The 115343-nt window shown below is 62.9% G+C and carries 100 protein-coding genes and 6 tRNA genes (1 of these 106 running past the window's edge); 21 read left to right on the forward strand and 85 right to left on the reverse strand.

Features of this window, described 5'->3' with window-relative positions; translation table 11 throughout:
* The 52 genes from F3J43_RS02280 to flgB all read right to left on the reverse strand — a co-directional run.
* Positions 1-997: Hpt domain-containing protein (locus tag F3J43_RS02280; protein ID WP_205297588.1), on the reverse strand; the 997-nt coding region annotated here is incomplete at its 3' end.
* A gap of 12 nt (positions 998-1009) precedes the next feature.
* Positions 1010-1798, reverse strand: coding sequence for a protein phosphatase CheZ (locus F3J43_RS02285; RefSeq protein WP_166883205.1), 789 nt, complete (start codon positions 1796-1798; stop codon positions 1010-1012).
* An 18-nt stretch (positions 1799-1816) separates the two neighbouring features.
* Positions 1817-2191, reverse strand: a complete 375-nt coding sequence (locus F3J43_RS02290; protein WP_134693811.1) for a chemotaxis response regulator CheY — start codon at positions 2189-2191, stop codon at positions 1817-1819.
* 105 nt (positions 2192-2296) lie between these two features.
* Positions 2297-3037 (reverse strand): RNA polymerase sigma factor FliA, encoded by a 741-nt coding sequence (fliA, locus tag F3J43_RS02295; RefSeq protein ID WP_166883206.1) that lies wholly within the window; start codon positions 3035-3037, stop codon positions 2297-2299.
* Entirely contained in the window at positions 3034-3867 is an 834-nt protein-coding gene (gene fleN, locus F3J43_RS02300; RefSeq protein ID WP_016393812.1) for a flagellar synthesis regulator FleN, read from the reverse strand. The genes fliA and fleN overlap by 4 nt, the downstream gene beginning before the upstream one ends.
* Before the next feature lie 114 nt (positions 3868-3981).
* Positions 3982-5292 carry a flagellar biosynthesis GTPase FlhF gene (gene flhF, locus F3J43_RS02305; RefSeq protein ID WP_166883207.1) on the reverse strand — a complete coding sequence of 437 codons (1311 nt, stop codon included), beginning with the start codon at positions 5290-5292 and terminating at the stop codon, positions 3982-3984.
* Positions 5293-5303: 11 nt separating this feature from the next.
* Positions 5304-7433 carry a flagellar biosynthesis protein FlhA gene (flhA, locus tag F3J43_RS02310; RefSeq protein ID WP_166883208.1) on the reverse strand — a complete coding sequence of 710 codons (2130 nt, stop codon included), beginning with the start codon at positions 7431-7433 and terminating at the stop codon, positions 5304-5306.
* 151 nt (positions 7434-7584) lie between these two features.
* Positions 7585-8727: a flagellar biosynthesis protein FlhB gene (gene flhB / locus F3J43_RS02315; RefSeq protein WP_166883209.1), complete on the reverse strand. Its 1143-nt coding sequence runs from the start codon at positions 8725-8727 to the stop codon at positions 7585-7587.
* Positions 8728-8729: 2 nt separating this feature from the next.
* Entirely contained in the window at positions 8730-9506 is a 777-nt protein-coding gene (gene fliR / locus F3J43_RS02320) for a flagellar biosynthetic protein FliR (protein WP_166883210.1), read from the reverse strand.
* 7 nt (positions 9507-9513) lie between these two features.
* Positions 9514-9783, reverse strand: a complete 270-nt coding sequence (gene fliQ, locus F3J43_RS02325; RefSeq protein WP_166883211.1) for a flagellar biosynthesis protein FliQ — start codon at positions 9781-9783, stop codon at positions 9514-9516.
* A gap of 21 nt (positions 9784-9804) precedes the next feature.
* Entirely contained in the window at positions 9805-10548 is a 744-nt protein-coding gene (gene fliP, locus F3J43_RS02330) for a flagellar type III secretion system pore protein FliP (RefSeq protein ID WP_502706595.1), read from the reverse strand.
* Between the two features lie 2 nt (positions 10549-10550).
* Positions 10551-11003 (reverse strand): flagellar biosynthetic protein FliO, encoded by a 453-nt coding sequence (gene fliO / locus F3J43_RS02335; protein ID WP_166883213.1) that lies wholly within the window; start codon positions 11001-11003, stop codon positions 10551-10553.
* The gene (fliN, locus tag F3J43_RS02340) at positions 11004-11468 is read right to left on the reverse strand and encodes a flagellar motor switch protein FliN (RefSeq protein ID WP_166883214.1); all 465 of its coding nucleotides are present in this window, start codon (positions 11466-11468) and stop codon (positions 11004-11006) included.
* A 47-nt stretch (positions 11469-11515) separates the two neighbouring features.
* Positions 11516-12484, reverse strand: coding sequence for a flagellar motor switch protein FliM (gene fliM, locus F3J43_RS02345; RefSeq protein WP_166883215.1), 969 nt, complete (start codon positions 12482-12484; stop codon positions 11516-11518).
* Between the two features lie 10 nt (positions 12485-12494).
* Positions 12495-12992, reverse strand: coding sequence for a flagellar basal body-associated protein FliL (gene fliL, locus F3J43_RS02350; protein ID WP_166883216.1), 498 nt, complete (start codon positions 12990-12992; stop codon positions 12495-12497).
* 163 nt (positions 12993-13155) lie between these two features.
* Entirely contained in the window at positions 13156-14493 is a 1338-nt protein-coding gene (locus F3J43_RS02355; protein WP_166883217.1) for a flagellar hook-length control protein FliK, read from the reverse strand.
* A gap of 70 nt (positions 14494-14563) precedes the next feature.
* Complete coding sequence (locus tag F3J43_RS02360; protein ID WP_205297589.1) at positions 14564-14902, reverse strand: Hpt domain-containing protein; 339 nt, start codon at positions 14900-14902, stop codon at positions 14564-14566.
* A gap of 64 nt (positions 14903-14966) precedes the next feature.
* Positions 14967-16658: an ATP-binding SpoIIE family protein phosphatase gene (locus F3J43_RS02365; RefSeq protein WP_166883219.1), complete on the reverse strand. Its 1692-nt coding sequence runs from the start codon at positions 16656-16658 to the stop codon at positions 14967-14969.
* A gap of 8 nt (positions 16659-16666) precedes the next feature.
* Entirely contained in the window at positions 16667-16972 is a 306-nt protein-coding gene (locus tag F3J43_RS02370) for an STAS domain-containing protein (protein ID WP_166883220.1), read from the reverse strand.
* A 99-nt stretch (positions 16973-17071) separates the two neighbouring features.
* On the reverse strand, positions 17072-17524 hold the full coding sequence (gene fliJ / locus F3J43_RS02375) for a flagellar export protein FliJ (protein ID WP_166883221.1): 453 nt from the start codon (positions 17522-17524) through the stop codon (positions 17072-17074).
* 6 nt (positions 17525-17530) lie between these two features.
* On the reverse strand, positions 17531-18886 hold the full coding sequence (fliI, locus tag F3J43_RS02380; RefSeq protein WP_166883222.1) for a flagellar protein export ATPase FliI: 1356 nt from the start codon (positions 18884-18886) through the stop codon (positions 17531-17533).
* Complete coding sequence (gene fliH / locus F3J43_RS02385; protein ID WP_166883223.1) at positions 18876-19649, reverse strand: flagellar assembly protein FliH; 774 nt, start codon at positions 19647-19649, stop codon at positions 18876-18878. Before fliH ends, fliI begins: the two co-directional genes overlap by 11 nt.
* Before the next feature lie 139 nt (positions 19650-19788).
* Complete coding sequence (gene fliG / locus F3J43_RS02390) at positions 19789-20808, reverse strand: flagellar motor switch protein FliG (RefSeq protein WP_028692791.1); 1020 nt, start codon at positions 20806-20808, stop codon at positions 19789-19791.
* Positions 20801-22579: a flagellar basal-body MS-ring/collar protein FliF gene (gene fliF / locus F3J43_RS02395; RefSeq protein WP_166883224.1), complete on the reverse strand. Its 1779-nt coding sequence runs from the start codon at positions 22577-22579 to the stop codon at positions 20801-20803. Before fliF ends, fliG begins: the two co-directional genes overlap by 8 nt.
* Before the next feature lie 16 nt (positions 22580-22595).
* On the reverse strand, positions 22596-22928 hold the full coding sequence (gene fliE / locus F3J43_RS02400) for a flagellar hook-basal body complex protein FliE (RefSeq protein WP_166883225.1): 333 nt from the start codon (positions 22926-22928) through the stop codon (positions 22596-22598).
* Positions 22929-23034: 106 nt separating this feature from the next.
* Positions 23035-24411: a sigma-54-dependent transcriptional regulator gene (locus F3J43_RS02405; protein ID WP_166883226.1), complete on the reverse strand. Its 1377-nt coding sequence runs from the start codon at positions 24409-24411 to the stop codon at positions 23035-23037.
* Complete coding sequence (locus F3J43_RS02410; protein ID WP_205297590.1) at positions 24411-25607, reverse strand: sensor histidine kinase; 1197 nt, start codon at positions 25605-25607, stop codon at positions 24411-24413. Before F3J43_RS02410 ends, F3J43_RS02405 begins: the two co-directional genes overlap by 1 nt.
* Before the next feature lie 222 nt (positions 25608-25829).
* Complete coding sequence (fleQ, locus tag F3J43_RS02415) at positions 25830-27305, reverse strand: transcriptional regulator FleQ (protein ID WP_166883228.1); 1476 nt, start codon at positions 27303-27305, stop codon at positions 25830-25832.
* A 167-nt stretch (positions 27306-27472) separates the two neighbouring features.
* Positions 27473-27769, reverse strand: a complete 297-nt coding sequence (gene fliT / locus F3J43_RS02420) for a flagellar protein FliT (protein ID WP_166883229.1) — start codon at positions 27767-27769, stop codon at positions 27473-27475.
* A gap of 14 nt (positions 27770-27783) precedes the next feature.
* Positions 27784-28179, reverse strand: coding sequence for a flagellar export chaperone FliS (gene fliS, locus F3J43_RS02425; protein ID WP_166883230.1), 396 nt, complete (start codon positions 28177-28179; stop codon positions 27784-27786).
* Between the two features lie 131 nt (positions 28180-28310).
* A complete protein-coding gene (gene fliD, locus F3J43_RS02430) occupies positions 28311-29726 on the reverse strand; it encodes a flagellar filament capping protein FliD (RefSeq protein ID WP_166883231.1) in 1416 nt (471 codons plus the stop codon).
* Positions 29727-29804: 78 nt separating this feature from the next.
* Positions 29805-30155, reverse strand: a complete 351-nt coding sequence (locus F3J43_RS02435; protein WP_286184322.1) for a flagellar protein FlaG — start codon at positions 30153-30155, stop codon at positions 29805-29807.
* 78 nt (positions 30156-30233) lie between these two features.
* Positions 30234-31082: a flagellin domain-containing protein gene (locus F3J43_RS02440; protein WP_166883233.1), complete on the reverse strand. Its 849-nt coding sequence runs from the start codon at positions 31080-31082 to the stop codon at positions 30234-30236.
* Between the two features lie 247 nt (positions 31083-31329).
* A complete protein-coding gene (locus tag F3J43_RS02445; RefSeq protein WP_166883234.1) occupies positions 31330-32265 on the reverse strand; it encodes a ketoacyl-ACP synthase III in 936 nt (311 codons plus the stop codon).
* Positions 32266-32575: 310 nt separating this feature from the next.
* Entirely contained in the window at positions 32576-38692 is a 6117-nt protein-coding gene (locus F3J43_RS02450) for a methyltransferase domain-containing protein (protein ID WP_166883235.1), read from the reverse strand.
* Complete coding sequence (locus F3J43_RS02455; RefSeq protein ID WP_166883236.1) at positions 38685-39347, reverse strand: phosphocholine cytidylyltransferase family protein; 663 nt, start codon at positions 39345-39347, stop codon at positions 38685-38687. Before F3J43_RS02455 ends, F3J43_RS02450 begins: the two co-directional genes overlap by 8 nt.
* A complete protein-coding gene (locus tag F3J43_RS02460) occupies positions 39323-39928 on the reverse strand; it encodes an HAD-IB family phosphatase (protein ID WP_166883237.1) in 606 nt (201 codons plus the stop codon). Before F3J43_RS02460 ends, F3J43_RS02455 begins: the two co-directional genes overlap by 25 nt.
* A complete protein-coding gene (locus F3J43_RS02465; RefSeq protein ID WP_166883238.1) occupies positions 39925-40695 on the reverse strand; it encodes a class I SAM-dependent methyltransferase in 771 nt (256 codons plus the stop codon). The genes F3J43_RS02460 and F3J43_RS02465 overlap by 4 nt, the downstream gene beginning before the upstream one ends.
* Before the next feature lie 565 nt (positions 40696-41260).
* A complete protein-coding gene (locus F3J43_RS02470) occupies positions 41261-43978 on the reverse strand; it encodes a glycosyltransferase family protein (protein ID WP_166883239.1) in 2718 nt (905 codons plus the stop codon).
* Positions 43979-44055: 77 nt separating this feature from the next.
* Positions 44056-47619 carry a glycosyltransferase gene (locus F3J43_RS24255; RefSeq protein ID WP_166883240.1) on the reverse strand — a complete coding sequence of 1188 codons (3564 nt, stop codon included), beginning with the start codon at positions 47617-47619 and terminating at the stop codon, positions 44056-44058.
* 74 nt (positions 47620-47693) lie between these two features.
* On the reverse strand, positions 47694-49262 hold the full coding sequence (locus F3J43_RS02480; protein ID WP_166883241.1) for a flagellar hook-associated protein 3: 1569 nt from the start codon (positions 49260-49262) through the stop codon (positions 47694-47696).
* Between the two features lie 13 nt (positions 49263-49275).
* Positions 49276-51321, reverse strand: coding sequence for a flagellar hook-associated protein FlgK (gene flgK / locus F3J43_RS02485; protein ID WP_166883242.1), 2046 nt, complete (start codon positions 51319-51321; stop codon positions 49276-49278).
* Between the two features lie 12 nt (positions 51322-51333).
* Positions 51334-52524, reverse strand: coding sequence for a flagellar assembly peptidoglycan hydrolase FlgJ (flgJ, locus tag F3J43_RS02490; RefSeq protein WP_166883243.1), 1191 nt, complete (start codon positions 52522-52524; stop codon positions 51334-51336).
* An 11-nt stretch (positions 52525-52535) separates the two neighbouring features.
* On the reverse strand, positions 52536-53645 hold the full coding sequence (locus F3J43_RS02495) for a flagellar basal body P-ring protein FlgI (RefSeq protein ID WP_166883244.1): 1110 nt from the start codon (positions 53643-53645) through the stop codon (positions 52536-52538).
* A gap of 12 nt (positions 53646-53657) precedes the next feature.
* Complete coding sequence (gene flgH, locus F3J43_RS02500) at positions 53658-54353, reverse strand: flagellar basal body L-ring protein FlgH (RefSeq protein WP_166883245.1); 696 nt, start codon at positions 54351-54353, stop codon at positions 53658-53660.
* Between the two features lie 77 nt (positions 54354-54430).
* Positions 54431-55216, reverse strand: a complete 786-nt coding sequence (flgG, locus tag F3J43_RS02505) for a flagellar basal-body rod protein FlgG (protein WP_166883246.1) — start codon at positions 55214-55216, stop codon at positions 54431-54433.
* 49 nt (positions 55217-55265) lie between these two features.
* Positions 55266-55997 carry a flagellar basal-body rod protein FlgF gene (gene flgF / locus F3J43_RS02510; RefSeq protein WP_286184331.1) on the reverse strand — a complete coding sequence of 244 codons (732 nt, stop codon included), beginning with the start codon at positions 55995-55997 and terminating at the stop codon, positions 55266-55268.
* Between the two features lie 189 nt (positions 55998-56186).
* Positions 56187-56372, reverse strand: a complete 186-nt coding sequence (locus F3J43_RS02515; RefSeq protein WP_166883248.1) for a hypothetical protein — start codon at positions 56370-56372, stop codon at positions 56187-56189.
* 72 nt (positions 56373-56444) lie between these two features.
* Positions 56445-57803, reverse strand: coding sequence for a flagellar hook protein FlgE (gene flgE, locus F3J43_RS02520; RefSeq protein WP_166883249.1), 1359 nt, complete (start codon positions 57801-57803; stop codon positions 56445-56447).
* Positions 57804-57833: 30 nt separating this feature from the next.
* Positions 57834-58535, reverse strand: a complete 702-nt coding sequence (gene flgD / locus F3J43_RS02525; RefSeq protein ID WP_166883250.1) for a flagellar hook assembly protein FlgD — start codon at positions 58533-58535, stop codon at positions 57834-57836.
* 15 nt (positions 58536-58550) lie between these two features.
* Positions 58551-58994, reverse strand: coding sequence for a flagellar basal body rod protein FlgC (gene flgC, locus F3J43_RS02530; protein ID WP_166883251.1), 444 nt, complete (start codon positions 58992-58994; stop codon positions 58551-58553).
* A 2-nt stretch (positions 58995-58996) separates the two neighbouring features.
* Complete coding sequence (gene flgB / locus F3J43_RS02535; RefSeq protein ID WP_166883252.1) at positions 58997-59404, reverse strand: flagellar basal body rod protein FlgB; 408 nt, start codon at positions 59402-59404, stop codon at positions 58997-58999.
* 353 nt (positions 59405-59757) lie between these two features.
* Here flgB and F3J43_RS24260 point away from each other — a divergent pair, with 353 nt between their 5' ends.
* Positions 59758-62352: an autotransporter family protein gene (locus F3J43_RS24260; protein WP_205297592.1), complete on the forward strand. Its 2595-nt coding sequence runs from the start codon at positions 59758-59760 to the stop codon at positions 62350-62352.
* A gap of 85 nt (positions 62353-62437) precedes the next feature.
* Here F3J43_RS24260 and cheR read toward each other — a convergent pair whose 3' ends face one another.
* Together cheR and F3J43_RS02550 are read right to left on the reverse strand one after the other, a co-directional pair.
* Positions 62438-63265 (reverse strand): protein-glutamate O-methyltransferase CheR, encoded by an 828-nt coding sequence (gene cheR, locus F3J43_RS02545; protein ID WP_166883254.1) that lies wholly within the window; start codon positions 63263-63265, stop codon positions 62438-62440.
* Between the two features lie 51 nt (positions 63266-63316).
* Complete coding sequence (locus F3J43_RS02550; protein ID WP_166883255.1) at positions 63317-64246, reverse strand: chemotaxis protein CheV; 930 nt, start codon at positions 64244-64246, stop codon at positions 63317-63319.
* 174 nt (positions 64247-64420) lie between these two features.
* Here F3J43_RS02550 and flgA point away from each other — a divergent pair, with 174 nt between their 5' ends.
* The 5 genes from flgA to F3J43_RS02575 all read left to right on the forward strand — a co-directional run bounded on the left by flgA (position 64421) and on the right by F3J43_RS02575 (position 67627).
* Positions 64421-65059 carry a flagellar basal body P-ring formation chaperone FlgA gene (gene flgA, locus F3J43_RS02555; protein WP_286184323.1) on the forward strand — a complete coding sequence of 213 codons (639 nt, stop codon included), beginning with the start codon at positions 64421-64423 and terminating at the stop codon, positions 65057-65059.
* Between the two features lie 174 nt (positions 65060-65233).
* Positions 65234-65548, forward strand: coding sequence for a flagellar biosynthesis anti-sigma factor FlgM (gene flgM / locus F3J43_RS02560; RefSeq protein WP_166883257.1), 315 nt, complete (start codon positions 65234-65236; stop codon positions 65546-65548).
* A gap of 48 nt (positions 65549-65596) precedes the next feature.
* A complete protein-coding gene (locus tag F3J43_RS02565) occupies positions 65597-66064 on the forward strand; it encodes a flagella synthesis protein FlgN (protein ID WP_166883258.1) in 468 nt (155 codons plus the stop codon).
* 80 nt (positions 66065-66144) lie between these two features.
* On the forward strand, positions 66145-66888 hold the full coding sequence (locus F3J43_RS02570) for a flagellar brake protein (RefSeq protein WP_166883259.1): 744 nt from the start codon (positions 66145-66147) through the stop codon (positions 66886-66888).
* Between the two features lie 163 nt (positions 66889-67051).
* The gene (locus F3J43_RS02575; RefSeq protein ID WP_166883260.1) at positions 67052-67627 is read left to right on the forward strand and encodes a hypothetical protein; all 576 of its coding nucleotides are present in this window, start codon (positions 67052-67054) and stop codon (positions 67625-67627) included.
* Positions 67628-67683: 56 nt separating this feature from the next.
* On the opposite strand, the gene F3J43_RS02580 is transcribed toward F3J43_RS02575, so the two are convergent.
* The 3 genes from F3J43_RS02580 to bkdR form a co-directional block, all read right to left on the reverse strand.
* On the reverse strand, positions 67684-69021 hold the full coding sequence (locus tag F3J43_RS02580; RefSeq protein WP_166883261.1) for an MFS transporter: 1338 nt from the start codon (positions 69019-69021) through the stop codon (positions 67684-67686).
* Positions 69022-69151: 130 nt separating this feature from the next.
* Positions 69152-70495 (reverse strand): glutamine synthetase family protein, encoded by a 1344-nt coding sequence (locus F3J43_RS02585; RefSeq protein ID WP_166883262.1) that lies wholly within the window; start codon positions 70493-70495, stop codon positions 69152-69154.
* Positions 70496-70596: 101 nt separating this feature from the next.
* The gene (gene bkdR / locus F3J43_RS02590; RefSeq protein ID WP_166883263.1) at positions 70597-71085 is read right to left on the reverse strand and encodes a Bkd operon transcriptional regulator BkdR; all 489 of its coding nucleotides are present in this window, start codon (positions 71083-71085) and stop codon (positions 70597-70599) included.
* Positions 71086-71283: 198 nt separating this feature from the next.
* Here bkdR and F3J43_RS02595 point away from each other — a divergent pair, with 198 nt between their 5' ends.
* Genes F3J43_RS02595 through lpdA form a run of 4 tightly spaced genes read left to right on the forward strand, consistent with a single transcriptional unit; the run spans position 71284 to position 76227 of the window.
* Entirely contained in the window at positions 71284-72516 is a 1233-nt protein-coding gene (locus F3J43_RS02595; protein WP_166883264.1) for a 3-methyl-2-oxobutanoate dehydrogenase (2-methylpropanoyl-transferring) subunit alpha, read from the forward strand.
* A 1-nt stretch (position 72517) separates the two neighbouring features.
* A complete protein-coding gene (locus F3J43_RS02600; protein ID WP_166883265.1) occupies positions 72518-73576 on the forward strand; it encodes an alpha-ketoacid dehydrogenase subunit beta in 1059 nt (352 codons plus the stop codon).
* Positions 73577-74845, forward strand: a complete 1269-nt coding sequence (locus F3J43_RS02605; RefSeq protein ID WP_166883266.1) for a dihydrolipoamide acetyltransferase family protein — start codon at positions 73577-73579, stop codon at positions 74843-74845. It begins immediately after the preceding gene.
* Between the two features lie 2 nt (positions 74846-74847).
* Positions 74848-76227, forward strand: coding sequence for a dihydrolipoyl dehydrogenase (gene lpdA / locus F3J43_RS02610; RefSeq protein ID WP_166883267.1), 1380 nt, complete (start codon positions 74848-74850; stop codon positions 76225-76227).
* A gap of 103 nt (positions 76228-76330) precedes the next feature.
* Here lpdA and F3J43_RS02615 read toward each other — a convergent pair whose 3' ends face one another.
* Entirely contained in the window at positions 76331-77329 is a 999-nt protein-coding gene (locus F3J43_RS02615) for a sensor domain-containing diguanylate cyclase (protein WP_166883268.1), read from the reverse strand.
* Between the two features lie 217 nt (positions 77330-77546).
* Here F3J43_RS02615 and F3J43_RS02620 point away from each other — a divergent pair, with 217 nt between their 5' ends.
* On the forward strand, positions 77547-78104 hold the full coding sequence (locus F3J43_RS02620; RefSeq protein ID WP_205297594.1) for a hypothetical protein: 558 nt from the start codon (positions 77547-77549) through the stop codon (positions 78102-78104).
* A gap of 103 nt (positions 78105-78207) precedes the next feature.
* Here the strand turns inward: F3J43_RS02620 and F3J43_RS02625 are convergent, their stop codons facing one another.
* The gene (locus tag F3J43_RS02625; RefSeq protein WP_166883269.1) at positions 78208-80070 is read right to left on the reverse strand and encodes a sensor domain-containing diguanylate cyclase; all 1863 of its coding nucleotides are present in this window, start codon (positions 80068-80070) and stop codon (positions 78208-78210) included.
* Positions 80071-80198: 128 nt separating this feature from the next.
* Here F3J43_RS02625 and F3J43_RS02630 point away from each other — a divergent pair, with 128 nt between their 5' ends.
* Positions 80199-81158 carry an endonuclease gene (locus tag F3J43_RS02630; RefSeq protein WP_166883270.1) on the forward strand — a complete coding sequence of 320 codons (960 nt, stop codon included), beginning with the start codon at positions 80199-80201 and terminating at the stop codon, positions 81156-81158.
* Positions 81159-81302: 144 nt separating this feature from the next.
* On the opposite strand, the gene F3J43_RS02635 is transcribed toward F3J43_RS02630, so the two are convergent.
* A tRNA-Arg gene (locus F3J43_RS02635) sits at positions 81303-81379 on the reverse strand.
* A gap of 73 nt (positions 81380-81452) precedes the next feature.
* Positions 81453-82076, reverse strand: coding sequence for a phosphonate metabolism protein/1,5-bisphosphokinase (PRPP-forming) PhnN (gene phnN / locus F3J43_RS02640; RefSeq protein ID WP_166883271.1), 624 nt, complete (start codon positions 82074-82076; stop codon positions 81453-81455).
* Positions 82077-82173: 97 nt separating this feature from the next.
* On the opposite strand from phnN, the gene F3J43_RS02645 reads away from it, so the two are divergent.
* Positions 82174-82335: a hypothetical protein gene (locus tag F3J43_RS02645; RefSeq protein WP_166883272.1), complete on the forward strand. Its 162-nt coding sequence runs from the start codon at positions 82174-82176 to the stop codon at positions 82333-82335.
* Between the two features lie 87 nt (positions 82336-82422).
* The gene (locus tag F3J43_RS02650) at positions 82423-82749 is read left to right on the forward strand and encodes an Arc family DNA-binding protein (RefSeq protein WP_003254499.1); all 327 of its coding nucleotides are present in this window, start codon (positions 82423-82425) and stop codon (positions 82747-82749) included.
* 64 nt (positions 82750-82813) lie between these two features.
* Here F3J43_RS02650 and mgtE read toward each other — a convergent pair whose 3' ends face one another.
* The 22 genes from mgtE to acs form a co-directional block, all read right to left on the reverse strand.
* Positions 82814-84256 (reverse strand): magnesium transporter, encoded by a 1443-nt coding sequence (gene mgtE / locus F3J43_RS02655; RefSeq protein ID WP_166883273.1) that lies wholly within the window; start codon positions 84254-84256, stop codon positions 82814-82816.
* A 422-nt stretch (positions 84257-84678) separates the two neighbouring features.
* Positions 84679-84755, reverse strand: a tRNA-Arg gene (locus F3J43_RS02660).
* Positions 84756-84826: 71 nt separating this feature from the next.
* A tRNA-Arg gene (locus F3J43_RS02665) sits at positions 84827-84903 on the reverse strand.
* Positions 84904-84973: 70 nt separating this feature from the next.
* Positions 84974-85050 (reverse strand) — tRNA-Arg (locus tag F3J43_RS02670).
* Between the two features lie 70 nt (positions 85051-85120).
* Positions 85121-85197 (reverse strand) — tRNA-Arg (locus tag F3J43_RS02675).
* A 62-nt stretch (positions 85198-85259) separates the two neighbouring features.
* A tRNA-Ser gene (locus tag F3J43_RS02680) sits at positions 85260-85350 on the reverse strand.
* 72 nt (positions 85351-85422) lie between these two features.
* Complete coding sequence (csrA, locus tag F3J43_RS02685) at positions 85423-85611, reverse strand: carbon storage regulator CsrA (RefSeq protein ID WP_003254503.1); 189 nt, start codon at positions 85609-85611, stop codon at positions 85423-85425.
* A gap of 165 nt (positions 85612-85776) precedes the next feature.
* Positions 85777-87012 (reverse strand): aspartate kinase, encoded by a 1236-nt coding sequence (locus tag F3J43_RS02690; protein ID WP_166883274.1) that lies wholly within the window; start codon positions 87010-87012, stop codon positions 85777-85779.
* An 82-nt stretch (positions 87013-87094) separates the two neighbouring features.
* Positions 87095-89719, reverse strand: coding sequence for an alanine--tRNA ligase (gene alaS, locus F3J43_RS02695; RefSeq protein WP_166883275.1), 2625 nt, complete (start codon positions 89717-89719; stop codon positions 87095-87097).
* Positions 89720-90064: 345 nt separating this feature from the next.
* The gene (gene astE / locus F3J43_RS02700) at positions 90065-91072 is read right to left on the reverse strand and encodes a succinylglutamate desuccinylase (protein ID WP_166883276.1); all 1008 of its coding nucleotides are present in this window, start codon (positions 91070-91072) and stop codon (positions 90065-90067) included.
* A 10-nt stretch (positions 91073-91082) separates the two neighbouring features.
* Positions 91083-91370, reverse strand: coding sequence for a topoisomerase II (locus tag F3J43_RS02705; RefSeq protein WP_134690889.1), 288 nt, complete (start codon positions 91368-91370; stop codon positions 91083-91085).
* Between the two features lie 15 nt (positions 91371-91385).
* A complete protein-coding gene (gene astB, locus F3J43_RS02710; protein ID WP_166883277.1) occupies positions 91386-92732 on the reverse strand; it encodes an N-succinylarginine dihydrolase in 1347 nt (448 codons plus the stop codon).
* A 23-nt stretch (positions 92733-92755) separates the two neighbouring features.
* Entirely contained in the window at positions 92756-94219 is a 1464-nt protein-coding gene (gene astD / locus F3J43_RS02715) for a succinylglutamate-semialdehyde dehydrogenase (protein ID WP_166883278.1), read from the reverse strand.
* On the reverse strand, positions 94220-95248 hold the full coding sequence (astA, locus tag F3J43_RS02720) for an arginine N-succinyltransferase (RefSeq protein WP_166883279.1): 1029 nt from the start codon (positions 95246-95248) through the stop codon (positions 94220-94222). It abuts the gene before it with no gap.
* A gap of 55 nt (positions 95249-95303) precedes the next feature.
* Positions 95304-96323 (reverse strand): arginine/ornithine succinyltransferase subunit alpha, encoded by a 1020-nt coding sequence (aruF, locus tag F3J43_RS02725; protein WP_166883280.1) that lies wholly within the window; start codon positions 96321-96323, stop codon positions 95304-95306.
* A gap of 150 nt (positions 96324-96473) precedes the next feature.
* Positions 96474-97694 carry an aspartate aminotransferase family protein gene (locus tag F3J43_RS02730; RefSeq protein WP_166883281.1) on the reverse strand — a complete coding sequence of 407 codons (1221 nt, stop codon included), beginning with the start codon at positions 97692-97694 and terminating at the stop codon, positions 96474-96476.
* A 363-nt stretch (positions 97695-98057) separates the two neighbouring features.
* Positions 98058-99038 (reverse strand): transcriptional regulator ArgR, encoded by a 981-nt coding sequence (gene argR, locus F3J43_RS02735; protein WP_166883282.1) that lies wholly within the window; start codon positions 99036-99038, stop codon positions 98058-98060.
* A gap of 102 nt (positions 99039-99140) precedes the next feature.
* Positions 99141-99905, reverse strand: coding sequence for an ABC transporter ATP-binding protein (locus F3J43_RS02740; protein WP_166883283.1), 765 nt, complete (start codon positions 99903-99905; stop codon positions 99141-99143).
* Between the two features lie 22 nt (positions 99906-99927).
* Positions 99928-100626, reverse strand: coding sequence for an ABC transporter permease (locus F3J43_RS02745; RefSeq protein WP_166883284.1), 699 nt, complete (start codon positions 100624-100626; stop codon positions 99928-99930).
* A complete protein-coding gene (locus tag F3J43_RS02750; protein WP_166883285.1) occupies positions 100623-101312 on the reverse strand; it encodes an ABC transporter permease in 690 nt (229 codons plus the stop codon). The genes F3J43_RS02745 and F3J43_RS02750 overlap by 4 nt, the downstream gene beginning before the upstream one ends.
* A gap of 91 nt (positions 101313-101403) precedes the next feature.
* Positions 101404-102189: an L-arginine-binding protein AotJ gene (gene aotJ / locus F3J43_RS02755; protein WP_166883286.1), complete on the reverse strand. Its 786-nt coding sequence runs from the start codon at positions 102187-102189 to the stop codon at positions 101404-101406.
* Positions 102190-102711: 522 nt separating this feature from the next.
* A complete protein-coding gene (acs, locus tag F3J43_RS02760; protein WP_166883287.1) occupies positions 102712-104673 on the reverse strand; it encodes an acetate--CoA ligase in 1962 nt (653 codons plus the stop codon).
* A gap of 407 nt (positions 104674-105080) precedes the next feature.
* Between acs and F3J43_RS02765 the strand changes: the two genes are divergently transcribed.
* Positions 105081-105335, forward strand: a complete 255-nt coding sequence (locus F3J43_RS02765) for a DUF2790 domain-containing protein (protein WP_166883288.1) — start codon at positions 105081-105083, stop codon at positions 105333-105335.
* 94 nt (positions 105336-105429) lie between these two features.
* Here the strand turns inward: F3J43_RS02765 and F3J43_RS02770 are convergent, their stop codons facing one another.
* Positions 105430-106989, reverse strand: coding sequence for a sigma-54-dependent transcriptional regulator (locus F3J43_RS02770; RefSeq protein WP_166883289.1), 1560 nt, complete (start codon positions 106987-106989; stop codon positions 105430-105432).
* A 256-nt stretch (positions 106990-107245) separates the two neighbouring features.
* Here F3J43_RS02770 and phhA point away from each other — a divergent pair, with 256 nt between their 5' ends.
* The 5 genes from phhA to F3J43_RS02790 all read left to right on the forward strand — a co-directional run bounded on the left by phhA (position 107246) and on the right by F3J43_RS02790 (position 111277).
* Positions 107246-108034, forward strand: coding sequence for a phenylalanine 4-monooxygenase (gene phhA / locus F3J43_RS02775; RefSeq protein WP_166883290.1), 789 nt, complete (start codon positions 107246-107248; stop codon positions 108032-108034).
* Positions 108035-108072: 38 nt separating this feature from the next.
* Entirely contained in the window at positions 108073-108429 is a 357-nt protein-coding gene (locus tag F3J43_RS02780; protein WP_166883291.1) for a 4a-hydroxytetrahydrobiopterin dehydratase, read from the forward strand.
* Positions 108429-109622: an amino acid aminotransferase gene (locus F3J43_RS02785; protein WP_166883292.1), complete on the forward strand. Its 1194-nt coding sequence runs from the start codon at positions 108429-108431 to the stop codon at positions 109620-109622. The genes F3J43_RS02780 and F3J43_RS02785 overlap by 1 nt, the downstream gene beginning before the upstream one ends.
* Before the next feature lie 239 nt (positions 109623-109861).
* Positions 109862-109990, forward strand: a complete 129-nt coding sequence (locus F3J43_RS23965) for a hypothetical protein (protein WP_286184324.1) — start codon at positions 109862-109864, stop codon at positions 109988-109990.
* 99 nt (positions 109991-110089) lie between these two features.
* Positions 110090-111277, forward strand: coding sequence for an MFS transporter (locus F3J43_RS02790; RefSeq protein ID WP_166883293.1), 1188 nt, complete (start codon positions 110090-110092; stop codon positions 111275-111277).
* A gap of 74 nt (positions 111278-111351) precedes the next feature.
* On the opposite strand, the gene ydiJ is transcribed toward F3J43_RS02790, so the two are convergent.
* Positions 111352-114372, reverse strand: a complete 3021-nt coding sequence (gene ydiJ, locus F3J43_RS02795; protein ID WP_166883294.1) for a D-2-hydroxyglutarate dehydrogenase YdiJ — start codon at positions 114370-114372, stop codon at positions 111352-111354.
* 191 nt (positions 114373-114563) lie between these two features.
* On the opposite strand from ydiJ, the gene F3J43_RS02800 reads away from it, so the two are divergent.
* Positions 114564-115343, forward strand: the 5' portion of a protein-coding gene (locus F3J43_RS02800; RefSeq protein ID WP_166883295.1) for a LysR substrate-binding domain-containing protein. The gene runs 102 nt beyond the window's last position; 780 of the gene's 882 nt are visible here — the first part of the coding sequence; the start codon lies at positions 114564-114566; the stop codon falls past the right edge of the window.

The following is a 115343-nucleotide window of genomic DNA, read 5'->3' on the forward strand; positions in this document are numbered from 1 at the left end:
CGGCCGGTGCGCCAGCGGGTGCCGCGGCAGGCGCAGGCTTGGCTACTGGCTTGGCCTCGACCTTGGCCGCAGCCGGCGCGGCGGCTGCAGGCGCGGCAGCGACTGCGGCGGGCGCTTCGGCGGCGACTGCGTCACCGGAGAACTTGCCCTTGCCGTGCAACTGGTCGAGCAACGCCTCGAACTCGTGCTCGCTGATGTTCTCGTCACCGCCAGCGACAGCGGCGGCGGCAGCCGGAGCGCCGGCACCGGGCAGCGCATCGACGGCGAAGGTGCCCTTGCCGTGCAACTGGTCGAGCAACGATTCGAATTCGGCGTCGGTGATTTCGTCGCTGGCCGGTGACGCTGGAGCGGCGGCCGCTTCGGCAGAGAACTGGCCCTTGCCGTGCAACTGGTCGAGCAGCGACTCGAACTCGGCGTCGGTGATCTCGTCACCCTCGCCACCGACCGGCTCACCCTGCATCTGCTCGTGGACCTGCGCCTCGGCTTCGGCCTTGACCGCATCGAGCGAGTCGAGCAACTGTTCGAACTCGGTGTCGGTGATATCCGGCTCGGCAGCGGTCTCTACCACTGGCGCAGCCTCGACCACCGGGGCCGGAGCCTCGGCGCCACCCGGCTCGGCCAGGCGCGACAGCGCGGCCAGCAGCTCAGGGGTGGCCGGGGTGACATCGCTGCGCTCGCGCACCTGGCCGAACATGCTGTTGACCGTGTCGAGCGCCTCGAGCACCACGTCCATCAGTTCCGCGTCGACCCGGCGCTCACCTTTGCGCAGGATGTCGAACACGTTCTCGGCGATATGGCAGCACTCCACCAGCTCGTTGAGCTGAAGGAAGCCGGCGCCCCCTTTCACAGTGTGGAAACCGCGGAAAATCGCATTGAGCAGGTCCGCATCGTCGGGCCGGCTTTCCAGCTCGACCAGTTGCTCGGACAGTTGCTCGAGGATTTCGCCGGCTTCTACCAGGAAATCCTGGAGGATTTCTTCATCGGCGCCGAAGCTCATTAAACGTGCTCCTTAAAAACCCAGGCTGGACAGCAGATCGTCGACATCGTCCTGACCGGACACGACGTCTTCACGCTTATCGGCATGAATCTGCGGACCTTCACCCCGAGTCGGATGTTTTTCTTGATCTTTTTCAGCACGCAGCTGCTGGTGGTCATGTTCGATCCCGGCAAAGCGGTCGACCTGGCTTGCCATCAGCACGAGCTTGAGCAGATTGCTTTCGACTTCGGTGACCAGCGCGGTCACCCGTTTGATCACCTGGCCGGTCAGGTCCTGATAGTCCTGGGCCAGGAGAATGTCGTTGAGGTGGCCAGCGACCTTGCGGTTGCCTTCGGCGCTATGCGTCAGAAAACTGTCGACACGCTTGACCAGCTCACGGAATTCCGGTGCCGCCACTTCGCGACGCATGAAGCGTTGCCAGTCGGCGGACAGGGTCTGGGCCTCGGCGGCAAGATCGTTGAGCACCGGGGTGCTCTCCTCCACCAGGTCCATGGTGCGGTTGGCCGCGCCCTCGGTGAGGCGCACCACGTAGGAGAGACGCTCGGTGGCATCGGTGATCTGCGAGACTTCCTCGGCCTGCGGCATCGCCGGGTCGATCTGGAAGCTGACGATCGCGCTGTGCAGCTCACGGGTGAGCTTGCCGACTTCCTGATACAAGCCGCGGTCGCGGGTCTGGTTGAGCTGATGGATCAGCTGCACAGCCTCGCCGAACCGGCCGCGCTCGAGGCTCTCGACCAGTTCCTGGGCATGTTTCTTCAGGGTGGCTTCGAACTCACCCAGAGAGTTGTTGGTTGACTCCATGGCGCCCCCTGACGTGACTCAGCCGTTGACGCGTTCGAAGATCTTCTCGATCTTTTCTTTGAGCACCTGGGCGGTGAATGGCTTGACCACGTAACCGTTGACCCCGGCCTGGGCGGCTTCGATGATCTGGTCGCGCTTGGCTTCGGCGGTCACCATCAGCACCGGCATGCCTTTCAGGCGATCGTGCGCACGCACCTTGCGCAGCAGGTCGATACCCGACATGCCAGGCATGTTCCAGTCGGTCACCAGGAAGTCATAGTGACCGGCTTCGAGCATCGGCAGCGCCGTGGTGCCGTCGTCGGCCTCTTCGGTGTTGGTGAAGCCCAGGTCACGCAACAGGTTCTTGATGATCCGCCGCATCGTCGAAAAGTCGTCAACGATGAGGATTTTCATGTCTTTGTTCAATTAGACCTCCAAGCAGTCTTAAACGCGCTCGGCGCCGAGCGCGCAGTCAATCAATTCGGCACCACAATAAAAACGACTGCATCGAACCCTGGTTCAACGCGCCCGCCATTCTCCCAGGCGACTGCGCAGACGCGCCGCGCACTGGCTGTGCAACTGGCTGACACGCGACTCGCTGACCCCCAGCACCTCACCGATTTCCTTGAGGTTCAGCTCTTCGTCGTAGTACAGCGCCAGGACCAGACGCTCGCGCTCCGGCAGGTTGGCGATGGCGTCGGCCAGGGCGGACTGGAAGCGCTCGTCCTCCAGGTCCCGCGATGGCTCCAACTGGCCACTGGCACCATCCTCGTGCAGCCCTTCATGCTCGCCGTCCTGCAGCAGGTCGTCGAAACTGAACAGGCGGCTGCCCAAGGTGTCGTTCAGAATCCCGTAGTAATCATCGAGACTCAATTGGAGTTCGGCAGCAACCTCGTGATCTTTAGCGTCGCGACCGGTTCTTGCTTCAACCGAGCGAATCGCGTCGCTGACCATGCGCGTGTTGCGGTGCACCGAACGAGGCGCCCAATCACCCTTGCGCACCTCGTCGAGCATCGCGCCGCGGATACGAATACCGGCGTAGGTCTCGAAACTCGCGCCCTTGCTGGCATCGTACTTGTTGGCGACTTCCAGCAGGCCGATCATGCCGGCCTGGATCAGGTCCTCGACCTGCACGTTGGCCGGCAGGCGTGCCAGCAGGTGGTAGGCAATGCGCTTGACCAATGGCGCGTAGCGTTCGATCAGTTCGTACTGGGCATCCTTGGACGCCTTGCTGTACATCTTGAATCCGCTCGCATTCATAGTACCGGCCCCGCGCTGGTGGGCTGCACCAGACGCTCGACGAAAAACTCCAGGTGTCCGCGCGGATTGGCAGGCAGCGGCCAGCTGTCGACCTTCTGCGCGATGGCCTTGAAGGCCAGCGCGCACTTGGACCGAGGGAAGGCCTCATAGACCGCCCGCTGCTTCTGCACGGCCTTGCGCACACATTCGTCGTAAGGCACGGCGCCGACGTATTGTAGGGCGACGTCAAGAAAGCGATCAGTGACCTTGGTCAACTTGGCGAACAGGTTGCGCCCTTCCTGCGGGCTCTGGGCCATGTTGGCCAGCACACGGAAACGATTCATCCCGTAATCGCGGTTGAGCAGCTTGATCAGGGCGTAGGCGTCGGTGATCGAGGTGGGCTCGTCGCACACCACCAGCAGCACTTCCTGGGCGGCGCGAACAAAACTGACCACCGAGTCACCAATACCTGCAGCGGTGTCGATCACCAGCACGTCGAGGTTGTCGCCGATCTCGCTGAACGCCTGGATCAGGCCGGCATGCTGGGCCGGCGCCAGGTGCACCATGCTCTGGGTGCCCGAAGCGGCCGGCACGATGCGCACGCCACCCGGCCCCTGCAGCAGCACGTCACGCAGCTCGCAGCGCCCTTCGATGACATCGGCCAGGGTACGTTTGGGGGTAAGACCGAGCAGCACGTCGACATTGGCCAGACCCAGGTCGGCGTCCAGCAGCATCACCCGGCGACCGAGCTCGGCCAGGGCCAGGGACAGGTTCACTGAAACGTTAGTCTTGCCGACGCCACCTTTGCCACCGGTCACGGCGATCACCTGTACGGGATGCATGCTACCCATGTCTGTTCTTTACCTTGTCTCGCTTGGACCAGGGCCACAAGAGGGGCTGAACGCTCAAGGCCGCGGACAGGCCGGGCAACCCCATGATGTAGGTACTTTGCACAGTATTCACCCTCAACCCGCACGCTTGCCAGGGTTGTGGTAGAGATCAGCGAACATGTCGGCCATGGCCTCTTCGCTGGGCTCGTCCTGCATCTGTACGCTCACAGCGCGGCTCACCAACTGGTGCTTGCGCGGCAATTGCAGGTCGTCAGGAATGCGCGGGCCGTCGGTCAGGTAGGCCACCGGCAGTTCATGACTGATGGCCAGGCTCAGCACTTCGCCGAGGCAGGCCGTTTCATCGAGCTTGGTCAGGATGCAGCCGGCCAGGCCACAGCGCTTATAGCTGTGATAGGCGGCGGTCAGCACCTGCTTCTGGCTGGTGGTTGCCAGTACCAGGTAGTTCTTGGCGGCGATACCGCGACCGGCAAGCGTCTCCAGTTGCATGCGCAGGGCCGGATCGCTGGCTTGCAGGCCGGCGGTATCGATCAACACCACGCGCTTGCGCAACAAGGGCTCCAGCGCCTGGGCCAGGGACTCGCCCGGATCGACGTAGGTGACCGGCACATTGAGGATCCGCCCCAGGGTCTTGAGCTGCTCCTGTGCGCCGATACGGTAGCTGTCCATGCTCACCAGCGCCAGGTTGTTCGCGCCGTACTTGAGCACGTAGCGCGCGGCCAGCTTGGCCAGCGTGGTGGTCTTGCCCATGCCGGCCGGACCGACCATGGCGATCACCCCGCCCTCCTCGATCGGCTCGACCTCGGGCACGTCGATCATCCGCGCCAGGTGCGCCAGCACCATGCGCCAGGCTTGGCGCGGCTCTTCGATCTCGGCGGTGAGCTCGAGCAGCTCGCCAGCCAGCGCACCGGACAGGCCCAGGCGCTGCAGACGGCGCCAAAGGTTGGCCTGCTGCGGCTTGCTGCCCTGAAGCTGGCTCCAGGCCAGGGAACCGAGCTGCACTTCGAGCAGCTCGCGCAGCCCCGACAGCTCGGAGCGCATGGCGTCGAACAGGCGCGGGTCGACCGGCGCCGGTGCTGGCGCGGCCGCCACGGCCGGCGGCTCGACGTGCGGCTCGATCAAGGGTTCGGAGGCCGTCAGCGACTGACCAGCAAACAGTTGCCGGTTGCCTTCGCCGAGCTCGCCGCGCTCGCTGATTTCAGCCTGGGCGGTGACGATGCGCGACTGGGTCTTGCGCAATTCGTCCTCGAGCTCCGCATTGGGAACACGCGGGGCCAGGGCGGACAGCTTGTAGTCCAGCGCGGCCGTCAGTTCGACACCGCCAGCGATGCGCCGGTTACCGATGATGGCGGCATCGGAGCCGAGCTCATCCCGGACCAGCTTCATGGCCTGACGCATATCGGCGGCGAAAAAACGCTTAACTTGCATAACCCACTACCTCAGCCGTTGGGGCCCACGGTGGCAACGATGGTGACTTGCTTGTTGTCAGGTATTTCCTGATACGCCAAAACATGCAAATTCGGTACAGCCAGGCGACCGAAGCGCGACAGCATGGCCCGGATCGGGCCGGCCACCAGAAGGATGGCCGGCTGGCCCTGCATCTCCTGACGCTGGGCAGCTTCGATCAACGAACGCTGAAGCTTTTCGGCCATGCTCGGTTCAAGAAGAACACCATCTTCCTGACCCTGCCCGGCCCTTTGCAGACTATTGAGCAAGATTTGTTCCAACCTTGGCTCCAAGGTGATGACTGGCAGCTCGGACTCAACGCCGACAATGCTTTGCACGATGGCGCGAGACAATCCGACACGCACGGCGGCGACCAGTGCGGCGGTATCTTGACTCTTGCCCGCGTTGTTGGCGATCGCCTCGGCAATACTTCGGATATCGCGTACCGGCACCTGCTCGGCAAGCAATGCCTGCAAGACCTTGAGCAAGCCCGACAAGGAAATGACGCTCGGCACCAGCTCCTCGGCCAGCTTCGGCGAAGCCTTGGCCAGCACCTGCAGCAACTGCTGGACCTCTTCGTGACCGATCAGTTCGTGGCAGTGCTTCTGCAGGATCTGGTTGAGGTGCGTGGCGACCACCGTGCTGGCGTCCACCACGGTATACCCCAGCGACTGCGCCTGGGCGCGCTGGGCGATATCGATCCACACCGCCTCCAGCCCGAACGCCGGATCGCGCGCGGCAATACCGTTGAGACTGCCGAACACCTGACCAGGGTTGATCGCCAGCTCGCGATCGGGATAGATCTCGGCCTCGGCCAGGATCACCCCCATCAGCGTCAGGCGATAGGCACTGGGCTGCAGATCGAGGTTGTCGCGGATATGCACGGTCGGCATGAGGAAGCCCAGGTCCTGGGACAGCTTCTTGCGCACGCCCTTGATTCGCGCCAGCAACTGCCCACCCTGGTTGCGATCGACCAGCGGGATCAGACGGTAGCCGACCTCCAGGCCGATCATGTCGATGGGGGTGACGTCGTCCCAGCCTAGCTCCTTGGTTTCGAGAGCCCGTTGCGGCGACGGCAGAAGGTCCTGCTGGCGCTGGGCCTCCTGCAAGGCCTCGACCTTGGCCTTCTGTTGCTTCTTCCAGACCAGGTAGGCGCCACCGCCGGCCAGCAAGCCAAGACTGAGGAAGGCGATATGCGGCATGCCCGGGACCAGGCCCATGACGATCATCAGGGCGCCGGACACCGCCAGGGCCTTGGGCGAATCGAACATCTGCCGATTGATCAGCTTGCCCATGTCCTCGGAGCCCGAGGCACGGGTGACCATGATCGCGGCCGCGGTGGACAGCAACAGCGAAGGCAGCTGCGCCACCAAACCGTCACCGATGGTGAGCAGGGCATAGACCTTGCCGGCATCGGCGAACGACATGTTGTGCTGCAGCATGCCGATGAGCATGCCGCCGATGAGGTTGATGAAGAGGATCAGCAGGCCGGCGATGGCATCGCCGCGAACGAACTTGCTGGCACCGTCCATCGAGCCGTAGAACTCGGCCTCCTGGGCAACTTCGGCGCGCCGGGACTTGGCCTGAGCCTGGTCGATCAGGCCGGCATTGAGGTCGGCGTCGATGGCCATCTGCTTGCCGGGCATGGCGTCGAGGGTGAAGCGCGCGCTCACCTCGGAGATCCGCCCGGCACCCTTGGTCACGACCACGAAGTTGATGATCATGAGGATGGCGAAGACCACCGCACCGACGACATAGTTGCCGCCGATCACCACCTCACCGAAGGCCTGGATCACTTTGCCCGCCGCGCCGTGACCCTCCTGGCCGTGGAGCATGACCACACGGGTGGAAGCGACGTTCAGCGCCAGTCGCAGCAGCGTGGCCACCAGCAAGATGGTGGGGAAGGCGGCGAAATCCAGGGGCCGCAGGGCATACACGCAGACGAGCAGGACGACGATCGACAGCGCGATGTTGAAGGTGAAGAACACGTCGAGCAGGAACGGTGGTATCGGCAACATCATCATTGCCAACATCACCAGCAGCAACAGCGGCACGCCGAGATTGCCCCTGCCGAGACCGGCCAGGTTGTTACGGGCGCTGTTGATTAACTGAGTGCGATCCACCGCGAGTCCTCTTCAAGCAAAACTTTGACGCCTGCGTGGCGCCTGGCGCTGCCTTTGCAAGAAGCTTTCCAACTTTCTGGATCGTGGGTGAATGAGGGGATGGGATTGACGATGATGGCGTGCGAAATACACGCCCAGCGCCGCAGCGTATTCAGCTATCGCGCCGCAAATCGTCGGGGATCGGCAAATCTTCCTTCAACGGTTCCGGCGGCTTGCCCTTGCCAGCCCGATACTGGCGAATCTGGAACACATAGGCCAATACCTGCGCCACCGCCAGGTACAGGCCTGCCGGGATCTCCTGCTCGAGCTCGGTGGAGTAGTAGATCGCCCGCGCCAACGCAGGCGACTCAAGGATCTGCACCTTGTGCTCGACCCCGATCTCACGCATCTTCAGCGCCAGGAAGTCGGTACCCTTGGCCACCAGCAACGGCGCCGAGCCACCCTTCTCCGGGTCGTACTGCAACGCCACGGCATAGTGCGTCGGGTTGGTGATGATCACATCGGCCTCGGGCACCGCCGCCATCATCCGCCGCTGCGATACTTCACGCTGCAACTGACGGATACGCTGCTTCACCTCCGGCTTGCCCTCGGTATCCTTGTACTCGTCGCGCACTTCCTGCTTGGTCATCTTCAGCTTCTTGTGCGCCTGCCACAGCTGGAACGGCACGTCCGCCGCCGCGATCAGCAGCAACCCCGCCGACATCCACAACGCACTCCAACCCACCACCTGGACCGCATGGATGATCGCCTGCTCCAGCGGCTCGTTGGCGATTGCCAGCAACGCCTCGCGATCCGAGGACAACACCACCAGCGCCACGATCAGGATCACCACGAACTTGGCCATCGCCTTGAGCAGCTCGGTCAAGGCATGCAGTGAAAACATGCGCTTGATCCCCGACAACGGGTTCATCCGACTGAACTTGGGCTGCAACAAGCTCCCCGAGAACAGGAAGCCCCCCAGCGCGATAGGCCCGATGAAGGCGATCACGAACAGCAGGATCAGGATCGGCTGCACCGCCCAGATCGCCATCTCCCCCGAAGCCAGGAGGAACTTGCCCATGCTGCGCTCATCCACGATCACCTCGCGTGCCAGGCTGAAGTTCACCTGCATCAAGGTCATCAGGGTTTGCGCCAGGTGCCCGCCGAACGCCAGCAACCCGCCCGCCCCAGCCAGCGTGACCGCCACCGTGTTCAGTTCCTTGGAACGGGCAATCTCACCCTTCTCGCGCGCGTCGCGCTTGCGCTTCTCGGTGGGTTCTTCTGTCTTGTCCTGCCCGCTCTCGCTCTCGGCCATGCTCAGCGCGCCCGTGCCAACTCACGCAGCCACTGCAGCGCTTCGCTGGCCAGTGCCTGGTAATGGGAAAGGATATCGGCCAGGCCGACCCAGAAGATGCCAAGCCCCAACACCAGGGTCAGCGGGAAACCGATGGAGAAGATGTTCAACTGCGGCGCGGCACGGGTCATCACGCCAAAGGCGACGTTGACCACCAACAGCGAAGCGATCGCCGGCAGGATCAACAGCAGACCGGCACCGAGCACCCAGCTCAGACGCCCGGCCATCTCCCAGAAATGGTTGACCACCAAGGCACTGCCAATGGGCAGCGTGGTGAAACTCTCGGTCAGCACCTCGAGCGCCACCAGATGACCATTCATCACCAGGAACAGCACACTCACCAGCATGGTCATGAACTGGCTGACCACCGCCACGTTGACCCCGTTGGCCGGGTCGACCATCGAGGCGAAAGCCATACCCATCTGCACCGCGATGATCTGCCCGGCAACGACGAACGCCTGGAACAGCAACTGCAGCGAAAAACCGAACAACGCACCGACGATGACCTGCTCGCCACACAGCAGCACACCACGCAGGCTCAGCGGGTCGATCGCCGGCAACGGCGGCAGCGCGGGCACGATCACCACGGTAATGGCCAGCGCGGCATACAGGCGCACACGGGTCGGCAGCATCTTGGTGCCGAAGATCGGCATGGTCATCAGCAAGGCCGCCACCCTAAACAGAGGCAGGATGAACGTGGCAACCCAGGTGCCGATCTGCGCATCGGTCAGCTCGAGCATGGCGCGCTCAACCGATCAACTGCGGAATGCTGGTGTAGAGGCTGATGAAGTACTCCATGAACTTCTGCACCAGCCAAGGCCCGACGATGATCAGGGTGACCAGCATCACCAGCAGGCGAGGCAGGAAGCTCAAGGTCTGTTCGTTGATCTGCGTGGCAGCCTGGAACATGGCCACCACCAGGCCGATCAGCAGGCTTGGCACGACCAGTACCGCAACCATCGTGGTGGTCATCCACAATGCGCTCCGGAACAGGTCGACTGCAACTTCAGGGGTCATGTGAAGCTCTCCTTGACGGCGTCAGACGCCGCCGAAACTGCCAGCCAGGGTGCCCATGATCAGCGCCCAACCATCGACCAGGACGAACAGCATGATCTTGAACGGCAGCGAAATGATCAGCGGCGACAGCATCATCATGCCCATCGCCATCAGCACGCTGGCCACCACCATGTCGATGATCAGGAACGGAATGAAGATCATGAAGCCGATCTGGAACGCGGTCTTCAGCTCGGAGGTGACGAACGCCGGTACCAGGATGGTCAGCGGCACCTGGTCGGGGCCGGCGATGTCGGTGCGCTTGGACAGGCGCATGAACAGGTCGAGGTCACTCTGCCGGGTCTGCGCCAGCATGAAGTCCTTCAACGGCACCTGGGCCTTGTCGATGGCCTGCTGCGCAGTCAGTTGCTCGCTGAGATAGGGCTGCAGCGCATCCTTGTTCACCCGATCGAACACCGGCGCCATGATGAACATCGTCAGGAACAGCGCCATGCCGGTGAGCACCTGGTTCGACGGCGTCTGCTGCAGGCCCAGGGCCTGACGCAGGATGGAGAAGACGATGATGATGCGGGTGAAGCTGGTCATCAGGATGACGAACGCCGGAATGAAGCTCAGCGCCGTCATGATCAGCAGGATCTGCAGGCTGACCGAGTACTCCTGCTGCCCGTCCGCCCCACTGGACAGGGTGATGGCCGGAATCGACAGCGGGTCGGCGGCCAGGGCCAGCGGCGCGGCCAGCAGCAGCGCCAGGGTCAACAGCATGCGCATCATTACTTCCTGTCCTTCTGATCCTTGCCCATCAGCTCGAGCAGCCGCTGGGCGAATTCCGGCGTCGCCGGGCGCGCCGCAGCCGGCACCTCCACAGGCTCGGCCAGCACATGCAAGGCCTCGATGCTGCCCGGGGTATGGCCGATCAGGATCTGCTCCTTGCCCACCTGCACCAGCAGCAGCCGGTCACGCGGGCCGATGGCGCGGCTGCCGACGATCTCGATCGCCTGCACGCCACGTTGCGCGGTGCTCTGCATGCGCCGCAACAGCCAGGCGAGGAAGAAGATCAGGCCCACCACCAGCAGCAGGCCGAAGACCATCTGCGCCAGCTGTCCACCCAGGCTCGCCGGCATCGGGGCAACGGCAGGCGCGGCAGCGGGCTCGGCCGCCGCCAGCAGCAACGGGCTCGCCAGCAAGGCGATGAGGGCCGTGGCGGCCCGCAGCACGCCCTTCACTCAGCGCAGCTTCTTGATGCGTTCGCTGGGGCTGATCACGTCGGTCAGGCGGATGCCGAACTTCTCGTTGACCACCACCACTTCGCCGTGGGCGATCAGGGTGCCGTTGACCAGCACGTCCAGCGGCTCGCCCGCCAGGCGGTCGAGCTCGATGACCGAACCCTGGTTGAGCTGCAGCAGGTTGCGGATATTGATCTCGGTGCTGCCCACTTCCATGGAGATGCTCACCGGAATGTCCAGGATCACATCCAGGTTCGGGCCTTCGAGGCTGACGTTCTCGTTGGGCTTGGGCGAGCTGGCGAACTCTTCCATCGGCAGGCGGCCTGCGCCCGAACCACTGGCATCGGCGGCCAGCAGCGCGTCGATGTCCGACTGCCCGGCATCACCGGTTTCTTCCAGGGCCGCGGCCCACTCGTCGGCCAGCGCCTGGTCGTCTGGAGCGTTGATCTCGTTTTCGTTAGCCATGATTTCCTCGACAGGCATTCAATTCGTAGTGAGCGACCGGCACGCCGTCAGCGGCGTTCGATCGGATCGATGATCTGCAGCGCCAGGTTGCCCTTGTGCGAACCCAGCCGCGCCTTGAACGACGGCACGCCATTGGCACGCAGCACCAGGTGCTCCGGCAGCTCCACCGGGATCACATCGCCGGGCTGCATGTGCAGGATGTCGCGCAGCTTCAGCTGACGCCGGGCGACGGTGGCCGACAGCGGCACCGCGACATCCAGCACGTCCTCGCGCAGGGCCTTGACCCAACGCTCGTCCTGATCGTCCAGGTCGGACTGGAAACCGGCGTCGAGCATTTCGCGTACCGGCTCGATCATCGAGTACGGCATGGTCACGTGCAGGTCGCCGCCACCGCCGTCCAGCTCGATGTGGAAGGTCGACACCACCACCGCCTCGCTGGGGCCGACGATGTTGGCCATGGCCGGGTTGACCTCGGAGTTGATGTACTCGAAGTTGACCGGCATGATCGCCTGCCAGGCCTCCTTGAGGTCGACGAAGCACTGGTCCAGGACCATGCGCACCACGCGCAGCTCGGTCGGGGTGAACTCGCGACCTTCGATCTTGGCGTGACGACCGTCGCCGCCGAAGAAGTTGTCCACCAGCTTGAACACCAGCTTGGCGTCGAGGATGAACAGCGAGGTGCCGCGCAACGGCTTGATCTTCACCAGGTTGAGGCTGGTGGGCACGTACAGCGAATGCACGTACTCGCCGAACTTCATCACCTGCACGCCGCCCACCGCCACGTCCGCGGAGCGGCGCAGCAGGTTGAACATGCTGATGCGGGTGTAACGGGCGAAACGCTCGTTGATCATTTCCAGGGTCGGCATGCGCCCCCGGACGATACGGTCCTGACTGGTCAGGTCGTAGCTCTTGATGCTGCCGGGCTCGCCGGCGCTCTCGGTTTGTACCAGCCCATCGTCCACCCCATGCAGCAGGGCGTCGATCTCATCCTGGGACAGCAGGTCCTGCACGGCCATCTATGTGCTCCTACTGCAATACGAAATTGGTGAACAGCAGCTGGTCCACGACCGGCCTGCCGACTTCTTTCTGCGCCACTTCCTGCACCACCGCGGTGGCTTTCTGACGCAGCATCTCCTGCCCGACCGAGCTGGCCGCGAGGGTATCGAAGCCTTGGCCGGAGAACATCATCACCAGATTGTTGCGAATCACCGGCATGTGCACTTTCAACGCATCCAGATCGGCCTGGCTACGCCCCTGCATGGTGATGCTCACCTGCATGTAGCGCTGACGGCCGTTCTGGTTGAAGTTGACTACGAAGGCTGGAGCCAGCGGCTCGTAGATAGCCGGCGCCTTGACGTTGGCCTGGGCTGCATCCGGCGCTGGTGCCGACTCGCTCTTGTGCATGAAGAACCAGGTGGCGCCGACCGACAGGCCGACCGCCAGCAGCAAGGCCAGCACCAGCAGCAGGATCAGCTTGAGTTTGCCTTTAGTGGCGGGGTCTTTCACTGCGTCGCTCTTCGCCATGCCAATAATCCGTCGTCCATCGGGGTTTCAAAGAAGGATGACGTGGCTTGAGCAAGTGTTATGCCAGATTTGTCCGGCGCTTTGCGATGACCGCCTCATCGCGATGCAATCCACCCCACGACCCTGTGGGGGGGGCTTGCCCCGCGATCCGGATACAGGGGCGTCAGGCGTAGTAATCGACCACGCTGTCGCCAATCACCACCTGCTGCTCGACTGGCCGTGAAGCGTCGACCAGCCCGCTCTCCTCGTCAGCCGCACGTTCGGCGCGACGCGCCGCGACACCGGAGAAGCCCGAGCCTTCCTGCTGCGCCTGCTGCTGTTGCTGCTGGCCACGGGACTGGTCGGCGACGCTGACATCAGGCTGTGCCAGCCCCTGCTGGGTAAACAGATCGCGCAGACGATGCATCTGGCTGTCGAGGGCATCGCGCACACCCGCGTGGCCACTGACGAAGTGAATCTGCGTGGACTGCTCCGCCGTCACGTTGACGCGGATGTTCAGACGCCCCAGCTCGGCGGGCTCGAGCTGGATGTCGGCCGACTTGAGGCTCTGGCTGGACAGGTACATGACCCGGTTGACCAGGCCCTCGGCCCAGGCACCCTGGTTCATCACCAGCGGCTGCTGCAACGGGCCGGGCGTGACCGGCACGGCATTGGCGGTCTTGGGCGTGGCGGCCTGGGTCAGGCTGGCCAGGCGATTGGCGAAATCGTCCACGCGGGTGTCGCTGGCAGCACTCTTGAGGTCCTTGAGGCCATCATCGATCAGGCCCTTGAAGGCTTTGTCGCCCTGCTCGCCATGGCCAGGCTCGCTTTCGACCTTCTCGACAGCATTCGCCAAGGTATTGACGGCAGCCTGGTTCGGATCAGCCTGTTGCTGACTGTTGTCCAGCCGGGTCGGCGTGGCGTGGGCCGACGTCGTGCCCTTGGCCTGGGCATTCTGCTCCAGCGCCAGGCGCAGGGTCGGCATGTCGGCGAGCGCGTCGGCCTCGGGATCGAACAGGACCGGCTTGGCTTCATCCTTCGCCAGCACGGCAGATGGAGCCGGCAGGGTCGGCTGCTGGGGTGGCTGCACCGCAGCCTGCAGTACCGGGGCGACCGCCTCGGCCTGCGCCTGGATCAACTGGGCACCCGGCTGCGCATCGGTAACCTGGCCTGCGACCAGGTTGGCGTCCAGCGACGCGCTGTCGCTGTCGTCGCCGGACTTGTCCGAGACCGCCTGAGGTTCGGCGGCAGGCAAGTTATTGCCGGCATCGGCAACTGCGGGTGCCGGCGCGGCATCCGCCTTGCCGTTCACGGCGCTGTTGGTGTTGGCCTGGGCAGCGCCCGAGGCTGGCTTGTCATCGCGCGACGGTACATTGTCACGCCCTTGCCGCGCCATGACCTGGTCGAAGCCGGCGCCCTGCACGGCCGGGGCCTGCGGCGACTTGTCCGCCACACTGACAGCCGGACGCGAGGCTTTGTTCACCAGGCCGGCTTGCAGCAATGGATTGGATGCGACAGGCATTGAAAGGTCTCCGCGCCAGAATCTTGAAAAACGTCTGGGCTTAGACAGGCAAAAGTCAGGCCAGATTGTTTCAGGGACGCCAGATACGTTGCTGCTCACAGCGATAGAAGCGTCGGACTTCATGGTATTCAGTGTCGATACGATTGATCAGGTCTTCGATTCCGTACAGCGGCTGCCGGCGCACCCGCTCCTCCAGCTCACGGCATAGCTCGGCCAGGCCAACCGCGCCCATGTTGCTGCTGCTGCCCTTGAAGCTATGGGCTGCCAACCCGAGTTCCTGCGCGTTTCTGGCGTTGCGCAATTGCTCAAGACGCCGCTCGGAATCCTCGAGAAAGGTTTCCAGCAACTGCAGGTAGCCATCTTCCATGACCTCCCGCAGGTCGCTCAGGACCTTCTGATCGATATGCATGTCCACCACTTGTTCACTCCCTGATCAAGCCTGTTTCGTTCACACTCCGGCATGATCGCCGCACTCACCACTCGAACTCAACCCGCGCCAGGCGACCACCTTCGAGCCAGCAGGCCTGACAACCCATGCGCCGTACCAGATCCAGGCCCCGACCACTGAAGCCCTGCACCGACGGTTGCCGCGCCAGCACCCGCTCGACATCGAAGCCCGCGCCACTGTCTTGCACCTCCACCTGCAAACGCCCGCCACCCGGGCGCGGCTCAACCCGCAACCCGACCCTGACATGGCCATCCACCTGCCGCTCCAGGCGCTCACCGCGCAGGCGATAGTACTCGGAGAACCCCTGGGCGTCGCGCTTGAGGCGCGAGTCCAACCCCAGCACGCCATGCTCCAGGGCATTGGAATACAGCTCGCTGAGCACACTGTGCAGCATACCGCTGCTCGGCCTCAGGCCATGGACCTCCTGCAACAGTTGCACCAGATAAGGCACCGGGTTGAAACGCCGGAGACTCTCGCCGCGCAAGACGAAGTCCAGCGTCCACTCCAAGGGGCTGGAGCGACCACTGTCGGAATAGATCATCGGCCGAGCCCCCACCTCACCCGGCGCGAGCATCTGGATATCGCAGAGACTGATATCGTCACGCGGCTGACCGCCGAAACCTTCCAGCGCCTGCATCACCTCGTCGAATAGATGCTCAGGCGTGCGATTCGCCGCCAGTACCTGGAGCAAGCGCTCGACACCGAACAGGCGATCGTAGGCATCGCCGGTATCGACCACCCCGTCAGAGAGCAGGAACAATCGCTCCCCTACGGCCAACGGCATGACCTCAGTGGTGGCACTGAACTGCTCCGACGCCAGGATACCCAGCGGCAGGTGTCGCGAAGGCAGTACCGCCAGCACCTCGCCATCCGCCGACAGCCGGTAGCCGTCAGGCATGCCACCGTTCCACACCTCCACCGTGCCACGCTGGAAACTCAGGCTCAGCAGCACCGCGCAGCAGAACATGTCCACCGGCAGGATGCGCTTGAGCTTGGCATTCATCTCCCGCAGCGTCTCGGCCAGCCCATACCCCTTGGCAGTCATGCCGTAGAACACTTCCGCCAGCGGCATCGCCCCCACTGCGGCGGGCAAGCCATGGCCCGTGAAGTCGCCCAGCAGCACGTGCATGTCGCCGGCCGGCGTGAAGGCAGCCAGCAGCAGATCACCATTGAACAAGGCGTAGGGCGATTGCAGGTAGCGGATATTCGAGGCCCTGAGACACCCCGAATGGGCGACCTTGTCGAACACCGCCTTGGCCACTCGCTGCTCGTTGAGCAGGTGGTGGTGATGCCGGGCAATCTGGTCGCGCTGCTCCAGCACGGTCGCCTGCAGGCGGCGCAGGCGATCCATGGCACGGATCTTGGCGCCCAGGATAACCGCACTGTAGGGCTTGGCCATGAAGTCGTCGCCCCCGGCCTCGAGACAGCGCACCAGCGCCTCCTCCTCGTTGAGCGAGGTGAGAAAGATGATCGGCACCAGCGCCTCGCCGGCCAGCGCCTTGATCCGTCGCGCCGCCTCGAAACCATCCATCACTGGCATCAGCGCATCGAGCAGTACCAGTTGCGGGCGACACTCGATGAACAGCGCGACCGCCTGCTCACCGTTTTGCGCGGTGAACACCTGGTGCCCCTGGCGCCGCACGATCTGCGCCAGCAACAGCCGGTCTGCGGCGCCATCCTCGGCCACCAGCACCGTCAACGCCGGTTCGGCGGACATGGGCAATCTCAACTGATATCGAACAGTTTTTCGAAATTGGAGATGGCCAGTATCTTGCGCACGTCCGGGTTGGCATGCACCACCCGGATGTCCGGATCCTCGCCGCCGACATGATCGCGCAGCAGCAGGAGCATGCCCAGCGCCGAGCTGTCCAGATAGGTAGCCTCCTTCAGATCGACCACCACCGAGTCCGGTCGCGGTCTCTGGCGCTCGTAGGCATCCCTGAATTCCTGATGCTTGCCGAAATCGAAGCGCCCCTTGACCTTGATCGTCAGCTTTTTCCCGTCCTGCGAAAAATCAGTCTCGACTGCCATGCCAGCGATTCCTTCGATGATGGCGAATGCAACCCTTGAAGGTTTAGCAGTCAGCCAAGTCCCTCGCAAGCCGCAAGAGCCAGCCTTGCTGGCGCCCGCTCAGGGATGAGCCTGGCGCGGCAGACGTTGGGACAGCTCGTCGAGCAGGCGCTGCTCACGCTTGTCCTCGGCGCGGCGCGCCTCGTCGAGGTAGCGCTGGACCAGCTTGCGCAGCCCTTCGACCCGGGCATAGGCCTGCTGCCAGGTGTCGCGGGCATTGTTGAGGTTGTTCTGGTGCCAGACCAGGCTCTGGCGCTGCTGGGTCATCGCGGCCTCCAACTGGCCGAGAAAACGCTGGTAGTTGAGCAGCCAACTGCCGTCCACCCCCTGGCTGCCGCGGTTGATCCACTGCGCCTGGTACGCCTCGCGAAAGCTCTCCAGCTCGGCCAGCTTGGCCTGGGCATCGCTAACCAGGCGCTGGAAATGGCCAAGACGCTGGACAGCCTTGCGCTCGGCCTCCTCGGCCATTTCCACCACCGGCGCCAGACGCGCGGCTCGACTGGGCTGGGCCATGGTCTATCAGCCCGCCGGCGGCACGAAAATGGCGCCAAGCTGCTCGCGGCTCTGGGCCATGCCGACGTTCTCGTCCAGGCCCTGGCGCAGGAAATCCACCAGCTTGGGCTGCAGGGCGATGGCCAGGTCGGTTTCGACATCGCCGCCGGGCACATAGGCACCTACGCTGATGAGGTCGCGACTCTGCGACAGGCGCGACCACAGTTGCTTGAACTTCTGCGCCTGGCGCAAGTGGTCGGCGTCGACCACCTGGGGCATGACCCGGCTGATCGAAGCCTCGATGTCGATGGCCGGATAGTGCCCCTCCTCGGCCAGGCGCCGCGACAGCACGAAGTGACCATCGAGCACCCCCCGCGCCGAATCGGCGATCGGGTCCTGCTGGTCATCACCCTCCGACAGTACGGTATAGAAGGCCGTGATCGAGCCACCACCTGGCTCGCCATTGCCGGCGCGCTCCACCAGCTTGGGCAACTTGGCGAACACCGACGGCGGATAGCCCCGGGTAGCGGGCGGCTCGCCGATGGCCAGGGCGATTTCACGCTGCGCCTGGGCGAAACGGGTCAGCGAATCCATCAGCAGCAGGACATTCTTGCCCTTGTCGCGGAAGTACTCGGCAATACGCGTGCAGTACATCGCGGCACGCAGCCGCATCAGCGGCGCATCGTCCGCTGGCGAAGCCACCACCACCGAACGCTTGAGCCCCTCCTCGCCAAGGATGTGCTCGATGAACTCCTTCACTTCGCGACCCCGCTCGCCGATCAACCCGACCACGATGATCTCGGCCTCGGTGAAACGGGTCATCATGCCCAGCAATACCGACTTACCGACGCCGGTACCGGCGAACAAGCCCAGGCGCTGGCCACGGCCGACCGTCAACAAGCCGTTGATGCTGCGAATACCGACATCCAGTGGTTGGCTGATCGGGTCTCGATTGAGCGGATTGATGATCGGACCATCCATCGGCACCCAGTCTTCGGCCTTCATCCCGCCCTTGCCATCCAGCGCACGGCCAGCACCATCGAGCACCCGCCCGAGCATGCTCATGCCCATCGGCAGGCGACCACTGTCATCCAGCGGCACCACCCGCGCCCCTGGCGCCAGGCCGGCAATACTGCCGACCGGCATGAGAAACACCTTGGCACCCGCGAAGCCCATCACCTCGGCCTCGACTTCCACCGGGTGATAACTGTCGTCGTTGATCACCAGGCAGCGACTCCCCACCGCCGCACGCAAGCCTTCGGCCTCGAGGGTCAGGCCGACCATGCGCAACAGGCGCCCCTCCACCACCGGCTGGTCAGGCAGCCGAATCGCCTCGGCATAGCCTTCGAGGCGCTTGCCGAAGCTGGTGCGATCAAGGCGCATCGGTGTCTCCCGACTGAGTTTCGAGCTCGACGCGAATATCCGGCGCGGCCGGGTGCAGGGAATGATCGTGGGACTGGTCGAACAGCTGCGCCACAGCCTTCTCTATACGCGTTTCCATGGTCGCATCGATGTGGCTGTGAGCGGTCTCGATACGGCAACCACCGGGCAGCAGCGCCTCGTCCTCGAGCAGCTTCCAGTTCTCCTCGTGACGTTCACGCAACGCCTTGGCCAACTCGAAATCCTGCGGATTGAGGTGAATGCGAATGTTGTTCGCGCCCATCGGCAGCAGCTTCAACGCCTCGCGCAGGACATGGGTGATCTGGCTGGAGTCGCTGCGCAACTCCCGGCCGATGACCTGGCGGGCCATGTGCGCGACCAGTTGCACCAGGCCCTTTTCGATCTGGGTGTCCTGCTCGGCAATGGGCTCGAGCAGATGCCCCATCACCTGTTCCAGGCTGGCCAGCTTGGCGGCCAGGGCGACTTCGGCCTCCTGGCGCACCTTGAGCTGGGTACTGTGGAAGCCTTCGCGCTCACCCGTGGCGAAGCCCTCGTTGTAGGCCTCCTGACGAATGGCTTCGAGCTCCTCGAGGGTCAGTGGCTGGACTTCTTCCAGCGGCACCTCTTCGACTTCTTCCTCGATGACTTCCGGCTCGGGCTCCGGCTCCGGTTCAGGCGCCGGATCGAAGCTGGGCAACGCCCATACATCCACGCCCTCGAGGTCGCGGGCACGGATCAGGTCGCTGGGATGTTCGGTGATGGACATGCTGTGAGCTTCTCGAAAACCTTGAAAGGGCCATGGGAGCGGGCTTGCCCCGCAATGGGCAGGCGTCGGACCGACAGCACTGCCGGCCCCGGCCACATCGCGGGGCCAGCCCGCTCCCACAGTGCCACCTGTCGCTGGCTTAAATCATTTCCTCGGCGCCCTTGCCGCCGAGCACGATCTCGCCGGCCTCGGCCATGCGGCGGGCGATGGTGAGGATTTCCTTCTGCGCGGTTTCCACATCGCTGACCCGCACCGGCCCCTTGGCCTCCAGGTCGTCGCGCAGCAGTTCCGAGGCACGCTTGGACATGTTCTTGAAGATCTTGTCCTTGACCCGCTCGTCGGCGCCCTTGAGCGACACCACCAGCACGTCGGAGGACACTTCCCGCAGCAGCGCCTGGATGCCGCGGTCGTCGACATCGGCGAGGTTGTTGAAGACGAACATCAGGTCTTCGATCTGCTCCGACAGGTCGCTGTCGATCTCGCGAATCGCGTCCATCAGTGCACCTTCGACCGAGCTGTCGAGGAAGTTCATGATGTCGGCGGCACGCTTGATGCCACCCAGGGTGGTGCGCGCGGCGTTGGAGTTTCCGGAGAACTGCTTCTCGAGGATCTGGTTCAGCTCCTTGAGCGCCGCCGGCTGCACGGTATTGAGCGACGACACGCGCAGAACGATGTCCAGGCGCACCTTGTGGTCGAAGTTGCTCAGTACTTCGCCGGCCTGGTCAGGATCGAGGTAGGCGACCACGATCGCCTGGATCTGCGGGTGTTCGTAACGGATGACGTCGGCGACGGCACGCGGCTCCATCCACTTGAGGCTGTCCAGGCCGCTGGTGTTGCCACCGAGCAGGATGCGGTCGATCAGGCCGTTGGCCTTGTCCTCGCCGAGGGCCTGGTTGAGCATCTTGCGGATGTAGCCATCGGAGCCGACGCCCAGGCTGGTCTGGTCGCCGACGATCTCGACGAACTCGCTCATCACCTGCTCGACTTGTTCGCGATGCACGTTGCCCATCTGCGCCATGGCCACGCCGACCCGCTGGACCTCCTTGGGCCCCATGTGACGCAGGACCTGCGCCGCATCGGTCTCGCCGAGCGACAACAGGAGAATCGCCGCCTTGTCGACGCGGCTCAGCTTGGCGGTAATGGCTCGATTGTCACTCATCGGCGTTGATCCACTCTTTCACGACCTGGGCCACGCGCCCCGGGTCTTCGGCCACCAGGCCCTTGATTGCGTTGAGCTGTGCCTCGTAACCCTCGCTGGGGCTTGGCAACAGAATGCTTGTCGGGCCACCCAGGCTGACACGGTCGTTGGCCAACTCGCCATCCAGACCGATCATCCCGCCCAGCTCCATGTCGCCGTCAGTGGCAGCCTGCTTGCCGCCACCGGTGATGTTGTTGAGCACCGGACGCAGCACGCCGAATACCAGCACCAGGATGAACGCCACGCCCAGCACCTGCTTGACGATGTCCCAGAACCACGGCTGCGAGTAGAACGGAATATCGGCCAGTTCGTCGCCACGGTCGGCCGCGAACGGCACGTTGATCACGGTGACACTGTCGCCACGGCTGGCATCGAAGCCCACCGCGTCCTGCACCAGGCGCGTGAAGCGCGCCAGGTCCTCGGCGCCCCATGGGGTGCGGATGGCTTCGCCGCTGGCGGCGTCGAGCTTGACCTGGTCGTCGACCACCACCGCCACCGACAGGCGGGTCAGACGCCCCTGCTGTTGGCGGGTGTGGCTGATGGAGCGGTCCAGCTCGAAGTTCTTGGTGCTCTGCTGGCGCTTGTCGCTCGGGTACGGTGCGAGCATCGGCTGGCCAGTGGCCGGATCCATGATCTGCTGACCATTGGAGTCGACCAGCGGCTGGCCCGGCTGGATGGCACCGGCCGGCGTTGCTGCGGTACGGGCATTCTCCGGCGCACTGGCGCCAGATGGCGGTTGGTTGCTCAGCGCGCCCGGCACGCCTTGCGGGCCCTGGCTGCTGGAGCGCTGCTCGTTGACCGACTGCTCGCTGCGCAGGGCCGGCTGGTCGGGATTGAACTGCTCGGAGGTGGACTCGACGGCGCTGAAGTCGACATCGGCCGAGACCTCTGCTTTGTAGCGATCATTACCCAGCACCGGCTGCAGGATGTTGTGCACCCGCTGGGTGAGCATACCTTCCATGCGCCGGCTGTAGTCGAACTGCTTGCCAGCCATGGTCAGGGCGGTGTCCTGCAGCTGATCGGAAAGCAGGTTGCCCTTCTGGTCGACCACGGTCACCTGCGACTTGTCCAGTTCCGGAACGCTGGCAGCCACGAGATTGACAATGGCCATGACCTGGCCGGCCTCCAGAGAGCGACCTGGGTACAGCTCGACCAGCACCGAAGCGCTAGGCTTGCGCTCGTCACGGACGAATACCGAGCTCTTCGGGATCGCCAGGTGCACACGCGCCGCCTTGACATTGTTCACGCTGGCGACGGTACGCGCCAGCTCGCCCTCGAGGCTGCGCCGATAGCGGGTGGCCTCCATGAACTGGCTGGTGCCCAAGCCCTGCTCCTTGTCGAGCAGTTCGAAACCAACGTTGCCATCGCTCGGCGCCACGCCGGCGGCAGCCAGCTTCAGGCGCGCACGGGAGAGGTCGTCGGCCTTGACCAGCAGGGCGCCGGAATTGGGCTCCACGCGATAGGGAATGTCGGCGGCGGCGAGCGAATCGATCACCTGCTTGGTGTCCATGCCCGCCAGGCTGCCGTACAGCGGGCGGTAGTCCGGCTGCTGCGACCACAGCACCACGGCGAAACCGATGGCCACGCTGGCAGCCAGGCCGACCAGCAGACCGACCTGACGCAGCATGGGCATCTGCGAGATGTTTTCCAGGAACGCCATGCCGAACAGCGGCGGCTTGGCGACTGGTGGGCCACTCTTGGCGGGGGCGTTATCGACGACTGCTTCGGCCATGACTCAACTCTCGCCCTTATACCGGCATCTGCATGATGTCCTGGTACGCCTGTACCAGTTTGTTGCGCACCTGGGTCAGGGCCTGGAACGACACGGAGGCCTTCTGCGAGGCGATCATCACGTCGGTCAGGTCGACACCGCTCTTGCCGATCTCGAAGGCATTGGCCAGCTGGGTGGACGCCTGCTGGGTTTCATGCACCTTGCCGATGGCCTGGCCGAGCATGTCGGCGAAGCTGCTCTGGCCCGGCGCCAGCTCAGGAGCTGCGCCCACCTTGGGCATGGACATGGCTTCGGCCTGCATGGCACGCATGTCCAACATCAGACGATTGAATTCAACACCTTGGGTCATGGACTTCTCTCTCCGGCAGCCGCATTTTTTTGACACTCATGCAGCGAATAGGCTGGAACTAGCAAGAGGAGTGCCAGCCCACCCAGAAAACATTCAAAACGGCACTTCAGCCGAACAGACTGGCCTCGACATCGAGCCCGGCATCACGCATCTGCGCCAGCTTGTAACGCAGCGTGCGCGGGCTGATGCCAAGCTTTTCCGCGGCCTCCTTGCGACGCCCACGCTCGGCACGCAGCGTGTCGATGATCATCTGGAATTCATGCCGACGCATGTCGTCGCCCAACCCCCCCGACTCAGGCACGACATCCCCGGATGATGGCGCAGTAATGGCCATCGCTGGCACCGACAATGGAATGGCACCCGCCAGACAGAAATCCGCCGCCTCGATCACACCACCCTGCTGCAGGATCAACGCGCGCTGCAAGGCGTTGTCGAGTTCACGCACATTGCCCGGCCAGGCATGCGCCTGCAGGCAGGCCCGGGCATCGGCGGACAGGCGCACCGGCGCATGCTTCATCTTGCCGACATGCCGCGCCAGCAAGCGCTCGGCCAACGGCAGAATATCGCCAGGACGCTCACGCAAGGCCTGCCAGGCCAGCGGGAACACCGACAACCGGTAGTAGAGATCCTCGCGGAAACGCCCCGCCGCCACCTCCCCTGCCAGATCCCGGTTGGTGGTGGCCAGCACGCGAATATCCAGGCTGATCGGCTTGCGCCCACCCACCCGCTCGACCTCGCGCTCCTGCAACACACGCAGCAGCTTGGCCTGCAGCGCCAGCGGCATCTCAGAGATCTCGTCGAGCAACAGGGTGCCACCGTCGGCCTGCTCGAACTTGCCGGCCTGGGCAGCAATGGCACCGGTGAAGGAGCCCTTCTCATGCCCGAACAGCGTGGCCTCGAGCATGTTGTCGGGAATCGCCGCGCAGTTGATCGCTACGAAAGGCGCCTCGGCCCGCGGTGACTGCTGATGGATATAGCGCGCCAGAACCTCCTTGCCGGTCCCCGACTCACCCGAGATCAGCACCGTCGAGTCGCTGCGCGCCACCCGCGCCGCCAGCTCGAGCAACTGGCGACTGGCCGGTTCGCACGCCACCGGCCCCGCCTCCTCGCCCACCTCAGGGTGACCGACGGCATGGCGCTCCACCAGGCTGATCAGCGCCTTCGGCTCGAATGGCTTGACCAGATAGTCCACCGCCCCCTGGCGCATCGCCTCGACCGCGCGCTCAACCGCGGCATGGGCGGTCATCAGCAGCACGGGCAACTGAGGGTGATGACGCCCGAGCTGGGCCAGCAACTGGTGCCCATCCATCCCCGGCATATTGACGTCGCTGACCACCAGGCTGAACGACTCCTCGACGACCGCCTGCAAAGCCTCCTCGCCAGAGCCGACCGCGCGATGACTGAAGCCACCGATCTCCAGGGTATCGGCCAGCGCCTGGCGCAGAGTACGGTCATCCTCGACCAGCAAGACCTTGATCTGCATCACGCCTCTCCATCTGCCGTGCCAATCAACGGCAGGATCACTTGTGCACAAGTGCCCCGCCCCGGCTTCGAGCGCAGGCGCAACACACCCTGATGCGCACGCGCCACCGCCTGCACCACCGCCAGGCCAAGCCCGGTACCGGTGGCCTTGGTGGTCAGGAAAGGCTCGCCCAGGCGCGCCAGCAGCTCGGCGTCGATACCGCTACCGGCATCGCTTACGCACAAATGCAGATGCTGCCCGCGACGGAACAGGTGCACCTTCAGGCGCGCCGAACCAGGGCTGGCCTGCAAGGCATTCTCGATCAGGTTGAGCATGGCACCGACCAGGGTGTCGCGATTGCAGAGCAGCTCCCCCAACTGGGTGTCGCACTGCCAGCGCACTGCCTGGCCCTGCACATGGACCTGGGCAGCCTGCTGCAAGGCCTGGAACAGCGCCTTGGGCGTCAGCCGGTCACCCAGCGGCAACTCGCCGCGGGCAAACACCAGCATGTCGCGCACCTGGTGCTCCAATTCGTGCAGGCGCTCCTTGAGGCTGCCGGCGAAACGCTGCCGGGTTTCCGGCGCCAGTGCCTGCCCGGCGTCCGCCAGGTGCCCCGCATAGAGCATGGCCGCCGACAGGGGCGTGCGGATCTGGTGCGCCAGCGAGGCGACCATGCGCCCCAGGGACGACAGGCGCTCGTGGCGAGCGAGCTGGTCCTGCAAGCGGCGGGTTTCGGTCAGATCGGTCAGCAGTACCAGCTGCCCAGGCTCGGCATCCAGCGAACGCGTCGCAATGGACAGGCGGCGACCATCGCGCAGCGACACCTCATGCCCGTCATCCTTGCGAGGAGCGAAGCTGCGCGCGATCACCTGGCGCCACAGCTGGCCGATCAGCGGCTCGCCAAGCAGGTCGCAGGCCGCCGGGTTGGCCTCGCACACATACCCCTGGGCATCGATCACGATCACCCCGCCCGGCAGCAGGTCGAGCAGATTCTGCAGGCGATTGGCCAGGCGCTCCTTCTCGCTCAGCTCCGCCATGCGCTGGGCACTGACCACCGCCAGCTCGCCCTTGAGTTCGCTGACGCGCGCCTCGAGCATGCTGTACGACTCGGTGAGCTGGGAAGAGACCTGACTGAACAGGGCGAACGCCTGCTCAAGCCCCCGTCGACTCTCCTGCTCGACCGGGGTATCCCCCTGCGGATCGGGGGTTCTGGACATATGGGCGGCCTGGGGCATCGTGCTCTCTCGCGTGGCTGACCGTCAAAAACGGTGTATTGCCAGCGATATAGCAATACGCGTGCCGGAGATTGCCGAAAGCCTTGCGGGAGAGTGCTGCAAACTGGCCAGAAAGCCACTGACCACGGGGCTTTGCGCCCCTGTAAAACGTGTGGTTTTTGCATCCCGGGGCCATCCATTGCCCCGCTGCGGATGCGTAAGGCGTCAATCCTCCGCCTGTTCCTCGCCACCCTGACGGCTCATGCCGTACTTGCGCATCTTTTCCACCAGCGTGGTGCGACGAATGCGCAAACGCTCGGCGGCGCGGGCGACGATGCCGTTGGCATCGTCCAGCGCCTGCTGGATCAATCCTTGCTCCAGACTGCCCAGGTAGTCCTTGAGATCAAGGCCTTCCGGCGGCAGCATGGCGTGGCTGGCAAAGTCCGGGGCATGCCCGTTGATCGCCACCCGCTCTTCCAGGTCGCTGCGCAGGCTGTCCACCAACTGCTCGTCCTCGTCATCGACGTAACGGAACTTCTTCGGCAGCTCGGAGACGCCAATCACACCGTAGGGGTGCATGATCGCCATGCGCTCCACCAGATTTGCCAGCTCACGCACGTTACCCGGCCAGCCGTGTCGACATAGCGACATGATCGAGGCAGAGTTGAAGCGGATCGAGCCGCGCTTCTCGTGCTCCATGCGCGAGATAAGCTCGTTCATCAGCAACGGGATGTCCTCGACGCGCTCGCGCAGCGGGGCCATCTCGATGGGGAATACATTGAGGCGGTAGTAGAGGTCTTCGCGGAACGTCCCGTCCTCGATCATGGTCTCGAGGTTCTTGTGGGTCGCGGCGATGATACGCACATCGATGCTTTGGGTCTTGTTGCTGCCAACGCGCTCGAACGTGCGCTCCTGCAGCACCCGCAGCAACTTGACCTGCATCGGCAACGGCATGTCGCCGATCTCGTCAAGGAACAGCGTGCCACCGTTGGCCAGCTCGAAACGCCCGGCACGACTGGTGATGGCACCGGTGAAGGCCCCCTTCTCGTGGCCGAACAGTTCGCTCTCCAGCAATTCGGCCGGGATCGCCCCGCAGTTGACCGGCACGAACGGCGCCTCGCGCCGCTTGGAGTGATAGTGCAGGTTGCGCGCGACCACCTCCTTGCCAGTCCCGGACTCGCCGAGGATCAGCACACTGGCGTCGGTATCGGCCACTTGCTGCATCATCTGCCGCACATGCTGGATGGCACGGCTGGTGCCTACCAGGCTGCGGAACAGGTTCGGCTCACGCTGACGACCGCGCTCGCGGGCCTGGTCGTACATCTCGCGATAGACCTGGGCACGGTGCAACGAGTCGAGCAACTGGCTGTAGCTCGGCGGCATCTCGAGGTTGGAAAGCACACGACGACGCAGGTCCTCAGGGAACTCTGCAGAAGAAATATCACCCAAAAGCAGTACCGGAAGGAACTCATCCCACCCGGCCACTGTCTTAAGGAGCCCCAGCACACTGGCCGGAGCATTCACGGTCCCGATCAGTACGCACAGCACTTCACGGCTTGAAGACAACGACTCGACAACCTGCTGCCAGTCTTGACTGGAACAGGACAGGTTCTCTTCGCCGAGGAAATTCAGGACCACCGCCAGATCGCGGCGGCGTTCGCTGTCGTCATCGATCAGGAGTATCTTGGTTTCACGCCACATGCAATAGCAACTTCCCTAGTCATATCGGCGCCCTGGGGGCAAGCTCGACATCATTCCGACTGAATGGTCAGTGTTCGGACGTCTGAAATTCGAAAACAGCCACTAGTAAAGTCAAAAAACCAGACACAGTCAAATTAATGGCGCGCTGAATTTTGTATCATCTGTGGTCAAGAAAACAGATGGTATACCTTTGCGGCGTTTTCCGCCTGACGGATCTGCGTCATTTCATCGACTATTGATTGACGCTCGCCACTTGCAATCTCGATCAGTTGCCGATAAACGCCCAGCAACTCCTCCAGACTGGCACGTACTTCGTCTTCGTTGGTGAGCGCCTCGGCCAGCACATCATCCACGCACAGACGACACTCCAGGTCGAGCTCCCCCACCGCATCCCAGTCACGACTGGCCAGGGCGCTGAGCAGCGCTTCACGCGTCTGCTCGATCCGTTCGATTACCTCACTCATGACAACCTCCTGGCTCAGGGCGCTGGCTGTTGCTCGCCGATCGCATCCCAGCCTTCCTTGACCGTGATCAACAGGCGCGCCACTTCGTCGATGATCTCAGGGTCGCCCTTGACGTTGGCCTCGACCAGGCGACGGCTCATGTAGGTGTACAGGTTATCCAGGTCGCTCAGGCTGTCCGCATGGTTTTCCAGATCAAGGCCTTCGCGCAGACCGCCAATGATATCGATGGCCTTGCCGATCAAGATGCCCCGCTGGGCGATGTCCTTGCGGGCAATGGCGCCCTTGGCCTGGGCCAGGCGATCGAGGCCGCCCTGCATGAGCATCTGCACCAGACGGTGCGGGCTGGCTTCGGAAGTCTGTGCCACACCGTTGACTTTCTGGTATTGCCGAAGGGCCAACATCGGGTTCATGAATCTGCCTCGCTGCAGCGAAAAGGTTGCATATACCGATGTATCGCCGTCACGTCAAAAAACTTTAGCGAGAAAGCAAAAAGCCCGGGGTGTCTGGCAGACATCCCGGGCTTTTTGTCAGTACCGATCGATCAGGACTTCTTCTGCGCGTTGATCGCCTCGAAGAACGAAGTGATCTGCTTGGCCTGATCCTGCATCTTGCCAAGGGCGGCATCCAGGGCCGAGTACTTCTTGGTCAGCGAGGTAGTGAGCATCTCCACCCGACGATCCAGGGCCGCCTGCTGATTGGCAAGGTTCGTCGCCACCTTGTCGAGATTGCCCTTACGGGTATCGAGCGTGCCGCCGGTGGAATTGTACGGATCGATAGCCTTGTTCATTCGCTCGAACACGCCATTGCTTCCAGTGAACAACTCCTGAACCTCTGGACCGAGCTTCTTGTCATTCAGCGCCGCATTGAACTTGACGCTGTTGAACTCCAGCGTGCCGTCCTTCTGGGTGTTGATACCCAACTGGCTCAGGGTGGTCAGCTTGTCCCCGGCTCCGGTCTCAGCCAGCACCTTGCGCACATCGCCAAGCAGTGCACGGGTGGTCGGGTCGTTGGTCAACGGGCCAAGCACCAGCTTGTCCTTCGAGTCGCGAGACGTGGAGGTAAGCGAGGTGACCGCCTTTTGCAGCGTGTTGTAGGCATCGACGAAGGCTTGAACGGACTTCTTCAGGCCTTCGTTGTCAGCCGCCACGGTGACCTTGGTCCCGGAGGTGATATTGCCCGCCGAGTCCTTGGGCGATGCGCCCGTCAACTCCAGGGAGATACCACTGATGGCATTGCTGACGGTATTGGAGGCACTGGTCAGGTTCAAGCCGTCGATGGAGAACTTGGCATCCTGTGCCAGGGCCGTGATGAAGCCCGCGCCGCTGCCCGACATCTGCTGCGTGCCATCGATGGTCAGCTCGGGAATGCCGCCAACCGAGATGTCGCTGCCAGCACCCGTGGTGGTGGAGCCGAACACCAGGCGCGAACCGCCGGCTTCGTTGATGATGTTGGCGGTGATCCCGTTGGCGCTCATTTCCTTGTTGATCTGGTCACGAACGCTCTGCAGCGTGGCACCACTGCCAACGGTGATCTTGTAGTCCTTGCCATTCTGGCTGATGGTCATCTCGCCGGCGCTGATCGGCGTACTGGCACCACCTGCGAATTGCTGGCTGGCAACCTTGGAGCCGGTGGCCAACTGGCCAACCTTGATGTCGTAGCTACCCGCGACTGCGGTGTTGCTCGACTTGATCTTGACCACGCTTTCGTTTGCGGAAGTACCTGCAAACGCATTGAACGATGGCGCGTCCTTGTCGTTCAGCTTCTTCATGGCATCCTGGAACGCCGTCAGGGCACTGCGCAGGGAGCCGATACCGGAGATCATCGCCGAGTTGTTGGCGTTCTGGCGGGTGATCTGGTTCGACTTGGCCGCAGTGTCGGCATTGACCAGCACCTTGACGATATTGGTGATATCGAGGCCGGAACCGAGACCCGTGCTGGAAGTAAGTGGGCTTGCCATGCTGTTATCCCTCTCGTAAACGCGTCAGTCCTGCTCCGCAAGCCTGACATGAATCACGCCATCGATGCTCGCCGCCGGTCAGACCTTGGCGTCGAACAGAACACTTTTGACATCGCTCAGGCTGTGAGCGATCCGCAGAGCCTCTTCCGAGGGGATCTGCCTGATCAGCTCACCAGTTTCACTGGCGACGACCTTGACCACGATCTTACCGGACTCTTCATCAGTGAAGAACTCCAGGTTGCGTCGGGTCTCTTTAAGAAATTTTTCTATCTCGGAGACGGCGTCCTTGACCTTGTCGGTGTCATGCACGCGCGACATGTCTTTCTTCTCGCCATCACCAGAAAACTCTGCCGGCCGGGAAACCGGCTTCTCGGCAACCTGCTCAGCCGGGCGCGCAGCCTGATAAGACAGGTTCAACTTGAGGCTCATGTCCATGTCCACCACCTCATAATGAAAAGGCGGGGAAGCGCCTGGAGAGCACTTCCCCGCCATCAGCTATCAGGCAGATTAGCCCAGCAGCTTCAGGACTGCCGATGGCAGTTGGTTGGCCTGGGCCAGAACCGAGGTCGAAGCTTGCTGCAGAGTCTGCTGCTTGGTCAGCTGGGCAGTTTCAGCAGCGAAGTCGGTGTCCTGTACACGGCCACGAGCGGCTTCGGCGTTCTCGTTGATGTTCTGCAGGTTGTTGATGGTGCTGGTCAGACGGTTCTGAGCGGCACCCAGGTCAGCACGGTTGGTGTTGATGGTCTGCAGAGCCTTGTCGATAGCGGTGACGGCGGCGCTGTAGTTGGTTTCGGCCAGGGCGCTGGTCGAACCTTGGATGTTGACGGTCGAAGCGATGCCCAGGGAAACGGCGTCGAACTTCTGGCCCAGGTTGATGCTGATCTGGTTGATCGAACCGGTGTTCGAGCCGACCTGGAAGGTCATGGTCGAAGCCGAACCGTCCAGCAGGTTCTTGCCGTTCAGCTGAGTGGACTGAGCGATACGGGTCAGTTCCGAGGCCAGCGACTGGAACTCTTTGTCCAGAGCGGCACGGTCGTCGGTGCTGTTGGAGTCGTTTCGCGACTGCAGTGCCAGTTCGCGCATACGCTGCAGCATGTTGGTCTGCTCTTGCATCGCGCCTTCAGCGGTCTGGGCGATGGAGATACCGTCGTTGGCGTTCTTGATAGCCATGGTCTGACCGCGGATCTGCGAAGTCATGCGGGTAGCGATCTGCAGGCCGGCGGCGTCGTCTTTGGCGCTGTTGATTTTCAGGCCGGAGGACAGACGGGTCATCGAAGTGCTCAGTGCGTCGGAAGCACGGTTCAGGTTCTTCTGAACGCCCAGAGAGGTGGTGTTGGTGTTTACAGTCAAAGCCATGACGAATTCCTCGTTGGATGGGTACTACGGCTTCCGGCCTTGGCAATTCGCCGGGTAGGTGGCCTAGAGAACCTTCGTAATGTTTATCGTCGTCAGGGCAGTTTGCTTTAGGGCGAATTCTCAAAAAATTTACTGGCATCCTGCCACCCCAATGAAATCAGGGGTTTGACGCCAGAATTCAATCGTCGAAAATGAAAAAAAGCGCGGCAGGCAGAACCCACGGCGCTTTTTTCGACACCCCATCACTTCAGTCTGTGCGCTCGATGATCGCCGAGCCCCACGACAAGCCCACGCCAAAACCGCTCAGCGCCACGCGCTTGTGCAGCGAACCAAGCACATGCTTCTCGAGCAGCAGCGGAATGCTCGAGGACACGGTATTGCCGGTCTCGACCATGTCCTTGACGAACTTCTCGCGATGACGCCCCTCGTCGAAACGCTGGGAAACCGCATCGACGATCGCCGCGCTGCCTTGATGCAGGCAATAGAGATCGACGTCGTCGGCTTGCAACTGACTCGCCTCAAGTAGCTGCTGCAGATGCGCCGGCACCTTGACCAGCGCGAAATTGTAGACCTGCCGGCCATTCATGAAGAACTTGCCATCGGTCGTGCGCAGGTGCTCGGCGCCTGCGCCATCGCTGCCGAACAGCGACTTGCCGAGCTGCCAGGTGGCGCCCTCGCCCATCCAGGTGGCGGTGGCAGCATCGCCAAACAGCATGGTGGTATTGCGATCCTCCGGATCGACAATCTTCGAATACGGGTCAGCAGTCAGCAGCAGGCCGCATTTCAAGCCTGCCGCCTCCATGAAGCCTTTCATGGCGTAAAGACCATAGACATAGCCAGAGCACCCCAGCGAGACGTCAAATGCGGCGACGGCAGTGGACAGCCCAAGTTTGTGCTGGACGATAGCCGCGGTATGCGGCAAGCCCTCGGCATCACCATTCTGGGTGACGACGATGACGATATCGATGGAGGCAGGATCCAGCGCCGGATTGGCGGCGAACAACGTGCGGGCGGCCTCGACGCACAGGTCAGAGGTTTCCTGGTCAACAGCTTTGCGCGGCAGGAAGGTCGAGCCAATTTTGCCGAAGATGAAATCCTGGTCTTTGCCGAATTTCGCACCCTGAGCGTAGTTGTCCACGCCTTCGACAGGTACGTAACTGGCGATGCTTTTGATGCCAATCATTGTGGCTTCCCGATGGAAATAGCGAAAATACGCGGGTTAAAGGGCCATCAGCACACACGCTGCACGCCGCGCCGACATGGCTACCCGCAGACTCAATAGATTAAAGATGCACGTTTCGACTGCCAAGTCACTGTTGTGACGACCCCGTCACGGCCGCACTGCCGAAAAAGAGGCGCAGTGGCTTTGAAAATGCCACCGCAAAAAAAAACCGGGGCATTATCCGCCCCGGTCTACCCACCAGCTACCCGCCCTTAGAAGACGATAGCCACACCAATCATGGCGAGCCCTTCACCTGCTGATAGCCGAGCGATCAAGCCGGCAACCACCCTGCCCGCCAGCGCAACAGGTTCTCGCCTTCGAGCATGCGGTCGCGCAACACCTGAGAACGCAGCGCATCCCCCATGCGCGCCGTGGCATCCAAGTCATCGAGATGCATGCGAACTGCGGCAAACCAGTCTTCGCGACGGTTGCGCACCCAGGTAACCCGCAAGTCGCCCTGTCGGCGGGCAAGCTCGCTACAGATCACCGGCACCCCACAAGCGCCGAGCTCCAGTACCGGCAGGTCATCCCTGCACTCATTGAAAAACCCGTCAGCGAGCGGCCATAGCGCAAGATCGAGATCAAGCCGGGCAAGTTGCAACGGGTAGTCATGGCCCTCCAACCGTGCTCGGCACTCGACCATATATGGACGCAGCGCGTCAGGACACTCGCCGACAAACACCCAATCGACATCATCGGCCAATGCCTTGACGACCTCCTCCACCAGGGCCAGATCCTGGGGCGCAAGATCCTTGCCGAGCAGACCTACTCGCGGCTTGCCTCCAACGCAACGCCCCCCGGCGAGCCCCGACCACTGGACCGGATCAAGATAGCTGGGGACCACCTGGATAGGTCGACGGCAATCCCCCAAGGCGTCAGCCAGCGCCTCACCGCTCACCACCAGCCGGTCAACCAGAGCCAAACCCTGCCGCAAACTGCGCGCCACAGCCTGAGACATCTCCTCGCCAAACTCCGCGAGCGCGGGCAGTCCGGGCAGATAGGCATCGAGCTCAAACACTTTGAAGGCACGAGAGAACATTGACATCTGGCGCATACGCTCGATCTGATCTGCACTGATCTGGCGCTGCAGAACAATGCTGTCAGGCGCATAGCGCTCAAGCTCCGCTAGCGTGAGGTGAGTCTGTATTACGCTTCCGTCCACCAGGCCGGCGCGCTTGAGTGCCTCCAGTGGCTGACCGACACGCGGCCCAGCACTCTTCCCGTGTACATGGGCAAGTACCTTGGGCGTACCCTTGCACGACGACAACGGACTCCAGCTCGAACTGGTCGCAGCGACTGTGAACGCCTCACCAACGAGGGCAAGATTGGCGTTGTACGAAGGGTCGCGCGCCAGAAGCGGCAACCAGCGAGCGTATATTGCCTCCTCCTGCTCAACCGTCGCGACCGCCTCGGGCGTCTCACTGATCAGCAGCGCAGCACGTGGCGTCCAGACATTCAGGTAGCCGGCAGCCTGCAGGCGCAGGCATAGGTCCACATCCGCCCAAGGCAATAGTTCCGGGCTCTCGTCAAAACCACCCATCTCAAGGAACAAGGCCCTACCCATCATCATGCACTTGCTACTCACCGCTGCATGATTCTGGTCTACAGCCAAGCGATGCAGGTAGCCACCGGCATTCATCGGCAAGCCCTTGAAGACTCGACCCACAACCCCTTCCAGGCCAAGTACCAGTCCACCATGACGAACGGTACAATCGCTCGCCAACAGCTTGGCCCCCACGGCCCCCACCTCTTGGCGACAAGCATGATTGACCAGTTGCTGCAGCCAGTCGTCCTCCAGCACGGCAACGCCGGCATCCAGCCACAGCAACAACTCACCCTCCGCCTGCCGGGCTGCCAGGTTGCGCACCTGCACCACGGACAGTTCACGCGGAACACGCATGATCCTGACCAGGCCACTATCCAACTGCTCGACGGCCTCAAGCCAGGCCTGCAGCTCAGGTTCTTCCTCTCCCTGATCCAGCACCAGCACTTCGAAGTTTCGGTAGGTCGTTCGCTCGAGAATGGTTTCGACGCAGCGACGCACCCTCGCCAGCCCATCGTGCGTAGCGACCATGATGCTGACCAACGCCCCCTCGCCGACACCATAGTTGAGCTCATAGCGCCCGGGCAGCCGGCTGTGCACCGAAGCACCTTCGAAGCCCCTGGCCAGCAGATGCCGCTGAATCGCGTGCTGCTCAGCGGCGCAATCCACCAGCGGGACCTCATCACGTATCAGCCAAGGCTCGCTGACGTGCCCCAACCCCTCGAAGCCCTTTTCCTCGATCAGTCGCAGGATCAGGTCGAATTCCATCGCCCGTCCCGCATCGGCGCGCAAGCCACCCAGCGCCAGCCAGGCATCACGATTGAACAACCAATGCCCAGCCATCACGCCCGGCAAACTGAGCAACATGTCCAGGTTCATGTCCGGACGCAAGGCCACTTGCAACGCACCCGTTGACGAGCGCACCACCTCGTCGCCGTAGATGGCTCGCAGACCTGGCGCTTCGGCCACATCAAGCGCCGCAATCAGCAGACCGCTGGCCGTGAACTCCACCCCCGCATCGACCAGCATGAACCAGTCGAAGCCCCCCTCACGAACGGCGCGGTCGACCGCTGCTGGCAAGGACTCATCATCGATGCGCAAGATATGTAGCTTGTCACCAGGCGCGGTCGTACCCGGGAGATCCAGCACCGTCAACGCAACGATATCAAGATGCCGATAAAGGTTGTGGCCCGGGCTCAGGCTTCTCAACGTGAGCTCCAGGCGCTCAGCGCTACCCTCGCGATCCAGCACCAGAACCCCGAACCTCGGCGCGGCGCCACTTTCCAGATACCCATCAATCAGACACTGCTGTGCCTGTGTGGGTACGCGCGCAGCCAGCCAGGATGCCACCTCAGGCTCCACGTGCAACGGTGGGTACTCACGCAATGCCGCCTGGATCTGCTCCGCCACACTGGGCACCCGACCGCCCTTCGCCTCGATCTCGGCAATCTGCGGCGCGAACGAAGCACGGAACAGCGCTTCACGCATACCCTCGTATACAGCGCGATCTTCTATGCTGTCAGCCTCTCGAAGCCGAGTCTTGAGCTGATCGAGCAGCAGCAGTTGCGCATCGACCCCACCGTTAGCCGCCGAAGGTTTCAGCCCTTCATACACTTCTACCTGCCACTGCGACTCGGTCGCCAGGATCAGTGGCAACAGACGCTCCATCACAAAAACCTTGCAGGCGTAGCCTTCGGTGTCCCGATGCGATGTGACATCGTTCAGAGCCGTGCCGTATGCGCTAGGCCACTCACCCGAACGCGCCTGCTCGGCGGCCTGGAAGATCGTTTCGGCCTTGCTGAACCAATGCCGCCAGAAACGTGGCTTAGCGATGAAATAGTTGCAGAATTGCGACTGCTGCGAATCCATCACCAGTGTTTCCAGGTCCACGCCCGGCGCTAACTGACGAGCCATCTCGACGAATGCCGGCCAGATGTTGGGATGATGGACCAGCCCCTGGATGAAGACGTTCTCGTACCGTGCGCCCTCAGCAAAGAACACCGGGAACAGCAGCACGTCAGCCTGATCTGGCGCTGCGTCGACGAAGCTCAGTACCTGCTGCGATCCAAGCCCAGTCTTCTGTCGGAAACGCGGTGAGAGAACACCATAGAACGCGTTCTCATCCAGCTCCTCAGTCATCAGCAGATTGCGGATCGGCCAGTATTCCGCCCAGTCAGGACGCTGTCCGACGTTGTCCAGCGGCGTATAACCGGGCTCAAGCATCGCCCGGGTCTCTTCTGAATAGAAGATCTGGTGAATATGCGCCCTCGTCGGAGCGGCCTGCGCCACCGGGCCACCGAATGCCAGGCACAGCGAGAGTGGCCCAGCCAGTCCCGGCATGCCGGCAAACGAAGCGCTGCTACGCAACTCGATATCGGTCACACCATTGGCGTTGGGCTCAAACGGCAGCACCAGTCGCTGCGCACTGGCATCGGCCAGCAACACCTGGCCAACGCAACGGCCATTAACCCAGATCTCAGTGGTAAACGGGAACCCATCATACTGATCTGGCGCGGCAGCAATACTGATCTGCGCCTCGACTCCCGCCTGTGTAACCACCTGCCCCTTCACTGCCGGAGCCAGTTGCAATGCTGCTCGCGGCCCGGCCACATAACGTGCCGGACGCGCGCCAACGATACGCAACACCGAGCTCACCAGCACGACATTCATCTGCTCGGTCGACCACTCGACACTGCGTCCTTCTGCCGACAAGGTTTCCCAAAGCGTATCGAACACCTCATCGTCTATATCCTGTGGCAAATGCCCCAGCACTCGCCGCAACGCGTGCTCCGGAAGCAGTTGCCACAATTGCCGCCCCTGGCGATGCTGCAAGGCCGCGCGCAAACGATCACGGACCCAGACATCACGATCACGGCTCTGCACAGCGACCGGCCGGGCACCAGCATCGCCCAGCAGGACAGCGTCGAGCTCACCTTTGGCCAGCGCGGCCATGCCATCGCTGACCTGATGCGCACTGCCCGGACAGCAGGCGACCTCACCATCGATCAACAGATAGGCCAGATCGCTGCCTTGAGCCTTGTCGCGCTCAGCCAACCAACGCTTGGCATCCCCTGCGCGCTCACCGCCAAGCACACTGATGCGCTTAAAGGCCAGCAGATCATCGAACGCCTCGTAGAGTTGCGCGGCCTGCTCACCCCGACGACCATCGATGACCACATGCAGGCGCGGCGCCTGGGCAATAGCGCTAGCCACACGCTCGGCAGAGCGCCCGTCGGCAAAATCGCCGTAGAGTTGGCGAACCCGGGCGCGCTGGGCTTCTCGACAATGGGTTCGATGCAACGCGTAGGCGTTCCCCAGCAGATCAAGGAAGCCTTGATCGTCACCGAACTCCATCCCGATGTCCCGCCAAGCATTTCCAGGCGCATCCGGGTTGTATTCCCAGTGCCCCACTCGCGCCTCGCTCGAATACAGCAGGGTCGGACGATCCAGCACCATGAACTCGAACAGCAGCGAAGAGCGATCCGCCACCAGGATATCGGCCTCGGCAAAGCTGTCGGCGATACTGGCTTGTGGATCGTCCACCAGTTCCACCAATGGGTCCGCAGCAACCTGCGCACGCCATTGTCCCATGAGATCACGGAACAGCGCCTTGTCCACGACGAAACTATGCTCATGCTGCACGATCGCCGGATGAGGCTTGATGATGATCCGGGCACGCGGGTAGACGGAGCGGATGAGGGAGACGACCCGGTCACCGAAGTACACCGCTGCACTGATTTCCGGATTGTAGGTCGGTGCAAACAGGATCGTTGGCTCGACATCGTTCATCGGCCGGGCAGGCAGCCTGAAGACCTGGTCGACCCAGGCGTTACCGGTCAGCAGGAATCCATGGCGGGGATGCACATCGGACAACAGTGTGTCCTCGATGTCCCAGACACTGCCACATAGGTAGTCGGCGTGATTGTACTGCGGCTCGGCATACCCATAGCGGGTGACCGAACCATGCCGCATCCCGATCAAGAGCACCTGATGGGCATCACAGTAATCGCGCCAGAACTCTACCGACCAACCATCGGCAACCACGATGACCTGCGGCTTCCAGGCCATCACCTCGTCGATCGACAGGCTCAGCAGACTGTCTTCGAAACAGGCGGCCAGCGGACGCAACGAACGGAAATGGAATGGCATGCTACCGTAGCAGGCCACCCGCAATCCGCTGATTGGGAGCACTGGCACCTCGGCAGCCAGCAATGGACGGAAGACATACAAAACGCTCGTCTGCCCGAAGTTGTGCATGGTCAGCAGTGGGTGGCGCCCTACCTCGCGCAGCCCAAGGGAACAAATCAGCGCCAGGTAACGGGACTCCGGACGATACTTGGCCTCATACTGGGCATTGAGCAACGTACGGGCCTCGACACCTTGCAACAACACCGAGTCCTTCAGGATGAGATGACCACCCGGCTTGAGCATCGACATCGCGCGCAGCACGATCCGCGCAGCAGCGTTATCGTCGCTGATGGTGGTGAGCACCCCCATCAGGCTGACGGCATCGAATTTCTCAGCCGAGGTGAACTCGAATACATCGGCCACCTGAAACTCGACATTGTCGATGTTTTCTTCCCGCGCTTTCGCCCGGGCCTGCTCGATCAGTTTCTCACCTACATCGAACGCCACCACATGCCGGACATGGCGCGCAAACAGCAAGCTGAACTCGCCGTCGGCACAGCCGATATCAAGCACTCGCGCATCCGTCGGGAGCGAGGGAAGCACATGCGTCAACAAGCATTCACGCTGACGCTCGTACAGCTCCCTAGGGCCGATCTGGCCACGCTCGGTCTGGCTCCAGAACTGACGAGCCACCTTCCCTTGTTCCTGGTTACTCATGTTCGCCCCACTGCGTAGCAAAAACCTTGCGCGCCATATCCAGATCTGCGGTTGTGTCGATATCAAACGCCTTCAACTCAAACGCAGGCAGGGGAAGACAGGCCTCCAGCGCCTGATAGACGAAGATGGGCTGATTGACCACGATCTGCGGCTTGATGACCGCAATACCCGTCCACTCCATCGCGTAATCCGGTTCGCGGGTAAAACCGAGAACCTGAGCGCCGGCAGCGTCGAGCTGCACACGTACACCATCACTGGTGATATAGGGCGAAACACCAATCAATTGCTCATGCTGACCAGCCGCCTGAAGAAAGGCTTCGAAACTGCGAGCGTCCATGACCGTATCCGCATCCAGCACAAGCATGCGCTCCTGAAGATGACGGGATACCCGGTAAATGCTCTGCAATGTATTGGTACGGGCGTAATCAGGGTTGCGCACGACTATCAGGTCAGGGCGCAAGGCGATGGCATGCTCGATCACCTCTTCCTCATGGAAACCGACCACCAACCAGACAGTTTCAGCCCACTGCAGCCGCTCAAGGTGCCAATCGAGCAAAGAGCGTCCCGCCACTTCGACAAGACACTTCGGCTTGTTAAGCCCAAGCCGCGAGCCAATGCCGGCGGCGCAAATTACAGCGTGCTTAACAGGCGACATAGCGCATTCCCATCGTAAGTAACGAAATCACTGAGCTTGACCAGTTCCTTGTTGGGCTGATGCACCCCACCGAACGCGACACGCCAGTCAGCGGCCTCGAACATTGGCACATCATTCATCCCCTCTCCCACCGCGACGATCCGATCAAAGCGCGAGCGCAGGCTACTGACCGCATCGCCTTTATGCAGGATGTTCTCAACACCTTCGAGGCGGCCCAGGTCGTCCAATCGAGCGGTGGAGGTGAAACTGTGGATACCAAGTTTCTCGAGAACTGGCTTTACCCACAGATCAAGATTGCCTGTCACGACGAACGACTGCTCAGGGTGGCGGGCAATGAAATCGAGAATTGCACGATCGAACTCCACATGCTTGTCGAGAGCCGCGTGAATCCAGTCCAGCCTCGCATCACGCAGCAGCCTCACACGTAACTTGAAGGACTTGTCGAATGGCAGAAGACCTTCGATGGTGGCCTGGGTCAGAGCACTTATCTCGTCTTCCAGCCCCACCGAGGTGGCGATCAGGGGCAACAGTTCCTGACGCGTCAGCGTACCGTCGAGGTCGAAGCAGTATGCGGTTGTCATGCCGTCGCCCCTTGGCGGCGCAGGACAAAGAAGTACTGCCGGGTTTCCGCCCGTTTTTCCAGGTCCTCAGGGAACAGGAAACCTTCATGTTCGGTAAACATGCCCAACCCCTCGAATGCTTCGTTCATCAGCGCGTGAAGTTCGTCAGCCGTGCGATAAATCGCCGAATACTCGTCGGCGAGTTCCTGGGAGTAGAAGCGGTCGAGCGTGAACCGCTCGGCGACGCCGACCGGTTCACGCAGGTAGATCCCACCCCCGGGAACCAGCAAGCGGGCGGCATCACGCAGCACCTTCACGCAATCCTCATCGTTCAGGTAGATCAGCAGCCCCGAAACCAGTGCCAGGTCAAAGGGCGCCTGAACGATCAGCGATTGCGGCTGGATGTCCGTGGCCGACATCACCTGGAAGTGCATGCCTGCCAATTGCCGTTTGGCGACCTCATCCGTCGCCTTGGCAATCAGACTCGCGGAGAAGTCCAACCCCAGGTAGTCAAGGCTTTGGCATTGCCCAGCGAGGAACCACCCCCAACGCCCCGTGCCACAACCGATATCCAGAATCCGTCGAACGCGCCCCAGACCAAGGATCTGTGCCACGGCCGCCTTCTCCGCGCTATCGCGTTTTTCGACCAGTTCTGGGTTGTGGTCTTGATACATGGTGGCACTGAGCACGTTGGCGTACTCACCCTTGCCACGGGATTCGAAAAAGGCACGGGTAGCGCCATAGTCGATATCGACCGGCTTGCCCTTGATGCGTCGAGAGTCGTTCAAGATTGCTCCTTTGGCACAGCGAACAGATACAGGGTCAGGCAGTCAGAAATCCAACGCTCACCTCGCTAGCGAGAGGCAAAGCAAGATATCTGCCAATACACAAGATCACCGCTCGCAATCGTGCTCCAAGATCAATAAAACGAATGAGCCCAGCGCTAGGCTGGGCTCTGATAGACAAGAACGCTCAGTGGGTGAAAGACAGGCGCAGTCACATGAGTGAATGTGGTTGCCCATGCGCTGGGCCAGCCATTGCCAGAGAGACCGCAGGAAATGCGCTTCTCGGCAGTTTCAAGCGTAAAGCGCGATGGCGTAGGTGGTTATTGCAAACCATCTGAATGGCATCGCCCCTTCGCTCAAGGCGATAACTAGAAATCCATGGCCCTCGGCAGAAGCAGCGCTGCTTCAACACCAAGACAGATGCATCTGACACCCCGTATCCCAAAGACAGTATCCGGCCATCAATTGCTGCCTATACAGTCAGAACATTCAGGCGGCCTGGGTACCACTCTCATACCCAGGCCGCCTCCACTCGACCAACACAGCCGTGCCGAGCTCTTCCCCACCTTCAGGCCAGCTCGCTCAACCATCGCGGCCCGCTTGCACTTGCCGCTGGCGCAATGCCCAGCGCCCCGTCCACCGCCACACACCGCGCGAACGCCCACGGCGCCTGCGCGACCAATGCCTCGCGCGCGACCTCGGACAACACTGGCACCCCCTGATTGACCAACTGCGCCTGAGGCACCATCAGCACCAGCATGCCCGCCTGGGCGATTCGCAAGCACAGCTCGACGTCCAGCGCCTCGCTCTGACCAAGCCCTCCCAGCGCCTCCAATACGTCCTTGCGGATCATCAAGCCATCGAGTGAAACCGCCTGACAGCCGCGCACCACATCCAGCCCCTGAGCCTCGGCGCGCTCGCCCACGCCAAGCCCAAGCCAACTGGCATGGACCTGCCCACTTTCAAGCAATTCATAGCCCGCATGGCTCACCTGCCCTGCTTCGTCATGCATCTGACAACCAACCAGGCCAACTTCCGGACGCTGGGCCTGATTGAGCAGACTCTCGATCCAGCCCGGACTGGACACCTGACTGCGGTCGCTCATCAGGACCAGGTATTCACCACGCGCCTCGCCAATAGCCTGATTGAGCCTGTCAGCGCGACTCACCGCCGGGCTCGCCAGCATCCTGGCCCGACCGCCCAGGCTCGTCTCCTGGCGCTGCTCACCACGGGTGATCACCAACACTTCGTAACGCGGATAACGGGTACGCTGCTGAATACTGGCCAGACTGGTAGCCAGTTGCTGCATGTCATCCCCCGCCTCAAGCAGAATGCTGACCAGCGGCGTGGTCGGGTGACGGAAATCGATGAGCACACGCCCCTCGTGCCCCTGGTCCACCTGGCCACGATAGCCCAGCTGGCCGAGGTGTCGCCCCAGGGTCGCCAGGGCATCGGGAAGCATCGTCTCGCAGCGATTGCTGCCAATCACCAAAAACTCATCGATGTGGGCCAGACCTGCCAGCCCATTAGCCTCGACCAGTCGGAGCAGAAGGTCGAGATCGAGCGCCTGGCGACAGGTTTCACTGTACCCCCCAAGCGCCAGAACCTCTTCACGACGCAGCAGCCAGTGCGGCGCCATCAGATCCGGACGGCTGCGCAACAGGTCGAAATCCGCCCCCGGCCGCAACACAGCGACCAGGCGCCCCTCACTGTCACGCTGTACATCATTGCCGCACACGGCCTTGAGGCCCTCGGCCTCAGCCAATTCGAGCTGCAGTCGCAGCAGGCCGCTACCGGCCAGCTCATCCCCGGCTTGCATCAGCATCAGCCAATCACAAGACAACTGCTTGAGCGTCTGATTGAGATGCGAGACCACATTGTCGGTGGTGACCTTGACGAAATGCAGGGTATCCCGCGTCGTGGTGATCGCCGGCAGTATGCCGGCCTTGAGCACCACGATACGAAAATCGCGCAGGCCGCTCGCCACTACACTGTCGAAGGTACGCTGCAAGGCAGCATCATCGTCCTCCAGGTCCAGCACCAGCAGTGCGACCTGCGAACCCTTGCCAGCAGCCAGGCGCTTCTGCACACGCTGCCTGGCAGCAGCATCCAGGGTCGCTGCCGCCAGCGCCTGCAGCACATGCCCCGACGCTGTCTGCGCCAGGCGCCCTGGCAACTCGGGAGCCTTCACCTGGCGCAGGCGGTCCAGCCAATGCTGCAGCTCCTCGCGCGCCTCGGCCTCGTCGGCTTCCAACACCTCCAGCAGCAGCTGGCAGACCTGCGGCGAGAACAGGTTTACCGCCAAGGCCTCCCAGTAGCGCGCTCGCAAGGTCTTCCGGTTGTCATTGGCCTGGCGCTGCAGCAGATCACGCTGGCGCACCCAAGCCCCTTCAACAGCGCGCACATGCTCACGCCCCACTGGCCAGGCGTGCAGCAGGAACTCCAGCGCCGATAACTGCCGGAACACCGTGGCGTTGTAATAAGGCAACTCGACATATTGGCGCGGCTCGAAACTACGCTCTGGCTCATGGACGACACTGCTCCACGCAGAGGTGAACAGGAGCGGTGCGGCATCGATGGCTGCCGTGCCCAGCACGAACTGGCGCAGGATGGCGAACCCTTCATCATCGGCGAAGTCACCCGCCTGTTGCTCATCCCACTGGCGCAGGGCACGAATGACTGGAGCCAACGCGTCCGCGTCCCCCGCCTGTCCCCGGCACTCGCTGACTACGAGCACCTGCTCGAGCGTTGGGATCTGCCCTTGGCGCAACAGGGCGAAGGACAGCCCCACCAACCAGTCCTCACCCGCCACCTGCACCGAGGCATCAGCCAGCGCCGCACGCAAGGCGCCCACGCGCAACAGCGCACGCCACGGCTGCAGACCACTCAGAGCATGGGCAAGCACACGCTCGCGCACACCAGGGCCGGACTGACCATGAGCCGCCCCACCAAGACGGTGATAGCCGACCGTGCTGTTGCCTGGGCTCATGCCCAGGGCATAAGCCTGTACACCCTGTGCCTGCGGATTGGCCACCAGCCAGGCCTCAGCCATCCGCAGCGCGTCCGGCAGCATGAAGTCGCTGTCCCTGGCCAGGACCACGAAAGGCGCGTCTATCTGCTCGAGCTCACGCTGCAATGCATCGCGCATCTGCTCGCCGCTCGCACCATCGACCACGATGGCCCTGCAACCGATACCGCCAAGGTAGGTCGTCGCGCGCGCGCGATAGCCCTGTTCCTCGCTGCCGAGCATCACGACACAGGTATCGAGTGGCGACGAAGTGTTCACGGATGTATGTCCAGTCATGGGGTACCCGATACTCAGAATCCAGTGTGGCCTTGGCACCCTTGGGGTACCAAGGCATGTCAGTCAGCCAACCAGGCGTTGGCCCAATGTTGCAGGTGCCGCTCGTTAAGGACATAGTCACGCAGCACCACGTCGCGCAGGGCGTCGCCCTGACGATAGCTGGCATCCGGGTCCGCCAGGTGCATGCGAATCGCATCAAGCCATTCAGCACTGGTATTGCCCAGAACCCGCGTACACGGCAGATAACCGTCGTACGCCTTGGTGTCGGAGCAAATCACCGGGAAGCCGCACGCACCATATTCCAGCAGACGCAGATTGCTCTTGCAGTCGTTGAACAGGTTCTGCTCGAGCGGGGCCAATGCCAGGTCGAGGTTGAGGCTTGCCAGTTTGCGCGGATATTCCGACATCGGGATACCCTGGTGGAATTCCTTGATGTAAGGCCGCAGTGAGTCCGGGCACATGCCGAAAAACACCCAGTCGACCTGACTGGCCAAGGTCTTGATCACCTCCAGCAGCACTTCCAAGTCGCCTCGATGGCTGGTCCCCCCTGCCCACCCCACGCGCGGCCTGGCGGAGGTCTGGCGTTCACTGGAAAGACCGGCCCAGAGCTTCGCGGCCAGCATGTTGGGCACCACCTGGATGTCCTGATGCATGCTCGACAGGGCATCGGCCAGCGGCAGGGTGGACACCACTACACGATCGCACATCGAGATCCCGAGACTGACCGCCTCGCGAATATCGGCCGGCATATTGCGCGAATGATCGTTTCTTTCGGGCACGCCGATGATGTAGTCATCAATCTCGTAGATGTGCCTGGCGCTGGAAGCCCGCACCACCCGTCCGATCTCCTCGACCGAACTCATCCGGCTGCGGTACTGGAACACGATGACATCAGGCTTCTCGCGCTCCAGCTCGATCAGGCCAGGAATCCGATAGTTTTGTCGACCCTGGATCCAGCCAGCATTTTCCAGTTCACGGAACGGCTGGGAAACCCGGTAGTGGCCAACTGCGGAGGAGTTGACCGGCAATGCCAGGACCGACGGCAGCACCCGCTCAAGGAACGGATCCCAGCCCTGACGCAGCCCGGGCTCCAGACTGAAGCTGGTCATGCTCAGACTGAGATTCCGATTGTAGGCGGGGTCACGGGCAAGCTTGGCCAGCCAGCGGTCATGGAAGATCTCGCTGTCGGCACGCTCATCTTGCGCTGGCTCGACGTCGCTCGGCTGACGCGTCAGACGCGCCACCATGGCCGCAGGCGTCATGACCACCAGGTATCCCTGTTCGCCGACTCGCAGGCAGAAATCGGCATCCTGCAGCCCCCCTTGCAACCCTTCCACATCAAAGCCGTCGAGGGCACGCATCACCTCGCGGCGCACCAGCATGCAATCAAGCGACAAGGCACTCCAGTTCTGCGTGCAAGCCAGCCGATGCATGTAGCCATTGGCATCGGCCGGCAGCCCGACGAACGGACTACCCGCCTCGCCATGCAGGCCAAGCACCAGGCCTGCACCGAACACCGTGCCAGAAGCAGTGCACAACTTGGGCCCCACCACGCCGACCTCCGGGCGTTGAGCCTGGGCCATCAGCTCGGCCAGCCAGCCCGACTCGAAGGCCATGCACGCACTGTCGAGCATCAGCAGGTAGTCGCCACGCGCCGCAGCACTCGCCTCATTCAGTCTGCCTACACGGCTAGCGCTATCGACTTCGACCACCCGCAGCTGGTCACTGCCCAGGCTCTGCATGGCTTGCAGCCATTGGCGCAGATCAGTCGGGGCATCCGCCGCAGATACCAGCAGCACTTCGAAATTGGCATAGGCGGTATGTTCGAACAGCGACTCGACACAGCGTCTGGCCGAGCCCAAGTCGTCACCGACACTCACCAGGATCGAAACACTGGCCTGGACCTCATGACGATAGGTCACACGGCACAGCGCCTGGTCGGACGCCCCAACGACCTCTGCGTCGACACCCAGGCGCCGCAGGTGGGCCTGCACCACCCGCGGCGCCTGGGCGACACAACGCGGGTCACTCAACCACTGGGCAAAGTCCCACTGGCAGTGCACCAGCAACTCGTCGACGTGCTCGACAACCTGCAGGCCGCGGCTCTCTGCAAGACGCCAGAACAGGTCATGGGGCGCGAGGATATCGAAGTCCGCATCGAAGCCACCTGCAGCGATCAACGCCTTGCACTCGAAGGCCAGCAAGCGCCCGACATAAGGCAGGCTGCGCATCAGGTCCAGGTTGAAGTCCGGCTTGAAGATCGGCGTGGAAGCTCGCAACGCGTCATGGCTGCCCTCGTCCACATACAGGCATGCCCGGTCGCGCAAGGCCATGCGCTCGCCCATGATTGCCAAGGCATGCGGAACCAGGCGATCCCCGGCCTGCAACAGGAAGATCCAGTCCGCCCCTGCCTGGCCGAGCCGCGCTTGCAAGCGTGCGAAACCATTGCCATCGATAGACAGAGTCTCGACCCCCGGCATATCTGGCACCGACACCGAGGCGGGTGCCAGCACCCAGCATGCAGCCGGTGCATAAGACTGTGCGCCAAGGCTGTCCAGGGTCGTGCGCAGCGCCTGCTCGTCGCCCTCCCCGGCCCAGATCACCGGTACGATACGCGGCCGGGACGGCCAGCGCTCGAAGCGCTTGGGCATCAGCTTGAGCTGGGCCTGCGAGAGACTGCGACACTCCAGCCACTGGGCATAGATTTCCTCGAACGACAGACAGTCGCTGCCCAGTTGCTGATGCACCCGAGCCTCCTGCAGCGCCCGCAGGCCATTCAAGTCGTACTCCTCCCACTGCGCGGACTGGGCATCGTGATAACACGCCAGTGGCACGTAGCGCACCCAGCCCTTGGCCGGCGCGGCCTCACTGGCACGCGCCTCCAACATTGCCTTGATCCAGAGGGTTTCGGTGGGATACGCCAGGGTCATGCCAGCCTGGTGGCTAAGCCGCCCCGGGTGCAGACGCTCCAGGCTAAGGAAGCTTTCCAGGTGCCCAAGGTTGCCGCGACGCATCAAGCACAGATAAAGCGCCATATCGAGGCGGGCGACGAAGCCACCCTCCACCAGAGCCGGCAAGAAAGCCTCCACCAGCTCGCGTCGCATCAGTGCATGACTCAGCCCGCCAAACAGATTGGAGCCCATGGACTCCAATGCCTCGAGCAGGTCGGAGCCCTTGACCACGGCATCCTGAGGGCACATCAGCATGTTGAGCATTCGCGACGGCAGCAGGGTATCGTCCGCCGCGCACAACATGCGCTGGCAGATACTCATGCTGACGTCAGCATGCCGGTTCAGCACGGCCGCCTGCTCACTGACGCAATTGGCGAACAGCAGGTCATCATCGCAAAGAAACTTGATCAGTTGCCCGCGGGCCTGCTCGAGGCACACCAACAGGTTGTGCGCAAAGCCGAGGGTGCGTGGATTACGCAGGTAGCGGATCGGCTTGCCCGTTTGCGCGATCACCTCATCGACGATGCGACGGATGTCATCGCCATTACTGTCGTCACACACCAGGACTTCGAGGCTCGGGTAGTCCTGGCCGACTGCACTAATCAGCGCACTCTGCAGAAAGTCCGGGTTGAATGCAGGAACTGCGATGCTGACGAGAGCCGATTGATTCACGATGGGAGACCTGGAGAAAAGGCCGGCGCACTACCCCGTGGGGGCAGTGCGCGGCCAGTGTAACGAGGGGAGAATCAGATGTAGTTGACCAGTGACAGACCCGCGATCTTGGCGTAGGACTGCAGCGAGGCCTGGAGCATGTTGGTCTGCATCTGCAAGCGCAGCATCACGGTTGCCGGATCGACTTCACGGATCGAGCTCTGGGTCTTGGTATTCTCGGTATCCAGCGCTTCGTTGGTTTCCGATTGGATATCCAGGGCCTGACCACGACCACCGATGGCGCTGATCGACGAGCTGACCTGGCTGGAAGCGCTGTTGATATTGCCGATGGCGGAGTCCAGCGAAGCCAGGAAGTTCTGCCGCGCCACCGGGTCACCGTCTACCGGCGTGCCCAGCGCGGCACGGAACTGGCTGATGGTGTTGAGAATGTTCTGGTTCTGGTGGGTATCCACCTTGACCGCGAACGAATCCCCCGCGTTCGGTGCACCCGACAGATCGAAACGTACGCCCGCAGCAGTGGCAGTGTTGCCCGACAGCGTACCGGTGGATACCGGTCGACTGTTGTCGGTGATCGGCGCCGCGTACAGCTCGAAGTCGGTGGCGCTGGTGAACTTGAGCACTGCGCCACCGCCAGGGAAGGCAGCATTGTAGGCAGCCTGGTCGGTGATGGTAGCGCCGTTGATCTGGGTCGACGAGCTGTTGCCCGGGCTACGGGTACCCGCGATCGAGTCAGGCTTGGAGCTGAGCGAGAAGGTATGCCCGGCGATGGCCGCGTCAGGGTTGGCTTCGTCACCTGGCTTGAGGCTGATCTTCAGGCGCAGGTCGACACCTCGGAAGGAGATCGTGGTGTTGTCGCCTTTCGGATCGAAAGTACCGCCCTGGCTGGCCTCCTGGGTCACATCGTTGCCGCCGGCGTCCAGGATCTTGAACTGGGTGCTGCTGGTGAATTCGATACTGTAGGGCTCACCGCTGCGGAAGCGATCGTTGTAGGTGACGCTGCCGGAAACCTGGCCGTTGGACAGACCGACACGACCATCATCCACGGCCGGCGAGGTCAGACGGGTCTGACTGCGACTGGTGTTCAGGGCCTGTTCGAAGGCGTCGTAGCCGGTCTCGTTGGCCGCCAGGCTGAGCATATCGCCAACCTGCAACTTGAGCTGGGTCTGGTCGCCCTGATAGCTGTAGGTGCCATCGGAGTTCCGCACATAAGGCTGGGTATCACCCTTGGAGCCTGAGAACAGATACTTGCCGTTCTCGTCCTTGCTGTTCATCAGCGAGAACAATTGCTCCTCCAGGGCCGACAGCTCATCGGCATTGGCCTTGCGGTCGGCGTCGGTGAAACCGGCGTTGCCGGAGCCCACCGCCAGTTCGTTGACCCGCTGCAGAATGGTGCCAATGGCATTGAGGGTGCTTTCGCTGCTGCCCAGGGCATTGCGCACGTTGGTGATGTTGCCACTGTACTGCTTGAGCATGTTCTGCTGTTGCTCGAGCTGCAGCAACCGCGCGGCGCCGACCGGATCGTCGGCAGCCGTGCGCACGCGAATCCCGCTACTGGACTCCTCACGGCTCTTGTTCAGGCTGGCGAAGGTGCGCTGGTAGTCGGTGCTGGCGCTGTTATAGAACTGCGAAGTGGAAATACGCACGGTCTACGGCTCCTTAAAGGCTGTTGATCAAGGTGGCGAAGGTTTCCTGGGCCGCCTTGATGATCTGCGACGACGCCGTGTAGTACTGCTGGAACTTGATCAGGTTGCCGGTCTCTTCATCGATCGAAACACCCGACACGCCGTTACGGCTGTTCAGGGCAGACTCTTGCAGGGCGTTGGTGGCATCACCGTCCAGCGAAGCCTGAGCCGTCTTGCCACCGACATTGGAAACCAGCTTGGCATAGGCATCGGTCATGCTGATGCCCTTGCCGTCAGCACCCACTTCGACGGTGGACTTGGTCTGCAGGTCGATCACCGACTGGGCGTTGCGGTTGTCCGCCGAGCCCGAGCCCGTCAGGCCCACAGTGAAGCTGTCACCTGTTTTCGGCGCGCCGGACACCTCCATCTCGAAGGTGAAGGTCTTCTGTGTGGCACCATCCATGATCGGATTGCCACTGCCATCGACCATCGGCACCGACAACTGCAGCTTGTTGGCCTGGCCTGGAACGATAGTGCCGGTGCCAATGGCATTGCCCTTGGCGTCGTACATCGTGTAGCCCTGCGGCGTGGAGCTGCTGTCGCCGAACACCAGCTTCACCGGCGTGGAGTACTTCAGGCCGGTCTGCAGCTCGGAACGCTGCACCGTGTCATAAATGTCCAGTTCGGAGGTCAATTTGGGCTGGGTGATCAGGCCAGTGCCTTTGTTGCCCGGAGCGCTGGTACCGGTCAGTGGCGCGGCAAAAGCCAGGCGCTTGGGATCGGTCAGTGTCGATTCGATACCGGCGGAGGCATTGCGGGTCGGGGTGATCTTGAAGCTGTCGCCGGCACTCGGCGCACCGCCATTGAGCGACAGGGTGAAGCCATCGATGACCGGCGGCGGGGTATCTGTCAGGTCGAAGCTGCCCATGTCGGTACCGTCGGGCAGCTTGCGCACGCTGTAACCTGTGGCGCTGGTGAAGGTCACCTGGTAGTCGCTGGTGGACAGCTTGCCGGTGTCCTTGATGGTGACATCGAGGTTGCCGGAGCCACTGCTGTTGCCCTGGCGCGCGATGCTGCGCTCGCTGATGGCCTTGGCACTGTTGATATCGCCAAACAGCAGCGCGCCGAAATCACCATTCTTGTCGATGCCCTGGGCCAACTGGCTGTTGATCGCGTCGGCCACCACCAGAGCGACCCGTCCCAGCTCGTTGAGAGCCGGGTCGAGGGTTTCGTTGCGATAGCGGATCAGACCACCCAGCTCGCCACCGGTCACGCTGCTGGTGATGTCCATCTTGGTATTGCCGCGATTGAGCACGATGCTCATGCGCGTCGGATCGTTCGGACTCGCTGCGGTCGACAGGGTCTGGGTGGTGTTGCCCAGTACCAGCGACTGGCCATTCTTCAGATTGATGTCGTAGTTGCCATCGCGCTCCACCACATCCACACCGATCAGCTTGTTCAACTCGCGCACAGCGCCATCGCGCTGGTCAAGCAGGTCGTTGGGCTTGCCGGTGATCGCCGTCATCTTGACGATTTGCTGGTTGTACTCGGCAATGGTGGCAGTGAGCTTGTTCACCTGGTCGGTGATGGACGTCATGTTGCTGTTGATGTTGCTGTTCTGCTGGTTCATCTGCGCCGACAAGGCATTGAAGCGCTTGGACAGGGTCTGGGCGCTGGTCAGCAGCAACTGGCGCGATGCGTCTTCGGTCGGCTTGGCCGAGGCATCCTGCATGGCGGTGAAAAAACCTTTCAACGCGGCAGTGATGCCGGTGTCGCTACCGTACAGGGCAGTGTCGAGCGGCTTGACCTGGTTCAGGTACGACGTTGCCTCGCTGGACAGCGAAGTGGTGGTGCGCAACTGGTTCTCGAGGAACGCGTTGTACACCCGGCGCACGTCGGACAGCGTGGTGCCGGTGCCGATGAATACCTGACCGGTCTGCTGACCACCCTTGGTCTTCTGGACGATCTGCTGGCGAGAGTAACTTTCGACATCGGCGTTGGCGATGTTGTTACCCAGGGTGTACATCCCGGACTGGGCGGCGCCCAGGCCCGACATACCGATATTGATCAAACTCGCCATGGTTCCCTGCCCTTAAAGTTGCTGAGTGGTCCCGAGCATCGCGTAGCTCTGTCCGGACTTCATCTGTTTTGCGATCTGCGAGATCTTGCTGGCGTAGTTCGGGTCGGTGGCATAACCGGCCTTCTGCAGCTCTCGCACAAACTGTTCTGGTTTATCGGCCGACCTGACCGCATCTTGATAGCGCGAATTGTTCTGCAACAACGTCACCAGGTCATGGAAGCTGTCCTGGTAACTGTCGTAAGAACGGAACGCCGCCGTTTCCTTGACGAACTGGCCATTACGGAACTCGCTGGTGATCGCCCTCGCCTCGCCGCCCTGCCAACTGCCCGTGGCCTTGATGCCGAACAGGTTGTGGCTGCTGGAACCATCGGCGTTGCGCATGACCGATTTGCCCCAGCCGGTTTCCAGCGCAGCCTGGGCCACCAGGTAGCGCGGATCGATACCGATGCGCTTGGCGGCCTGCTCGGCCATCGGCAGCATGGTGGCGACGAACGCGTCGCTGTCGGCGAAGGCCTTCTTCGGCGCCAGCGGCGGCTGGGCCACGGCACGCCCGAGGATCTGCAGGCTGCCGCGCTGACTGCCGACAGCGAAGGTACGCGCCGGCTGCCATTCACCACCCGGCGGAATATCGCCGCGTCCCGGCAGCGCCGCAGCGTTGCCGGACTGGGCCTGGGTCGCCGACGGCACGATACCGGCCAGCAGGCGATCGGTGAGCTTGCCCGGCAGCGCCAGACGCCGCGAGTTGAGCGCCGCCATGTCGTTGCGCACTGCCGCCACGTCGTCGCCACGCACCGGCACCGCGACTTGCGAAGCCCACAGCGCCGGGGCCTTGCCCTCGATACGCGGGAACGGACTGGTGTTCGGGTGCGGCGCCTTGTTCTTCGACAGCTGGCGCACCAGTACATCCTGCAGGCCGATACCACCACCCTCGCGGGACATGCTCACGGCCAACTGCTGGTCGTACATGTCACGGTACTGCTTTACCGTGTCGCTGTTCATCGGATCGTCTTCGGAGGCCATCACATCGGTGGCCTTGCGCGATGCCTTGAGCATCTCGCTGATGAACAGCGACTCGAACTCCTTGGCCACCTTGCGCACATTGGCGTCGCTGTCGCGATCACCGTACTTGAGCGAGCTCAGGCGATTGAGGTCGGTGTAGGCGCCGCTGTCGGCGCTCGAGGACACCAGGCTCTTCGAATTCATCCGTGCCGTCCTCAGATCACGATCAGGTCGGCTTGCAACGCGCCGGCCTGCTTCAGGGCTTCGAGGATCGCCATCAGGTCGCCTGGCGCTGCGCCGACCTGGTTCACCGCACGCACGATCTCATCCAGCGTGGTACCCGGACCGAACTTGAACATCGGCTTGGCTTCCTGCTGGGCGTTGACCCGCGAGCGCGGCACCACGGCGGTCTGGCCATTGGAGAATGGCCCTGGCTGGCTGACGATCGGGTCTTCGGTGATGGTCACGGTCAGGCTGCCATGGGTGACCGCTGCAGGCGACACCTTGACGTTCTGGCCGATGACGATGGTACCGGTACGCGAATTGATGATGACCTTGGCCACGGCCTGGCCAGGATCGATCTCCAGGTTCTCGAGGATCGACAGGTAGTCGACGCGCTGGCTCGGATCCATCGGCGCGGTGACCCGCACCGAACCGCCATCGACGGCCTGGGCGACACCCGGGCCGAGCAGCTCGTTGACCTTGTCGACGATGCGCTTGGCGGTGGTGAAGTCAGGACGGTTGAGGTTCAGGGTCAGGCTGTTGCCCTGGTTGAAGCCGCTCGGCACCGCCCGCTCGACCGAGGCACCGCCGGGGATGCGGCCGGCCGACGGAACGTTGACGGTGATCTTCGAGCCATCGCGTCCCTCGGCGTCGAAGCCGCCCACCACCAGGTTGCCCTGGGCAATGGCATAGACGTTGCCGTCGATACCCTTGAGCGGGGTCATCAGCAGGCTGCCGCCACGCAGGCTCTTGGAGTTGCCGATCGACGACACGGTGATGTCGACCACCTGCCCCGGCTTGGCGAACGGCGGCAGGTCGGCATGCACCGACACCGCAGCGACGTTCTTCAACTGCACGTTGCCCGACCCTGGCGGCACCTTGATGCCGAACTGCGACAGCATGTTGTTGAAGGTCTGCAGGGTGAACGGCGTCTGGGTGGTCTGGTCGCCCGTGCCATTGAGGCCGACCACCAGGCCGTAGCCGATCAGCTGGTTGGCACGCACACCGGAAATGCTGGCGATATCCTTCAGGCGCTCGGCATGAGCGCCAAACGTGCAGGACAGAAGCAGGGTCGCGGCAATCAACCGCCTAGCGTTGAACATGGTCATCCGTACTCAGAAGGGCCAGAGCGGGCTGATGAAGAAACGGTCCAGCCAACCGGGCTGGCTGGCATCGGCGAACGAGCCGGTACCCGAATAGGTGATGCGCGCGTCGGCCACACGGGTGGACGGCACGGTGTTGTCAGTGGCGATGTCGTCGGCACGAACCAGGCCGGCGATACGCACCAGCTCTTCGCCGGTGTTCAGGGTCATCCACTTCTCGCCGCGCACGGCGATGATGCCGTTGGGCAGCACTTCGGCCACGGTGACCGTGATCGAACCGGTCAAGGTGTTGCCCTGGGTGGCCTTGCTGTCGCCCTTGGTGGCACGGTCGCCGCTGTAGCCGGCATCCAGCGACAGGTCGCCGCTGCCGAACGGATTGTTGGTGTTCGGCGTGCTGCCGAACAGCGAGGTCAGGCCGATGCTGGTCTTGCTGTTCTTCTGCACCTGCGAGCCGGCGTTCTTGCTCGCCGAGGTCCGCTCGTTGAGGGTGATGGTGATGATGTCACCGACCCGGAACGCCTTGCGGTCGGTATACAGGCTCTGCTCGAAGCCAGCCTGGTAGATCGAGCCGTTGTTGGCCGCTGCCGGCAACGGGGTGCGCGGCAATACCGGCGCGTAGTACGGATCGTTGGGCTTGGGCGTCGGCGCGACGCAACCGGCCAACAACACCGCCCCCCCCAGGGCGAATACGGACAACAGACGAATCATGACGCTTACCTCACGGTGTAACAGGCGCTGCAACAGCGAGCGGATGGTCAGTGGCCCGCCAGACGGGCCACCAGGGCTTACAGCTGCTGGGTGACGAACGACAGCATCTTGTCGGCGGCGGAGATGACCTTGGAGTTCATCTCGTAGGCACGCTGGGTGGTGATCATGTTGACCAGTTCTTCCACGGTGCTGACGTTGGAGTTTTCCAGGGTCTGCTGCAGGGTCGGACCGAAGCCGTTCAGGCCTGGGGTACCGATCTGCGGCGCACCGCTGGCGGCGGTCTCGAGGAACAGGTTGCCGCCGATCGCCTGCAGGCCGGCCGGGTTGATGAAGTCGGCGGTCTGGATGTTGCCGATGATCTGCGCGGCCGGGTTGCCCTGGGTGGTGATCGACACGGTGCCGTCCTCGCCGACGGTGAAGCTCTTCGCGTCCGGCGGCACGACGATGGCCGGCTCCAGGGCGAAGCCGCTGGCGGTGACCACCTGGCCATCGGAGTTCAGGTGGAAGGTACCGTCACGGGTATACGACACGGTGCCGTCCGGCTGCAGGATCTGGAAGAAGCCACGACCATTGACCGCCATGTCCAGCGGGTTCTCGGTCGTCTGCAGGCTGCCGGTCTGGAAGTTCTTCTGGGTACCGACGATGCGCACACCGGTACCGACCTGCAGGCCCGAGGGCAGTTCGCTGTCCTGGGTCGACCGGGCACCAGGCTGGCGCTTGATCTGGTACAGCAGGTCCTGGAACTCGGCACGATCACGCTTGAAGCCTGTGGTCGAGACGTTGGCCAGGTTGTTGGAAATGACCGTCAGGTTGGTGTCCTGGGCGGACAGACCGGTCTTAGCGACCCAAAGAGCCGGAAGCATTTAGTGTTCTCCTCGTGCGCCTGTTTTACGGCACCCGTTCAAATGTGATTTAGCCGATCTGCAAAACCCGAGCCATGGCTTGATCGCCTTCCTCGGCCGCTTTCATCATCTTGACGTGCAACTCGAACTGGCGAGACAGCGCCAGCACCGACGTCATTTCCTCGACCGCATTGACATTGCTGCCCTCGAGGAAGCCCGAAACCACCCGCACATTGGCGTCGGCAGGCGCCGGCTGGCCACCCTTGACATGGATGAGCCCGTCGGTGCCCTTGTTCAGGGTCTTGACGTCCGGGTTGACCAGCTTGATCCGGTCGACCTCGGCCATGACCCGTGGGTCTTCGCCCATGGCACGAATGCTGATGGTGCCGTCGTCGCCGACCTCGACCTTCTGCTCCGGCGGAATGGCGATCGGGCCGCTGTTGCCGATGACCGGCATGCCATTGCCGGCACGCAGCACGCCAAGGGCGTCAATGTTCAGGCTACCGGTGCGCACGTAGGCTTCGCTGCCATCCGGCGCCTGCACGGCAATGAAGCCATTGCCGGAAACCGCGACATCCAGATCGCGACCGGTCTCGACCATGGGGCCGGCGCTGAAGTCGGTGGCCGGACGCTCGCTCATGGCGAAGGCGCGCGCCGGAAAGCTGTCACCGAACACCGGCATCGAGCGCGCCTGCTCCAGGTCGCGCTGGAAGCCGTTGGTGGAAACGTTCGCCAGGTTGTTGGCATGAGCCTTTTGCGCCAGCGCGTTCTGGCTGGCGCCGGTCATGGCCACGTAAAGCATCTTGTCCACAGTCATCCTCCGCTGCACTGGCGACCATTTGCCGGTCGCCGTGGCTGTGCAGGCTATAAAGCAAGTTCCGAACCAACTTTTGAAAAGCAGAAAAAAGCCCGTGAATACGGGCTATTGGCCAACCTGGACACTCAGTCGACGCCGGTTATCCGGCGCCAGCTTGCCGCTGGCGGCAAGCCTTTACAGGCCCCGGCAGGCACCGTTGTCGAACGGCCCGGCGAAACGCTTCCAGCCCTCCCCCGGCGACCACTGCGAGCAGACCAGCCGCCCATCGACCTGGCTTTCCCAGCGCCACCAGGGCGCCATGGCGGCCTGCGCCTGCAACAGACAGAACGCGGCGGCGACTGCGACAACCCACTTTTTCATGACCCCGCCCTCCAAGACGACGAACCCCTTTACAGGAAAGGGGTTCGCCAGCAAGCACTCAACCAGCGACCATCAGGTCATCTGGATGATGGTCTGCATGATGGTGCTTTCGGTGGAGATGGTCTTGGCGTTGGCCTGGTAGTAGCTCTGCGCCTTGATCAGCTCTACCAGTTCCTGGGTCAGGTTGACGTTGGACGCCTCCAGCGAGTTGGACTCGACCGAGCCCAAGGTGCCGGTCTTCGGCGCGTCGATACCCGGAATGCCGGAGGAGTAGGTTTCCTTCCAACGAGTACCGCCAATCTGCTGCAGCCCCTGCTCGTTGGCGAAGCTGGCGATCGCCACCTGGCCGATGGCGCGGGATTGCTGGTTGCTGAAGCTGGCGAACATCACGCCCGAGGAGTCGATCGACAGGTTCGACAGAATGCCGGTGGCGTAGCCGTCCTGGGACTGCGACATGCGCGCGGTCTCGGTGTTGTACGAGGTGGTGCTGTTCATCGCCAGGCGCATGCCGTCGGCATTGCCCGCGGCGCCGTTGGAAGCCCAGTTGCCCGAGGAATCCTTGGCAGCCGGGATCCAGCCCTTGAGGGTGAAGGTGTTGTTGGTCACGCTCCAGCTACCCGCCGGCACGGTGGTGTTGTCGGTGGTCATGGTCTTGACGCTGCCGTCGGAGTTGAACTCCATGTTACCCACCAGCGGCGCAGTGCTGGTCGGATCGAGAGGATTGCGACCATCGACCAGGGTGTACATGGTCCACTCGTTCTGACCGGTCTTGCGGTAGTACTGGTCCATGACGTGCTCGTTGCCCTGGCTGTCATAGATCTTGGTCGAGAACGGTTTGGTGTAGGTGGTCGAATCCGTCGGATCGAACGGCTTGTTCGGCACCATCACGGGCGGCGAGCCGCCGTCGCTGACCTGCAGCGGGATATCCTTGGCCGACGAGTCCAGGTTCAGGCCCTGGTCGATCAGGGTAGTGGCCTTCGGCGCCAGTGCCGAGGTGTCGATCTTCAGGTCGGTCAGCACGCCCTTGATGATCTTGCCATTGGCATCGGCGGCATAACCCTGCAGGCGCAGGCCGTCGGAGGTGGTGACAAAGTTGTCCTTGTCGGTACGGAAGGCACCGGCACGGGTGTAGGTCAGCGAGCCGTTGTCGGACAGAACGAAGTAACCCTGACCCTGGATGCCCATGTCCAGCACGTTGCCGGTGTTGTTCACGTCACCCTGGCCGAACTGCTGGGAAACGGCAGCCAGGCGCACGCCGTTGCCGATCTGGTTCTTGCCCACGCCCAGGCGGTTGGCGCCGGCGTAGACGTCACCGAACTCGGCACGAGACGATTTGAAACCAGTGGTGTTGACGTTGGCAATGTTGTTGCCGGTGACGTCCAGTTGCTTGTTGGCTGCGTATAGACCGCTAAGGCCGATATTGAAAGACATGTTTTCGCTCCTTCTGCCGTTCTAGCGGCCTTAGATACCGATGGTTTGTACTTTGGAGATACCGATCTTGCCGATGCCGGCAAGGTTGAGCATCATCTCGCCGCCGTTCTGGAAGCTGACGCTGTTCACCTTCGCCGGCAGCAGGGTGTACATCTCCTTCGCCTTGCCGTCGACGGTAGTGGTGGCAGTGAAGGTGTAGTTGCCCGGATCGACCTTCTCGCCCTTGTCGTTGGTGCCATCCCAGATGAAGTCGGCATTGCCGGCCTTCTGCTCGCCCAGCTGGATGGTCTTGACCACAGTGCCATCCTTGTCCTTGATGGTGACCTTGCCCTCGGTAATTGCCTGCGGCACGACCACCTGGCCAGTGAAGCTCTGGGTGGTGTCGACCACCGCCTTGTCGTTCTGCACGATCACCGAGCGACCGACCAGCGACGAAGCCTGCAACGCCTGGGACGACCCCATGCCGTTGATGATCGAGTTGACCGAACTGTTGAGGGTCTGGATACCTTCGAGGCTGCTGAACTGCGCCAGCTGCGCGACGAACTCGCCGTTATCCTGGGGATCGAGCGGGTTCTGGTGCTGCATCTGGGTGACCAGCAGCTTCAGGAACGCATCCTTGCCCAACGCGTTCTTGTCGGTGGGCTCGGTGGTGGTGTTCTTCTTCGTGCCGGTGCTGACCCCGGACGACGCGAGCACGTCATTGAGGTTCACGCCATTGTTTTCGACTGCCATGGTCCGGATTCCTTATCACTGACCCAGGGTCAGCACTTTCTGCATCATGGTCTTGGCGGTATTCATCAGCTCGGCGTTGGTCTGGAACGCGCGACTGGCAGAGATCATGTCAGCCATCTCCTCGACCACGTTGACGTTGGGGTAGTAGACGTAGCCGTCCTTGTTCGCCGCCGGGTGGTTAGGCTCGTAGCGAGCTTCCAGATTGCTCTGGTCCTCGATGATGCCCTTGACCTGGACACCCTGCCCCGCTTCGCCCTGCTCCTCGAACAGCGACTGGCCGACGCCGGCCTGAGCTTGCTGGAAGGTGGTGGCGAACACCGGGTGACGGGCGCGGTAGGTCTGGTCGATGCTCGACGAGACGGTCTCGGCGTTGGCGATGTTCGAGGCAACGGTGTTCAGACGCGTATTCTGCGCACTCATGCCGCTACCGGCGATATTGAAGACACTGGCAAGGGACATGGTCACTCTCCGCGCAGGGCCGCTACCAGCCCTTTGAATTTACTGTTGAGCAGGGTGAAGCTGGCCTGGAAGCCAACGGCGTTCTCTGCGTAGTTGGACTGCTCCATCTGGGCGTCCACGGTGTTCTGGTCGATCGACGGCTGCATCGGAGTACGATACTTGAGGGTATCGTCCCCCATGGCCAGCCCTTCGGCCTCGATGTGGCGGCTATTGGTGCGATCCAGGGCGATACGCCCCTTCTGCTGCTTGTCGGCCTCGGCGGCGAGCACCGACGAGAAGTCCATGTCCCGCGCCTTGTAGTTGGGGGTGTCGGCGTTGGCAATGTTGTTGGCCAGCACCTCGGCACGCTGAGCGCGGAAGCTCAATGCCTTCTCATGGATACCCAATGCCTTGTCGAAGCTGATGCTCATGTCGAGGAAACCTTCAAAGGTTGACCTGAATTTCGTTGGCAAAGCCATAGCAAGCGCTGTGCCAACCTCGTAACACCCCCATGATTGCTGGCCCGCCACCACCTTCCGGGCGGCTTGCCTGCCAGAAAAGCGGCAAAGTGCTTCCGCCCAACCCGGGCACAGCGGCAATTGCCGGACGGCAAAAGCGGCAAACCAAAAAATTGACGCCAACAAACATGTCAAAGTGACATCACCTGGAGTAGCATCCACCCCCCGCAAAAAGCGTGGCACGACCAGCCCCCGCGCTGTAACGAAGCCTCACGTCACGCATGGATGCGCATCGCCTTCATCACGATCTCCAAGGAACGAAACACGTGCCCGCCCGCCCCTTTCGCAAGACTCTGCTCGCCCTGGCCATCGGCAGCAGCCCGCTGCCCGCAGTAGCACTGCCACAGACCATCGCCCTGACCGACGCCGGCTACAGCAGCCAGCACCAGACCTACGCTGACGACCTGCGCTTCACCGGCAGCCTGAACAACCTCAGCCGCACCGCCATCGACCTGCTCGACGCCAAGGTACTGGGCGATCTGACGCTCGACAGCACAATCAACGAAAACAAGAAGAACACCGTCGACCTGGTCAACAGGACCGATGCCATCCGTATCGCCAGCAGCAACCTCAGCGGCAACCTCTACAACCATGGCAATGTCAGGACCACCAGCCTGGAAGGTGCGGCCCTGCGCATCAGCGCGACCACCCTCGACGGCGACCTGATCAACCAGGGGCTACTCACATCCGGCACCGACTTCTACTTCGACATGAACGAGAAGCCGCGCTACGGCATCGACCTGGCCTCACGCAACGGCGGGCGCACACTCATCCACGGCGACCTGGTCAACGACACCGATGCCAGGATCGCCGCCAACGGCCCGCACTCGCGCGGCATCGACCTTGGCGGCGCCAGCCTGGAAGGCCGGATCATCAACAAAGGCCAGATCAATGCAAGCGGCCCAGGCGCAATCGGCATCAATGCCGGCAGCGGCAGCACGCTTGCCGGCATCGACAACAGCGGCCTGCTCTACGCAGGCGCACAGGAGTCGATCGCCCTCAACCTCGATGGCGCCACCCTGGTCGACAGCCTGGGCCGGCACGTAGTCAACGAAGGGCAGATCACCGCCGGCGACACCGCCATCAAGATCGGCACCGTCGCCTATGACGGCCCTGGCTTGCAACCGCAGTACAAGGCCAACGGCGACCTGAACATCTTCAACAGCGGCAGGATCTGGGCCAGGACAGCCATCGACGCCACCACCAGCAACCGCCCGGTGGAACTGATCATGCGCGAAGGCAGCGAGATCATCGGCAGCCTCGACGGCCTGGCCAACATCGAAGTCGAGGGCAACGCCCGCTACGAGAATTACTTCCTGAACCAGGGCAACAGCGATATCCGCCTGAAGAGCGGCGGCTGGATCGAGGTCGGCGACGCCGAAGAGCCACCGGTCACCTTCAGCATCACCAGCCTGCACACCAGCGTCGACGGCAACCTGCGCATCGCCGACCACTCATCGCTGGGCCTGTACCTGAGCGAAGATACCAACCCGACCCAGGCCGTACTCAAAGTCAGCGGCATCGCCGAATTCGGCCAGAACGCGCGCATCGCCCTGAGCCCGGAAAGCGACGACTACTTGCCCAGCGGCGGGCGCTACCTGCTGCTGGAGGCCGGCCAGGTCCAGGTGCTCGACGCCAGCGGCCAGGCCCTCGATCCCAATGGCAAGCCCAAGGTGGTCAGCACCTCGGCGCTGCTCGACGTGCGCAGCAGCACCCTGGAAAACAATAAGGTCTACGTCGAGGTCAACACCAAGGCGGAGCCGGTCATCGAGCAGATGGTCCAGCAAAATGGTGGCAGCCGTAACGCCCAGAGCGCACTGACCGGCCTGACCCGCTCCGGCCTGCTGGCCCAACTGAGCAAGGACGACCCGCTGTTCCAGGCCGCCTCCCACGCCGACGAGGCACAACTGGCCAAACTGGCCGAGCAGTTGAGCCCGAACGTCAGCGACGGCGCGCGCCAGGCGGCGATTGCCAGCCAGCGCATGATCAGCAACGTCACCCTCAACCGCGCCAGCGGCCTGCGCGGCGGCGCCTCGGGCGGCCCCCTACAGGAAACCGGCGTATGGGTGCAGAGCCTGTACAGCGACGCCAACCAGCAACGCCGGGACGGTATTTCCGGCTACAACGCCTACAGTCGCGGCATCGCCGTCGGCGCCGACGGCAAGCTGGACGACCAGTTGTCCCTGGGCGTGGCCTACAGCTTCGTCAACACCGACATCAACGGCAAAAGCGGCGACCGCACCAAGGTCGAAGGCCATGCCTTCACCCTGTACGGCGGGTATGAGCTGGGCAACTACTTCATTGATGCCAGCCTGGTGTATGGCTTCAACGACAACGAAGGCAAGCGCGACATCCTCGGCACCCAGGCCAAGTCCGACTACGACAGCCAGCAGCTGGGCCTGAACCTGGTCGCCGGCTACAGCTGGCAGGCCACATCACAATGGCTGGTCGAACCACGCCTGGCCGCGCGCTACAACCGGGTCGACATCGACAGTTACCACGAGAAAGGCTCCTCCGCGGCACTGAAGATCGAAGACCAGCGCTATGAAGCCCTCGAACTGGGCACCGGCGTGCGCGTCGCGGGCAACTACGCGCTCGGCGCAGGCACCCTGGAGCCGCAGTTCAAACTCATGGCCTATCACGACTTCAACGCCGACAAGGTACAGAACACCTCGACCTTCCTGGTCGGCGGCACACCGTTCGTGACCCAGGGCGCCAGCGTGGCACGCAACAGCTACGAGGCCGGCCTGGGCGCCGACTACAAGCTGGGCGCTGTAACGGTCGGCCTGAGCTACGACTACTTCGGCAAGTCGGGCTTCGATGCCGACGCATTCTCGGCACGGGCGCGCTACGACTTCTGATCGCGCAATGCGCCACTCGCGCTTCGAGTGGCGTCAGCAACACAAAAAAGGCCGGCATCTTGCGATACCGGCCTTTTTTCGAGCCTCACTTGGCCTGGTAGATGATCCCCGGGCTGCACTGGACCATCTGGTAATGGTCCGGCAGGCCATTGAGCGCCTCCGAGGCCCCCAGGAACAGATAGCCCCCGGGTTTCAGTGTGCTGTGGATACGCAGGAGGATGTCTTTCTTGACCTGGGCCGAGAAGTAGATCAGCACGTTGCGGCAGAACACGATGTCGAACTTGCCCAGCGGCGCGTAGCTGTCGAGCAGGTTGTAGGAGCGGAATTCGACACGACTGCGGATTGGCGACTTGACCGCCCAACGCCCCGGCCCCTTGGTATCGAAGTAGCGCTGCAGACGCTCCTGGGACAGGCCACGGGCAATCGCCAGGCTGTCGTACTCACCGGTCTTGCAGTTATTGAGCATGGCACCGGACAAGTCGGTCGCGACGATCTGCGCCCCCATCTTCAATTGGCCCAGGTTGGTACGCTCGAACTCGTCGATGGACATGGAGATCGAGTACGGCTCCTGTCCCGACGAGCAAGCCGCCGACCAGATGCGCAAGCGCTGCCCCGGATTGTTCTTGATGAACTCCGGAATGACCTTGCTCTTGAGCACCTCGAACGGATAAGTATCGCGGAACCACAGCGTCTCGTTGGTGGTCATGGCATCGACCACCTGCTCGCGCAGGCCACCTCGCGGCTGAGCCTGGATGCGCTGCACCAGTTCCCCCAGCGACTTGATGCCCTGCTGCTCCATCAGCTTGTTGAGACGGCTGGAGACCAGGTACTGCTTATTCTCGCCCAGCAAGATGCCACAGGCTTTCTCCAGGAAGACCCGGAACTGTTCGAAATCCAAATTACCCGTAGACAATGCTGCCGCCTCTTTCTAAATCGCTAGCGCCGGGGACAGGCCCCGGCCGTTTCAGTGCGTCGCCTTGATCCGGTCGACCACGCGCTGGGCGAGATCGTCCGGCTTGAACTTGGCCAGGAAATCATCGGCACCGACTTTCTTGACCATCGCCTGGTTGAACACTCCGGAAAGCGAAGTATGCAGGCAGATGTGCAACTTTTGCATGCGCGGATCGCTGCGAATCTCTGCCGTGAGGGTATAGCCATCCATTTCCGGCATTTCAATATCCGAGATCATCATCAGGAACTCTTCCTCCGGACGCTTGCCCTCGTCCACCAGCTTGCGCAGGTAGTCCAGGGCCTGGCGACCGTCATTGAGCGCCACCACCTCGACACCGACGGTCTGCAGGCAACGGCTGACCTGCTTGCGCGCCACCGACGAATCGTCGACGGTCAGCACCCGCAGCAACACGGCCTTGTCCTGCACCTCGGCGTCGATCACCCCGTCCGATACCGACTCGGACGAAGGCGCCACCTCGGCCAGCACCTTTTCCACGTCGATGATCTCGACCATGCGATTGTCGACCCGGGTGACCGCGGTCAGGTAGTGATCGCGCCCGGTGCCCTTGGGTGGCGGATGGATCTCTTCCCAGTTCATGTTGACGATGCGCTCCACCGAGTGCACCAGGAAGCCCTGGGTCTTGGTGTTGTACTCCGTGATGATCACGAAGCTGCGCCGCGTGTCTTCCTGCAACCCCGGCAGACCGGTCGCCATCGACAGGTCCAGGATCGGGATGGTCGCCCCGCGAATATTGGCCACGCCGCGCACTACTGGATGGGACTTGGGCAGCAGTGTCAGCTCCGGGCACTGCAGCACCTCGCGAACCTTGAACACATTGATGCCATAGAGCTGGTCGCCATTGAGGCGAAACAACAGAAGCTCCAGGCGATTCTGCCCCACCAGTTGCGTGCGCTGGTTGACCGAATCCATCACTCCAGCCATGCCGGACTCCTTCAACGATTGCCTGCGTACCAAGTCGGCACGGGCTTTGCTTTTTTGAGCACCATGTACACGAAAACGACAATTTTCCGACGACTGACGCGCCTGCTGAGCGGCGCGCTCGCCATGCTGTGCCTCCTGGCACCCGGCGCTCGCGCGCTCGCGGATTCGTTTACCTTGCCTGAACAGCTTATCGGTGTCACCCAAGGGTTTCTTGAATTCACGGTCGAGGATTACCTGGCGACCACCCAGACCGAGGGCCGCTACGAGATTCAGGTGAACGCCCTCGACCCGCGCCTGCGCATGCCGTTGTGCAGCCAGCAGCTGGATGCCTCGCTGGAAAGCCCGACACCCTTGGGCCGGGTCACCGTCAGGGTGCGCTGCGACGGCAGCGCCCCGTGGACGGTATTCGTTCCGGCCCAGGTCCGCCTGTTGCGCGACGTCGTGGTAATGACCCGGCCACTCAAGCGCGAGAGCGTGGTCGGTGAAGAGGACGTGGCCCTGCGTCAACGCGATGTCGGCACTCTCGGCCAGGGCTACCTGACCCAGCTGGACCAGGCCGTCGGCATGAAGCTGGTACGCCCTACCGTGCTCGATCAGGTGCTGACCCAACAACATCTGGAGCAAGCCGAGGTGGTGCGCAAGGGCGATAACGTGGTGATCGTCGCCCGCAGCGGCAGCCTGAGCGTGCGCATGCCCGGCGAAGCCCTGGAAAAAGGCGGCCTGCAAGCGCAGATCCGGGTCCGCAACCTCAATTCCAAGCGAGTGGTGAAGGCCCGGGTCACCGGCCCCGGCCAGGTCGAGGTGGCCATGTAAGCCATCGACGACAGACGACGACAGAAAGCTGGCAGTGTTGAACCGCTCCCCCTAAACTGTGTCGGATATCGGGTTGTGCCAGCGTGCTGACAGGCCGCATTGCATACGTGCCTAAAGTTTTTTTCGGACTGGCCGAAAACAGGGCATGCGTCCAAAAACCCAGAGGTTCTGATCATGGTCATCGACTTCAGTCGTTTGAATAATTCTCCGTCCATCACGGGCGGCGTGCGCGGCAATACCGCGTCGGGCAACGCCGACAAGACCGGTGTCGCCAGCGAGGCGCCACAACGCGCCAATGCCAGCGGAGAAGCGGTACACCTCAGCCAAGAGGCCCAGCAGTTGCAGAAGATCAGCGACAAGCTGCGCGACCAGCCGACCGTCAACAGCGCCCGCGTGGCCGAGTTGAAGCAGGCGATCGCAGATGGCAGCTACCAGGTCGATGCCGGCCGGGTCGCCAGTAAACTGCTCGATTTCGAAGCTCAGCGCTAACCTCCAGGCGCGCTGACTTCAAGGACGCAACAAGCCAAAGAGTTAGCCATGCACGACATCACTCTGCTGCAACTGATCGAAGACGACATCGCGCCAACGCAGGAACTGCACGACCTCCTGCAAAAGGAGGCAGTCGCCCTGCACGGCCGCGACATGCATGCCCTGGAGCAGATCCTGGCCCGCAAGCAGTCGCTGATCGTACTGATCGAACAGCAGGGACAGCGGCGCAATCACCTGCTCATCGAGCTCGGCCTGAGCGCCGACCGTGCCGGCGTGCAGGCGGTAGCAGCCCAGTCGCCCAATGGCGAGATCATCCTGCAGCAACTCGACGTGCTCACCCAGCTGATGGACGCCTGCCAGAAGATCAACGAGACCAATGGCCGGATCATCCAGCTGCAGCAACATGCCACGGCCAACCAGATCAGAATCCTCATGGGCGGCGATGCACCGTCGCTCTATGACAGCCGTGGCACCACCTCGCCAATGGCCAGGCCCCAGGCGCTCGGTCAAGTGTGATTAGTTGTATCAAGACACGGAACATACTGGCAAAATGCCGTTACTTGCGTGTGTCGTTTTTGCCTGGAGATTGAAAACCCGTGTTCAATGAATCCGATGCTCCCCAGCCACCGAAGGTGTTGACCACCCCTTTGGAGATCACGGCCAACCTGCGCCAACTGCTGGAGAGCCACGACCCACTGATCATCAGCTTCCATGAACGCAGTCAGCGCTTCCAGAGCTATGTAGTGCATGTGGACCGGGACAGCGGCACCCTGGCGCTGGACGAAATGATCCCCCGCGACGGCGAGAAATACATCGAGAACGGCGAACCGTTCCGTGTCGAAGGCTTCCATGACGGCGTACGCATCGCCTGGGAATGCGGCAGCCCCCTGACCATCGCCGAAATCGACGGCCACCGCTGCTACCGTGGTCCACTGCCCGAGGAAGTCACCTATCACCAGCGCCGCAATGCTTTCCGCGCGGCACTGAAGCTGTCGCAACTGGTCGACGTCAACTTCGATGGCACCCACCTCAAGGGCAACGGCGCCCTGCGCGGCAAGCTGCTGGACATCTCTGCCACCGGCTGCAAGCTGCGCTTCGAAGGCAATGTCGAATATCGCCTGCAACTGGGCCAGGTCTACGAACGCTTCAAGGCCGGCACCCCCCTGGGACTGAGCGACACCATGGTCGAACTGCGCCACCTGCACTTCGAAGAGCGCATCAACACCACCTTCGCCGGAGTGCGCTTCCACAACCTCAGCGGCCAGGCCCAACGCAAGATCGAAAGCTTCGTCTATCAACTGCAACGCGAAGCGCGGCGGTTCGACAAGGACGACTACTGAACGACGCCTGTCATGCAAAACGCCACCCAACGGGTGGCGTTTTCGTTTCCCCGCCTCAGCGATAACCGGGCCTCACCTGGCGTGTTTCCCTGCTCCCGCGGACAGTGAGCTCCACTACGGTGACCTGCGCCCGACGTGGGCGCGACAGGACAAGAGGCGCACCATGTTTCCGACTACATTCACAGCCGAACTGCATTGCCAACACGGGCGTGTAGGCGTTGTCGAAACACCGATCTACGTACACCCCGCCTTCTCCATCGACCAGGACGGTTGGCTGTGCACGGAGGACCAGCGCGGGGACACCCCGAGCTTTCTACCTATTCGGTTTCTGTTCAAGTTCGTCAAGAAAAGCGGCAACCGCCTTCATTACCAGATCAACGGCGCAGAAACGTGGAAGTACTTCGGCTCGATACTCAGGCAGAACAAGAAGGGCTGGCTAGGCCTGTATGCCTCTCATGTCATGGGCAGGCTGCTCGAGTGGTCTCCACCCGCCGTCATCGGCAAAGCGCTCAGCGACCAGGCCCAGTGGAAGATTGAACTGCTGCAGGAGTGGGACGGTTCACTGGAGAGTGCCGGAAGCATCCCGTTCTACCTGCGCGACACAAGCGGCCACCGCGTTGCACTGGTGAAAGCCATCTATGACAGAGAAAAGCCAATACGCCACTACTGGTTCCTCAATGCCGGAGAAAAGGACGGTGAAATACTGGTATTTCACCTGAAAGACATTCAGCTCATCTGAAACGCACAGCCCGCCGGCAACTGGCCAATTCAGCCATTCGCCTGACGGGCAACCACTCAAGATCGGCCCACCTCGGCTTCAGTTTCGCTGGCACGCACCTGCGACTGTGGTTCCTCCTCGGTGTCCTCCGCCGCGACCGGCGCCTGCATGACCTCCTGGACCGTCTGCTCGTCGACCCGCGGATCAAGCGCCGCCGACAACGGCGAGCCGGCCGCTGGCATTGCCACGTGCCCCAGGGGCGCGTCCTGCACCTGGTGCAGCCCGGTAACCGCCTTCGGCCGGATACGCCAGACCAGCACCAGCGCGAAGAACAGGAAGAAGGCATAAAGCATCTGGGGGCCGAGCAGTTTCATCAGCACGCCGGCCGCCAACGGCCCGATGCAGGCGCCGACACCATAGGTCACCAGCAGCATCGCCGTCAGCGAAACGCGCCGCTCGCTCTCCACGTGGTCGTTGGAAAACGCCACCGCCAGCGGGTACAGGCAGAACTGCAGCAGGGAAATGACGAAACCGATGGCGAACAGCAGCTCCAGGGGCACCCCCGGCAGGATCGCCAGCGGCGCCGAGGCCAGCGCCAGGCCGATCGCCACGCTGCGGATCAGTACCGCCCGGTCGTAGCGATCGGACAACCAACCCAGCGGCCACTGCACCACCAGCCCGGCGAAGATGCAGCACCCCATGAACAGGCCGATCTGCTCGGTGCTCAACCCCTGGTTGGCCGCGTACAAAGGCGCCAGGCCATAGAAGGAACCGACGATCAGCCCCGAGCCAAGCACGGTGGACAACGACTGCGGCACCCGCTTGATGAAGAACTTCGGCTCCATCGGCGCCGGACGCAGGGGCGCGGGGTGGATACGCCGGGTCATCGCCACCGGCACCAGGCACAAGGCGAAGCACATGGCGACCAGCATCAGCAACTCCGGCCCCAGTTGCGGATGCACCACCAGGATCAACTGGCCAAGCACCAACCCCAGATAAGAGGCGATCATGTAGCCGCTGAACACGGCGCCGCGATGCTTGGCATCGGCCTGCTCGTTGAGCCAGCTCTCGATGACCATGTACTGGCACATCATGCCCAGGCCGACGATCATCCGCAGCCCGACCCAGGCCGGCAGCCAGTTGGTCAGGCCGTGCCCGAGCACGGCGGCGCCGACGATGCCGGCACAGGTGGCATAGGCACGGATATGCCCGACCCGGCCAATCAGCCGGTGACCGATCTTGCCGCCCAACGCCAGGCCAAAGTAGTTGGCCGCCATCAGCGCACCGACCCAGAGGCTGTCGACATGGTCCGCGGCCAGACGCAACGCCAGGTAGGTGCTGAGCAGGCCCGAGCCGATCAGCATCATCAAGGCAGCGAAGTACAACGACTGAAACGGCTTCCAGATGTTCCGCATACGTCCCGTCGGGCTCCTTGGTCAGGTGGCGTTGGGTTGCAGCCAAGCATAAGGGCAAATCGGCGGCGCTGCAGGCTCCTGACGGCGAAAGTGACCGCAGGAGGCGCATCCAGTAGCGGTCGTGTCGCGCTCAGGCCTGTGCTGCCAGCACCCGCCGCTCCCAGGGCGTGATCTCGTCGAAGAAATCGGTCAGTTCCAGGGTCTTGCTGGCGATGTAGCCTTCGATGAACTCGCTGCCGAACAGTTCCCGCGCCAGCGTGCTGCGCTTGAGGCGCTCCAGCGCCGCATGCAGGGTGCACGGCAGGCTCAGATGCTCCGGCACCTCGAATTCGCCCTGGATCGCCGGCGTAGGCGCAATGCGCTGCTCGATGCCATGCAGACCAGCAGCAAGGCTCGCGGCAATGGCCAGGTAGGGGTTGGCGTCAGCGCCCGGCAGGCGGTTCTCCACCCGCCGCGCCACGGGCGAACTGGCCGGGATGCGCAGGCCTGCAGCGCGGTTGTCATGGGACCAGCAAGCGTTGTTCGGCGATGCGTAGGGGTGGCACAGGCGCTGGTAGGAGTTGACGTTGGGGGCGAACAGCACGGTGAAGTCGGCCAGGCAAGCCTGCAGGCCACCGATGAAGTGCTCGAAGGTTTCGGTCGCCTCGCCCTGCTCGTCACTGAACACGTTGCGCCCGCTGGCGATCTCCACCAGGCTCTGGTGGATGTGCATCGAGCTGCCCGGCGTATGCGCCAGCGGCTTGGCCATGCATACCACGGTCAGTCCATGGCGCAGCGCCACTTCCTTGAGCAGGTGCTTGAACAGGAAGGTCTGGTCGGCCAGCAACAAGGGATCGCCGTGCAGCAGGTTGATCTCGAACTGACTGACGCCCATTTCGTGCATGAAGGTGTCACGCGGCAGGCCCAGCGCCGCCATGCAGCGATAGACCTCGTTGAAGAACGGTCGCAGGCCATTGTTGGAGCTGACACTGAAGGCCGAGTGGCCCATCTCCCGGCGGCCATCCTTGCCCAACGGGGGCTGGAACGGCTGGCCCGGGTCGGTGTTCGGGGCGAACACGAAGAACTCCAGTTCGGTCGCCACCACCGGCGCCAGCCCACGCTCGGCGTAGCGGGCGATCACCGCCTTGAGTTGGCCACGACTGGACAGCGCCGACGGCGTGCCGTCGAGTTCCACTGCGTCGCAGATCGCCAAGGCCCGCGGCTCGTCGCTCCACGGCAGGCGATGGACCTGAGCAGGCTCGGCGACCAGCGCCAGGTCGCCATCGTCGCTGCCGTAGAAGAGCGCCGGCGGATAGCCGCCCATGATGCATTGCAGCAGTACCCCGCGAGCCATCTGCAGGCGTCGCCCCTCGAGAAAGCCCTCGGCGGTCATCACCTTGCCGCGGGGAACGCCGTTGAGGTCCGGGGTGACACACTCGATCTCGTCGATGCCCATCAGGTGCTCTGCCTGGTTGCGCGGGCCTTCGGTCGTCATGACGCTGTCCTTTTTGTTGTACTCGCATGCCGGAAGTGGCGACGAACACAACATAGGCCTAGGGTGTTTAAAATATCAAGCACCCTGCCCCGCGGATGCTCTCAAGGCTCGCGCAGGGTCATGCCATTGACCGGCAACGGCAGCGCGGTCTTGTAGCGCACCTGCTTGAGCGCGAAGCTGGAGCGGATGTTGGCCACCCCCGGCAATCGCGTCAGGTAGTCGAGGAACCGCTCCAGAGCCTGGATGCTCGGCAACAGCACACGCAGCAGGTAGTCCGGATCACCGGTCATCAGGTAGCACTCCATCACCTCGGGGCGCTCGGCGATTTCCTCCTCGAAGCGGTGCAACGACTGCTCCACCTGCTTCTCCAGGCTGACATGGATGAACACATTGACGTCCAGCCCCAGCGCCTCGGGCGACAGCAACGTCACCTGCTGGCGGATCACCCCCAGCTCCTCCATGGCCTTGACCCGGTTGAAGCAGGGCGTCGGCGACAGGTTGACCGAGCGCGCCAGCTCGGCATTGGTGATCCGGGCATTCTCCTGGAGACTGTTGAGAATGCCGATATCCGTGCGGTCCAGTTTGCGCATGAGAGAAATTGACCTGGTTTTTGTGTTTGTACGGAATGTTTATCTGTGCCGCAGGACAAAGGCAATGAACTTGAGAGAAAAATTCTCCTGCCCTCCCCCTATGATGTAAAAAGACGCTGACTTGCCAGTCACGAGCCGGCACTCAGCGGCGACCGCTTCAAAGCTCACAAAAACAACATTCGAGCGAGCGTAAAAAGCATGAACGAGTACGCCCCCCTGCGTCTGCATGTGCCCGAGCCCACAGGCCGGCCAGGCTGCCAGACCGATTTCTCCTACCTGCGTCTGAATGACGCCGGTCAAGTCCGCAAGCCCCCTGTCGATGTCGAACCCGCCGATACCGCCGACCTCTCCGGCAGCCTCGTGCGCGTGCTCGACGAGCATGGCGACGCCCTCGGCCCCTGGGCCGCCGACATCGACCCGCAAGTCCTGCGCCAAGGCATGCGTGCCATGCTCAAGACGCGCATCTTCGACAGCCGCATGGTAGTCGCCCAGCGCCAGAAGAAGATGTCCTTCTACATGCAGAGTCTCGGCGAGGAGGCCATCGGCAGTGGCCAGACCCTGGCCCTGAACCGCAGCGACATGTGCTTCCCCACCTACCGCCAGCAGAGCATCCTGATGGCCCGCGACGTGTCGCTGGTGGAAATGATCTGCCAGTTGCTGTCCAACACCCGCGACCCGCTCAAGGGGCGCCAGTTACCGATCATGTACTCGGTGCGCGAGGCCGGTTTCTTCACCATCAGCGGCAACCTCGCCACCCAGTTCGTCCAGGCGGTTGGCTGGGCCATGGCCTCGGCGATCAAGGGCGATACCAAGATCGCCTCGGCATGGATCGGTGACGGCGCCACCGCCGAGTCCGACTTCCACACCGCCCTGACCTTCGCCCACGTCTACCGCGCCCCGGTGATTCTCAACGTGGTCAACAACCAGTGGGCGATCTCGACCTTCCAGGCCATCGCTGGCGGCGAGTCAACCACCTTCGCTGGGCGTGGCGTGGGTTGCGGCATCGCCTCGCTGCGGGTCGACGGCAACGACTTCATCGCCGTCTACGCCGCCTCGCGCTGGGCTGCCGAACGCGCCCGTCGCGGCCTCGGCCCGACGCTCATCGAGTGGGTCACCTACCGTGCCGGCCCGCACTCCACTTCGGACGATCCGTCCAAGTACCGTCCGGCCGACGACTGGAGCCACTTCCCCCTCGGCGACCCGATCGCCCGCCTCAAGCAGCACCTGATCAAGACCGGCCACTGGTCCGAGGACGAACACCAGGCGGTCAGCGCCGAACTCGAGGCCGAGGTGATCAAGGCACAGAAGGATGCCGAACAGTTCGGCACCCTGGCCGACGGCCATATCCCCAGCGCGGCCTCGATGTTCGAGGACGTGTACAAGGAAATGCCTGAACACCTGCGTCGCCAGCGCCAGGAACTGGGGGTCTGAGATGAACGATCACAACAACAGCATCCATCTGGAAAACGCCATGTCCACCACCACCATGACCATGATCCAGGCCCTGCGCTCGGCCATGGATGTCATGCTCGAGCGCGATGACAACGTGGTGATCTACGGCCAGGACGTGGGTTACTTCGGCGGCGTGTTCCGCTGCACCGAGGGCCTGCAGGCCAAGTACGGCAAGTCGCGCGTGTTCGATGCGCCGATCTCCGAAAGCGGCATCGTCGGCACCGCCGTGGGCATGGGGGCCTATGGCCTGCGCCCGGTAGTGGAAATCCAGTTCGCCGACTACTTCTACCCGGCCTCCGACCAGATCGTCTCGGAGATGGCCCGCCTGCGCTATCGCTCGGCCGGCGAGTTCATCTCGCCACTGACCCTGCGCATGCCCTGCGGCGGCGGCATCTACGGCGGCCAGACCCACAGCCAGAGCCCGGAAGCGATGTTCACCCAGGTCTGCGGCCTGCGCACGGTGATGCCATCCAACCCCTACGACGCCAAGGGCCTGCTGATCGCCTCGATCGAATGCGATGATCCGGTGATCTTCCTCGAGCCCAAGCGCCTGTACAACGGCCCGTTCGACGGCCACCACGACCGCCCCGTGACGCCCTGGTCCAAGCACCCGCACAGCGCGGTGCCGGATGGCTACTACAGCGTGCCGCTGGACAAGGCGGCGATCACCCGCCCTGGCAACGACGTCACCGTGCTGACCTACGGCACCACGGTCTATGTCTCGCAAGTGGCCGCCGAAGAAAGCGGCGTCGACGCCGAGGTCATCGACCTGCGCAGCCTCTGGCCGCTGGACCTGGAAACCATCGTCGCGTCGGTGAAGAAGACCGGTCGCTGCGTGGTCGTGCACGAGGCCACCCGCACCTGCGGCTTCGGCGCCGAACTGGTGTCGCTGGTCCAGGAGCACTGCTTCCATCACCTCGAGGCGCCGATCGAGCGCGTCACCGGCTGGGACACCCCCTACCCCCACGCACAGGAATGGGCCTACTTCCCAGGCCCTTCGCGGGTAGGCGCGGCATTGAAACGGGTCATGGAGGTCTGAATGGGCACGCACGTCATCAAGATGCCGGACATCGGTGAAGGCATCGCGCAGGTCGAGTTGGTGGAGTGGTTCGTCAAGGTCGGCGATGTGATCGCCGAGGATCAGGTGGTGGCCGACGTCATGACCGACAAGGCCACCGTGGAAATCCCCTCGCCGGTCAGCGGCAAGGTCCTGGCCCTGGGTGGCCAGCCAGGCGAGGTGATGGCGGTCGGCAGCGAGCTGATCCGCATCGAGGTCGAAGGCAGCGGCAACCATGTCGACACGCCCCAGGCCAAGGCGATCGAGCCGGCGCCCGCTCCGGCGAAGGTCGAAAGCAAGCCCGACGCGCGCATCGAGGCGCAACCGCAACAGGCCACGGCCCATGCCGCCGCACCGATCGTGCCGCGCGAGGCCCATGAAAAACCGCTGGCGTCTCCCGCCGTGCGCAAGCGCGCGCTGGATGCCGGCATCGAGCTGCGCTACGTGCACGGCAGCGGCCCGGCCGGACGCATCCTCCACGAAGACCTCGACGCCTTCATCAGCAAACCGCAGCGTAGCGCCGCTCAGGGCATCGGCGGCTACGCGCCGCGCACCGACAGCGAGCAGGTGCCGGTCATCGGCCTGCGCCGTAAGATCGCCCAGCGCATGCAGGACGCCAAGCGCCGTGTCGCCCACTTCAGCTACGTCGAGGAAATCGACGTCACCAACCTGGAGGCCCTGCGCCAGCAGCTCAACGCCAAGCACGGCGACAGCCGCGGCAAGCTGACCTTGCTGCCGTTCCTGGTGCGCGCCATGGTCGTCGCCCTGCGCGACTTCCCGCAGATCAACGCCACCTACGACGACGAGGCCCAGGTCATCACCCGCCACGGCGCAGTGCACGTGGGTATCGCCACCCAGGGCGACAACGGCCTGATGGTGCCGGTGCTGCGCCATGCCGAGGCCGGCAGCCTGTGGAGCAACGCCAGCGAGATCGCCCGGGTGGCCCATGCCGCGCGCAACAACAAGGCGACCCGCGAGGAGCTGTCCGGCTCGACCATCACCCTCACCAGCCTCGGTGCCCTGGGCGGTATAGTCAGCACGCCGGTGGTCAACACCCCGGAAGTGGCGATCGTCGGCGTCAACCGCATGGTCGAACGGCCAATGGTGATCGACGGCCAGATCGTCGTGCGCAAGATGATGAACCTGTCCAGCTCGTTCGACCACCGCGTGGTCGATGGCATGGACGCCGCGCTGTTCATCCAGGCCGTGCGCGGTCTGCTGGAACAACCCGCCTGCCTGTTCGTGGAGTGAGCATGCCCCAGATTATCGACACCACCCTGCTGATCATCGGCGGCGGCCCCGGCGGCTATGTGGCTGCCATCCGCGCCGGACAACTGGGCATCCCCACCATACTGGTCGAAGGCCAGGCCCTGGGCGGCACCTGCCTGAACATCGGCTGCATCCCATCCAAGGCGCTGATCCATGTCGCCGAGCAGTTCCACCAGGCCAGTCGCTTCACCGAGCCTTCACCACTGGGCATCAGCGTGAGCTCGCCGCGCCTGGACATCTGTCGCAGCGTCGAGTGGAAGGACGGCATCGTCGACCGCCTTACCAGCGGTGTCGCCGCGCTGCTGAAAAAGCACGGCGTGAAAGTGATCCATGGCTGGGCGAAGGTCCTCGACGGCAAGAACGTCGAAGTCGATGGCCTACGCATCCAGTGCGAGCACCTGCTGCTGGCCACCGGTTCGAGCAGCGTCGAACTGCCGATGCTGCCGATCGGCGGCGCGGTGATCTCCTCCACCGAGGCCCTCGCGCCCAAAGCCCTGCCGCAGCATCTGGTAGTGGTCGGCGGCGGCTATATCGGCCTGGAGCTGGGCATTGCCTACCGCAAGCTTGGCGCCCGGGTCAGCGTGGTGGAGGCACGCGAGCGCATCCTGCCGACCTACGATGCCGAACTGACCGCGCCGGTAACCGATTCTATCCGCAAGCTGGGCATCGACCTGCACCTGGGCCACAGCGTCGAGGGTTACGCGGACGGTTGCCTGCTGGCCCGCGATCCCCAGGGTGGGCAGCTACGCCTGGAAGCGGACCAGGTGCTGGTCGCCGTCGGCCGTCGGCCACGCACCCAGGGCTTCGGCCTGGAAAGCCTGGCGCTGAAGATGAACGGCGCGGCCATCGCCATCGACGAGCGCTGCCAGACCAGCATGCGCAACGTCTGGGCCATCGGCGACGTGGCTGGCGAGCCGATGCTCGCGCACCGGGCCATGGCCCAGGGCGAGATGGTCGCCGAGATCATCGCCGGCAAGGCCCGACGCTTCGAACCCAGCGCGATTGCCGCGGTGTGCTTCACCGATCCGGAAGTGGTGGTGGCCGGCCAGACGCCTGAGCAGGCTGCACAACAAGGCCTGGACTGCATCGTCGCGCAGTTCCCCTTCGCCGCCAACGGCCGGGCCATGAGCCTGGAATCGAAAAGCGGCTTCGTGCGCGTGGTCGCACGGCGTGACAACCACGTGATCCTCGGCTGGCAGGCGGTGGGGGCGGCGGTATCGGAGCTGTCCACCGCCTTCGCCCAGTCGCTGGAGATGGGCGCGCGACTGGAGGACATCGCCGGCACCATCCATGCCCACCCGACCCTGGGCGAAGCGGTGCAGGAAGCCGCCCTGCGCGCCCTGGGCCACGCTCTGCATATCTGATACTGAAGCGGCCACGGCCGATTTGACCCGCCGCGCCACAAGCGCCGCGGGTCTTTTTTCGACTGCTGATCACAACCCCGGATACCTGTGGTGATCGCTCAATTCACTCGGCAATCACGTTCTTGCCCGCTGCCTTGGCCCGGTACAGCGCCTTGTCGGCGCGGTCCAGCAACTCATGCGGCAACTCCCCTTCGCCCCACTGCGCCACCCCATAGCTCATGGTCAGCCGGCTTTCGCCCACCGCCGGCAGCTCGGCCAGCACCTGGCGGATCTCGTCGGCAATCGAACAGGCCTGCTCCAGGGTGGTCTGCGGCATAACCACCACGAACTCGTCGCCACCCCAGCGGGCCAGCAGGTCCTGCTCACGCAGGCGCTGGCGAATGCACGCGGTCACCGCCACCAGCGCCGCATCGCCACGGGCATGGCCATGCCGATCGTTGATCGGTTTGAAATCATCCAGGTCCATCGCGATCAACGCCAGCGGCTGGCGGAAACGCGCAGCCCGCTCGCAGGCTTGCTGCAGGGTCGTTTCCAGGCGATAGCGATTGGCGGTACGGGTCAGTGCATCACGTTCGGCCAGTTCGCGGTTCTCGTCCAGCTGGCGTTGCAATTGCTGGTTGACCCATGAGAGCTCCCGGGTGCGCTCGGCCACCTGGCACTCGAGCGACTGATTGCGCTGCTCGAGCCCCGCCACCAGGCGCTTGCCGGCATCGATGTTGCGATGCGCGCCGAGCATCCGGGCTACCGAACCATCCGGGTTGCGCGCGATGACATGGCCACTGTCCTCGATCCACAGGTAGCTGCCGTCCTGGCAACGGCAACGGTACTCGATGCGGTAGCGTTCGTTGCGCTGGTCGATATAAGCCTCGAAATGCGCCATGACCCGCGGATAGTCCTCAGGGTGGATCACCGACTCCCAGGTCAGCACCGAGTTGGCCATCGAGTGACTGGTGTAGCCAAGCATGGCGTACCAGCCAGGGTTGCGATAGACATAACCGCTGGCCGCATCCCAGTCCCAGATGCCATCGCTGATCAGGTCGAACAAGGTGTGCAACTGCTGCTCACTGAAACCCGGGGGGACCGGTCGTGATGCCTGACTCATGGACGCTCTCCTTCGTATCCAGCAACTGCGCCCTGGTCAAGGTGCTGCCGATCTTCATGAGGCTTGCCGCTGGCGGCAAACCTGTTCCTCTGAAAGGCAAGCATATTCCCGGCAGCCACCTACCGGAATAGCCCGGGAGCCCTATTTCCCTCGCCAACCACGCTTGGCACAGCTTTTGCCACTTTCGTCGCGCGTTTCGACTCTCCAAGGAGGAATCATGCTTATCACCCCAACCGGTCTTGGCTGGCAGCCCGCGCTGCAGCAACAGCAGCGCACCGACAACGACCAGGCCCTGGCGCAGTACGTCCCATTGCGCCAGGTCGCCGCCGCCGGCAACACCGCCGCGCAGCAGAACAGCCAGGGCAGTACCTCGCAACAGAATGCCGAGGACAACCGCAAGGAAGCCTTCGCCAAGCTGATGGTCATGCTGCAGAACCCGGACGTCGCAGCCCGCGAGCAGGCCAGTGCCGCCAAGCAGAAAGACAACGGTGCCCTGCAGGAATTCAAGGACTACATGGCCAAGTCGCCCGAGGAGAAGATCAAGGAGAAGCTGCTCCAGGAACTGGGCCTGACCATGGACGACTACAACGCCCTGCCGCCGGAACAGAAAGCCAAGATCGACCTGCAGATTACCCAGCGCATGCAGAAAGACGTCGAGATGAAGACCCAGGAGAAGCTGGCCAAGCAGGCCGAGCGCGCCGACCAGGTACGCCAGGGGACTGATATCGCCGCCGCGCAGAATACCCAGCAGCGCAAGAAAGTGCTGGAAGCCTGACCCACCGGGATGGCCAGTGCAACGCTGGTCATCCCGGTCTCTAGCGGACAGCCTTGCCATCAGGGCACAGAAATCATCCTGGCGGCACAAGCCTGTTGCCGCCTCACAGTCCGGGATCGAACACCTGGCGCCCGGGCACCAGGGTGAATCGGTTGCGGCCGTTGCGCTTGGCCTGGTACATGGCCTTGTCGGCCAGCCTCAGCACCTCTTCGGCGGTCAGCAGGTCGCCCTCGGCCTGGTTGAGATAGACCCCGATGCTGGCCCCCACCGTGACGTCAGCATGCGCCACCCTGATCGGCGCCGACAGCGTTTCGCATAGCTTGCGCGCGATATCCTGCGCCGAAGCCGGGTTGGCCACGGTCAGGGCAATAACCACGAACTCGTCGCCAGCCAAGCGGGCGACCGTGTCAGCATCGCGCACGATCGCCAGCATGCGTTGCGCTGCCACCTGCAACAACTGGTCGCCGGCTTCGTGTCCGTGCTGGTCGTTGACCTGCTTGAAACCGTCCAGGTCGATGAAGAACAATGCAAAGGCCGCGCGCTGCTGCAATGCATCGTCCAGCACCTTGTGCAGCGCCGCCCGGTTGGGCAGGCCGGTCAGCGCATCGAGCGTGGCCTGGTCGAGCAGGCTCTTCTCCTTGCGCTTACGCTCGGTCACATCCTGCGACATGACGAAGAATCCCTCCACCTGACCATGACGGACATCAGGAACGCAGGACGCATGCCAGATCCGCGGGTCGTCAGGGTTGTAGCGCACGTTGTCCGCCTCTACCCGCTCGCCGGCCAATGCCATGTGGAAGTACGGCAGCAATTGCTGATAAACCGGCTCCGGCAACACATCCTGCACCTTGCGCCCCCTGAGCTGGGTCGGCTCCATGCCGAAGACCTGCCGGTACACCGCGTTGTTGAAGCGATACTCGAGGTCAGTGCCGATCTGCGCGATCAACACCGGGATATTGTCGGCGATCGCCTGCAGGGTTTCCTGGCTGCGCGCCAGTTCCTCGGTACGCAGGGCCACCTGCTGCTCGAGGGTCGCCTGGTAGCGCTGGAGCTGTTGCTGGCGACGCTTGCGCTCACTGATATCGCGAACGAACACCACCAACTGTTCGGCCCGGCCTTGAGCATTGCGCAAGGCCGATACACTCAACTCGCACCATAACGCTGGATTCTCGGGAGTGACAAAACGTATCTCGGCGACCAGCGAGTCCAGCTCGCCAGCGATGACTTGTTGCCAGGGAGCGGTCAGCTTCGCCTGGTCCTGCGGGTCGATCAACTGGTCCAGACGCGTCAGCACCAACCACTCCCGACGCTTGCCCAGGAGCAGGCAAAGCTCGCGGTTGGGCTCAAGGATGCAGCCGTCCAGGCTGACCAGCGCCTTGCTGGTGGGGCTGTTATCGAACACGCGATGGAAACGCGCCTCCGATGACATCAGAGCCCCCTGCTCCGCCTCGCGCATCACGCTGCCCGAGTCGATGGCCAGGCTGCGGTGCAACATCTCGCGCTCGACGATCCGCGCCAGATCGCGCAGGTGCGCCAGCTCAGTGGCCGAGACTTCACGCGCACGGGTGTCCAGCACACAAAGCGTGCCTACGCTCAGCTCGCCGGCAAAGCGCAGGGGCACCCCGGCGTAGAAGCGGATGCGTGGCCCGCCGGTTACCAGTGGATTGTCGGCGAATCGCGGATCGGCGATGGCATCGGGAATCACCAGGATGTCTTCTGCATGCAGGGCATGGGCACAGAACGCCACATCCCGGCCAGTCTCGGACACATCCAGGCCTTGGCGCGACTTGAACCATTGGCGGTTCGTATCGACCAGCGACACCAGCGCCATCGGTACGTCGAGCAACACACTGGCCAGCCGGGTGATGCGGTCGAAGGTTTCTTCAGCGGGTGTATCGAGGATGTTCAGGCTCTCGAGAAAACACAGCCGCGCAGCTTCATTGAGGGGTGACGGGGCAATTTGCATGACGGCACGCTCAAAAAATCCCAACCCGCAACGATAGCGCTGCGGCGCTCAAGCGCAAGCCTTCCGCCCTTCTGTCCAGCACAGCAAGCCGTATAATCGGTTTTTTCTGTAAGCCGAAGATGTTTTTCATGAAGAAACTGCTTTACGTCATCACCCTCGCCTTCACCGCCCTCCCCAACGCCTTCGCCAACCCGCCCGCCACCTTCACCGAAGCCAAGGTGATCGCCAAGCAGAAGATCTACCTGGACCAGGCCAGCAGCGCCATGGGCGAGCTCTACTGTGGCTGCAAGTGGACCTGGGTGGGCAAGTCCGGCGGGCGTATCGACCCAGGGTCATGCGGTTATGCAACACGCAAGCTGCAGGCCCGCGCCGAACGTACCGAGTGGGAGCACATCGTGCCGGCATGGACCTTCGGCCATCAGCGCCAGTGCTGGCAGAACGGCGGACGCAAAGCTTGCGTCGATACCGATCCCACGTTCCGCGCCATGGAAGCGGACCTGTTCAACCTCTACCCCTCGGTGGGCGAGGTCAACGGCGACCGCAGCAACTTCAACTACGGCATGGTCTCTGGCGTGGCGCCACAATATGGACAGTGCACCACCAAGGTCGACTTCCAGCAGAAAACCACCGAACCTCGTGATGCAGTGAAGGGACTGGTGGCGCGAACCACCTTCTATATGTACGACCGATACAAGCTGAACATGTCGCGCCAGCAACAGCAGGTGCTGATGGCCTGGGACCGACAATATCCGGTTTCGCCCTGGGAGCGGCAACGAGACCAACGGATCGCCGCGATCATGGGGCACAACAATCCGTTCGTCACGGGCGAGCGTGCCTGGGCACTGGGCCATACCCCGCAGGGAAACACCACGCCGATGACCAACCCACTCCCCAAGGAGTCGGCCAAACCAACACTGGCGAGTGCTGCGCCAGGCGGGCCAGTGCTCGGCAACCGCAACAGCCACGTCTACCACTTGGCCAATGGCTGCCCTGGCTATGCGCAGGTGGCGCAGAAGAACCAGGTGGCGTTTGCCAGCGAAGCCGAGGCGCAGGCGGCCGGCTATCGCAAGGCGGGGAACTGCAAGTAGGGGAAACCGAACCGGCCTGGGCAAGCCCGGGCCACGCACCCAAAGGGCACCGACTGCCGTACGCGGCGTGGTTTCAACGAAATATGACTGGCGCCCGACGTGTCGAGTCGTCGACAGTGCTGGTAGGCAAGGCAAGTGGAGGAATGGCGTCCCAGGCAGGATTTGAACCTGCAACCTTCCCCTTAGGAGGGGGATGCTCTATCCAATTGAGCTACTGAGACCAAAGATCGGCAGCGAACGCTGCACCGTAGGGACGGCGAGCATGGTAACTAGCCAATTACCATTTGTCATGTCTCAATCGGGCAATTTGCACGTCAGCCGTTTCTCTTTTACTTGATCGATCACGCCCTCATCATGCAACAGCGCCAGCAAGGCCTCCACCGCGCCGCCCAGCGAGGCGGAGTTGTCCAGCACCCGCACATCAGCATCGTACTCGGCCAGGCTGGCGTTGCGTGCCAGACGCTGGGCGATTTCCTCGCCACTTTCACGCGCGCGCGCCAGCAGCCGCTCACGCAACGCTTCTGGCGAGACCCGCAGTCCGATCGCCAACAGATCTGGGTAACGCCTGCGAGCTTCGTCCAGGTGGCCGCGCGAGCCATTGACCAGCACCGAATGACCGGCGCTCAGCCATGCCTGCACCTCGGCAGGAATGCCATAGCACAGGCCATTGGCCTGCCAGTCGAGGGCGAACTCACCTGCCATGCGCATCTGCTCGAAGGCTTCGTGGCTCACGCTCAGGGCCGCCTCCCCCTTGGCCTCGGCCGAACGGGTGATGACCCTTCGGGCAACTTCCACACCCTGCGCACGCAGTTGCTCACGGGCGGCATCTATGAGGGAATCTTTCCCCGAGCCAGATGGTCCTATCAAGAAGATCAACCGCCCCCTTGAGGTCGGAGTGCTGCTTGCGTCATATTGCATAGCCACTATGCTCAATCTGAGGGGAACCTGCGTATTCTAAGCTTTTTCCCTGACCTTTGCTGCCAGTTACCAGATTTTGACGACAAAGGTCTGACGCATGAGTGATCCGCTTAAAGTGAAACTTTTCAAACCAGTGCTCATTTCTGATAATTGGTGCTGGCAAAAAGCCTTTATCCGGACCACTATTTGTCACAGAATTGACGCCAAGGAAACGGCGACCATGAGGCAAGATGAAGACCCAAAATCCAATCACGGTTGAACATTTTGTCGTCGCCGCGGTCGTACTTCCACCGTGCGGCCAATTTGAGAACCGCTTCCCCTGAACCAGAACAACCGGTCAATTTATATGCGCCCAATGAAACAGGCTATCTATTCGAGCCGCACCGCTGACAAGTTCGTCGTCCGCCTGCCAGACGGAATGCGTGAGCGCATTGCCGAGGTAGCGCGCAACCACCACCGCAGCATGAACTCCGAAATCATCGCGCGCCTGGAGCAGAGCCTTATCCAGGAAGGCGCGCTGGGCGACGAGCTGAGCATGCGCCTGGACAGCCCAGAGCTCAGCCTTCACGAACGCGAATTGCTGCAGCGCTTCCGTCAATTGTCCCACCGCCAGCAAAACGCCTTGGTAGCCCTTATCGCTCACGATGTGGAAATGGCCGCCGACGCTTCCTGATTGCCAAGCACCACACATAAAAAAGCCAGCGCAAGCTGGCTTTTTTATGTGTGGTGCTGTTCGCTCAAAGCAGGAACAAGGTGGCCAATCCGAGGAAGATGAAGAAACCACCACTGTCGGTCACCGCCGTGATCATCACGCTCGAACCCATTGCCGGGTCACGCCCCAGCCGGGTCAGGGTCATCGGGATCAACACCCCCATGAGCGCCGCCAACAGCAGGTTCAGGGTCATCGCCCCGGTCATCACCAAGCCCAGCGACCAACTGCCATACAGCCAGAAGGCTACCGCACCGATCACCCCACCCCAGATCAAGCCGTTGAGCAGCGAGACCGCCAGCTCCTTGCGCATCAAGCGACTGGTGTTGCCCGGCGAAACCTGGTCAAGCGCCATTGCGCGCACGATCATGGTAATGGTCTGGTTACCCGAGTTACCACCGATACCCGCGACAATGGGCATCAATGCAGCCAACGCCACCAGCTTCTCGATGGACCCTTCGAACAGGCCGATCACCCGCGAGGCAACGAAAGCAGTGATCAGGTTAATGGCCAGCCAGGCCCAACGGTTGCGCAGCGAACGCCAGACCGAGGCGAAGATATCTTCCTCTTCACGCAAACCGGCCATGTTGAGGACTTCGCTCTCGCTCTCTTCACGAATCAGGTCAACCATTTCGTCAATGGTCAAACGACCGATCAGACGCTCGCTCTTATCTACCACCGGCGCGGAAACCAGGTCATAGCGTTCGAACGCCTGGGCGGCATCATAGGCATCTTCCTCGGGGTGGAAGGTCACCGGATCATTGGCCATGACCTCCGCGACTTTCTTCTCCGGGTCGTTGACCAGCAACCGCTTGATCGGCAGCACCCCCTTTAGCTTGCCGTCGTAGTCAACCACGAACAGTTTGTCGGTGTGACCCGGTAGCTCCTTGAGTCGGCGCAGGTAGCGCAATACCACTTCCAGGCTGACGTCTTCGCGGATGGTGACCATCTCGAAGTCCATCAATGCGCCAACCTGTTCCTCGTCATAGCTCAGGGCCGAGCGTACACGCTCGCGCTGCTGGGCATCGAGGCTTTCCATCAGCTCATGGACGACATCGCGCGGCAGCTCCGGCGCCAGGTCAGCGAGCTCGTCTGCGTCCATTTCCTTGGCAGCGGCCAGCAACTCGTGATCGTCCATGTCGGCGATCAGGGTCTGGCGGACGGCGTCGGAAACTTCCAGCAGGATGTCGCCGTCACGGTCCGAGCGCACCAACTGCCAGACCGTCAGGCGGTCTTCCAGCGGCAAGGCTTCAAGGATGTAGGCGATATCGGCAGGGTGCAGATCGTCGAGCTTGCGCTGCAACTCGACAAGGTTCTGGCGGTGGACGAGGCTCTCCACCCGGTCATGATGATGACCCTCCTGACGGTGCGTCAGGTCCTCGACCACCCGCTGGCGCTGCAGCAGTTCGATCACCTGAGCAAGGCGATCCTGCAGGCTCTCTTGGGCTTTCTTTACTTCGACTTCGGTCATAGGCGAACTCCACTCCCAGCAGCGGAGCACGCCGGGAGAATCAATCGGTCAGATCTTTCTGTATGAAGCGGGTTAGCGAGTAACTACTGGGTAAGTCCATGGTGGGATTCCACAAGCCCCGGCGGGGCTGACGGGCGCAATCATACACTGTGTAAGCTGTCGGATCGCTTAAATTTTTGGCCAGAACAACCGTTTGCGGAATAAAGCTATGACAACGCTCGAAGCCAACAGTGCGACGGTCTTGCCAAAGGCAAAAGCACAGCGGATTTGTAACCGACCAATACATGACGCTTCGACGATTACACGACTACATCTGCACTGGCAGTCCGGCCTCCCCTACGGGACAACCTGGAACCACATCACATGACGCTCGGGAATCGGAAAACAAAAAGCCCGCTCAAATGAGCGGGCTTCTTGAAATATGGCGGACTCAGGAGGATTCGAACCTCCGACCGCTCGGTTCGTAGCCGAGTACTCTATCCAGCTGAGCTATGAGTCCGTAGGCGGTAGTTTTAGACCAGATTACCACTGGTTGTTGAAGCAGCCTTGCAGGCAAAGCCACTTCAAAAGTGGCGGACTCAGGAGGATTCGAACCTCCGACCGCTCGGTTCGTAGCCGAGTACTCTATCCAGCTGAGCTATGAGTCCGTAGGGTAGTTTTAGACCAGGTTACCACTGGTGGGTTGAAGTAGCCTTGCAGGCAAAACCACTTCAAAAGTGGCGGACTCAGGAGGATTCGAACCTCCGACCGCTCGGTTCGTAGCCGAGTACTCTATCCAGCTGAGCTATGAGTCCGTGGGGTAGTTTTAGACCAGGTTACCACTGGTTGATTGAAGTAGCCTTGCAGGCAAAGCCACTTCAAAAGTGGCGGACTCAGGAGGATTCGAACCTCCGACCGCTCGGTTCGTAGCCGAGTACTCTATCCAGCTGAGCTATGAGTCCGTGTCTTGCTGTCGTAGATCGCTCAAACGTTTTGATCCGTTTACAGCGCCCTACGTTAATAATGGCGGTGAAGGGGGGATTCGAACCCCCGATACCCTTATGAGGTATACTCCCTTAGCAGGGGAGCGCCTTCGGCCACTCGGCCACCTCACCGCAACACGAGGCGAATATTAAACACACCCTTCCTCGTTTGCAACCCTTTTTTTGAAAAAAACTTCAAAAAAATTAAAGGCTTGGCTCCTCGTCCTTCTCTTTCTTGATTCGCAGGTAGATTTCCTCGCGGTGAACGGCCACTTCCTTCGGCGCGCTCACACCGATACGCACCTGGTTGCCTTTGACGCCCAGGACCGTCACGGTGATCTCACCGTCACCAATGATCAGGCTCTCGGCGCACCGACGAGTCAGAATCAGCATAATTTTCTCCTCATTAGAATCTTCAGGGACAACAGTCTTTAAAGCAGGGCCTGGTCATGGACGACGGCATTGGCCCGGAGAGACCGCCGGAGCACCTGGACAGGGGCGGCTCCAGCGGCCAGAAACGCGAAGGGCGCGGCAAGCCGCGCCCCTTCAGGCAGCGTGTCACTCGCCCTGTCGGGCAGGCGCATCGAGCTCGAACGCGGTGTGCAGCGCGCGAACAGCCAGCTCCAGGTACTTCTCCTCGATCACCACCGAGACCTTGATTTCGGAGGTGGAGATCATCTGGATATTGATGCTTTCCTTGGCCAGGGCTTCGAACATGCGGCTGGCTACACCCGCATGGGAGCGCATGCCAACACCGACGATAGACACCTTGGCGATCTTGGTGTCGCCGGTCGCTTCGCGCGCGCCGATCTCGCGAGCGGTGTTCTCCAGCACGCCCAACGCCTTCTCGTACTCGTTGCGGTGCACGGTGAAGGTGAAGTCGGTGGTGTTATCGTGCGAGACGTTCTGCACGATCATGTCCACTTCGATGTTCGCGGCACTGATCGGACCGAGGATCTTGAACGCAACGCCCGGGGTGTCCGGAACGCCACGAATGGTCAGCTTGGCCTCATCACGGTTGAAGGCGATACCGGAAATGATCGGCTGTTCCATGGATTCCTCTTCATCGATGGTAATGAGGGTACCCGGACCCTCCTTGAAGCTGTGCAGCACGCGCAGCGGGACGTTGTACTTGCCGGCGAACTCCACCGAGCGGATCTGCAGCACCTTGGAGCCGAGGCTGGCCATTTCCAGCATCTCCTCGAAGGTGATCTTCTCCAGGCGCTTGGCCTGGGGAACAACACGCGGATCAGTGGTGTAGACGCCATCGACATCGGTGTAGATCTGGCACTCATCGGCCTTGAGGGCCGCCGCCAGGGCCACGCCGGTGGTGTCGGAACCGCCACGACCGAGAGTGGTGATGTTGCCGTGCTCGTCGACCCCCTGGAAACCTGCAACCACCACGACACGCCCGGCCTTGAGATCGGCGCGGATCTTCTGGTCGTCGATCTGCAGGATGCGCGCCTTGTTGTGCGCGCTGTCGGTGAGAATGCGCACCTGGTTGCCGGTGTAGGACACCGCCGGCACGCCGCGCTTCATCAGGGCCATGGACAACAGGGCAATGGTGACCTGCTCGCCGGTCGACACGATCACGTCCAGCTCACGCGGTTCCGGCTTGTCGGTAATCTGCTTGGCCAGGTCGATCAGGCGGTTGGTTTCACCACTCATCGCCGACAGCACGACCACCAGGTCGGTGCCTTGCTCGCGGAATTTCTTGACCTTGTCGGCAACCTGCTCGATCCGCTCGATGGATCCGACAGAGGTGCCGCCAAATTTCTGTACGATCAACGCCATTTCAAAGGTGCCTCAGCCCTCAAGGGCCCCAAAAAACAATCCAACATGAAACGGCCGGCGACTCACCGCCGGCCGCTTCATCTCAAAGTCCCTGCTCGGCGAACGGCACGGCCAGGGCCAGGGCCTGGTCCAGCGCGGCAACATCGACGCCACCACCCTGGGCCATGTCCGGGCGACCACCGCCCTTGCCGCCCACCGCTGCAGCGGCCTGCTTCATCAGATCGCCAGCCTTGAGTTGGCCGGAGAGGTCCTTGGTCACGCCAGCCACCAGCACGACCTTGCCCTCATGCTCGCTGCCCAGCAGGATCACCGCATGGCCGAGCTTGTTCTTCAGTTGGTCGACGAGCGCCAGCAGAGCCTTGCCATCCTGCCCGTCCAGGCGGGCGGCGAGGACCTTGGCGCCCTTGACCTCCACGGCCGCGTTGGAGAGATCGTCTCCGGCGGCGCTGGCGGCCTTGGCCTGCAGCTGCTCGAGCTGCTTTTCCAGCTGACGGTTGCGCTCGAGCACAGCCGACAGCTTGTCGATCAGGTTGTCGCGGTTGCCCTTGACCAGTTGCGCGGCTTCCTTGACCTGCTCTTCGGCAGCGTTCAGATAGGCCAGCGCGGCGGCGCCGGTGACCGCTTCGATACGGCGCACGCCCGAGGCCACGCCGCCTTCGCTGATGATCTTGAACAGGCTGATGTCACCGGTGCGCTTGGCATGGATGCCACCGCACAGTTCGACGGAGAAATCACCACCCATGCTCAGCACGCGCACGGTGTCGCCATACTTCTCGCCGAACAGCGCCATGGCGCCCTTGGCCTTGGCGGTCTCGATGTCGGTCACTTCGGTCTGCACCGCGGTGTTACGACGCACTTCGCGGTTGACGATTTCTTCCAGGGCCTTGATCTGCGCCGGCGTCACCGCCTCGAAGTGGCTGAAGTCGAAGCGCAGGCGCTGGCTGTCGACCAGCGAGCCCTTCTGCTGCACGTGCTCGCCCAGCACTTGGCGCAGCGCTTCGTGCAGCAGGTGGGTGGCCGAGTGGTTCAGCGAGGTGGCGTGCTGGACATCGGCGTCGACATGGGCCTCGACCGGGGCAGCGATGGTCAGCGCGCCACTGGCGACCACGCCGTGGTGCAGGAAGGCACCACCGGTCTTGGTGGTGTCGCGCACATCGAAACGCGCGGCACCGGCCTGCAGGTAACCGCTGTCACCGACCTGGCCACCGGACTCGGCGTAGAACGGCGTGCGATCGAGCACGACCACGCCTTCCTCGCCCTCACCCAACTGATCGACCGACTGGCCATCCTTGTACAGGGCAATGATCTTGCCCTGGGCTTCGGTGGTGTCGTAGCCGAGGAAATCGGTAGCGGTGTCGACCTTGACCAGGCTGTTGTAGTCCATGCCGAAGGCACTGGCGGAGCGGGCACGCTCACGCTGGGCCTCCATCTCGCGCTCGAAGCCGGCTTCATCGATGGTCAGCTCGCGCTCGCGGGCGATGTCGGCAGTCAGGTCCATGGGGAAGCCATAGGTGTCGTAGAGCTTGAACACCACGTCGCCCGGGACCACGTTGCCCTGCAACTGGGCCAGGTCCTGTTCGAGAATGCGCAGGCCCTGCTCGAGGGTCTTGGCGAACTGTTCTTCCTCGGTCTTGAGCACGCGCTCGATGTGCGCCTGCTGGCCCTTGAGTTCCGGGAAGGCCTCGCCCATCTCGGCCACCAGCGCGGCGACGATCTTGTGGAAGAAGCTGCCCTTGGCACCCAGTTTGTTGCCGTGGCGACAGGCACGACGAATGATGCGGCGCAACACGTAGCCACGGCCTTCGTTCGACGGCAGCACGCCATCGGCGATCAGGAATCCGCAGGAGCGGATGTGGTCGGCCACCACCTTCAGCGAAGGTTGCTCGTCGTTGCTGCAGCCGATGGCTTGGGCAGCCGCGGCCAGCAGGCTCTGGAACAGGTCGATCTCGTAGTTCGAGTGCACATGCTGCATCACCGCACTGATGCGCTCCAGGCCCATGCCGGTGTCCACCGAAGGTGCCGGCAGCGGGTGCAGGACGCCATCGGCGGTGCGATTGAACTGCATGAAGACGTTGTTCCAGATCTCGATGTAGCGGTCGCCGTCTTCTTCCGGCGAGCCGGGCGGGCCGCCCCAGATGTCGGCGCCGTGGTCGTAGAAGATCTCGGTGCACGGACCGCACGGACCGGTATCGCCCATGGTCCAGAAGTTGTCGGAAGCGTACGGGGCGCCTTTGTTGTCACCGATGCGCACCATGCGCTCGGCCGGCACGCCGACTTCCTTGGTCCAGATGTCGTAGGCCTCGTCGTCGCTGGCGTAGACCGTGACCCAGAGCTTTTCCTTCGGCAGGTTCAGCCATTTGTCCGACGTCAGGAAGGTCCAGGCGAAGGTGATGGCGTCACGCTTGAAATAGTCGCCGAAACTGAAGTTGCCCAGCATCTCGAAGAAGGTGTGGTGACGGGCGGTGTAGCCGACGTTTTCCAGGTCGTTGTGCTTGCCGCCGGCACGCACGCATTTCTGGCTGCTGACCGCGCGGGTGTAGGCGCGTTTTTCCTGGCCGAGGAAGCAGTCCTTGAACTGGTTCATGCCGGCGTTGGTGAACAGCAGGGTCGGGTCATTGCCCGGGATCAGGGAGCTGGAGGCAACGCGAGTATGTCCCTGCTCTTCGAAGAAGCGGAGGAAGGCTTCACGGATTTCTGCGCTTTTCATAGGTTCTTCCACGGAAACGGCGGCCACACGTCGAATCGACGAAACGACGGCAAAGGGCCGCATTATATCGGTCCTGCAGTCTCGGTGCAGTGTGTTTATGCGATAGAAACCGTCGAATGGACGGTTTGTCAGACTAAAGCCATTGAAAACGACATGACCGCGATGCTAAAGCCAGCCTTTCGCTACTGGCAAGCCAATTACGGCGCAGGGGAGCGGAAAAGGGAACAGCTGGAGAATTAAAAGAGTTTCATCGGCGATAGGATCCAAAAAAACCGACATGCAAGGTGCCGCCCTGCTGTAGGAGCGGGTTCGCCCACGCCCAGGCAAACCCCATCCAGGCCAGTTTCAGGCCAGGCGCTGGCCTGAATCCGGCACGATCAGGATCCCCGCACGCAGGCCATTGCGCACCTTGGGGTTGGGGAAGATGATCCGCGCGCCCTCCTCCTCCACCACCCAGCGCATCTCGGCCAGGTCTTCGGCCAGCAGGTAGCCCTTGCTCAGCTCGGAGAAATTCTCGATGTCCGCCGGCAAGTGCAGGTGGAAACTGTCACTGTGCTTGATGATCTCGCGGGCGACGCTGAACAGCTTGAGGCCATCCAGGGACTGCTCGACTTGCGGCTCGGTATCTTCGACGAGCTGGATCAGGCGGGCCTGGAGCCTGTCGAGATTGACCTCGTCGTTCTGCCCGAACGGGCGCGCCTTGCCCAGCTCCAGGGTGAAGGCCTCGGCATCGAGCTGCTCATAGGTGAAGGCACTGAAGGTGATCGACGACTTGCTCTGCAGCAGCACTGCCTCCATGCCCGCGGCCGCCAGACGCGCCAGCTCGCGTCGGGAGTGCTGGCGCCCTTCCTTGTACGGGTACAGGGCGAACTGCTCGATCTTCGAACCACGAATCGCGGTATGCAGGTCATAGTGCAGGCGAGTACGGCCCGGCCGACTGAAGAACACCCGGGCGAACTGCTCCAGCTCCGCCGCGCGCAAGGCCTCGGCGCCGCTGGACAACTCATGGCGACCATTGAACAGACGGTTGATGTCCTGCTCGATGAAACGCTCGCCCTTGCGGATCGCCGCCGGATTGCCGAACAGGAACAGCACCCGCGCGCGCGGCTTGATCGAACCATCGGCCACACCATGCAACAACTTTTCGAGCAACTCGATCGGCGCCGTCTCGTTGCCATGGATACCGGCCGACAACAGCAGGTCGAGCCCGCAATCCTCGCCTTCGGGCGGACGCACTTCCAGCGCGCCCTCCCCCAGCCAGCGCAGACGCACGCCCCTGGTGGTCACTTGGGTCTTCTCGGCCGGTTCGTGATCGGTCAGGGTCAGCTCAAGCAGTTTGCCAAGGGCGAGCATGGGCGCTTCCTTAGTGGTGGTGGCCGCAGTCTGGGCCGTGGACGTGGTCGTCGTCACCGGCGTCGGCCGGCTCCATTTCCAGTTGCAGGCTGACCAGATTGGTGGCCATAGGGCGCAGCAGCAGATTGGCGTACTCGGTGTCGTCTTCCTCGACATCCACGCCGATCAGCAACTGGCCGCGGCCATCCTGCTGAATCCACACCTCCTTGCCTTGCCAGACCACGGCAAAGCGGGTGCAGGAGGTTTCCAGCTGGGTGCCGTCTTCATCTTCCAGGATCAGGCGCAGGGCGTCGGACATTGCAATTTCTCTCTATCAAGGTTGGCGTTGGAACGGATAGACCGAACCCAGCTTGAGGATCCGGGTCAGCTCATCCAGTGCCGTGCGGCATTCGTCCAGCAACTGCGGGTCGGCCAGGTCCGCCTCGCCGAGGCGATCGCGGTAGTGCCTGTCGACCCACTGCACCAGGGTGTCGTACAGCGAGGCGGTCATGATAACGCCTTGGTTGACCGCCGCCAGTTCCGATTCCTTCAGTGCCACGCGCAGCCGCAGGCAAGCCGGGCCACCGCCATTCTGCATGCTCTGCTTGAGGTCGAACACCTTGACCTCCTTGACCGGGCCCTGGCCCGTCAACTGGTTCAGGTATGCCCAGACACGCTCGTTGTTGCGGCATTCCTCGGGCACCACCAGCAACATCGAGCCGTCGGCGCGGCTGAGCAGCTGGCTGTTGAACAGGTAGGAACGCACCGCATCCTCTACCGCCACCGCCGAGCGCGGCACGCAGATCGCCTGGAAGTTGCCGCCCTTGCCGGCCAGTTTAGCCTGCAGCTGGGCAAGCACCGCGCCGGTCTCGAGGAAGGCGTCCTCGTGGTAGAACAGCACCTCGCCATTGCCCACCGAGATGACGTCGTTGTGGAACACGCCCTGGTCGATCACCGCCGGATTCTGTTGAGCGTAGACCACACCGTCGTCGCTCAGCCCGTGCAACCGGGCCACGGCCTGCGACGCTTCCAGGGTCTGGCGCGCAGGATATTTCTGCGGCGCGGGATAGCGGCTGTCGAAGGCGCTGCGGCCATAGACGAAGAATTCGACACCGGCCTCGCCATAGTCACGGCAGAAACGGGTGTGGTTGGCCGCACCTTCATCGCCGAACTGGGCCACCGCCGGCAGCGCGGCATGGTGGGCGAAGTGGCGCTCGTCGCTGAACATGGCGCCCAGCATGCGACTGGTGGTCGGGTGCTCGATGCTGCGGTGATACTTGCAGTTGAGGTTGGCGGCGGTGAAGTGCACGCGACCATCGGCAGTATCGGCACTGGGGCTGACGGTGGCGGCGTTGGCCACCCACATGCTCGATGCCGAGCAACTGGCCACCAGCAACGGCATGGCTTCCTTCGCTGCACGACGGATCACCTCGGCATCGCTGCCGCTGAAGCCCAAGCTGCGCAGGGCAGCCACGTCCGGGCGCTCCTGCGGCGCCAGCACGCCCTGCTGGAAGCCCATTTCCATCAGCGCCTTCATTTTCGCCAGACCCTGGCGTGCTGCCTCGCGCGGATTGGAACCCTGCTGGCTGTTGCTCTGCGAGGCCACGTTGCCGTACGACAAGCCGCCGTAGTTATGGGTCGGCCCCACCAGGCCATCAAAATTCACTTCATAGGATTTCATCGGCTAGGCTCCGAGACCTGTTGTTATAGGGTGACGCCCGGCGTCAGGGTTGCCGGTAGTGCAAGGCTCGCGGTCTCCAGCGAAGCCACGGGGTAGGCGCAGTAGTCGGCCGCGTAGTAGGCGCTGGCACGGTGGTTGCCACTGGCGCCGACACCACCGAATGGCGCGCTGCTGGCAGCGCCGGTCAGCTGCTTGTTCCAGTTGACGATGCCGGCGCGGCTGCGCAGCCAGAAGTGCTGGTAGCGAGCGTTGGAGTCCGACAGCAGACCGGCAGCCAGGCCGTACTGGGTGTTGTTGGCCTCCTCGATCGCCGCGTCGAAGTCGGCGTAGCGGATCACTTGCAGCAGCGGGCCGAAGAACTCCTCGTCCGGACGCTCGGCCACGGCGCTGACATCGATGATGCCCGGGGTGAGCAAGGCGGCACTGGCCTGGGGCTGGGTCATTTCCAGCAACACCACCGCGCCCTTGGCAAACAACTCGGCTTGGGCGGCCAGCAACGCCTGGGCGGCCTGCAGCGAGATCACCGACCCCATGAATGGCGCGGGCTGCTGATCGAAAGCGCCGACGCTGATACCACGACTGACCTCGACCAGGCGCGCGAGCAACCGGTCACCCCAGGCGCCCTGCGGCACCAGCAGGCGACGGGCGCAAGTGCAGCGCTGACCGGCGGAGATGAACGCCGACTGGATGATGGTGTAGACCGCCGCGTCGAGGTCCTTGACCTCATCGACCAGCAGCGGGTTGTTGCCCCCCATCTCCAGCGCCAGGATCTTGTCCGGGCGACCGGAGAACTGCTGGTGCAGCAAGTTGCCGGTACGGCTGGAACCGGTGAAGAACAGGCCGTCGATACCCGGGTTGGCGGCCAGCGCCACACCGGTTTCACGGGCGCCCTGGACCAGGTTGAGCACGCCCGCCGGCAAGCCGGCCTCGATCCAGCACTGCACCGTCAGTTCGGCGACCTTCGGGGTCAGCTCGCTGGGCTTGAACACCACGCAATTCCCCGCCAGCAGCGCCGGGACGATATGCCCGTTGGGCAGGTGGCCCGGGAAGTTGTACGGGCCGAACACGGCGACCACGCCATGCGGCTTGTGCCGCAGCACGGCGGTGGCATCGGCCAGCGGACCACTCTTCTCGCCGGTACGCTCACGGTAGCTCTGCACCGAGATCGCGACCTTGTTGACCATGCTGGTCACTTCGGTGGCCGACTCCCACAGCGGTTTGCCGGTTTCCTCGCCAATGCAGCGCGCCAGTTCATCTCCCCGAGCCTTGAGCTTTGCGGCAAAGGCCTCGAGCACACTGATGCGCGCCTCAAGGCTCAACGATGCCCAACCAGGGAAGGCCTGGCGAGCGGCCTGCACCGCGGCCTCGACTTGAGCGGCGTCGGCGCCCTGCCCTGCCCAGACCACCGCTTGAGTGACAGGATTCAAGGACTGCAGGGCTTCGCCCTGACCTGCCAGCCATTGGCCGGCGATGTAATGGGTGTTCATTTACTGGGCCTCCCGGCTAGCGGACAACGGCACGGCGCGGACATTGTCACCGGCGCCCAGGCGCAGGCGCTTGGCAGTCTGCGGATCGACCACCAGGGTGCCGGCCGCCAGGCGCGCAGGCGCCGCGGTGATGCGGCAGTCTTCGCGCTTGCGGTTGTGGATGATGTAGGGGGTGGCGTCGTCACCCGGCGTGCCAACGGCCAGCACCAGGGTTTCGCTCTCGCGCACGGCGCGGATCTTCGCGGTCTCGCACTCGATGGCCGGGCCGGCGTCGAAGATATCGACATAGCCCTGATAGCTGAAACCCTCGCGCTTGAGCATGGCCAGCGCAGGCTCGGTATCGGTGTGGACACGCCCGATGACATTGCGCGCAGCCTCCGAGAGGAAGCAGGTGTACAACGGGAACTTAGGCATCAGTTCGGCGATGAAGGACTTGTTGCCCACGCCCGTGAGGTAGTCGGCCTGACTGAACTCCATCTTGAAGAAGTGCCGGCCCAGGCTTTCCCAGAATGGCGAACGGCCCTGCTCGTCGGACATGCCGCGCATCTCGGCAATGATCTTGTGACCGAACAGCTCGGGGAATTCGGCAATGAACAGCATCCGCGCCCGGGACAGCAGACGGCCATTGAGGCCGTTGCGGCAGTCGCTGCGCAGGAACAGCGAGCACAGCTCGGAATTGCCGGTCAGGTCGTTGGCCAGGAACAGGGTCGGGATCTCGCGGTAGATCTTCAGCTCCTGGGACGCACTGACGGTCAGGCCGACCCGATAGTTGTACCAGGGTTCGCGCAGGCCGACGGCACCGGCGATGGCGCTGATGCCGACCACCAGGCCCTCGTCGTTCTCCATCACGAACAAGTAGTCGGTATCGCCGCGCTCGGCTTCGCCACGGAAGCTCTTCTCGGCCCAGCCGACGCGCTGGCCGAGGCGCTCCTCGTTGGCCGGAAGGGTGGTCAGGCCTGTGGTGCCGGTGCTGCGGGCCAGTTCGATCAGCGCGGGTAAATCGCTGCTGCGTACAGGACGAACGATCATGCTATCTCCTTGTGCGGCGGTCTGTGCCTGCCGCGAAACTCTCTGTTCCGGCGTTTCAGACCGCCACCAGGCGCACGCTGGCGCCTTCGCCGACGCCCAGGGCCTCGGCGGCCTCGCTGCCGAGGCTGACCGGCTTGCCCGGCACCCAGTCCAGTTCCAGCAGCACGGCTCGGTAATCCTGCAACTGGCCGTTGCACACCAGGTACGGACGCCCGCCCTTGGCCGGCGCATCGTCGAGCTTGACCGGCACCACCCGGCTCTGGGCAATGGAGCGGATGCCCGAGGCCCGCGCATGCAGGGTCGGGCCGCCGTCGAAGATGTCGATGTAGTGCTCGGTCTCGAAGCCTTCGCGCATGAGGATGTCGAAGGTGATCTGCGCCCGCGGATGCACCTGCCCCATGGCCTCCTGGGCCGCGTCGGCCAGCAAGGGCACGTAGATCGGATAGTGCGGCATCAGCTCGGCGAGGAAGGTGCGACTCTTCAGGCCGCACAGGCGCTCGGCGTCGGCGTAGTTGAGGTCGAAGAAATTGCGACCGATGGCATCCCAGAAGGGCGACTCGCCGTTCTCGTCGCTGTAGCCGACGATCTCGGTCACCACCGAATCGGCGAAGCGCTCGGGATGGGCGGCCATGAACAACAGGCGACCGCGGGAGTTGAGCTCGGCGAAGGCGCTGTTCACCAGTTCCGGCAGCACGTAGAAGCTGGTCAGCAGGCTGTTGCCGGTGAGGTCGTGGCACAGCGACAGGACGTGGATCTTGTTGTGGATCTTCAGCTCGCGCGAGGCGTGCACGAAGGTCTCGTTGCGAAAGCTGTAGAACGGCTCGGAATACCCCGCCGAGGCGACAATCGCCGAGCAACCGACCAGCTTGCGGGTCACGCTGTCCTCGAGCACGAAGAAGTAGCTCTCTTCCCCGTTGAAGCTCACTTCCGCGGCAAAAGAGGTTTCCGAGGCGGCGATCTTGTCGCCCAGGCGGCCGGCATCGTCCGGCAGCGAGGTGACACCAATGGGGCTGTCGGCAGCCATGCGCTGCACTTCGTTCAGATCCGCCATTTGCGCGGGGCGCATCACCAGCATGGTGTCACTCCTTTCGGGAAAGCGCGCCGATCACCTCGGCGCGGAAAAACGGCGGGCACGCGCCACTACCTGCAAGCAGGTGCCCGCACTGGAATTCAGGTTTTGCCGGCACCGACCTGACTCGGCGCCGGCAGGCAGACCGCCCGGCGATCAGCCCTGGGTCAGCTTGCGCACGGCGCGTTCGAAACGCGCCAGGCCTTCATCGATGTCGGCGTCCTCGACCACCAGGCTCGGAGCGAAACGCACCACGTCGGGACCGGCCTGCAGGACCATCACGCCTTCCTTCTCGGCGGCGTTGAGGATGTCCTTGGCCTTGCCCTTCCAGGCATCGCTCAGTACACAGCCGATCAGCAGGCCGACACCGCGCACCAGGGTGAACAGGCCGGTTTCCTGGCCGAGCTTTTCCAGACTAGCCTTGAAACGTTCGTGCTTGGCCTTGATGCCGGCCAGGGTCTCGGGGGTGTTGACTACGTCCAGTACCGCGCAGGCCACGGCGCAGGCCAGCGGATTGCCGCCGTAGGTAGTGCCATGGGTGCCGACGGCCAGGTGCTTGGCCAGGTCGCTGGTGGTCAGCATGGCGCCGATCGGGAAGCCGCCGCCCAGGCTCTTGGCGCTGGTGAGGATGTCCGGGGTGACACCGTAGTGCTGGTAGGCGTACAGCGAACCGGTACGACCGACGCCAGTCTGTACTTCGTCGAAGATCAGCAGGGCGTTGTGCTCGTCACACAGCTTGCGCGCGCCTTCCAGGTAGGCCTTGTCGGCCGGCACCACACCGCTCTCGCCCTGGATCGGTTCGATGACCACGGCGCAGGTCTTGTCGGAAATCTGTGCCTTGAGCGCTTCCAGGTCGTTGTACGGCACGTGGCTGATGCCGACGATCTTCGGGCCGAAGCCTTCGGAGTACTTGGGCTGGCCGCCGACGCTGACGGTGAACAGGGTACGCCCGTGGAAGCTGTTCACGGTGGCGATGATCTCGTGCTTCTCGGGACCGAAGCGATCATGGGCGACGCGACGGGCCAGCTTGAAGGCGGCCTCGTTGGACTCGGCGCCGGAGTTGCAGAAGAACGCCCGCTCGGCGAAGGTCGCGTCCACCAGCTTGTGCGCCAGGCGCAGGGCCGGCTCGTTGGTGAACACGTTCGACACATGCCACAGGGTGTTGGCCTGCTCGGTCAGCGCCTTGACCAGCGCCGGATGGCAGTGACCCAGGGCGTTCACCGCGATGCCGCCAGCGAAGTCGATCAGCTCGCGACCGGTCTGGTCCCATACTCGGGAACCCTCGCCTCGCACAGGAATGAAGGCCGCCGGGGAGTAGTTGGGAACCATGACTTGGTCGAAATTGGCACGTTGCACCGGGGCTTGCTCAACGGACATCTGAGTCTCCTGAAGAGGAACGCTGGCCTGGAAGTGGCGAGCGATGGAAGGATTGTAAGGACTGATCGGCGCCTGTCCTTGCTGCCAGGCGACATCTTGTTACAGCGCCAAACCCTGTTTTTGCAAGGATTTCGGCAATGCGACAAACAGTGTCGCAATCGCGCAGTGTAACGGCAGAGCACAAGCCGGTGAACGGATGTTCACGCAATGCCGCACGTATCGTTCTCCTGCAAGAGCGGCCTTGTCTCGCGAAAGGGGCGCGAAGTGGGCCCGGACTTTGCGCCGCGCCCTACGGGCAACGGGGGCCGCTGCGCAGCCCTTTCGCGACACAAGGCCGCTCCCACAGAGGATCGACAGGCGCCGTCAGCCTTTCTCGGCAGGCGTCGAGCTCAGTTCGAACGGGCTGCTGCTGCGCCGCTGGTTGCGATCCTCGCGTGGCGTGGCGCCAAAGAAATTACGGTACGCACTGGAGAAGTGCGGCCCGGAGGAAAAACCGCAGGACAGGCCGATCTGGATGATCGACTTGCTGGTCTGCATCAGCATCTGCCGCGCCTTGTTCAAACGCAGCTCCAGGTAGTACTGGCTGGGAACGCGATTGAGGTACTGCTTGAAGATCCGCTCCAGCTGACGCCGGGACACGCACACATGCTGGGCGATCTCGTCGGTGGTCAGCGGCTCTTCGATGTTGGCCTCCATCAGCAATACCGCCTGGGTCAGCTTGGGATGGCTGGAGCCCAGGCGATTCTGCAACGGGATACGCTGACGCTCACCGCCTTCGCGAATACGCTCGACCACCAGTTCCTCGGACACCGCGCCCGCCAGTTCGGCCCCGTGGTCGCGCGCCAGCACCGCCAGCAGCAGATCGGTCGTCGCCATGCCGCCACAGGTGGTCAGGCGGTCACGGTCCCAGTCGAACAGATGACTGGTGGCAATCACCTTGGGGAAGCGCTCGGCGAAATCATCCTGCCAGCGCCAGTGCACCGCAGCCCGATAACCGTCGAGCAAGCCCAGCGCCGCCAACGGGTACACGCCGGCGGACAGGCCGCCGATCATGCAGCCGCCACGGGCCAGTTGCTTGAGCGCCGCCGACAGTGCCGGACCGATGGCCGCCGGCGGTTCATCGGCGAGCAGGAACAACTTGTGACAACCCTCCAGGCGACCGTTCCAAGGCTCGCCCGGCAGGCGCCAGCTCCCCTCCTGGCCAACTTCGGCCTGCAGGTACGACAAGCTGTAGACCACGTCCGGATGCACCCGCTGTGCCACCTGCAACACCTCTTCCGCCAACGCCAGGGTCAACGGTTTGGTGCTGGGCCAGATGAGAAATCCGATTCGCTGGGTGGTCATAGGGCGTGGTCCGAAACCTGGAGAGGAAGGTTCGCGCTCATGGCGCCGGGCATGCTGCATGGGTTGGGCAGCATGCCCCATTCTGGTGCAAAAGTGCAGCGATTACTTGAGGCTGCCGGAAAGGAACTGCTTGAGACGCTCGGACTGCGGATTGACCAGCACCTCGCGCGGGCAGCCACGCTCTTCCACCAGGCCCTTGTGCAGGAACACCAGCTGGTTGGACACCTCGCGGGCGAAGCCCATTTCGTGAGTGACCACCACCATCGTGCGGCCTTCCTGGGCCAGCGACTGCATGACCTTGAGCACGTCGCCCACCAGCTCGGGATCCAGCGCCGAGGTCGGCTCGTCGAACAGCATCACCTCGGGCTCCATGGCCAGGGCGCGGGCGATCGCCACCCGCTGCTGCTCGCCACCGGACATGTGCCCGGGGAAGGCATCCTTGCGGTGCGCCACGCCGACCTTGGCCAGGTAGTGCTCGGCCTTTTCCAGCGCCTCCTTGCGGTTCACGCCCAGCACATGCACCGGCGCCTCGATGATGTTTTCCAGCGCGGTCATGTGCGACCACAGGTTGAAGTGCTGGAACACCATCGACAGCCGCGAGCGCATGCGCTGCAACTGCTTCGGATCGGCCGCCTTGAGCGCGCCGTCCTTGCCCGCCACCAGTTTGAGCTCTTCGTTGTTGAGCAGGATCTTGCCGGCATGCGGTTGCTCGAGCAGGTTGATGCAGCGCAGGAAGGTCGATTTGCCCGAACCGCTGGAGCCGATGATGCTGATCACGTCGCCTGCCTTGGCTTCGAGCGAGACACCCTTGAGCACCTCATGGCTGCCGTAGCGCTTGTGCAGGTCTTGGATTTGGAGTTTGTACATGCTGTCGGTTCTCACAGAGCGTTCAGTGCTTGCGCGGCGCCAGGTAGCCGAGCCAGCGGCGTTCGGCCATCTTGAACAGGCGCACGAGGATGAAGGTCAGGCACAGGTAGAACACGCCCGCCGTGATATAGGCCTCGAAAGGCAGGTAGTACTGGGCATTGACCGTGCGCGCGGCGCCGGTGATGTCGATCAGGGTGACGATCGACGCCAGGCTGGTGGTCTGCAGCATCATGATCACTTCGTTGCTGTACTGCGGCAGCGCCCGGCGCAGGGCCGACGGCAGCAGGATGCGACGGTACATCTTCATGCGCGACATGCCGATCGCCTTGGCCGCCTCGATCTCGCCATGGGGCGTGGCCTTGAGGCTGCCGGCGATGATCTCGGCGGTGTAGGCACTGGTGTTGACGGCGAAGGCCAGGCAGGCGCAGAAGGTCGCGCTCGACAGCCATGGCCACAGGAAGCTTTCGCGCACCGCCTCGAACTGGGCCAGGCCGTAATAGATCAGGAACAGTTGCACGAGCATCGGCGTGCCGCGAATCACGTAGGTGTACAGCCAGGCGGTCAGGTTCACCAGCGGCTGCTTGGAGACCCGCATCAGGCCCAGCGGAATCGCCGCCAGCAGGCCGAAGAACAGCGACAGCGCCAACAGCTTGAGGGTGGTCAGCAGGCCGCCCAGATACAGTGGCATGGCCTCCCAGATGACGTTGTAGTCGAAGATCATAGTTCAGCCACCTTCACACCCACCGAGTAGCGTTTCTCGAGATACTTCAGGGCCAGCAGCGAGACGCTGGTCAGCACCAGGTACAGGGCCGCCACCGCCAGGAAGAAGGTGAACGGTTCGCGGGTGGCGTCAGCCGCCTGCTTGGCCTTGAACATCATGTCCTGCAGGCCGACCACCGAGATCAGTGCAGTGGCCTTGGTCAGCACCAGCCAGTTGTTGGTGAAGCCAGGGATCGCCAGGCGGATCATCTGCGGCACCATGATGCGGAAGAACACCTGGACGCCACTCATGCCATAGGCGGCACCGGCCTCGGCCTGGCCCTTGGGGATACCGAGGAAGGCACCACGGAAGGTTTCCGACAGGTACGCGCCGAAGATGAAGCCCAGGGTACCGATACCGGCCGCCAGCGGATTCAGGTCGATGTAGTCGTCATAGCCGAGCAGCGGCGCCACCCGGTTGATGATGTCCTGGCCGCCGTAGAAGATCAGCAGGATCAGGACCAGGTCGGGGATGCCACGGATGACCGTGGAATACAGATCCCCCAGCCAGGCCAACCAGCGCACTGGCGACAAACGCAGCGCCACGCCGATCAGACCGAGGACGATGGCCAGGGCCATCGACGACAAGGCGAGCTGTAGCGTCAGCCACGCCCCGTCGAGGATGACTGCCCCATAGCCTTTCAACATGATTGGGATTCCTCAGGGCTTGGGAATGAAAAATGGTGCAAACCTCAGCGATTCTGCTGTTTGCACCATTGCACAGGTGAAACTCGATGTCTTAGTTGGCGTCAGGGCCGTAGATATCGAAGTTGAAGTACTTCTTCTCGATCTCTTTGTACTTGCCGTTGGCGCGGATCGCGTCGATCGCCGCGTTGATGCGGTCGGTGTTGGCCTTGTCGCCCTTGCGCACGGCGATGCCGACGCCGTCACCGAAGTACTTGGTGTCGGTGAACGACGGGCCGACGAAGGCGAAGCCCTTGCCGGCGTCGGTCTTCAGGAAACCGTCTTCCAGTAGGGTGGCATCGGCGACGGTACCGTCCAGGCGACCGGCAGCGACATCGAGGTAGATTTCGTTCTGGGTGCCGTAAGGCACGACGGTGGCACCTTTGGGCGCCAGGACTTCCTTGGCGAAGCGGTCATGGATCGAGCCGCGCTGCACGCCGATCTTCTTGCCCTTGAGCTCGTCGAGGCTCTCGCTGACGACAGTGCCTTCCTTCATCACCAGGCGGGCCGGGGTCAGGTAGTAGCGCTTGGTGAAGTCGACCGACTTCTTGCGATCGTCGGTGATCGACATGGACGACAGGATGGCGTCGATCTTGCGCACTTTCAGCGCGGGGATCAGACCATCGAACTCCTGCTCGACCCAGGTGCACTTGGCCTTCATCTGTTCGCACAGGGCGTTGCCGATGTCGTAGTCGAAGCCGGCGATGCTGCCGTCGGGTTGCTTGAAGGCGAAGGGTGGGTAGGCAGCCTCGATACCGATCTTCAACGGTTTCTCATCGGCCTGCGACACCAGGGAAAACACGGAAAGCGCCAGGGCGCCAAGCAGTGCGAGCTTCTTCATCAGGTAACTCCATCGGTACGGGGCAATACAAGGCAGTTGTAACGGCTGCCCGATATGCGAATGGGTTCAACGCGAGCCGCGCAGGGTTCGACCAAGGTCGCAGACCACGAGCGAGTGAGTGGCATTTTAGCGACAGCCCGGTAGTCGATATTTCTTCAAAGCGACAACTAGTTACAGAAGCGCCTGGAACCGCGGCGGGCGATATTGACAGCTCTCACGGATTATGCAAGAGCAAAATAGAAATAACCTATATCCAAAGCAATAACCGGGCCTATTATTGGCAAAGCCTTGTACTCCGGCAAGCGCAGCGTGCCGCGATGCATAAAATGCTCGCAGAAACGCCCCAAAAGCGCACATGAATGTTTCCGCAAGCCCCGCTTCTGTGCGAAACCGGTGACAGCCACGGTTACCGATGAATGTCGGAGTAACAGTTCTCCGACAAAGAAAAGCCCCGCCGGATACCGGCGGGGCTTCAGTTTGACGTCACCTCGCAGGGCTAGTCTGCCCTGCAGTCAGCCCGACTCAGGCCGAAGCCAGGCTCATGGCCTTGTGAGTGTCGATCAGGTGCTGCACCACGCCAGGGTCGGCCAGGGTGGAAATATCGCCGAGCGCATCGTACTCGCCTGTAGCGATCTTGCGCAGGATGCGACGCATGATCTTGCCCGAGCGCGTCTTCGGCAGCCCCGGCGCCCACTGGATCACGTCCGGCGAGGCGATCGGCCCGATCTCCTTGCGCACCCAGTTCTTCAATTCCTGACGCAACTGCTCGCTCGACTCCTCGCCAGCGTTGAGGGTGACATAGACATAGATGCCCTGCCCCTTGATATCGTGCGGCACGCCGACCACCGCCGCCTCGGCGACCTTCGAGTGGGCGACCATGGCGCTTTCGATCTCGGCGGTCCCCATGCGATGGCCGGACACGTTGAGCACGTCATCCACGCGGCCGGTGATCCAGTAGTAGCCATCCTCATCGCGACGCGCGCCATCGCCGGTGAAGTACATGCCACGGAAGGTCTTGAAGTAGGTGTCGACGAACCGGTCGTGATCGCCATACAACGAACGCGACTGCCCCGGCCAGGAATCGAGGATCACCAGGTTGCCCTCTGCAGCGCCCTCGATCAGGTTGCCCAGGTTGTCCACCAGTGCCGGCACCACGCCGAAGAACGGACGGGTCGCCGAACCCGGCTTGAGGCCAGTGGCGCCCGGCAGCGGGCTGATCAGGATGCCGCCGGTCTCGGTCTGCCACCAGGTGTCGACGATCGGACAACGCTCCTTGCCGACGGTCTTGTAGTACCAGTTCCAGGCCTCTGGGTTGATCGGCTCGCCCACCGAACCCAACAGGCGCAGGCTCGAGCCATCGGCCCCGACCACCGCGGCCTCGCCCTCGGCCATCATGGCGCGAATGGCGGTCGGCGCGGTATAGAGGATGTTGACCTTGTGCTTGTCGATGATCTTCGACACACGGGTGATATCAGGGTAATTCGGCACGCCCTCGAACAGCAGCGTGGTCGCGCCATTGGCCAGCGGGCCGTAGACGATGTAGCTGTGCCCGGTGACCCAGCCGACGTCGGCGGTGCACCAGTAGACCTCGCCCGGGCGGTAGTCGAACACACGCTCGTGGGTCAGCGCGGCATAGACCAGGTAGCCACCGGTGGTGTGCAGCACACCCTTCGGCTTGCCGGTGGAGCCGGAGGTATAAAGGATGAACAGCGGCTCCTCGGCCCCCATCTCCTTTGGCGCGCAGTGGCTGGAGGCGACCTTCATCAGGTCCTCGAACCAGATATCGCGGTGCTGGTGCCAGGCGATGTCGCCACCGGTGCGCTTGCACACGATGATCTTCTGCACGCTGCTGGTTTCAGGGTTGGTCAGGGCCAGGTCGACATTGGCCTTGAGCGGGGTACGGCGACCGCCGCGCAGGCCTTCGTCGGCCGTGATCACCACCTTGGACTTGCAGTCGATGATGCGCCCGGCCAAGGCCTCCGGCGAGAAGCCCCCGAACACCACCGAGTGGATCGCGCCGATCCGCGCACAGGCCAGCATGGCCACCACGGCTTCGGGGATCATCGGCATATAGATGGTGACTACGTCACCCCGGTGCACGTCCTGGCCACGCAGGGCGTTGGCGAACTTGCAGACCTGCTCATGGAGCTCGCGGTAGGTGATGTTGCGGTGCTCGGAAGGATCGTCGCCTTCCCAGATGATCGCCAACTGGTCGCCACGGGTTTCCAGGTGACGATCCAGGCAGTTGTAGGAAACGTTGAGAGTGCCGTCGGCGAACCACTTGATGTCGACATGGTGGTCGTCGAACGAGGTCTGCTTGACCTTGGTGAAGGGCTTGATCCAGTCCAGGCGCTGGGCCTGCTCGCGCCAGAAGCCGTCCGGGTTGATCACCGATTGCTGGTACATGGCCTTGTAGGTGGCCTCGTCGGTCAGGGTACTGGCCGCAACCTCGGGACGAACGGGATACAGTGGAGCCGCACTCATCTGTGTTACCTCGGTGTAATAGTTGTTTTTGTATGGAACCGTTTGTAACTGTACCAGAGCGCAAAAAACCATTCGACGTTGGTAGTAACGTGAGGGCGGGCAATCCCGTCTTTTTCAAGCAACCGCTCTAGCGCGCAGCACAGCGCGATCCAGAGGGGAGAAAATGGCAGTTTGCCAGGGGATTGTTACAGATTCTGTCAAAAGACTTTATCAAAACCCACTCTGTTTCAGCCGTGCCTCCCCCCATAAAATTCACCTCGCCAGCAACGGCAACGCGATTAACTTGGCAACTACCCCCACGAAGGCAACGTTAATCCGCATCTGATCCTGATAGTTAAAACTAGCTGTACTCGCGGCGCCACAAGCGCCGCGTGCCCCCCTCACGACCTTAGACAGGTAAAAAGAAAATGAAAGCTTTACTGGTATTGGCACTTGGCGGTTTTTGCGGCGCGGCACTGGCCGGCGAAGCAAAAGATGCCGAGCAGATTCCGGTTGAACAGTACAGTTACTCGCAACACTTGGACATCGCCCGCGTTCTGTCCATGAGCGAAGTTCCAAACGTCTGCGAAGTAGTGCCCGCCCGTATGACCTACGAGGACTCCCAGGGCCAGAAGCACATTCTCGAATACCGCGTGATGGGGAACGGCTGCTCCAACGGCTGATACCTGACTAGACACCTTCGCGGGGCAAGCCCGCTCCCACCGGACAAAATGGGAGCGGGCTTGCCCCGCGATGTTTCCAGCCCGACTTTCGTCGTTATTCAGTTGATTTGCCAAGTGCGTAATCACGCAACTTGTTGGCAATGGTCGTGTGCGACACACCCAGTCTTTTTCCCAGCGCACGACTACTTGGAAACTCGCCCATCAAACTTTCCAGCACCGCCTTTTCAAAGCGCCCGACAATCTGCGAAAGATCGCCGTCCAGGGAAAACTCACCCAACGGCTGGCGCACACCATAATCCGGCAAACGGATATGTTCGCTCTTCACCACCCCGCCCTCGCATAATGAAACGGCCTGGAACAATACGTTCTCCAGTTGCCGCACATTGCCCGGCCAATGATATTGGCTCAACTTGTCCATCGCCGAAGATGCCAGACGCGGCATCGGGCAACCGATCTGTCGGCTGGCCTGGTCGAGAAAATGCTGCACCAGCCCTTCCAGGCCATCCATGCACTCGCGCAGCGGCGGAATGTGCAACGACAACACGTTGAGGCGATGGTACAGGTCCTGGCGGAATTCACCGCGGGCGCACAGTTCCGACAAATCGACCTGGGTCGCACAGATCACCCGCACATCCAGATAGACCTCCTCGTCACTGCCGACCCGGCGGAAGCAGCCGTCCTGCAGGAAGCGCAACAGCTTGACCTGCAGGCGCGGACTCATCTCCCCCACCCCGTCGAGGAACAACGTACCGCCGGCGGTCAGCTCCAGCAGCCCGAGCTTGCCCTCGACCCGCGCGCCCTCGAACGCCCCCGGGCCATAGCCGAACAACTCGGTCTCGGCCATCGACTCCGGCAAGCCGGCGCAGTTGAGCGCCATCAGCGGGGCCTGGCCTCGCGGGCTGGCCAGGTGGCAGGCGCGGGCCAGCAGCTCCTTGCCAGTACCGGTCTCGCCCTCGATCAGCAGTGGCGCGTCCAGCGGCGCCATGCGCCGCGCCTCGCGCACCACTGCCGCCATCACCCGCGAACTCTGGAAGATGCTGTCGAAACCACGCAATTCCTGCTTGCGCACGTTATAGATGCGCTCGCCGATGCGATCGGCGCGATGCAAGGTCAACACCGCACCGGCCAGCGCTTCGCTGTCATCGTGCTCCGACTGCAGCGGCGCGATATCGGCCAGGAACACATCACCCTTGACCTTGACCCGCAGGCCATTGATTCGCGACTTGTTGGCCCGCACCAGTTCCGGCAGGTCGAAGTCCTCGACATAGCGCGACAGCGGAATGCCCGGCACCTCGTCGACCCGCACCCCCAGCAACTGCGCCGCGCCACGGTTGGCGGCGACGATGCTGCCACCCATGTCGATCGACAGCACCGGAAAATCCAGCGCGCCGAGCAAGGCGTTGAGCTCCATGTGCCGCCGCTCGCTGGGCATCAGCCCGACCCGCTTGACCCCGAACACCCCGGCGATCGACTCGAACTTCGGCCGCAACGCCTGGAACTGCAGGTTGATCAGGTTCGGGCAGTGCAGGTAGATGGCGTTGCCGTGATCGCCGCCCACCTCGCCACGCAGCACGTTGATGCCGTACTCCACCAACAGGTTGAGGATGTCGCGCAGAATCCCGATACGGTTCTGGCAGTGCACTTTGATACGCATGAAAGCTCTCGAAGCGCGGCAGTTTTTTCACCGTCGCACAGAAAAGTCGTAAAGATAAGCTGACAAAAAGACCCTTCAGGCCAGCCGGATGACGGTGATTTTCCGGCATGGCGGGTATTTTGTAAAATAATCGTTACAAATCTCGGGCGAACGGACCTCCACGCAGCATCCCCCACCCCGTGCAAAACGGCGAAGGCAGGGATATTCCTAAGGCATGTCCTGAACATAACAAGAACGCCCTCACCAGGAGAGCCACATGAAACAGACGCAATACGTGGCCCGCGAGCCCGATGCCCAGGGTTTCATCGATTACCCGCAACAAGAGCACGCGGTATGGAACACCCTGATCACTCGCCAGATGAAAGTCATCGAAGGCCGGGCGTGCCAGGAATACCTCGACGGCATCGAGCAGCTCAAGCTGCCCCATGACCGCATCCCGCAACTGGGCGAAGTCAACAAAGTGCTTGGCGCCACCACCGGCTGGCAGGTCGCCCGCGTACCGGCACTGATCCCGTTCCAGACCTTCTTCGAACTGCTGGCCAGCAAGCGCTTCCCGGTCGCCACCTTCATCCGCACCCCGGAAGAACTGGACTACCTGCAAGAGCCCGACATCTTCCATGAGATCTTCGGCCACTGCCCACTGCTGACCAACCCCTGGTTCGCCGAATTCACCCACACCTACGGCAAGCTCGGCCTGGCCGCCACCAAGGAACAACGCGTCTACCTGGCGCGCCTGTACTGGATGACCATCGAGTTCGGCCTGATGGAAACCGCGCAAGGTCGCAAGATCTACGGCGGCGGCATCCTCTCCTCGCCGAAGGAAACCGTCTACAGCCTGTCCGACGAGCCCGAGCACCAGGCCTTCGACCCGATCGAAGCCATGCGCACGCCGTACCGCATCGATATCCTGCAGCCCGTGTACTTCGTCCTGCCGAACATGAAGCGCCTGTTCGACCTGGCCCACGAAGACATCATGGCCATGGTCCACCAGGCCATGCAGCTGGGCCTGCACGCCCCGAAGTTTCCACCCAAGGTAGCCGCCTGAGCCGCCCTGTCGATAACAACTCAAATCGGAAAACACCCATGAATGCCTTGAACCAAGCCCACTGCGAAGCCTGCCGCGCCGATGCGCCGAAAGTCACCGACGATGAACTGGCGGTGCTGATCCGCGAAATTCCGGACTGGAACATCGAAGTCCGCGACGGCCACATGGAGCTCGAGCGCGTCTTCCTGTTCAAGAACTTCAAGCATGCCCTGGCCTTCACCAACGCCATCGGCGAAATCGCCGAGGCCGAAGGCCACCACCCAGGCCTGCTGACCGAGTGGGGCAAGGTCACCGTGACCTGGTGGAGCCACTCGATCAAGGGCCTGCACCGCAACGACTTCATCATGTGCGCCCGCACCGACGAAGTCGCCAAGACCGCCGAAGGGCGCAAGTGATGCACTTCGCGGCCATCGGACGGGTCCCTGGCGACCCGATCCTCGGCCTGATGGAGGCCTATGCCCGCGATGCCAGCCCGGCCAAGTTCGACTTGGGTGTCGGCGTATTCAAGGACGCCCAGGGCCTGACGCCGATCCCCGCGGCGGTCAAGCAGGCCGAGCAGCGCCTGGTCGAGCGCCAGGCCACCAAGAGCTATGTCGGCGGCCACGGAGATGCGACCTTCGGTCGCCTGATCGGCGAACTGGTGCTGGGCAGCGCCTCACCGCTGCTGGCCAGCCAGCGTGCCGGTGCCACCCAGACCCCGGGCGGCACTGGCGCCCTGCGCCTGGCGGCGGAGTTCATCGCCCATTGCCTGCCGGGACGCGGCCTGTGGCTGAGCGACCCGACCTGGCCGATCCACGAGACGATCTTCGCTGGCGCCGGCCTGAAAGTGTCCCACTATCCCTATGTGGGCGCGGACAACCGGCTTGACGTCGACGGCATGCTGGCCGCCCTGGAACAGGCGCCGCAGGGCGATGTAGTGCTGTTGCACGCCTGCTGCCACAACCCCACCGGCTTCGACCTGAGCCAGGACGACTGGCGCGCGGTGCTGGAGATCGTCAAGCGACGCAACCTGCTGCCGCTGATCGACTTCGCCTACCAGGGCTTCGGCGATGGCCTGGAAGAGGACGCCTGGGCGGTACGGCTGTTCGCCGCCGAACTGCCGGAGCTGCTGATCACCAGTTCGTGCTCGAAGAACTTCGGCCTGTACCGCGACCGCACTGGCGCCCTGCTGGTATGCAGCCACGACAGTGAAAAGCTGCAGGATGTACGCAGCCAGCTGGCACTGCTCGCGCGCAACCTGTGGTCGACCCCGCCGGACCACGGCGCCGCGGTAGTGGCCGAGATTCTCGGCGACGCCGCGCTCAAGGCGCTGTGGCACGAAGAGGTCGACGCCATGCGCCAACGCATCGCCGAGCTGCGCCAGGGGCTGGTCCAGGCCCTTGAGCCACACGGCCTGGCCGAGCGCTTCGCGCACATTGCCGAGCAACGCGGGATGTTCTCCTACACCGGACTGAACCCGGAGCAGGTACGCCTGCTGCGCGAACGGCACAGTGTGTACATGGTCGGCACCGGCCGGGCGAACATCGCCGGCGCGGATGCCCAACGCCTGGAGCAACTGGCTGCGGCCATCGCCGACGTCTGTCGCTGAGATCTGGCCGAGGCGGCGTGGAAAAGGGTGTGGGGCAGGCCCGCTCCCACACCCTTTTCCAACGTCCGCATCCACGCGCCCTACCGGCACATCCCTGGCGGATATCCACCCGTTAAAACCGACCAGTGTCCGGAAAAATCTCAAACTGTCATCCAGACTGCTGTATCCTGCCCCAGCTTTTCGAAGCCCCTCACGCGCCTGGCGCAGTCTTTTCACTCACACTTGCGAGGAACGACGAGATGCATGAAATCCCGAATCTTCCCTTCCCAAGCCTGAACCCCGAAGAGCAATCCGTTGCCGCCCACGCCGAACCGGCGCCTGCCGTCGAGCAGGACGGTGACGATCAATCCAGCGCCGACCAGGAATAACCCGCGCACATCCGACAGTGTGAAAACGGCTGACCTGCGGGAACCTCCCCGTCATCGCGTTTTCACACCGTCAAGAACCCCGACCCGCCGAAGGACCCCATGCCCGAGTCACCCCGCCCCTTTGCAGTCACCCTGCAAGTCGTCTCCATCGTGCTCTTCACCTTCATCGGCTACCTGAATATCGGCATTCCCCTCGCCGTGCTGCCCGGCTACGTGCACAACGACCTGGGCTTCAGCGCCGTGATCGCCGGCCTGGTGATCAGCGTCCAGTACCTGGCCACCCTGCTCAGCCGCCCGACCGCCAGCCGCATCATCGACAACCTCGGCAGCAAGAAGGCCGTCATGTGGGGCCTCGCCGGTTGCGGCCTGAGCGGCGTGTTCATGCTTGCCTGCAGCTTCCTCACCCACCTGCCGGCGCTGAGCCTGGCCTGCCTGCTGGTCGGCCGCCTGGTGCTGGGCAGCGCCGAAAGCCTGGTGGGGTCGGGGTCGATCGGCTGGGGGATCGGCCGGGTCGGCGCAGACAACACCGCCAAGGTCATTTCCTGGAACGGCATCGCCAGTTATGGCGCACTGGCCATCGGTGCGCCGCTGGGGGTGCTGATGGTCAAGGCACTGGGCTTGTGGGCCATGGGCGCGAGCATCATCCTGCTCGGCGTGCTCGGCCTGCTGCTGGCCTGGCCCAAGCGTGCCGCCCCCGTGGTGGCCGGCGTGCGCCTGCCTTTCCTACGGGTGCTGGGCAAAGTGTTCCCCCACGGCTCGGGGCTGGCCCTGGGCTCGATCGGCTTTGGCACCATCGCCACCTTCATCACCTTGTACTACGCCAGCCGCGACTGGCCCAACGCCGCACTGACCCTGAGCCTGTTCGGCGCCAGCTTCATCAGCGCGCGCCTGCTGTTCGGCAACCTGATCAACCGTATCGGCGGCTTTCGCGTGGCGATCGCCTGCCTGTCGGTGGAAACCCTGGGGCTGCTGATGCTGTGGCTGGCGCCCAGCGCCGAGCTGGCCCTGGCGGGAGCGGCACTGAGCGGGTTCGGTTTCTCGCTGGTATTTCCGGCGCTGGGCGTGGAAGCGGTGAACCAGGTGTCGGCCGCCAACCGCGGCGCGGCGGTGGGGGCCTATTCACTGTTCATCGACCTGTCGCTGGGCATCACCGGACCGCTGGTGGGCGCGGTGGCGGCGGGCTTCGGCTTCGCCTCGATGTTCCTGTTCGCCGCTGCGGCAGCGGCTTGCGGACTGGTATTGAGCCTGTACCTGTACCGTCAGGCGCAACGCCTGCGCGCCACCTGAAAACATCGCGGGGCAAGCCTGCTCCCACGGGGATACGCCGTGGGAGCAGGCTTGCCCCGCGATGGCCGGCACATTCAGCGCTGGGCGTACTGCAACACTACTTCCAGCGGATGACGCAACTGCTTCTCGGTCATGCGCTTGACCTGGCTGCGGCACGAGTAGCCGGTCGCCAGCGCTTCCCCTTCCTTGTCCAGCTTGGTCGCCCAGGATTGCTCGAAGATGGTCTTCGAGGTCTGCTGGTTACGCGCCTCGTGCCCATAGGTGCCAGACATGCCGCAGCAGCCTGTGGCCTCGGTGACCAGTTTCAGCCCCAGTCGCGCGAACACCTGCTCCCACTGCCGGGTGCTGGCCGGCACGTTGGTCTTCTCGGTGCAGTGGGCCATCAGGCGGAAGCTCTCGGCCTTGGCCGCCACCTGCTCGGGCAGCACGTCCATCAGCCATTCCTGGGGCAGCAGCACCTTGGGGCATCCCGCCAGGCCATCGACCTTCTGGTACTCCTGTCGGTACACCAGGGTCATCGCCGGATCCAGCCCCACCAGCGGCACGCCGCAGTCGGCCAGGGCCTTGAGCTGGGTGGCGTTGCGAATCGCCGCCTTGGCGAAGGCCCCCAGGAAGCCCTGGACATGCAACGGCTTGCCGTTGGCACTGTACGGCGCGAGGAACACCTTGTGCCCCAGGCGATGGGCCAGCTCGATGAACGACGCCAGCAACGGCGTTTCGAAGTAGCGGGTAAAGGCATCCTGCACCAGCACGATGCTGCGCTCGCGCTGCGCCGGGGTCAGCTCGCGCAGGGCCGGCACGCTGGCCACCTGGACCCGGCAACGGGTCAGGGTCGACTGGAAGTTGAAGCGGCTGATCAACGGGCTGTCGACCATGCCGACCTTGTCCGCCAGCAGGCGCCCCACCCACTTCGACCCCATCACCGCGTTGTACAGACCAGGCGCATGGGCCAGATACGGGATGGTGAACTCCAGCGAGCCGATCAAGTAGTCACGCAGCGGCCTCTGGTAGCGGCCGTGGTACAGCTCGAGGAAGCGCGAGCGGAAGTCCGGCACGTTGACCTTGATCGGGCACTGCCCGGCGCACGACTTGCACGCCAGACAGCCGGCCATGGCGTCGTAGACCTCATGGGAAAAATCTTCCTGTCCCTGGTTGCGTGCACGATTGTTGCGCAACCGCGCCGGCAGCCCCTTGAGCCAGGACACCCGGTTGCGCGTCGCCGCCAGCACATCGATGCCGGCCTCGCCCTGCAGGCGCAGCCATTCGCGCACCAGCGAGGCACGCCCCTTGGGCGAGTGCTGACGCTCGCGGGTGGCCTTCCACGACGGGCACATGGCGTCGTTGGGATCGTAGTTGTAGCAGGCACCGTTGCCGTTGCAGTACACGGCGCTGCCGAAGTCCTGCCAGACCCGCTCGTCAATCGTGCGATCGAGATCGCCACGCAGGGTCACGCCATCCACCGGGGTCAGGCCTTCGACGCTGTCCGGCGGGGTGCAGATCTTGCCGGGGTTGAGCTGATTGTGTGGGTCGAAGGCGCCCTTCAAGCGCTGCAACGCCGGGTACAGCTCACCGAAATAGGCCGGGACGTACTCCGAGCGCAGGCCCTTGCCATGCTCCCCCCAGAGCAGGCCACCATAGCGCTGGGTCAAGGCCGCCACCGCATCGGAGATCGGCTTGACCAATGCGGCCTGGGCCGGGTCCTTCATGTCCAGGGCCGGGCGCACGTGCAGCACGCCGGCGTCGACATGGCCGAACATGCCGTAGGCCAGGCCATAACCATCGAGCAAGGCGCGAAAATCGGCGATGTAGTCGGCCAGTTGCTCAGGGGGTACCGCGGTATCCTCGACGAACGGCTGCGGACGCACTTCGCCCTCGACGTTGCCCAGCAGGCCCACCGAACGCTTGCGCATGGTGTAGACGCGCGTGACCGCCTCGGCGCCTTCAGCCAGGGTATGGCCCAGGCGCTCGACGCTGGTGTCGCTGCGCAGGTGCTCGATGAACGCCTGTACCCGGGCATTGACCTCGGCCGGCTCGTCGCCGCAGAACTCCACCAGGTTGATGCCCAGGGTCGGGCGCCCCGGGTCGGCCGGGAAATACTCGGCGACGCTGTGCCAGACGATGTCCTGCATCGCCAGCATCAGCACCTTGGAGTCGACGGTCTCGATCGACAACGGCTTGTGCGCCATCAATGCATTGGCGTCGCGCAGGGCGTCCATGAAGCTGGTGTAGCGCACGTTGACCAGTACGGCGTACTTCGGAATCGGCAGCACATTGAGCTTGGCCTCGACCACATAACCGAGCGAGCCTTCGGCGCCGCACAGCACGCTGTTGAGGTTGAAGCGACCTTGCTCGTCACGCAGGTGCGCGAGGTCGTAGCCGGTCAGGCAGCGATTGAGCCTGGGGAAGGTGCTTTCGATCAGCTCGCCCTGGGTTTGCTGGATCTCCCGGGCCATGCGGTACACCTCGCCGACCCGACCTGGCGCGGCACAAGCCTGTTCCAGCGCCGCATCGTCGATCGGCAGGCTATGCAGGCGCTCGCCGCCGAGCAGCACGCTGTGCAGCTCTAGCACGTGGTCACGGGTCTTGCCATAGGTGCAACTGCCCTGGCCGCTGGCGTCGGTGTTGATCATGCCGCCGACGGTGGCACGGTTGGAGGTCGACAGCTCAGGGGCGAAAAACAGCCCGTGGGGCTTGAGCGCGGCGTTGAGCTGGTCCTTGACCACGCCGGCCTGGACCCGCACCCAACGCGCCTCGACGTTGATCTCGAGAATGCTGTTCATGTGCCGCGACAGGTCGACGACGATGCCGTCGGTCAGCGACTGGCCGTTGGTGCCAGTACCACCGCCGCGCGGGGTGAGCTTGATGCCGCGAAAACGCGGCTCGGCCATCAGCGTGGCAACCCGTGCCACATCCTCGGCATCCAGTGGGAATACCGCGGCCTGGGGCAGGCGCTGGTAGATCGAGTTGTCGGTGGCCAGCACGGTGCGAGTCGCGTAGTCGGCGCTGATCTGGCCGCGGAAGCCGCTGCCTTTCAGGGCTTCGAGGAATTCAGGATATTGGGCGGCGGGCGCGCGGGGCGGCAGCTGGGCGATCATCGGTGGATGGCCTCGTTATCGTGTCTTGGCTGATCAGGGCTTGCAGGAACGGTACAACACGCTTCTGCAGATGCAATAGATTGTCATTTCTGCATGAATCGATTTGCATTGGATGACGGGTAGGCCAATGTTCCTGTAGTTTCGCGCCAGGGGCAAACGGATATTCCTGCCGCTATCGATGAGTTTCATGAATGAATTACCGCCACCTCACCCCCTCGATGTCGCTACTGCTGGCCTTCGAGGCCGCGGCACGGCATGAAAGCTACACCCGCGCCGCCGCCGAGCTGTCGCTCACGCAAAGCGCGGTGAGCCGCCAGGTGCAGGCGCTGGAGCAGCAACTGGGGCTGACCTTGTTCCGCCGCGAAGGTCGCCAGGTGCAACTGACCGACGTCGGCCGCCTGTACCAGCGCGAATTGAGCGAGGCGCTCGGACGCATCCGCAGCGCCACCTTGCAGGCCCTGGCCTACCAGTCCGGCGTCGGCACCCTGCGCCTGGCGACCCTGCCAACCTTCGGCTCGAAGTGGCTGCTGCCACGCCTGCATGCGTTCTACGGCGCCCACCCAGGCATGCTGGTGCACATTCATTCACGCATCGAAGCGATCAACTTCGATGCCAGCGAGATCGACGCCGCCATCGGCGTGGCCAGCCACGACCTGCCAGGGCTGATCTGCCATCGCCTGCACGCCGAGGAACTGGTGGTGATCCTGCCACCGGAGGCGGCCCGGGATGGCCAGTGGGACCCGACGCGGATCAGCGCCGAAATGCTGCTCAATGTCGCCAACAACCCCCACGCCTGGGGCGAATGGTTTTCCCACCACAGCCTGCCCCACCGAGCGATGCGCCTGGGGCCGAGCTTCGAGCTGACCTCGCACCTGATCCAGGCGGTACGAGCCGGCATCGGCATCGGCCTGGTGCCGCGGATCCTGGTGGCGGACGAACTGGCCAGCGGCGAGCTGTTCAGCCCCGGGGCG

This window comes from Pantoea sp. Cy-639, assembly GCF_011752525.1.
Classification (GTDB): Bacteria; Pseudomonadota; Gammaproteobacteria; order Pseudomonadales; family Pseudomonadaceae; genus Aquipseudomonas.

What these genes read in the sequence shown, in the direction of transcription:
- F3J43_RS02285 (WP_166883205.1), bottom strand. Translation starts at nt 1,798, where the DNA reads ATGGAGTCAACCAACAACTCTCTGGGTGAGTTCGAAGCCACCCTGAAG.
- F3J43_RS02290 (WP_134693811.1), bottom strand. Translation starts at nt 2,191, where the DNA reads ATGAAAATCCTCATCGTTGACGACTTTTCGACGATGCGGCGGATCATC.
- fliA (WP_166883206.1), bottom strand. Translation starts at nt 3,037, where the DNA reads ATGAATGCGAGCGGATTCAAGATGTACAGCAAGGCGTCCAAGGATGCC.
- fleN (WP_016393812.1), bottom strand. Translation starts at nt 3,867, where the DNA reads ATGGGTAGCATGCATCCCGTACAGGTGATCGCCGTGACCGGTGGCAAA.
- flhF (WP_166883207.1), bottom strand. Translation starts at nt 5,292, where the DNA reads ATGCAAGTTAAGCGTTTTTTCGCCGCCGATATGCGTCAGGCCATGAAG.
- flhB (WP_166883209.1), bottom strand. Translation starts at nt 8,727, where the DNA reads ATGGCCGAGAGCGAGAGCGGGCAGGACAAGACAGAAGAACCCACCGAG.
- fliR (WP_166883210.1), bottom strand. Translation starts at nt 9,506, where the DNA reads ATGCTCGAGCTGACCGATGCGCAGATCGGCACCTGGGTTGCCACGTTC.
- fliQ (WP_166883211.1), bottom strand. Translation starts at nt 9,783, where the DNA reads ATGACCCCTGAAGTTGCAGTCGACCTGTTCCGGAGCGCATTGTGGATG.
- fliP (WP_502706595.1), bottom strand. Translation starts at nt 10,548, where the DNA reads ATGCGCATGCTGTTGACCCTGGCGCTGCTGCTGGCCGCGCCGCTGGCC.
- fliN (WP_166883214.1), bottom strand. Translation starts at nt 11,468, where the DNA reads ATGGCTAACGAAAACGAGATCAACGCTCCAGACGACCAGGCGCTGGCC.
- fliM (WP_166883215.1), bottom strand. Translation starts at nt 12,484, where the DNA reads ATGGCCGTGCAGGACCTGCTGTCCCAGGATGAGATCGACGCCCTGCTG.
- fliL (WP_166883216.1), bottom strand. Translation starts at nt 12,992, where the DNA reads ATGGCGAAGAGCGACGCAGTGAAAGACCCCGCCACTAAAGGCAAACTC.
- F3J43_RS02355 (WP_166883217.1), bottom strand. Translation starts at nt 14,493, where the DNA reads ATGCCTGTCGCATCCAATCCATTGCTGCAAGCCGGCCTGGTGAACAAA.
- F3J43_RS02360 (WP_205297589.1), bottom strand. Translation starts at nt 14,902, where the DNA reads ATGCATATCGATCAGAAGGTCCTGAGCGACCTGCGGGAGGTCATGGAA.
- F3J43_RS02365 (WP_166883219.1), bottom strand. Translation starts at nt 16,658, where the DNA reads ATGTCCGCCGAACCGGCGTTGACGGTGCTGGTGGCCGAGGATGGCGCC.
- F3J43_RS02370 (WP_166883220.1), bottom strand. Translation starts at nt 16,972, where the DNA reads ATGGCAGTCGAGACTGATTTTTCGCAGGACGGGAAAAAGCTGACGATC.
- fliJ (WP_166883221.1), bottom strand. Translation starts at nt 17,524, where the DNA reads ATGGCCCAGCCCAGTCGAGCCGCGCGTCTGGCGCCGGTGGTGGAAATG.
- fliI (WP_166883222.1), bottom strand. Translation starts at nt 18,886, where the DNA reads ATGCGCCTTGATCGCACCAGCTTCGGCAAGCGCCTCGAAGGCTATGCC.
- fliH (WP_166883223.1), bottom strand. Translation starts at nt 19,649, where the DNA reads ATGTCCATCACCGAACATCCCAGCGACCTGATCCGTGCCCGCGACCTC.
- fliG (WP_028692791.1), bottom strand. Translation starts at nt 20,808, where the DNA reads ATGAGTGACAATCGAGCCATTACCGCCAAGCTGAGCCGCGTCGACAAG.
- fliF (WP_166883224.1), bottom strand. Translation starts at nt 22,579, where the DNA reads ATGGCCGAAGCAGTCGTCGATAACGCCCCCGCCAAGAGTGGCCCACCA.
- fliE (WP_166883225.1), bottom strand. Translation starts at nt 22,928, where the DNA reads ATGACCCAAGGTGTTGAATTCAATCGTCTGATGTTGGACATGCGTGCC.
- F3J43_RS02405 (WP_166883226.1), bottom strand. Translation starts at nt 24,411, where the DNA reads ATGCAGATCAAGGTCTTGCTGGTCGAGGATGACCGTACTCTGCGCCAG.
- F3J43_RS02410 (WP_205297590.1), bottom strand. Translation starts at nt 25,607, where the DNA reads ATGTCCAGAACCCCCGATCCGCAGGGGGATACCCCGGTCGAGCAGGAG.
- fleQ (WP_166883228.1), bottom strand. Translation starts at nt 27,305, where the DNA reads ATGTGGCGTGAAACCAAGATACTCCTGATCGATGACGACAGCGAACGC.
- fliT (WP_166883229.1), bottom strand. Translation starts at nt 27,769, where the DNA reads ATGAGTGAGGTAATCGAACGGATCGAGCAGACGCGTGAAGCGCTGCTC.
- fliS (WP_166883230.1), bottom strand. Translation starts at nt 28,179, where the DNA reads ATGAACCCGATGTTGGCCCTTCGGCAATACCAGAAAGTCAACGGTGTG.
- fliD (WP_166883231.1), bottom strand. Translation starts at nt 29,726, where the DNA reads ATGGCAAGCCCACTTACTTCCAGCACGGGTCTCGGTTCCGGCCTCGAT.
- F3J43_RS02435 (WP_286184322.1), bottom strand. Translation starts at nt 30,155, where the DNA reads ATGAGCCTCAAGTTGAACCTGTCTTATCAGGCTGCGCGCCCGGCTGAG.
- F3J43_RS02440 (WP_166883233.1), bottom strand. Translation starts at nt 31,082, where the DNA reads ATGGCTTTGACTGTAAACACCAACACCACCTCTCTGGGCGTTCAGAAG.
- F3J43_RS02445 (WP_166883234.1), bottom strand. Translation starts at nt 32,265, where the DNA reads ATGATTGGCATCAAAAGCATCGCCAGTTACGTACCTGTCGAAGGCGTG.
- F3J43_RS02450 (WP_166883235.1), bottom strand. Translation starts at nt 38,692, where the DNA reads ATGAGTAACCAGGAACAAGGGAAGGTGGCTCGTCAGTTCTGGAGCCAG.
- F3J43_RS02455 (WP_166883236.1), bottom strand. Translation starts at nt 39,347, where the DNA reads ATGTCGCCTGTTAAGCACGCTGTAATTTGCGCCGCCGGCATTGGCTCG.
- F3J43_RS02460 (WP_166883237.1), bottom strand. Translation starts at nt 39,928, where the DNA reads ATGACAACCGCATACTGCTTCGACCTCGACGGTACGCTGACGCGTCAG.
- flgK (WP_166883242.1), bottom strand. Translation starts at nt 51,321, where the DNA reads ATGGCGAGTTTGATCAATATCGGTATGTCGGGCCTGGGCGCCGCCCAG.
- flgJ (WP_166883243.1), bottom strand. Translation starts at nt 52,524, where the DNA reads ATGAATTCGAAGAGCCTGGTGTCCTCGAGCGCCGACAGCGGCGCCTAC.
- F3J43_RS02495 (WP_166883244.1), bottom strand. Translation starts at nt 53,645, where the DNA reads ATGTTCAACGCTAGGCGGTTGATTGCCGCGACCCTGCTTCTGTCCTGC.
- flgH (WP_166883245.1), bottom strand. Translation starts at nt 54,353, where the DNA reads ATGATTCGTCTGTTGTCCGTATTCGCCCTGGGGGGGGCGGTGTTGTTG.
- flgG (WP_166883246.1), bottom strand. Translation starts at nt 55,216, where the DNA reads ATGCTTCCGGCTCTTTGGGTCGCTAAGACCGGTCTGTCCGCCCAGGAC.
- flgF (WP_286184331.1), bottom strand. Translation starts at nt 55,997, where the DNA reads ATGCTTTACGTGGCCATGACCGGCGCCAGCCAGAACGCGCTGGCGCAA.
- F3J43_RS02515 (WP_166883248.1), bottom strand. Translation starts at nt 56,372, where the DNA reads ATGAAAAAGTGGGTTGTCGCAGTCGCCGCCGCGTTCTGTCTGTTGCAG.
- flgE (WP_166883249.1), bottom strand. Translation starts at nt 57,803, where the DNA reads ATGTCTTTCAATATCGGCCTTAGCGGTCTATACGCAGCCAACAAGCAA.
- flgD (WP_166883250.1), bottom strand. Translation starts at nt 58,535, where the DNA reads ATGGCAGTCGAAAACAATGGCGTGAACCTCAATGACGTGCTCGCGTCG.
- flgC (WP_166883251.1), bottom strand. Translation starts at nt 58,994, where the DNA reads ATGTCCCTTGCCAGTGTCTTCAATATCGCCGGTAGCGGCATGAGTGCG.
- flgB (WP_166883252.1), bottom strand. Translation starts at nt 59,404, where the DNA reads ATGAGCATCAGCTTCGACAAGGCATTGGGTATCCATGAGAAGGCATTG.
- F3J43_RS02550 (WP_166883255.1), bottom strand. Translation starts at nt 64,246, where the DNA reads ATGGCTGGAGTGATGGATTCGGTCAACCAGCGCACGCAACTGGTGGGG.
- flgM (WP_166883257.1), top strand. Translation starts at nt 65,234, where the DNA reads ATGGTCATCGACTTCAGTCGTTTGAATAATTCTCCGTCCATCACGGGC.
- F3J43_RS02565 (WP_166883258.1), top strand. Translation starts at nt 65,597, where the DNA reads ATGCACGACATCACTCTGCTGCAACTGATCGAAGACGACATCGCGCCA.
- F3J43_RS02575 (WP_166883260.1), top strand. Translation starts at nt 67,052, where the DNA reads ATGTTTCCGACTACATTCACAGCCGAACTGCATTGCCAACACGGGCGT.
- F3J43_RS02580 (WP_166883261.1), bottom strand. Translation starts at nt 69,021, where the DNA reads ATGCGGAACATCTGGAAGCCGTTTCAGTCGTTGTACTTCGCTGCCTTG.
- F3J43_RS02585 (WP_166883262.1), bottom strand. Translation starts at nt 70,495, where the DNA reads ATGACGACCGAAGGCCCGCGCAACCAGGCAGAGCACCTGATGGGCATC.
- bkdR (WP_166883263.1), bottom strand. Translation starts at nt 71,085, where the DNA reads ATGCGCAAACTGGACCGCACGGATATCGGCATTCTCAACAGTCTCCAG.
- F3J43_RS02595 (WP_166883264.1), top strand. Translation starts at nt 71,284, where the DNA reads ATGAACGAGTACGCCCCCCTGCGTCTGCATGTGCCCGAGCCCACAGGC.
- F3J43_RS02600 (WP_166883265.1), top strand. Translation starts at nt 72,518, where the DNA reads ATGAACGATCACAACAACAGCATCCATCTGGAAAACGCCATGTCCACC.
- F3J43_RS02605 (WP_166883266.1), top strand. Translation starts at nt 73,577, where the DNA reads ATGGGCACGCACGTCATCAAGATGCCGGACATCGGTGAAGGCATCGCG.
- lpdA (WP_166883267.1), top strand. Translation starts at nt 74,848, where the DNA reads ATGCCCCAGATTATCGACACCACCCTGCTGATCATCGGCGGCGGCCCC.
- F3J43_RS02615 (WP_166883268.1), bottom strand. Translation starts at nt 77,329, where the DNA reads ATGAGTCAGGCATCACGACCGGTCCCCCCGGGTTTCAGTGAGCAGCAG.
- F3J43_RS02620 (WP_205297594.1), top strand. Translation starts at nt 77,547, where the DNA reads ATGCTTATCACCCCAACCGGTCTTGGCTGGCAGCCCGCGCTGCAGCAA.
- F3J43_RS02625 (WP_166883269.1), bottom strand. Translation starts at nt 80,070, where the DNA reads ATGCAAATTGCCCCGTCACCCCTCAATGAAGCTGCGCGGCTGTGTTTT.
- F3J43_RS02630 (WP_166883270.1), top strand. Translation starts at nt 80,199, where the DNA reads ATGAAGAAACTGCTTTACGTCATCACCCTCGCCTTCACCGCCCTCCCC.
- phnN (WP_166883271.1), bottom strand. Translation starts at nt 82,076, where the DNA reads ATGCAATATGACGCAAGCAGCACTCCGACCTCAAGGGGGCGGTTGATC.
- F3J43_RS02645 (WP_166883272.1), top strand. Translation starts at nt 82,174, where the DNA reads ATGAGTGATCCGCTTAAAGTGAAACTTTTCAAACCAGTGCTCATTTCT.
- F3J43_RS02650 (WP_003254499.1), top strand. Translation starts at nt 82,423, where the DNA reads ATGCGCCCAATGAAACAGGCTATCTATTCGAGCCGCACCGCTGACAAG.
- mgtE (WP_166883273.1), bottom strand. Translation starts at nt 84,256, where the DNA reads ATGACCGAAGTCGAAGTAAAGAAAGCCCAAGAGAGCCTGCAGGATCGC.
- csrA (WP_003254503.1), bottom strand. Translation starts at nt 85,611, where the DNA reads ATGCTGATTCTGACTCGTCGGTGCGCCGAGAGCCTGATCATTGGTGAC.
- F3J43_RS02690 (WP_166883274.1), bottom strand. Translation starts at nt 87,012, where the DNA reads ATGGCGTTGATCGTACAGAAATTTGGCGGCACCTCTGTCGGATCCATC.
- alaS (WP_166883275.1), bottom strand. Translation starts at nt 89,719, where the DNA reads ATGAAAAGCGCAGAAATCCGTGAAGCCTTCCTCCGCTTCTTCGAAGAG.
- astE (WP_166883276.1), bottom strand. Translation starts at nt 91,072, where the DNA reads ATGCTCGCCCTTGGCAAACTGCTTGAGCTGACCCTGACCGATCACGAA.
- F3J43_RS02705 (WP_134690889.1), bottom strand. Translation starts at nt 91,370, where the DNA reads ATGTCCGACGCCCTGCGCCTGATCCTGGAAGATGAAGACGGCACCCAG.
- astB (WP_166883277.1), bottom strand. Translation starts at nt 92,732, where the DNA reads ATGAAATCCTATGAAGTGAATTTTGATGGCCTGGTGGGGCCGACCCAT.
- astD (WP_166883278.1), bottom strand. Translation starts at nt 94,219, where the DNA reads ATGAACACCCATTACATCGCCGGCCAATGGCTGGCAGGTCAGGGCGAA.
- astA (WP_166883279.1), bottom strand. Translation starts at nt 95,248, where the DNA reads ATGATCGTTCGTCCTGTACGCAGCAGCGATTTACCCGCGCTGATCGAA.
- aruF (WP_166883280.1), bottom strand. Translation starts at nt 96,323, where the DNA reads ATGCTGGTGATGCGCCCCGCGCAAATGGCGGATCTGAACGAAGTGCAG.
- F3J43_RS02730 (WP_166883281.1), bottom strand. Translation starts at nt 97,694, where the DNA reads ATGTCCGTTGAGCAAGCCCCGGTGCAACGTGCCAATTTCGACCAAGTC.
- argR (WP_166883282.1), bottom strand. Translation starts at nt 99,038, where the DNA reads ATGACCACCCAGCGAATCGGATTTCTCATCTGGCCCAGCACCAAACCG.
- F3J43_RS02740 (WP_166883283.1), bottom strand. Translation starts at nt 99,905, where the DNA reads ATGTACAAACTCCAAATCCAAGACCTGCACAAGCGCTACGGCAGCCAT.
- F3J43_RS02745 (WP_166883284.1), bottom strand. Translation starts at nt 100,626, where the DNA reads ATGATCTTCGACTACAACGTCATCTGGGAGGCCATGCCACTGTATCTG.
- F3J43_RS02750 (WP_166883285.1), bottom strand. Translation starts at nt 101,312, where the DNA reads ATGTTGAAAGGCTATGGGGCAGTCATCCTCGACGGGGCGTGGCTGACG.
- aotJ (WP_166883286.1), bottom strand. Translation starts at nt 102,189, where the DNA reads ATGAAGAAGCTCGCACTGCTTGGCGCCCTGGCGCTTTCCGTGTTTTCC.
- acs (WP_166883287.1), bottom strand. Translation starts at nt 104,673, where the DNA reads ATGAGTGCGGCTCCACTGTATCCCGTTCGTCCCGAGGTTGCGGCCAGT.
- F3J43_RS02765 (WP_166883288.1), top strand. Translation starts at nt 105,081, where the DNA reads ATGAAAGCTTTACTGGTATTGGCACTTGGCGGTTTTTGCGGCGCGGCA.
- F3J43_RS02770 (WP_166883289.1), bottom strand. Translation starts at nt 106,989, where the DNA reads ATGCGTATCAAAGTGCACTGCCAGAACCGTATCGGGATTCTGCGCGAC.
- phhA (WP_166883290.1), top strand. Translation starts at nt 107,246, where the DNA reads ATGAAACAGACGCAATACGTGGCCCGCGAGCCCGATGCCCAGGGTTTC.
- F3J43_RS02780 (WP_166883291.1), top strand. Translation starts at nt 108,073, where the DNA reads ATGAATGCCTTGAACCAAGCCCACTGCGAAGCCTGCCGCGCCGATGCG.
- F3J43_RS02785 (WP_166883292.1), top strand. Translation starts at nt 108,429, where the DNA reads ATGCACTTCGCGGCCATCGGACGGGTCCCTGGCGACCCGATCCTCGGC.
- F3J43_RS23965 (WP_286184324.1), top strand. Translation starts at nt 109,862, where the DNA reads ATGCATGAAATCCCGAATCTTCCCTTCCCAAGCCTGAACCCCGAAGAG.
- F3J43_RS02790 (WP_166883293.1), top strand. Translation starts at nt 110,090, where the DNA reads ATGCCCGAGTCACCCCGCCCCTTTGCAGTCACCCTGCAAGTCGTCTCC.
- ydiJ (WP_166883294.1), bottom strand. Translation starts at nt 114,372, where the DNA reads ATGATCGCCCAGCTGCCGCCCCGCGCGCCCGCCGCCCAATATCCTGAA.